General features: G+C 63.0%; 92 protein-coding genes and 2 pseudogenes (2 of these 94 cut by a window edge). 50 read left to right on the forward strand and 44 right to left on the reverse strand.

Features of this window, described 5'->3' with window-relative positions:
* Together ACPVPU_RS01085 and ACPVPU_RS01090 are read left to right on the forward strand one after the other, a co-directional pair.
* A protein-coding gene (locus tag ACPVPU_RS01085) for an NAD(P)/FAD-dependent oxidoreductase (RefSeq protein ID WP_448659068.1) crosses the window boundary here: on the forward strand, positions 1 to 924 show its 3' portion. Its footprint begins 15 nt before the window's first position; the window shows 924 of its 939 coding nt (coding positions 16-939); its start codon lies off the left edge, out of view; it ends in the stop codon at positions 922 to 924.
* The gene (locus ACPVPU_RS01090; RefSeq protein ID WP_448659069.1) at positions 921 to 2,108 is read left to right on the forward strand and encodes an NAD(P)/FAD-dependent oxidoreductase; all 1,188 of its coding nucleotides are present in this window, start codon (positions 921 to 923) and stop codon (positions 2,106 to 2,108) included. The genes ACPVPU_RS01085 and ACPVPU_RS01090 overlap by 4 nt, the downstream gene beginning before the upstream one ends.
* 250 nt (positions 2,109 to 2,358) lie before the next feature.
* Here the strand turns inward: ACPVPU_RS01090 and ACPVPU_RS01095 are convergent, their stop codons facing one another.
* The 6 genes from ACPVPU_RS01095 to ubiG form a co-directional block, all read right to left on the reverse strand.
* Positions 2,359 to 2,766 (reverse strand): hypothetical protein, encoded by a 408-nt coding sequence (locus ACPVPU_RS01095; protein ID WP_448659071.1) that lies wholly within the window; start codon positions 2,764 to 2,766, stop codon positions 2,359 to 2,361.
* A gap of 512 nt (positions 2,767 to 3,278) precedes the next feature.
* Entirely contained in the window at positions 3,279 to 3,410 is a 132-nt protein-coding gene (locus ACPVPU_RS01100; protein WP_448659072.1) for a hypothetical protein, read from the reverse strand.
* Positions 3,407 to 4,096 carry a uracil-DNA glycosylase gene (gene ung / locus ACPVPU_RS01105; protein WP_448659073.1) on the reverse strand — a complete coding sequence of 230 codons (690 nt, stop codon included), beginning with the start codon at positions 4,094 to 4,096 and terminating at the stop codon, positions 3,407 to 3,409. Before ung ends, ACPVPU_RS01100 begins: the two co-directional genes overlap by 4 nt.
* 14 nt (positions 4,097 to 4,110) lie before the next feature.
* A complete protein-coding gene (locus ACPVPU_RS01110) occupies positions 4,111 to 4,392 on the reverse strand; it encodes a DUF427 domain-containing protein (RefSeq protein WP_448659074.1) in 282 nt (93 codons plus the stop codon).
* A complete protein-coding gene (locus ACPVPU_RS01115) occupies positions 4,392 to 5,855 on the reverse strand; it encodes a S41 family peptidase (protein ID WP_448659075.1) in 1,464 nt (487 codons plus the stop codon). The genes ACPVPU_RS01110 and ACPVPU_RS01115 overlap by 1 nt, the downstream gene beginning before the upstream one ends.
* 42 nt (positions 5,856 to 5,897) lie before the next feature.
* On the reverse strand, positions 5,898 to 6,668 hold the full coding sequence (gene ubiG / locus ACPVPU_RS01120) for a bifunctional 2-polyprenyl-6-hydroxyphenol methylase/3-demethylubiquinol 3-O-methyltransferase UbiG (RefSeq protein ID WP_448659076.1): 771 nt from the start codon (positions 6,666 to 6,668) through the stop codon (positions 5,898 to 5,900).
* Between the two features lie 55 nt (positions 6,669 to 6,723).
* Between ubiG and ACPVPU_RS01125 the strand changes: the two genes are divergently transcribed.
* From ACPVPU_RS01125 to ACPVPU_RS01135, 3 genes are all read left to right on the forward strand, one after another.
* On the forward strand, positions 6,724 to 7,980 hold the full coding sequence (locus ACPVPU_RS01125; RefSeq protein ID WP_448659078.1) for an aspartate kinase: 1,257 nt from the start codon (positions 6,724 to 6,726) through the stop codon (positions 7,978 to 7,980).
* Between the two features lie 20 nt (positions 7,981 to 8,000).
* Positions 8,001 to 8,483, forward strand: a complete 483-nt coding sequence (locus ACPVPU_RS01130) for a cupin domain-containing protein (protein WP_448659079.1) — start codon at positions 8,001 to 8,003, stop codon at positions 8,481 to 8,483.
* An 896-nt stretch (positions 8,484 to 9,379) separates the two neighbouring features.
* Positions 9,380 to 10,411, forward strand: a complete 1,032-nt coding sequence (locus tag ACPVPU_RS01135; protein ID WP_448659080.1) for an NAD(P)H-dependent flavin oxidoreductase — start codon at positions 9,380 to 9,382, stop codon at positions 10,409 to 10,411.
* Between the two features lie 154 nt (positions 10,412 to 10,565).
* On the opposite strand, the gene ubiA is transcribed toward ACPVPU_RS01135, so the two are convergent.
* The 4 genes from ubiA to ACPVPU_RS01155 form a co-directional block, all read right to left on the reverse strand.
* Positions 10,566 to 11,483, reverse strand: coding sequence for a 4-hydroxybenzoate octaprenyltransferase (gene ubiA, locus ACPVPU_RS01140; RefSeq protein WP_448659081.1), 918 nt, complete (start codon positions 11,481 to 11,483; stop codon positions 10,566 to 10,568).
* A gap of 308 nt (positions 11,484 to 11,791) precedes the next feature.
* A complete protein-coding gene (locus tag ACPVPU_RS01145) occupies positions 11,792 to 13,636 on the reverse strand; it encodes an amidohydrolase (RefSeq protein ID WP_448659082.1) in 1,845 nt (614 codons plus the stop codon).
* 77 nt (positions 13,637 to 13,713) lie between these two features.
* Positions 13,714 to 13,962, reverse strand: a complete 249-nt coding sequence (locus tag ACPVPU_RS01150; RefSeq protein ID WP_448659083.1) for a XapX domain-containing protein — start codon at positions 13,960 to 13,962, stop codon at positions 13,714 to 13,716.
* Between the two features lie 34 nt (positions 13,963 to 13,996).
* Positions 13,997 to 14,668, reverse strand: a complete 672-nt coding sequence (locus tag ACPVPU_RS01155; protein ID WP_448659084.1) for an isochorismatase family protein — start codon at positions 14,666 to 14,668, stop codon at positions 13,997 to 13,999.
* A 208-nt stretch (positions 14,669 to 14,876) separates the two neighbouring features.
* On the opposite strand from ACPVPU_RS01155, the gene ACPVPU_RS01160 reads away from it, so the two are divergent.
* Positions 14,877 to 17,453 (forward strand): ATP-binding protein, encoded by a 2,577-nt coding sequence (locus ACPVPU_RS01160; RefSeq protein WP_448659085.1) that lies wholly within the window; start codon positions 14,877 to 14,879, stop codon positions 17,451 to 17,453.
* Positions 17,454 to 17,457: 4 nt separating this feature from the next.
* On the opposite strand, the gene ACPVPU_RS01165 is transcribed toward ACPVPU_RS01160, so the two are convergent.
* From ACPVPU_RS01165 to ACPVPU_RS01175, 3 genes are all read right to left on the reverse strand, one after another.
* Positions 17,458 to 18,081, reverse strand: coding sequence for a response regulator transcription factor (locus ACPVPU_RS01165; RefSeq protein WP_448659086.1), 624 nt, complete (start codon positions 18,079 to 18,081; stop codon positions 17,458 to 17,460).
* Positions 18,082 to 18,153: 72 nt separating this feature from the next.
* Positions 18,154 to 18,507 (reverse strand): response regulator transcription factor, encoded by a 354-nt coding sequence (locus ACPVPU_RS01170; RefSeq protein ID WP_448659087.1) that lies wholly within the window; start codon positions 18,505 to 18,507, stop codon positions 18,154 to 18,156.
* Complete coding sequence (locus ACPVPU_RS01175) at positions 18,504 to 19,907, reverse strand: sensor histidine kinase (RefSeq protein WP_448659088.1); 1,404 nt, start codon at positions 19,905 to 19,907, stop codon at positions 18,504 to 18,506. Before ACPVPU_RS01175 ends, ACPVPU_RS01170 begins: the two co-directional genes overlap by 4 nt.
* A gap of 165 nt (positions 19,908 to 20,072) precedes the next feature.
* On the opposite strand from ACPVPU_RS01175, the gene ACPVPU_RS01180 reads away from it, so the two are divergent.
* The 11 genes from ACPVPU_RS01180 to ACPVPU_RS01230 all read left to right on the forward strand — a co-directional run bounded on the left by ACPVPU_RS01180 (position 20,073) and on the right by ACPVPU_RS01230 (position 30,251).
* The gene (locus ACPVPU_RS01180) at positions 20,073 to 21,575 is read left to right on the forward strand and encodes an ATP-binding protein (RefSeq protein WP_448659089.1); all 1,503 of its coding nucleotides are present in this window, start codon (positions 20,073 to 20,075) and stop codon (positions 21,573 to 21,575) included.
* A gap of 34 nt (positions 21,576 to 21,609) precedes the next feature.
* On the forward strand, positions 21,610 to 22,209 hold the full coding sequence (locus ACPVPU_RS01185) for a response regulator transcription factor (protein ID WP_448659090.1): 600 nt from the start codon (positions 21,610 to 21,612) through the stop codon (positions 22,207 to 22,209).
* A 191-nt stretch (positions 22,210 to 22,400) separates the two neighbouring features.
* A complete protein-coding gene (locus tag ACPVPU_RS01190) occupies positions 22,401 to 22,742 on the forward strand; it encodes a response regulator transcription factor (protein ID WP_448660571.1) in 342 nt (113 codons plus the stop codon).
* Positions 22,743 to 23,166: 424 nt separating this feature from the next.
* Positions 23,167 to 24,627: a catalase gene (locus tag ACPVPU_RS01195; RefSeq protein ID WP_448659091.1), complete on the forward strand. Its 1,461-nt coding sequence runs from the start codon at positions 23,167 to 23,169 to the stop codon at positions 24,625 to 24,627.
* Positions 24,628 to 24,667: 40 nt separating this feature from the next.
* Entirely contained in the window at positions 24,668 to 25,384 is a 717-nt protein-coding gene (locus tag ACPVPU_RS01200) for a hypothetical protein (protein ID WP_448659092.1), read from the forward strand.
* A 66-nt stretch (positions 25,385 to 25,450) separates the two neighbouring features.
* A complete protein-coding gene (locus ACPVPU_RS01205) occupies positions 25,451 to 26,146 on the forward strand; it encodes a dienelactone hydrolase family protein (protein WP_448659093.1) in 696 nt (231 codons plus the stop codon).
* The gene (locus ACPVPU_RS01210) at positions 26,143 to 26,490 is read left to right on the forward strand and encodes a hypothetical protein (RefSeq protein ID WP_448659094.1); all 348 of its coding nucleotides are present in this window, start codon (positions 26,143 to 26,145) and stop codon (positions 26,488 to 26,490) included. Before ACPVPU_RS01205 ends, ACPVPU_RS01210 begins: the two co-directional genes overlap by 4 nt.
* A 46-nt stretch (positions 26,491 to 26,536) precedes the next feature.
* On the forward strand, positions 26,537 to 27,367 hold the full coding sequence (locus tag ACPVPU_RS01215; protein WP_448659095.1) for an alpha/beta fold hydrolase: 831 nt from the start codon (positions 26,537 to 26,539) through the stop codon (positions 27,365 to 27,367).
* 184 nt (positions 27,368 to 27,551) lie between these two features.
* Entirely contained in the window at positions 27,552 to 28,364 is an 813-nt protein-coding gene (locus tag ACPVPU_RS01220) for an alpha/beta hydrolase (RefSeq protein WP_448659096.1), read from the forward strand.
* A 175-nt stretch (positions 28,365 to 28,539) separates the two neighbouring features.
* The gene (gene wrbA, locus ACPVPU_RS01225; protein WP_448659097.1) at positions 28,540 to 29,139 is read left to right on the forward strand and encodes an NAD(P)H:quinone oxidoreductase; all 600 of its coding nucleotides are present in this window, start codon (positions 28,540 to 28,542) and stop codon (positions 29,137 to 29,139) included.
* A 209-nt stretch (positions 29,140 to 29,348) separates the two neighbouring features.
* Positions 29,349 to 30,251: an alpha/beta fold hydrolase gene (locus ACPVPU_RS01230; RefSeq protein ID WP_448659098.1), complete on the forward strand. Its 903-nt coding sequence runs from the start codon at positions 29,349 to 29,351 to the stop codon at positions 30,249 to 30,251.
* Positions 30,252 to 31,281: 1,030 nt separating this feature from the next.
* On the opposite strand, the gene ACPVPU_RS01235 is transcribed toward ACPVPU_RS01230, so the two are convergent.
* Entirely contained in the window at positions 31,282 to 33,132 is a 1,851-nt protein-coding gene (locus ACPVPU_RS01235) for a hypothetical protein (RefSeq protein WP_448659099.1), read from the reverse strand.
* On the reverse strand, positions 33,129 to 34,865 hold the full coding sequence (locus ACPVPU_RS01240) for a hypothetical protein (RefSeq protein WP_448659100.1): 1,737 nt from the start codon (positions 34,863 to 34,865) through the stop codon (positions 33,129 to 33,131). Before ACPVPU_RS01240 ends, ACPVPU_RS01235 begins: the two co-directional genes overlap by 4 nt.
* A gap of 296 nt (positions 34,866 to 35,161) precedes the next feature.
* Between ACPVPU_RS01240 and ACPVPU_RS01245 the strand changes: the two genes are divergently transcribed.
* From ACPVPU_RS01245 to ACPVPU_RS01255, 3 genes are read left to right on the forward strand one after another with little or no spacing between them, the layout of a single operon-like run.
* Positions 35,162 to 35,968: a restriction endonuclease gene (locus tag ACPVPU_RS01245; protein WP_448659101.1), complete on the forward strand. Its 807-nt coding sequence runs from the start codon at positions 35,162 to 35,164 to the stop codon at positions 35,966 to 35,968.
* Positions 35,969 to 35,970: 2 nt separating this feature from the next.
* Positions 35,971 to 36,534, forward strand: coding sequence for a hypothetical protein (locus ACPVPU_RS01250; RefSeq protein ID WP_448659102.1), 564 nt, complete (start codon positions 35,971 to 35,973; stop codon positions 36,532 to 36,534).
* 27 nt (positions 36,535 to 36,561) lie between these two features.
* Positions 36,562 to 36,780, forward strand: coding sequence for a hypothetical protein (locus ACPVPU_RS01255; protein ID WP_448659103.1), 219 nt, complete (start codon positions 36,562 to 36,564; stop codon positions 36,778 to 36,780).
* An 89-nt stretch (positions 36,781 to 36,869) separates the two neighbouring features.
* Here the strand turns inward: ACPVPU_RS01255 and ACPVPU_RS01260 are convergent, their stop codons facing one another.
* Entirely contained in the window at positions 36,870 to 37,751 is an 882-nt protein-coding gene (locus ACPVPU_RS01260) for an HNH endonuclease (protein WP_448659104.1), read from the reverse strand.
* On the reverse strand, positions 37,748 to 38,011 hold the full coding sequence (locus ACPVPU_RS01265; protein ID WP_448659105.1) for a hypothetical protein: 264 nt from the start codon (positions 38,009 to 38,011) through the stop codon (positions 37,748 to 37,750). Before ACPVPU_RS01265 ends, ACPVPU_RS01260 begins: the two co-directional genes overlap by 4 nt.
* A 501-nt stretch (positions 38,012 to 38,512) precedes the next feature.
* Between ACPVPU_RS01265 and ACPVPU_RS01270 the strand changes: the two genes are divergently transcribed.
* Positions 38,513 to 40,060, forward strand: a complete 1,548-nt coding sequence (locus ACPVPU_RS01270) for a hypothetical protein (RefSeq protein WP_448659106.1) — start codon at positions 38,513 to 38,515, stop codon at positions 40,058 to 40,060.
* A gap of 28 nt (positions 40,061 to 40,088) precedes the next feature.
* Here the strand turns inward: ACPVPU_RS01270 and ACPVPU_RS01275 are convergent, their stop codons facing one another.
* The 6 genes from ACPVPU_RS01275 to ACPVPU_RS01300 all read right to left on the reverse strand — a co-directional run bounded on the left by ACPVPU_RS01275 (position 40,089) and on the right by ACPVPU_RS01300 (position 51,920).
* Complete coding sequence (locus ACPVPU_RS01275) at positions 40,089 to 43,106, reverse strand: hypothetical protein (protein ID WP_448659107.1); 3,018 nt, start codon at positions 43,104 to 43,106, stop codon at positions 40,089 to 40,091.
* A 511-nt stretch (positions 43,107 to 43,617) separates the two neighbouring features.
* Entirely contained in the window at positions 43,618 to 44,916 is a 1,299-nt protein-coding gene (locus tag ACPVPU_RS01280; protein ID WP_448659108.1) for a hypothetical protein, read from the reverse strand.
* Between the two features lie 78 nt (positions 44,917 to 44,994).
* Positions 44,995 to 47,049, reverse strand: a complete 2,055-nt coding sequence (locus tag ACPVPU_RS01285) for an alpha-galactosidase (protein WP_448659109.1) — start codon at positions 47,047 to 47,049, stop codon at positions 44,995 to 44,997.
* A complete protein-coding gene (locus ACPVPU_RS01290; RefSeq protein ID WP_448659110.1) occupies positions 47,021 to 47,248 on the reverse strand; it encodes a hypothetical protein in 228 nt (75 codons plus the stop codon). Before ACPVPU_RS01290 ends, ACPVPU_RS01285 begins: the two co-directional genes overlap by 29 nt.
* Before the next feature lie 308 nt (positions 47,249 to 47,556).
* On the reverse strand, positions 47,557 to 49,173 hold the full coding sequence (locus ACPVPU_RS01295; protein ID WP_448659111.1) for a hypothetical protein: 1,617 nt from the start codon (positions 49,171 to 49,173) through the stop codon (positions 47,557 to 47,559).
* Between the two features lie 95 nt (positions 49,174 to 49,268).
* Positions 49,269 to 51,920, reverse strand: coding sequence for a TonB-dependent receptor (locus tag ACPVPU_RS01300; RefSeq protein ID WP_448659112.1), 2,652 nt, complete (start codon positions 51,918 to 51,920; stop codon positions 49,269 to 49,271).
* Positions 51,921 to 52,049: 129 nt separating this feature from the next.
* On the opposite strand from ACPVPU_RS01300, the gene ACPVPU_RS01305 reads away from it, so the two are divergent.
* Positions 52,050 to 52,775, forward strand: coding sequence for a FadR/GntR family transcriptional regulator (locus ACPVPU_RS01305; RefSeq protein ID WP_448659113.1), 726 nt, complete (start codon positions 52,050 to 52,052; stop codon positions 52,773 to 52,775).
* A gap of 85 nt (positions 52,776 to 52,860) precedes the next feature.
* Here ACPVPU_RS01305 and ACPVPU_RS01310 read toward each other — a convergent pair whose 3' ends face one another.
* From ACPVPU_RS01310 to ACPVPU_RS01340, 7 genes are all read right to left on the reverse strand, one after another.
* A complete protein-coding gene (locus ACPVPU_RS01310; RefSeq protein ID WP_448659114.1) occupies positions 52,861 to 53,256 on the reverse strand; it encodes a hypothetical protein in 396 nt (131 codons plus the stop codon).
* A gap of 114 nt (positions 53,257 to 53,370) precedes the next feature.
* Positions 53,371 to 54,111, reverse strand: coding sequence for an RraA family protein (locus tag ACPVPU_RS01315; RefSeq protein WP_448659115.1), 741 nt, complete (start codon positions 54,109 to 54,111; stop codon positions 53,371 to 53,373).
* Between the two features lie 72 nt (positions 54,112 to 54,183).
* Positions 54,184 to 55,272, reverse strand: a complete 1,089-nt coding sequence (locus ACPVPU_RS01320; RefSeq protein ID WP_448659116.1) for a glycoside hydrolase family 113 — start codon at positions 55,270 to 55,272, stop codon at positions 54,184 to 54,186.
* A 19-nt stretch (positions 55,273 to 55,291) separates the two neighbouring features.
* A complete protein-coding gene (locus ACPVPU_RS01325) occupies positions 55,292 to 57,106 on the reverse strand; it encodes a hypothetical protein (protein ID WP_448659117.1) in 1,815 nt (604 codons plus the stop codon).
* An 89-nt stretch (positions 57,107 to 57,195) separates the two neighbouring features.
* Positions 57,196 to 59,001, reverse strand: coding sequence for a hypothetical protein (locus tag ACPVPU_RS01330; protein ID WP_448659118.1), 1,806 nt, complete (start codon positions 58,999 to 59,001; stop codon positions 57,196 to 57,198).
* A gap of 54 nt (positions 59,002 to 59,055) precedes the next feature.
* Positions 59,056 to 61,761: a TonB-dependent receptor gene (locus tag ACPVPU_RS01335; protein ID WP_448659119.1), complete on the reverse strand. Its 2,706-nt coding sequence runs from the start codon at positions 61,759 to 61,761 to the stop codon at positions 59,056 to 59,058.
* Between the two features lie 135 nt (positions 61,762 to 61,896).
* Complete coding sequence (locus tag ACPVPU_RS01340) at positions 61,897 to 62,712, reverse strand: IclR family transcriptional regulator (RefSeq protein WP_448659121.1); 816 nt, start codon at positions 62,710 to 62,712, stop codon at positions 61,897 to 61,899.
* 151 nt (positions 62,713 to 62,863) lie between these two features.
* Here ACPVPU_RS01340 and ACPVPU_RS01345 point away from each other — a divergent pair, with 151 nt between their 5' ends.
* Together ACPVPU_RS01345 and dld are read left to right on the forward strand one after the other, a co-directional pair.
* Positions 62,864 to 63,604, forward strand: coding sequence for an RraA family protein (locus ACPVPU_RS01345; RefSeq protein ID WP_448659122.1), 741 nt, complete (start codon positions 62,864 to 62,866; stop codon positions 63,602 to 63,604).
* Positions 63,558 to 65,249, forward strand: a complete 1,692-nt coding sequence (gene dld, locus ACPVPU_RS01350; protein ID WP_448659123.1) for a D-lactate dehydrogenase — start codon at positions 63,558 to 63,560, stop codon at positions 65,247 to 65,249. Before ACPVPU_RS01345 ends, dld begins: the two co-directional genes overlap by 47 nt.
* 3 nt (positions 65,250 to 65,252) lie before the next feature.
* On the opposite strand, the gene ACPVPU_RS01355 is transcribed toward dld, so the two are convergent.
* Complete coding sequence (locus ACPVPU_RS01355) at positions 65,253 to 66,416, reverse strand: endo-1,4-beta-xylanase (protein ID WP_448659124.1); 1,164 nt, start codon at positions 66,414 to 66,416, stop codon at positions 65,253 to 65,255.
* A 390-nt stretch (positions 66,417 to 66,806) separates the two neighbouring features.
* Here ACPVPU_RS01355 and ACPVPU_RS01360 point away from each other — a divergent pair, with 390 nt between their 5' ends.
* The 10 genes from ACPVPU_RS01360 (at position 66,807) to ACPVPU_RS01405 (ending at position 79,212) form a co-directional block, all read left to right on the forward strand.
* The gene (locus ACPVPU_RS01360) at positions 66,807 to 67,550 is read left to right on the forward strand and encodes an SDR family NAD(P)-dependent oxidoreductase (RefSeq protein WP_448659125.1); all 744 of its coding nucleotides are present in this window, start codon (positions 66,807 to 66,809) and stop codon (positions 67,548 to 67,550) included.
* Between the two features lie 17 nt (positions 67,551 to 67,567).
* On the forward strand, positions 67,568 to 68,758 hold the full coding sequence (locus ACPVPU_RS01365) for an enolase C-terminal domain-like protein (RefSeq protein WP_448659127.1): 1,191 nt from the start codon (positions 67,568 to 67,570) through the stop codon (positions 68,756 to 68,758).
* A gap of 2 nt (positions 68,759 to 68,760) precedes the next feature.
* Entirely contained in the window at positions 68,761 to 69,996 is a 1,236-nt protein-coding gene (locus ACPVPU_RS01370; RefSeq protein ID WP_448659128.1) for an MFS transporter, read from the forward strand.
* Positions 69,993 to 70,850: an SMP-30/gluconolactonase/LRE family protein gene (locus ACPVPU_RS01375; protein ID WP_448659129.1), complete on the forward strand. Its 858-nt coding sequence runs from the start codon at positions 69,993 to 69,995 to the stop codon at positions 70,848 to 70,850. The genes ACPVPU_RS01370 and ACPVPU_RS01375 overlap by 4 nt, the downstream gene beginning before the upstream one ends.
* 45 nt (positions 70,851 to 70,895) lie before the next feature.
* On the forward strand, positions 70,896 to 74,342 hold the full coding sequence (locus ACPVPU_RS01380) for a glycosyl hydrolase 2 galactose-binding domain-containing protein (RefSeq protein ID WP_448659130.1): 3,447 nt from the start codon (positions 70,896 to 70,898) through the stop codon (positions 74,340 to 74,342).
* Positions 74,339 to 75,403, forward strand: coding sequence for a GDSL-type esterase/lipase family protein (locus ACPVPU_RS01385; protein ID WP_448659131.1), 1,065 nt, complete (start codon positions 74,339 to 74,341; stop codon positions 75,401 to 75,403). Before ACPVPU_RS01380 ends, ACPVPU_RS01385 begins: the two co-directional genes overlap by 4 nt.
* Complete coding sequence (locus ACPVPU_RS01390) at positions 75,400 to 76,734, forward strand: sugar porter family MFS transporter (RefSeq protein ID WP_448659132.1); 1,335 nt, start codon at positions 75,400 to 75,402, stop codon at positions 76,732 to 76,734. The genes ACPVPU_RS01385 and ACPVPU_RS01390 overlap by 4 nt, the downstream gene beginning before the upstream one ends.
* Positions 76,735 to 76,736: 2 nt before the next feature.
* A complete protein-coding gene (locus ACPVPU_RS01395) occupies positions 76,737 to 77,645 on the forward strand; it encodes an ROK family protein (protein ID WP_448659133.1) in 909 nt (302 codons plus the stop codon).
* Complete coding sequence (gene lldD / locus ACPVPU_RS01400; protein WP_448659134.1) at positions 77,642 to 78,775, forward strand: FMN-dependent L-lactate dehydrogenase LldD; 1,134 nt, start codon at positions 77,642 to 77,644, stop codon at positions 78,773 to 78,775. Before ACPVPU_RS01395 ends, lldD begins: the two co-directional genes overlap by 4 nt.
* Before the next feature lie 104 nt (positions 78,776 to 78,879).
* The gene (locus ACPVPU_RS01405) at positions 78,880 to 79,212 is read left to right on the forward strand and encodes a hypothetical protein (RefSeq protein ID WP_448659135.1); all 333 of its coding nucleotides are present in this window, start codon (positions 78,880 to 78,882) and stop codon (positions 79,210 to 79,212) included.
* Here the strand turns inward: ACPVPU_RS01405 and ACPVPU_RS01410 are convergent.
* From ACPVPU_RS01410 to ACPVPU_RS01435, 6 genes are all read right to left on the reverse strand, one after another.
* Complete coding sequence (locus tag ACPVPU_RS01410; RefSeq protein WP_448659137.1) at positions 79,209 to 81,644, reverse strand: trypsin-like serine peptidase; 2,436 nt, start codon at positions 81,642 to 81,644, stop codon at positions 79,209 to 79,211. The genes ACPVPU_RS01405 and ACPVPU_RS01410 overlap by 4 nt on opposite strands.
* Positions 81,645 to 81,732: 88 nt before the next feature.
* On the reverse strand, positions 81,733 to 83,181 hold the full coding sequence (locus ACPVPU_RS01415; RefSeq protein WP_448659138.1) for a hypothetical protein: 1,449 nt from the start codon (positions 83,179 to 83,181) through the stop codon (positions 81,733 to 81,735).
* Positions 83,182 to 83,837: 656 nt separating this feature from the next.
* Positions 83,838 to 85,085: an SIR2 family protein gene (locus ACPVPU_RS01420; protein ID WP_448659140.1), complete on the reverse strand. Its 1,248-nt coding sequence runs from the start codon at positions 85,083 to 85,085 to the stop codon at positions 83,838 to 83,840.
* A 13-nt stretch (positions 85,086 to 85,098) separates the two neighbouring features.
* Entirely contained in the window at positions 85,099 to 85,536 is a 438-nt protein-coding gene (locus tag ACPVPU_RS01425) for a hypothetical protein (RefSeq protein ID WP_448659141.1), read from the reverse strand.
* A 106-nt stretch (positions 85,537 to 85,642) separates the two neighbouring features.
* Complete coding sequence (locus tag ACPVPU_RS01430) at positions 85,643 to 86,482, reverse strand: hypothetical protein (protein ID WP_448659142.1); 840 nt, start codon at positions 86,480 to 86,482, stop codon at positions 85,643 to 85,645.
* Between the two features lie 28 nt (positions 86,483 to 86,510).
* A complete protein-coding gene (locus ACPVPU_RS01435) occupies positions 86,511 to 88,292 on the reverse strand; it encodes an ATP-binding protein (protein WP_448659143.1) in 1,782 nt (593 codons plus the stop codon).
* 420 nt (positions 88,293 to 88,712) lie between these two features.
* On the opposite strand from ACPVPU_RS01435, the pseudogene ACPVPU_RS01440 reads away from it, so the two are divergent.
* From ACPVPU_RS01440 to ACPVPU_RS01485, 10 genes and pseudogenes are all read left to right on the forward strand, one after another.
* Positions 88,713 to 89,851 (forward strand): annotated as a pseudogene (locus tag ACPVPU_RS01440) (IS3 family transposase).
* 244 nt (positions 89,852 to 90,095) lie between these two features.
* Complete coding sequence (locus tag ACPVPU_RS01445; protein WP_448659144.1) at positions 90,096 to 90,401, forward strand: TrbC/VirB2 family protein; 306 nt, start codon at positions 90,096 to 90,098, stop codon at positions 90,399 to 90,401.
* A 4-nt stretch (positions 90,402 to 90,405) separates the two neighbouring features.
* Positions 90,406 to 90,690: a type IV secretion system protein VirB3 gene (locus ACPVPU_RS01450; protein ID WP_448659145.1), complete on the forward strand. Its 285-nt coding sequence runs from the start codon at positions 90,406 to 90,408 to the stop codon at positions 90,688 to 90,690.
* A complete protein-coding gene (locus ACPVPU_RS01455; protein ID WP_448660573.1) occupies positions 90,669 to 93,041 on the forward strand; it encodes a VirB4 family type IV secretion/conjugal transfer ATPase in 2,373 nt (790 codons plus the stop codon). The genes ACPVPU_RS01450 and ACPVPU_RS01455 overlap by 22 nt, the downstream gene beginning before the upstream one ends.
* 14 nt (positions 93,042 to 93,055) lie before the next feature.
* Entirely contained in the window at positions 93,056 to 94,231 is a 1,176-nt protein-coding gene (locus ACPVPU_RS01460) for a type IV secretion system protein (protein ID WP_448659146.1), read from the forward strand.
* Complete coding sequence (locus ACPVPU_RS01465; RefSeq protein ID WP_448659147.1) at positions 94,228 to 94,992, forward strand: virB8 family protein; 765 nt, start codon at positions 94,228 to 94,230, stop codon at positions 94,990 to 94,992. Before ACPVPU_RS01460 ends, ACPVPU_RS01465 begins: the two co-directional genes overlap by 4 nt.
* Positions 94,989 to 95,684 (forward strand): TrbG/VirB9 family P-type conjugative transfer protein, encoded by a 696-nt coding sequence (locus ACPVPU_RS01470; RefSeq protein WP_448659148.1) that lies wholly within the window; start codon positions 94,989 to 94,991, stop codon positions 95,682 to 95,684. Before ACPVPU_RS01465 ends, ACPVPU_RS01470 begins: the two co-directional genes overlap by 4 nt.
* 83 nt (positions 95,685 to 95,767) lie before the next feature.
* Positions 95,768 to 96,781 (forward strand): TrbI/VirB10 family protein, encoded by a 1,014-nt coding sequence (locus ACPVPU_RS01475; RefSeq protein WP_448659150.1) that lies wholly within the window; start codon positions 95,768 to 95,770, stop codon positions 96,779 to 96,781.
* The gene (gene virB11, locus ACPVPU_RS01480) at positions 96,778 to 97,761 is read left to right on the forward strand and encodes a P-type DNA transfer ATPase VirB11 (RefSeq protein WP_448659151.1); all 984 of its coding nucleotides are present in this window, start codon (positions 96,778 to 96,780) and stop codon (positions 97,759 to 97,761) included. Before ACPVPU_RS01475 ends, virB11 begins: the two co-directional genes overlap by 4 nt.
* A gap of 46 nt (positions 97,762 to 97,807) precedes the next feature.
* The gene (locus tag ACPVPU_RS01485; protein ID WP_448659152.1) at positions 97,808 to 98,173 is read left to right on the forward strand and encodes a TrbC/VirB2 family protein; all 366 of its coding nucleotides are present in this window, start codon (positions 97,808 to 97,810) and stop codon (positions 98,171 to 98,173) included.
* 17 nt (positions 98,174 to 98,190) lie between these two features.
* On the opposite strand, the gene ACPVPU_RS01490 is transcribed toward ACPVPU_RS01485, so the two are convergent.
* Both ACPVPU_RS01490 and ACPVPU_RS01495 read right to left on the reverse strand, forming a co-directional pair.
* Entirely contained in the window at positions 98,191 to 98,679 is a 489-nt protein-coding gene (locus tag ACPVPU_RS01490; protein ID WP_448659153.1) for a hypothetical protein, read from the reverse strand.
* Positions 98,676 to 103,400 carry a polymorphic toxin-type HINT domain-containing protein gene (locus tag ACPVPU_RS01495; protein WP_448659154.1) on the reverse strand — a complete coding sequence of 1,575 codons (4,725 nt, stop codon included), beginning with the start codon at positions 103,398 to 103,400 and terminating at the stop codon, positions 98,676 to 98,678. Before ACPVPU_RS01495 ends, ACPVPU_RS01490 begins: the two co-directional genes overlap by 4 nt.
* Positions 103,401 to 104,661: 1,261 nt before the next feature.
* On the opposite strand from ACPVPU_RS01495, the pseudogene ACPVPU_RS01500 reads away from it, so the two are divergent.
* The 3 genes and pseudogenes from ACPVPU_RS01500 to ACPVPU_RS01510 form a co-directional block, all read left to right on the forward strand.
* Positions 104,662 to 105,036: pseudogene (locus ACPVPU_RS01500) on the forward strand (TrbG/VirB9 family P-type conjugative transfer protein); the annotation flags it as partial.
* Complete coding sequence (locus tag ACPVPU_RS01505) at positions 105,033 to 105,869, forward strand: TrbI/VirB10 family protein (RefSeq protein WP_448659155.1); 837 nt, start codon at positions 105,033 to 105,035, stop codon at positions 105,867 to 105,869. The pseudogene ACPVPU_RS01500 and the gene ACPVPU_RS01505, both read left to right, overlap by 4 nt.
* Positions 105,823 to 105,966: a helix-turn-helix transcriptional regulator gene (locus ACPVPU_RS01510; protein ID WP_448659156.1), complete on the forward strand. Its 144-nt coding sequence runs from the start codon at positions 105,823 to 105,825 to the stop codon at positions 105,964 to 105,966. The genes ACPVPU_RS01505 and ACPVPU_RS01510 overlap by 47 nt, the downstream gene beginning before the upstream one ends.
* A gap of 25 nt (positions 105,967 to 105,991) precedes the next feature.
* Here ACPVPU_RS01510 and ACPVPU_RS01515 read toward each other — a convergent pair whose 3' ends face one another.
* The 5 genes from ACPVPU_RS01515 to ACPVPU_RS01535 all read right to left on the reverse strand — a co-directional run bounded on the left by ACPVPU_RS01515 (position 105,992) and on the right by ACPVPU_RS01535 (position 108,964).
* Positions 105,992 to 106,465, reverse strand: a complete 474-nt coding sequence (locus tag ACPVPU_RS01515; protein WP_448659157.1) for a MucR family transcriptional regulator — start codon at positions 106,463 to 106,465, stop codon at positions 105,992 to 105,994.
* 361 nt (positions 106,466 to 106,826) lie between these two features.
* Entirely contained in the window at positions 106,827 to 107,156 is a 330-nt protein-coding gene (locus ACPVPU_RS01520; RefSeq protein WP_448659158.1) for a helix-turn-helix domain-containing transcriptional regulator, read from the reverse strand.
* Between the two features lie 4 nt (positions 107,157 to 107,160).
* Positions 107,161 to 107,448 (reverse strand): type II toxin-antitoxin system RelE/ParE family toxin, encoded by a 288-nt coding sequence (locus tag ACPVPU_RS01525; protein WP_448659159.1) that lies wholly within the window; start codon positions 107,446 to 107,448, stop codon positions 107,161 to 107,163.
* A 101-nt stretch (positions 107,449 to 107,549) separates the two neighbouring features.
* Positions 107,550 to 107,843 carry a hypothetical protein gene (locus ACPVPU_RS01530; protein ID WP_448659160.1) on the reverse strand — a complete coding sequence of 98 codons (294 nt, stop codon included), beginning with the start codon at positions 107,841 to 107,843 and terminating at the stop codon, positions 107,550 to 107,552.
* Between the two features lie 62 nt (positions 107,844 to 107,905).
* On the reverse strand, positions 107,906 to 108,964 hold the full coding sequence (locus tag ACPVPU_RS01535; RefSeq protein ID WP_448659161.1) for a hypothetical protein: 1,059 nt from the start codon (positions 108,962 to 108,964) through the stop codon (positions 107,906 to 107,908).
* A gap of 254 nt (positions 108,965 to 109,218) precedes the next feature.
* Here ACPVPU_RS01535 and ACPVPU_RS01540 point away from each other — a divergent pair, with 254 nt between their 5' ends.
* The 3 genes in view from ACPVPU_RS01540 to drmB are tightly spaced (each overlapping or abutting the next) and all read left to right on the forward strand, a layout consistent with a single transcriptional unit that may run on beyond the window.
* Positions 109,219 to 111,465, forward strand: coding sequence for a UvrD-helicase domain-containing protein (locus ACPVPU_RS01540; RefSeq protein ID WP_448659162.1), 2,247 nt, complete (start codon positions 109,219 to 109,221; stop codon positions 111,463 to 111,465).
* Positions 111,459 to 114,626, forward strand: coding sequence for a helicase-related protein (locus ACPVPU_RS01545; protein WP_448659163.1), 3,168 nt, complete (start codon positions 111,459 to 111,461; stop codon positions 114,624 to 114,626). The genes ACPVPU_RS01540 and ACPVPU_RS01545 overlap by 7 nt, the downstream gene beginning before the upstream one ends.
* Positions 114,623 to 115,343 carry the start of a DrmB family protein gene (gene drmB, locus ACPVPU_RS01550; protein WP_448659164.1) on the forward strand. Its footprint extends 1,148 nt past the window's final position, so the window shows 721 of its 1,869 coding nt (coding positions 1-721); it begins with the start codon at positions 114,623 to 114,625; its stop codon lies beyond the right edge, outside the window. Before ACPVPU_RS01545 ends, drmB begins: the two co-directional genes overlap by 4 nt.

Genomic DNA, 115,343 nt, shown 5'->3' on the forward strand with positions numbered 1-115,343 from the left:
ATCGGGGCTGGCATGGCGGGCCTGTCGGCGGCGGACGCGCTGGCGGCGGCAGGGCACGGCGTCACCCTGTTCGACAAGGGGCGCGGGCCGGGCGGGCGGATGAGCACCCGGCGCATGGCGCTGCCCGAAGGAACCGAAGTCCAGTTCGACCATGGCGCGCAATATTTCACCGCACGCGATACCGAATTTGCCGCGACAGTCGAGGGATGGGCAGACGCTGGCGTGGTTGCGCGCTGGCCGGTCGCGGGCGACGATGCCTGGGTCGGCACGCCGGGCATGAATGCCGTGATCCGGGCAATGGCGGCGGCGCATGACGTGCATTGGGGCGCGCGCATCGACGCCCTGGTCGCCGACGGGGCCGGATGGCGGCTGACCGGGGCAAGCGAGGCACGGGCGTTCGACACGGTGGTCATCGCGGTCCCAGCGGAGCAGGTGGCGGCGCTGGCCAGCCCGCATCTGCCCGAACTGGCGGCGGCAGCCGAGGCGACCCGGTCGGACCCGTGCTGGACGATGATGGCGGCGTTTCCCGAACGGGTCGCCATCGAAGCCGACACCATCCGCAATGCGGGCGCGATCGGGTGGGCAGCGCGCAACAGCGCCAAGCCGGGCCGGACCGGGCCGGAGACATGGGTGGTGCAGGGCTCGCCCACCTGGTCGACCGAGCATCTGGAGGCCGACGCCCCTGCCATTGCCGACGCGCTGCTGGCCGAGCTGGCGGCCCATGCCGCATCCCCCCTGCCCCAGCTCAAGCTGCTGACCGCCCATCGCTGGCGCTACGCCCGGTCGGGCGGGCATGGTGCGACCGCGATCTGGGACGCGGAGGCGCGGATCGGCGCATGCGGCGACTGGCTGATCGGGCCGCGGGTCGAGGCGGCGTGGCGGTCCGGCCGTGCGCTCGCCAGCCGGATCATCGACGCGGGATGAGCGACGCCTATGACGCCATCGTGCTGGGCGCGGGCGCGGCGGGCATGTTCTGTGCCGCCGAGGCGGGCAAGCGGGGCGTGCGCGTCCTGCTGGTCGATCACAATGCCGATCCGGGGCGCAAGATCCTGATTTCCGGCGGCGGGCGGTGCAATTTCACCAACATCCATACCGCACCCGACCGCTACCTGTCGTCCAATCCGCATTTCGCCAAATCGGCACTGGCGCGGTACACGCCCGCCGATTTCGTCGAACTCGTCGACCGGCATGGCATCGCCTGGCATGAAAAGACGCTGGGGCAATTGTTCTGCGACGGCTCGGCGAAACAGATCGTGGCGATGCTGCGCGCCGAATGCGATGCGGGCGGCGTCGACTGGGCGCTGGGTCAAGCGGTGGGCGAGGTGGGGCACAGCGATGGCCGCTTCACCCTGTCGCTGGCCGGTCGCCGGGTCAGCGCACCGCAACTGGTGATCGCCACTGGCGGCCCGGCCATCCCGAAACTGGGTGCCACCGGCTATGCCTATGACCTTGCCCGGCGCTTCGGGATGAAGGTGGTCGAGCCGCGCCCGGCGCTTGTCCCCCTGACTTTGGGCGGCGACGATGTGCTGTTCCGCGAGCTGTCCGGCGTGGCCGCGCCAGTGGAGGCGCGCGCGGGTAAGGCCCGGTTCCGTGAGGCGGCTTTGTTCACCCATCGCGGCCTGTCCGGTCCCGCGATCCTGCAGGCGTCCAGCTATTGGCGGCATGGCGAGGCGGTGGGCATCGATTTCCTGCCCGATCGGGCTGCCGACTGGCTGGTCGCGGCCAAGCGGGCGAAACCCCGGCAGACAGTGGCTAAGGCATTGGCCGAGGCGCTGCCCGAACGACTGGCGACCGTGCTGGCCGAGCGGCTGGCGCTGGCCGGGGAACTCGCCGCGCAGACCGATGCCAAGCTGGCGGCGGCGGGGGAGCGGCTGGGCGCCTGGCTGTTCCGGCCGAACGGGACGGAGGGCTTTGCCAAGGCGGAGGTGACGGCGGGCGGCATCGCCACCGCCGGGCTGTCGTCGCGGACCATGGAGGCACGCGGCGTGCCCGGCCTTTATGCCATCGGCGAGGCGGTGGACGTGACCGGATGGCTGGGCGGATATAATTTCCAATGGGCCTGGGCCAGCGGCCATGCGGCGGCAGAGGGGCTGGCCGAGCGGCGGTGATCGGTTGACAGTTTTGACGAAATGAACGGGTTTTAGGCGTGAAGCGTCAACGACGCGACAGATACGCAACAGGTGGGTTGCCGGGACGGAAAGCGCGCTCTGCATCGACCAGGGTGAAGCACGCGAAATCCAACATTGCCATTATTTTCGCGTGGCCCATGCTGGACCCCGGCTCGAGGCCGGGGTGACGGGTGGGGGCGAGAAACACTGCTTTCAGGCTACAGAAGCCACGACAGGATTTGGGTGGAATTCAGACCGTCTGCTTTCCATAGATGAACTCCAGCCAATAGTCGTTCATCCAGTCCGCGTAACCAAGGAGCTCGCCTTGCCGACGCTCTGACGCGGGCGACCACGGATCGTCACCCGTCATGAGATCAATCATTGCCTGCATTCGCCATTCCTCTCCCGGTAACGCGAACAATATCCGGTGAGCAACGTAGGCGCGCCTCCCTATAGCTTCAGAAAAATGGTCCATGCGCACAAGCCGACCCTCTGCGACATGGCGATCGAAAAGTCTTAGGTATCGTTCAACGACTTCCGGAAAGCAGCCCCGGCCATCGACGAAAGAGGCCATCGGCTTCTTACCCGCAAGCATCAAACCAAGCTCTCTGTTTGTGTGCACCAAATACGGCAGAGAACGCAGCAGCCTGGACAGCATGGCCTAGCTTACCTTCGCTTCGCGATGACTGCAAAGGGGTCGATAGCTGAACGTCAGCTTTTAGAAGCGGAGCCGGTGCGTTCGTCCAGCGATACCCGTTTGTCGCATCCGCGCACCGACACCCGTAGTGCAACGCTGGTAGGCGAACCGTTCGGGCGGGTGGCGCGCTGCAAGCTGGACCCCGGCACAGGGCCGGGGTGACGTTTGGGGCTGGGGTAAAGGGTGGCGCTATTCCCGTCATGCCGGACTTGTTCCGGCGTCCAGGGTGCGGCTGGGCCGATCCCTCGATTGAGAGGGCGCGCTGGACCCCGGCCTTCTCGCCGGGGTGACGGGTGGGGCGTAGCTGGTGGCTGAGAGGAAGGCCCTCACCCTTCCGCACCTTCGGTGCTCCCTCCCTCTCCCGCTTGCGGGAGAGGGAAATAAGGGGGGCTGGCTTCTTCATTCCCTCTCCCGCAGGCGGGAGAGGGAAGGGGCCCGCCGCGAAGCGGTGGGAAGGGTGAGGGTATTGCCCTCTACCGCCCCTCGTCCGGCTTTTCCGGCTCGCCCTGCCCGGCCATCGCTCGGGCCTGCGCCTTGCGGCGTTTCAGGTTGTCGCGCAGCGCCTGGGCGAGGCGGGCCTGGCGGTCGGTGTCCTTCTGACTCATGCCGCTGCCTCTGACGCCTCCGGCAGCCGCCAGTCAATCGTGCCCCGCCCGTGCGCGGCCAGAAAGGCGTTGGCCCGGCTGAAGTGGCGACAGCCGAGAAAGCCGGTATGCGCCGACAGCGGCGAGGGGTGCGGCGCGGTAAGCACCAGATGGCGGCTGCGGTCGACGGCGGCGGCCTTTTTCTGGGCATGGCTGCCCCAGAGCAGGAACACGACCGGTTGGGGCAGCGCGTTGACCGCAGCGATCACGGCGTCGGTGAAGGATTCCCAGCCGCGCCCCTTGTGCGAGGCAGCCAGCCCCATTTCCACCGTCAGGACATTGTTGAGCAACAGCACCCCCTGCCGCGCCCAGGCCTCCAGATGGCCATGCCGCGCGGGTGGGATGCCGAGATCGCTGGCCAGTTCCTTGTAGATGTTTGCGAGGCTGGGCGGCACGCGGACGCCGGGGCGGACCGAAAAGCACAGGCCATGCGCCTGACCCGGCCCGTGATAGGGATCCTGCCCCAGGATGACGACGCGCACAGCTGTTGGCGGGGTCAGGTCGAGCGCGCGCAGCCAGTCCGGCTCGGGGGGAAAGATGCGGTTGCCCGCCGCCTGCTCCGCCAGCAGGAACGCACGCAGATCGGCCATATAAGGCTGGTCGAGCTCGCCCCCGACCAGTGCCCGCCATTCGGGGCTGAGCCGCATCCCCGCGATGCTAGTCAGCGGACCTCGACCCCGCGCCAGAAGGCGATCCGGTCCTTGATCTCGGCAGCGGCGGGCTTGGGATCGGCATAATACCATGCGGCGTCCGCATTCACCGCCCCGTCGACGGACAGGCTGTAATAGTTCGCCGTCCCCTTCCACCCGCACACGCTGGTGCGGGTGCTGGGCACCAGCACGGCGGGGTCGACGGCGTCGGCGGGGAAATAATGGTTCCCCTCCACCACCACGGTATCGTCGCTTTCGGCGATGACGCGGCCGTTCCAGCGGGCGGTGACCATCAGAACAGCCCCGGGACTTCGCGCTGGGCGACGCTGGGCCGGTCGGGCATCAGCGGTTCATATTGCTGGTCGCGCAGCCGCTTGGCGGTGGCGGAGGCAGCACCGGTGCCGATCGGCGTGCAGCTGCGCCCGGCAAGGAAGTCGAGCGCGCCGCGCACCGACGCCTCGCTGGCATCGCCCAGCGGCCGGGCGAACTGATCCTCCGCCTGGCAGGTGCGCGGCATCACGGCGGCGAGGCCGCGGAAATATTCGCCCTGCCGGTCGCGGTTCTGGGTGGCGAAGGCGACGACGCGCAGCCGGTCGTCGCATTCGGCGCGGTCGAGCGCGATCTGGCCCACCGGCTTGCCGAAGGTGTTGCTGCCGATCAGCGCGGTGTTGGGGCCGAGATAGGGGATCATCGAATTGGCGACGAGCTCACTGGCCGAAGCGGTGCCGCCGGTACCGATGAACGCGATCCTGGTCGGAGCGATGGATTCGGGCTGGGCGGCGAAGTTCCTGACGCTGTTGAAGTTCGATTTGCTGTCGCGGAAGGTGGTCAGGCTGAACACATCGCTTGCCGAGCGGTTGGCGCCGAGCAGGTCGCCGAACAGTTCGGCGATCCGCACCAGCCCGCCGCCATTGTAGCGGACATCGACGATCACCTCCGTCACCCCTTCGGCCCGGAACTGGGCAAAGGCCGAGCGAAGCTGGGCATCGGCGGTGGAGATGAAGGTGCGCAGATTGACATAGCCGACCTTTTTCCCGCCATCGTTCAGGATGCGGGCGCCGTAGCGGCTGGATACCGGTGCGACGTCGTAATTGCGCTTGGTCAGCGTGACGACGCGGGTCGTGCCCGCTTCGGAAATGCGGAAGGACCGGGTGGTGCCGACCGTGTCCGGCCCAAGCGATGGGCCGAGCGAACCATTATCCTCTCGCGCGATCTGATCGATGGTGCGCAATGTTTCGGGCGTGTTTCCGATGGCGAGGATTTCGGCGCCGCGTTCCACCCGGTTGTCGGTCGACGGCGTGTTTTCGAAGCTTTCGGCGACGAACAGGCGGGTACGGCTGGGGTCCGTCAGCAACCGGAAGCCGAAGCCGGCGGTTTCGCCGGAGGAGAAGAAGGCGTTTTCCTCCTGGATCGAGGTCACATAGGTGAAGAACCGGTCACGCCCCTGGGCACGGGCCGGGGCGACCAGCGCGTCGACATAGTCATCGACCGTCGAATAGGATGAGGGGTTCAGCCCGGTGGCCAGCAGGTCGGGATAGAGATGCCATTCGTTGATCTGGGCCGCGACCCAATCCCTGCGGGCAGCCACCGAACAGGCGGACGAAACCGGCGTTGGCGTAGGCGACGGAGACGGGGTGGGCGATGGCGGCACGCCACCGATCGGACCGCCGACCGGGGTCGAGGAACCGCCCCCGCCGCATGCGGACAACAGCGAGACAAGGGCCAGGGCGGCGATCGTTCGGTTACGCTTGATCATGACGGGCACATTCCGACGTGAGGGGACATGGCCCCTATACGGTCACAAGCCCGGCGCGGTTGCAACCTGTCCCTGCGGCCAGTGCGCCACGAGCAGATAATTCAGCGCCAGATCGTCGCTGAGATGCAGGCCCCGCCCGGGGGACCAGGCGATGCCGCGCGGCTCCGACACGATCAGGCCCGTGGCGGCGAGCAGGTCGGTCAGCTCCGCGGGCGTCAGGAACTTCGCCCAGTCATGCGTGCCGCGCGGGATCATGCCCAGCGCCTCCGCCACGCCCACCATGCCGATCCGCGATTGCGGCGTGCGGTTGGGGGTGGAGACAATCAGCAGCCCGCCGGGCGCCAGCACCCGGGCAAGCGCCGACGCAAAGGCAGCGGGATCGGTGACGTGCTCGATCACCTCCATCGCGGTGACCAGGTCGAATTGCTCGTCGTCGAGCGTTTCGACGCCGACGGCGCGGTAGTCGATGGACAGGCCCATGGCGGCGGCATGGGCCTGTGCCGCGCCGATGTTTTCCGGGGCGGCATCCAGCCCGGTAACGGCAGCCCCCATGCGCGCCAGCGGTTCGGCCAGCAGGCCCGCGCCGCAGCCGACATCAAGCGCCCGCATGCCCGCCAGCGGCGTATAGCCCCCGGCGGCGCCTGGCCAATGGGCATCGATCGATTCCCGCACATAGGCGAGGCGGACGGGGTTGAGCCGATGCAGCATCGCGCTTTCCCCGCGCGGGTTCCACCAATCGGCGGCCAGGCGGCCGAAATGGGAAGCCTCTTTCGGATCGATGCTGCTGGGTTGCACGGTGCTTGCCTTTGCCATGGCACCCTCCTATCAGCCGCCCCCATTGCTCCCAAGAGGCATTCGGCGAAAGAATATGGCGCGGATCGTGATGAAATTCGGTGGCACGTCGATGGCGGGCATCGAGCGGATCCGAATCGTCGCCGCCCGCGTCAAGCGCGAATGGGATGCGGGCAACCAGGTCGCCGTCGTCGTTTCCGCCATGGCGGGCGAGACGGACCGGCTGGTCAATTTCTGCCGCGAGGCCTCGCCCCTTTACGACCGCGCCGAATATGACGCGGTGGTGGCCAGCGGCGAACAGGTGACCAGCGGCCTGCTCGCCATCGCGCTGCAGGCGATCGGCGTGCCCGCGCGCAGCTGGCTCGGCTGGCAATTGCCGCTGCGCACCGACGACGCCCATGCCAATGCCAGGATCGGCAGCATCGACACCGAAGCGCTGGACGCATCGCTGGCGGCTGGCAATGTGGCGGTGATCCCCGGTTTCCAGGGGGTGACCGAGGGTGGCCGGGTGACCACGCTGGGCCGGGGCGGATCGGATACCAGCGCAGTGGCCGTCGCGGCGGCGATGCAGGCCGACCGGTGCGACATCTATACCGATGTCGACGGCGTCTATACCACCGACCCGCGCATCGTGCCGCGTGCGCGCAAGCTGAAGCGCGTGACGTACGAGGAAATGCTGGAACTGGCGAGCGTGGGGGCCAAGGTGCTGCAGACCCGCTCCGTCGGGCTGGCGATGAAGGAAAATGTGCGCGTCCAGGTGCTGTCGAGCTTCGTGGACGCGACCGACGACCCGGAACCCGGCACGCTGATCGTCGGCGAAGAGGAGATAGACGACGTGGAACGCCAACTGATCACCGGCATCGCACATGACAAGAACGAGGCGAAGGTGACGCTGACCGCGGTGCCGGACCGGCCGGGCGCTGTGGCATCGATCTTCGATCCGCTGGCCGAGGCGAACATCAACGTCGACATGATCGTCCAGAACATCGCGCACGAGGCGGGATCGACGGACGTGACCTTTACGGTGCCCAATGCCGAACTGGCCCGCGCATTGGACGTGCTGGAAAGGGCGAAGGACGGCATCGGCTATGCGGCGCTGCGCCACGACACCCGCGTCGCCAAGGTGACGATCGTCGGCGTGGGCATGCGCAGCCATGCCGGCGTCGCGGCCACCATGTTCAAGACGCTGGGCGAGCGCGGCATCAACATCCAGGCGATCACGACCAGCGAGATCAAGGTCAGCGTGCTGATCGAGGAAGATTATACCGAGCTTGCGGTGCGCGTGCTGCACACGGCATATGGTCTGGACGCGCCGGAAGAAATCACCGCCTGAACGGGCAAAGGGGAGAGGGAATGATGCGGCTCCGAATGATCATCGTCGGGGCCGCCGCCCTGACCCTGGCCCCGCCCGCGCTGGCGCAGAATGACCCCACCGCCTTTGCCAGCCGCGCCGAGACGACGGCGACCATCCGCGCGATGGAGACTGAGATGAAGCCCGATCAGGGCTTTGCGTGGAAGCCGCTCCTGAAGGACGGCGAGCAGGTCGCCGCCATCGAAATCTGGCGCAAGCCCGGCAATCCCGCCGTCCACCCGACCGAGGCGGAATATGGCATCGTGCTGGAGGGCGAGGGCGAACTCCTGTCCGGCGGCACCATGGCCGATGCAGCCGTGACCAACCCGACATTGGTGGAGGGCAGCCGCATCGACGGCGGCACCCGCCGCGACCTGAAACCCGGCGACGTATTCCTGATCCCTGCCACCGTGCCCCACTGGTTCGGGGTGAAGGGGCGGCAACTGGTTATTCTGGGGATGAAACTGCCGCGGGTGGCGGACTAGGGCACGACTACATCTACAACCGCTTGTGATACGGTAGGCGCCAATTGTAGGTAGAGCGTGAGCATAGGTTGGCTCATCTATCCGTGGCGATTACACCATCTCATGTTTACATCGAACCTCGACATATCCGTAGGGCGCGATCGAATAAGCATCCTGAATCGCGATACCGGGATCAGCGTTAGTCGTGTATCTCCAATGCCATTTTCTGCAGAACACAGGCTGATCGATAATCGGGATGAGGCCTTTCGGTTCTTTGTGGCCGTGCTCCGCGAAGCGGATCAACGACCATGGTTCGCAAGGTTATGGGGCAGAGTGACCCTTAGGCTCGATGACGCATTGAATACACAGGCTGATCGGGATGACGTGCGCAGACTGTTTGTTGATTTGGGTGCAACGATTGTGAGTATCGACTAATTTCTTTTTGCAGGTCGTCAGCAGATCGGACCCTTAAATTTACGCCAGCCTCAAACTCCTTCCCTGCGAAGGGGGGCGCGGAGCGCCGGAAGGGTGACGCGCTATCGTGGGGGGAGACACCCCTCCGTCAGGCCTTTGGCCTGCCACCTCCCCTTGCAGGGGATGATTTCGGTGTGGGCCAACCCGTTCCACAAACCCCGTTCGTGCTGAGGAGGGGCGCAGCCCCGTCTCGAAGCACAGCCCAGGCACTTCGAGACGCCGCTGACGCGGCTCCTCAGTGCGAACGGATGGGATGCGGCATTCCCCCACCCCGTTCGTGCTGAGCTTGTCGAAGCACTGCCTTTTCCTGCGGCGGCAAGTCTAGCGGCTTGAAGAAGGGCAGCCCTTCGACACGCTCAGGGCGAGCGGGCTGGGTTTAGCGATGCGCCCTTCGGCCCGCCCCCGACTTGCCCCCGCCCCCCGCCTGCGGCTAGGGCGCGGCGATGAGCGAGATGAACCAAGCGGGCGCGGCGCGCCTGAAGGCGCTGATGGCGCGCGGGGCGGCATTTCTGGGCACGGAAACCGCCATCCTGTGCGGGGCGATGTCGTGGGTGTCCGAGCGGAACCTGGTGTCGGCCATTTCCAATGCGGGCGGGTTTGGCGTGATCGCGTGCGGCGCGATGACTCCGGAGCTGCTCGACCGGGAGATCGCGGCGACGAAGGCGCTGACCGACAAGCCGTTCGGCGTGAACCTGATCACCATGCACCCGCAGCTTGTCGATCTGATCGCGGTTTGCGGCCGCCACGGCGTCGGGCATATCGTGCTGGCGGGCGGCCTGCCCCCGGCAGGGTCGCTGGAGGCGATCAAGGCGACGGGGGCGAAGGTAATCTGCTTCGCGCCCGCCCTGGTCCTCGCCAAGCGGCTGATCCGCAGCGGCGTCGATGCGCTGGTGATCGAGGGGATGGAGGCCGGCGGCCATATCGGCCCGGTGTCGACCAGCGTGCTGGCGCAGGAAATCCTGCCCGAAGTCGCCGAGCAACTGCCGGTGTTCGTCGCGGGCGGAATCGGGCGCGGCGGGGCGATCGCCAGCTATCTGGAGATGGGCGCGGCGGGGGTGCAGCTGGGCACCCGCTTTGCCTGCGCGACCGAAAGCATTGCGCATCCGAACTTCAAAAAGGCGTTCTTCCGCGCAAGCGCCCGCGATGCGGTGGCCAGCGTTCAGGTCGATCCGCGCCTGCCCGTCATCCCCGTCCGCGCGCTGAAGAACAAGGGCACGGAGCTGTTCACCGCCAAGCAGCGCGAGGTGGCGGCAACGCTGGACGCGGGCGCGGTCGAGATGGCCGAGGCGCAGTTGCAGATCGAACATTACTGGGCGGGCGCGCTGCGCCGCGCGGTGGTGGACGGCGATGTCGAAAACGGTAGCCTGATGGCCGGGCAGTCGGTCGGCATGGTGACCAAGGAAGAGCCGGTGGCAGAGATTATCGCGTCGCTGATGGCCGAGGCGGCAGACGCGCTGGGTCGGCGCGCGGGCTGACCGCCTCCCCGCCCAGCCCAGCCACCCCAACCCCGTTCATGCTGAGCTTGTCGAAGCATTGTCCTTCCAAGGCGCGGGGATTGGTCAAAGAAGGCAGTGCTTCGACAAGCTCAGCACGAGCGGGTTGGGGTTGGAAGGGTGAGGGTTTTCTGCCCTAAACCCCGCTCGCCTCGCCCACGACGAGCATCGCCAGGAATACCAGTGCGCCCAGATTGCGGTTCGACCGGAAGCGGGTGAGCGCGCTCATCGGATCGGCGCGGTCGAACGTCGCCACCTGCCAGGCCAGGTGCAGGGCGGCGGGGGCCAGCGCCACCAGCGCCAGCGGGGCGGCGAACACCTGCCAGATCGCGCCCGCCCAGCCTGCCAGCGCCAGCGCGTAGCAGACCGCAACGCCCGCCCGCACCCGCGGCCCCAGCGCGCGGGCGGACGAGCGGATACCGACGATCGCGTCATCCTCCACATCCTGCACTGCATAGAGCGTGTCGTACCCGACCACCCAGGCGATGCTGCCGAGATAGAGCAGGATGCCCGCCGCGCTGACCTCCTCCGCCGCCTCGATCCACGCAACCGGTGCCGCCCAGGCGAACACCATGCCCAGCCATGCCTGTGGCCACCAGGTGATGCGTTTCATGAACGGATAGGCGGCGACCAGCGCCAGGCTGGCCAAGGCAACGATCCGCGCGGGCCAGCCGAGTTGAAACCAGACGACCAGCCCGGTCAGCGCGAGGACGACGAGCCAGACCCAGGCGGCGCGCACGCTCACCTGTCCGCTGGGGAGCGGTCGGCTGCGCGTCCGTTCCACCCGCGCATCCAGATCGCGGTCGACAATGTCGTTATAGACGCAGCCCGCCCCGCGCATCGCGATGCTGCCGAGGAGCAGCCATAGGATCAGGTCCCAACGCGCCACCCCCTGCCCCGCCAGCGCGACACCCCACGCGCCCGGCCAGAACAGCAGCCACCACCCGATCGGCCGGTCGAGCCGGGCGAGCAGCGCATAGGGCCGGGCAGCGGCAGGCAACAGCGCGATCATGCCGCGATGTTCGCTGTCGGGGGTGATCGGCGTCACGCTCATCCCCGCGCCTGTGCCACAGCAGGGCATGGCGGGCCAGTGGCGGAGCGGGAGGGATCATGCACTCGCACTAAGGCACTGATATAAAAAGCAAAATAATTCGACCTTCCTCCAGTCCCACATTCAGTCCCACAAACGGGCCGTGAGCCGTGCGCGTTGTCGGACGCCGGAGCCGTTGAAGCGCGATCGGCCCGCGCTGCAATGTTCCCGAATCCTTTAAGAACAGCGAAGCTGCAGGGGAGTGCCGACCCGTTGGAACCAAGCCGATCGGACATGTTACAAGTCATGGCGACGGATGCGCGTGGTAACTCTCAAACGGCCCAACAGCCGCATCCAAATACGCCCCAGAAGCTGGCGGCGTCTGCGACAGGCAAGCGGGTGCCAAGTGCTGCGGCATGATCATGCCCGTGAACAGTACAAGCCGCTGAACAGGCACACGCCGCAGCAAGCGATGTACGTGCTTCAGGTGTTTGCGAATAGCCGCCAAATGTCGCGATCGGTGACCAGTCCGGCATCGGGCGCGGCAGCTCTGGAGCATGGGCTGCGTAGTCACCCTCGCCGTGCACCACTTTGCCGCCGAGCAACGTTAGCACCGATCGTATACGGCTGATGCCGCTTTCTGGCACGTCGAAATAGTCGTCAGAGAGAAGCGCCGCATCTGCCAGCTGACCGGCCTTGATCTGCCCTTTTTTTCCCGTTTCATTCGAAAACCACGTATTAGCCTGGGTCCACAGTCGCAGTGCAATTTCCCTGTCGAGACGATTGGTGGGAGGATAGAGTGCCATGCCGCCTGCCGTGCGTCCCGTGACCAGCCAGGCAAGTGAGACCCAAGGATTGTAGCTGGCGACACGCGTCGCGTCGGTGCCCGCCCCGACCGGCGCGCCGCTGCGCAGCATCGCCGCGATCGGGGGCGTCCGCTCTGCTGCCCTTGCGCCATAGCGGTGGACGAAATCCTCACCCTGATATGCCATGCGGTGTTGAATGGCGATGCCACCGCCAAGTGCCGCTATGCGGTCGATGTTTCGCTGGCTGATTGTCTCGCAATGATCGAAGAACCAGTTCAGGCCCTCCAGCGGGATATCGCGGTTTACCTTCTCGAACACATCGAGCGCGCGGCTGATCGTCTCATCGTACGTCGCGTGCAGCCGCCACGGCCAGCGACGCTCCGCGAGCAGGCGGACGACAGGCTCTAGATCGCTTTCCATACCTGGCGGCATTTCGGGGCGCGCAACCTGGAAATCTTCGAAATCGGCAGCTGAATAGACCAGCATCTCGCCCGCACCATTGTGGCGATAGGTGTCGTCACCATCCCCAGGCTTTAGCTGCGTCGACCAGGTCGCAAAGTCCCGCAGTTCCTCCCTGGGCCTCTGCGTGAACAGATTATAGGCAATGCGGAGGGTGAGCAGCCCATCGCGGTGCAGGTCCTCGATAATGGCGTAATCATCGGGATAGTTCTGGAAGCCGCCGCCGGCATCGATCACGCTGGTAACGCCCAGCGCATTCAGTTCCCGCATGAAGTGGCGGGTTGAATTCTTTTGATAGTCGGGCGGCAGCTTCGGGCCCTTGGCCAGAGTCGCGTAGAGAATCGCGGCATTGGGGTTGGCAAGCAGTAGTCCAGTCGGGTTGCCGGCGGCATCCCGGGCAATGACCCCGCCGGGCGGATCGGGCGTGTCCCGGCCATAACCGACTGCTCTTAGTGCCGCAGCATTGAGCAGTGCACGGTCGTAAAGGTGTAGGATGAACACAGGCGTATCGGGCGCGGCTGCGTTGATTTCCTTCAGCGACGGCAGTCGCTTCTCCGCGAACTGGTGCCGAGTGAAGCCGCCAACGACACGGACCCATTGCGGGCTGGGTGTACGCTCAACCTGCCGCCTGAGCATCGTCATCGCATCCGCCAAGCTGGGCACACCATCCCAGCGAAGCTCCATATTGTAATTGAGCCCACCCCGGATGACGTGGATGTGGCTGTCGATCAGACCGGGGATCAGCCGTCTGCCGTCACAATCGATGATCGTTGCGTTCGGCGCTATCGTCCGAACGTCGGCCTCCCCTCCGACGGCAAGAAACCTGCCGTTTCGAATGGCGACCGCCTGTGCTTGAGGGGTGGCGGGGTCCAAGGTTGTCACCTTGGCATTGATAAGGATCAGATCGGACATCCCGGGCTCTCTGCGTAAGGGCGTTGGTAGAAAGGCGGTCACCCCAGCAGCGAGCGCTGTGCGGCGCGTCAGAGCGCTCATGCGCTTCGCTCGGGCGTCACCGCCTGCGGACCCAGGACATCGCGCGCGCACTCGGTGCGGACATAGGCCATGACCGGCTGGCCGAGCATAATTCGTTTTGCGACTGGGACGATCTGTTCGCCGACCAGCATCCCGAGCAGTCCGATCAGCGCGATGGTCGGTGGCGCGGGGCTCTTTACCCCCAGCAGCGAATAGATAACGCCGACCAACATTCCAGCGCCCAGCGAAAGCAGATAGACCTTCATCCTCGGTCTCCGGCAGGAGCGAACGCGCGAGGGATCACGCCGCTTCGGCGTGCCCGCCTTCCTGTGCACCAAACATCGCCTTGGCATAGACGATGCCGATGCCGTAGCCGCCGGCGAACTTGCGGGCGATCCCGGTGGTCAGGCCATAGGTGTCACCACGTGCCCAGTCGCGCTGCAGTTCGAGCAGATACTGCAGCGCGGTTAGCGGCCGTGCGCCCTGCTGGATCATGCGATTGATCGCGCGTTCATGCGCCTCGCCCGACACGTCGCCGCAGATGTCGGTGATGACATAGACTTCGGCACCCTGCTCGATCGCCGACAGGACCGGACCGACGATGCACACCGACGTCCACAGCCCGCCGATCACGATCCGGTTACGCCCGAGTAGGTTAACCCGGGCGAGCACGGCAGGATCTTCCCAGGCATTCATGGTCGTCCGGTCGATGATCTCGGCAGACGGAAAGGCTTCAAGCACCTCGTCGAAAAACGGGCCGGAAAAGCCCTTGGCCGCGACAGAGGTCAATATGGTCGGCACCGCGAAACCGGCCGCAGCCTCTGCCACCAAACCGGTGTTGAGCCGGAGGTTGGACACATCCTGCGACCGGACTGGAAACGCCATTTGCGACTGATGGTCAATCAGCAAAAGGAGGTGATCGGCGGGTGTCAGTAGCTCGCGGGCAGCTGCGGGAAAGAAGCTGGTCGGCATGGACGCTCTCCTCTGAAAGTTGGCCCATCGTGCCGACTTGCCCGGTCAGTCTCGATCCATCCCTGCGAATGATCGCCCCATACTTTGGTAGGATCAACACGGCCACAGGTGGCATGCGATCCGGCCTGCAAGCGATACCTTGGTATGGTGGATCGCTTTTTCGGCTGTTTGCAGCCAGCCCAGGCTTGCGTACCGGGCGGGCATCGACATGATCGCACCGATGACATCGCTTTCAACCAAGATGTTGCCGTTGAGCGCGCTTGGCATGCCTGCCGCTGAGGCCGCGCTAGGCGAACTGGTGCCTGACAGTATCATCGTGGCAGATCGACAGGGACGTGTCCGATATTGGAGTCCGGGTGCCACCGCGTTGTACGGATGGACGGCAGAGGAGCTGGCTACGACGCTGGTCGATACGCTCCTCCAGACGCGCCACCCCTTCGGACTGCCGCTGATTGAAGCGGAACTGCTGCGGGACGGACGGTGGGAGGGGGAGGTCTTTCGCCGTACACGGGGTGGTGACGAGCTGCGCGTCCGTATTCGCCGGATCGTCCGCCAAAGCGCCGATGGCGGCTCCGAGCTGCTTGAATGGGGACGCGATGCCGAGACGGTGAGTGCGGGCGAAATCGCCGCCCACCGCTACACCAACCTGTTCCACGCCATGGCGGCATCCTTCTGGGAGCTTGATTTCTCAGCGGTCCGCAAGGCGATCGGCGCGCTTGTCGCCGATGGCGAAACGGACATTGTGGGGCGCTTGCGGTCCGACACTGCGTTTATCGCGCGGGCAATCGAGCAGGTGCGGGTCGTTGATGCCAACGACAAGACTGTCGAGATTTTTCGCGCGCCCTCGCGGGAGTCACTGCTCGCAGGCCCGATGGCTTGGGCGTGGCCGCCCCAGAGCTGCGCGGTGTTTGCCGAGGCCTTGGTGGCTGCGCTTGAGCGACGCGATAGCTTCAGCATCGAGACGGTGCTCCGCCGTATGGACGGCACGGACATGGACGCGCTGTTCACGGTTTGCTGGCCAAATGATCACAAGGCACAGGGCACGGTGCTGGTCGGGGTGATCGATATCACCGATCGTAAGCGCGCCTTTGCCGAACTCGAAGCGAGCGAGCATCGCTATCGCGATCTTTTCCGCCATGTTCCCGTTGCGCTGGTCCAGCTTGACACCCGGCCAATGTTCGACCGCTTGGAGGAACTGAGCGCCGCCGGTATCACAGACCTGGCTCGCCATATTGAGGAGTCTCCAGGCTTTCTTGATGAACTGATCGGCCTTCCGCATATCGGTGAGGCCAATCTGGAGGCGCAACGCTTGTTTGGTGCGCCGGATGTCGACGCACTGAGAGGGTCAATATCCTGGGCCTGGCGCGCCCGACCTGAGACGATTCGTCGCTCTTTGCTGGCACGGCTGCGCGGCGAACCGCGATATTCCGAGGAGACCCAGGTCAACCGGCTGGACGGCAGCATCATCGACGTCCTCTACACGATCACTTTTTCGGGACAGTTGACCGACCGCGGGATCAACGTCGTCGGTTTTGTGGACCTGAGCGAGCAGAAGAGATCTGACGGCGAACTGCGCAAGAGTGAGCGGAGATATCGCGACCTGTTTCATCACGTTCCGATGGCGCTGTGGCAGGTTGACACGTCCCGCCTCGTCAAGCTCCTGACAGAACTGCGCTGCAACGGCGTGGTCGATCTCGGCCACCATCTCGACCAGCATCCCGGTTTTCTGCGCACATGTATGGACGCGGTGGTCGTGCAGGAGGTGAATGCGGCCACGGTCGAGCTGTTGGGGGGTGACTCAGCCGAGGCGTTCGTCGGGCGCACGGTCGGCGAATTCTGGGCGTTCAGCCCCGATACGTTCCGTCGATCAATCACCGCTCGTTATGCCGGTGCACCCGATTATTCCGAGGAAACCGTCCTGTGCGATGTGCGTGGTAACCGGGTGGAGGTCATCTATTCCATCTCCTTCCTGCCCGCGCTGCAGGAACTCGGATTCACCCTGATCGGCACGGTGGACGTGCGCGACCGCAAGCGCGCAGAGGCACGTCTTCGAGAAGTACAGGCGGAATTTTCGCATGCCGCCCGGGTCTCGACCCTCGGAGAGCTGACCGCATCGATCGCGCACGAGGTCAACCAGCCGCTGGCCGCCATCACCGCCTTTGGCGAAGCCAGTCTCAGATGGTTGAGGCGTCCTGACCCCGATCTCGAAGAAATCGGGCTGCTGGCCGGCGACATGGTGGCAGAGGCGCGGCGGGCCAGCGACATTATCGCGCGCATCCGGGGCATGGCGCTGAAGCGTGATCCCGATCCGCAGCCGCTGTCGATCAACCGGGCGATCGAGGATTCGCTGCTCATCGTCCGCCATGAAGCGCTGGACAAGGGGGTCGACATCAGGCCGTCCCTGGCCGCCGACCTGCCGCAGGTGCTGGGCGACCGGGTCCAGGTGCAGCAGGTGCTGGTCAACCTGCTGATGAACGCCGTCCAGTCGCTGGCCGAGGGCGTCGGCGCGGATCGGCGGGTGGCGATCACGACGCAGCGCGCGGACGTGGGCGTCATGATCATGATCGAGGACAATGGCCCGGGCATAGCGCCGGAACATCTCGACCATCTCTTCTCCGGCTTCTTCACCACCAAGGAAAGCGGGATGGGCATGGGCCTGCCGATCTGCCGCTCGATCGTTCAGGCGCATGGCGGACGCATTTACGCCGAAAACGGCGCGTCCGGCGCCCGGTTCACGGTCGTGCTGCCCCTGTCCGAAGTCCTGCAGGGCGCACCGGCCGGTTGACGGATCAGGCGGCGCGGACTCCCAGTTTCAGCTTCTCCGCCATCTTGACCAGGTCAGCAAGCGTCCGCGCATCCATCTTCTTCATGGCTGAGGCGCGGTATAGTTTGATGGTGATCTCACTGAGCCCAAGGTCGAAGGCCGCCTGCTTGTTCAGCCGCCCTGCTGTCACCAGCGCCATGACTTGCTTTTCCCGAGCAGACAGGCTGTCGTAGCGGGCCATTAATTCGGCTCGCCTCGCCTCCGTTTCCCGGGCCTCGACATTTCGAGTTATCGCCGAAGAGACAGCATCGAGCAGGTCTTGATCACGGAACGGCTTGGTCAGGAAGTCGACGGCGCCTGCCTTCATCGCTTGCACCGACATCGGAATGTCGCCGTGCCCCGTGACCATGATGACCGGCAGGTCGATGCCATGCGTTGCCATCTGACCCTGGAAATCCAGGCCGCTCGTCCCCGGCAGGCGGACGTCGAGCAACAGGCATGCGGGCGTTTCTGGCAGCTCGGCGCGCAGGAACGCGCTGCAGGAATCATAGGTTCGCGAGTCGATCCCCACCGATCGCAACAGCGCCGAGACGGCCCGGCGAATTGACTCGTCGTCGTCAACGATATGGACGATGGCGCGGCTTTCCATGGCGCCCGTTATGCGCCATTCCGGCGGCGCACAAAGGGATACCTTGGTATGCCGAAGCCGTAACGTGGGCTGTCAGGCAAGGAGCCGCAGCAGTTCGTCGGCATCGAACGGCTTTGACAGGAAGCAGGCAGCGCCGCCGGCAAGCGCCTGATCGCGCAACGCAGGCTCCGGAAAAGCGGTCATGATCAGAACAGGCAGCGCCGGCCGCGTCTTCCTGAGTACCGACTGCAATTCGATGCCGCTCATCCCCGGCATCTGGATGTCAGTGACGACGCGCTCGACTGTGCGGGCGGCTGGTGAAGCTAGAAATGCCTCCGCACTGTCGAACAGTACGACGTCATAGCCTGCAGACCGTAACAGGCTGGAGAGGCCAGTGCGGATCGCATGGTCGTCATCGATGACGGCGATCAGGGACCCCGCCGTCATACGCTTTCTCCGGGGAGGCTGACCCGAAACCTGGCGCCTTGGCGGCGATCGGCTGTCAACGTCAGTGTCCCGCCATGCGCTTCGATGATGGTGCGGCAGATGGAAAGGCCCATGCCCATCCCACCCTCTTTGGTCGAATAAAAGGGCTCGAAGATGCGACGCGCATCCTCGGCCAAGATTCCAGGTCCGGTGTCCTCGATCGCGACCCACCGACAGCCGCCGGCAGTTCCCGCGCGTACCGTCAGCTGGCGCTGCTCGGCATCTCGCATCGCATGAATGGCGTTGACCATCAGGTTAACGAAGGCCTGCTGCAGCTGGACTGGTTCACAAGCAATGCTGTCCAGATCATCGGCAAGGTCTTGGCTAATGCTGATCCGGTGAATTTGCGCTTCCTGCTCCACGATCTGCAGGGCGCTGCGAATCAGCACGCGCAGGTCACGCCGTTCGGTGACCCGGGCGGTACGTTGCAAGTAGGTGCGGGTCCGGTCGATAATCGCCCGGGCGCGCTCCGTTTCGCGCAGGACCGCGTCGGCTGCGTCCAGCGCTTCCCCGATATCCGGCGCGTCCCGTTCGAGCCAGCGTCTGCACGCCGATGCATTGGACGCGATGGCGGCCAGCGGCGAATTGACCTCATGCGCGATTGACGCGGTGAGCGCGCCGACCGTCGCGATGCGCTGGGCACGTGCGATCTCGTCTCGAGCCTGGCTCAGCTGTGCCTGGGCACGCTTATAGCTAGTGATCTCGACAATACTCACCACCACTTCGGTCAGCGGCTTGCCCGGCGACAGTGCAGCGGTAACGAGGCAGTCAAACGGCTCGCCGTCACAACGGGCGATCGTGCTCTCCCCGACATAGGTAGCGTCGCCACGATCGATCGCAGCCAGCCAGCGTCCGAAAGAATGGATACTGCCAGGAAGCACGTCGCAAAGGCGTCCGGTCAGCTCCGCCTCCGATCCGGCTCGCATCAGTTCCACCGAGCGTGGATTGACGTGTGTGATGAGGACCGTTGCGTGCAGCGCTCTGGCATTGTCCGGCCGCGCTGCGTACCAAGCGGCAATGTCCAACACGCCTGCCTCCCGCAACCGCGCCATTGCCGCACCGACTTCCGACCAGTCCTCTCGCCAGATGGAAACGCCAGCACGGTCATAGACATCCGCGTAACGCTGCTGCGTCTCCAGAAAATCCTTGCGAAATCGCAGGTCCGCACGCCATGACTGATAGAAGAATAGGCCAGCGATCACGGTCGCAAAGCCAATGACGGTGCTGGCAATGAGGTGATGGCCGCCTGCATCGAGGAGCAGTGCGGCGCTGCTGGCCGCGGCGGCGAGGATCAGGACACCGCCCAGTCCCCATAGCTGATGCGCCGACCAGATCGGTGGTATGCGGCGACTAGTCGACAATTCGGTCTCCCGTCACCCTGAGACCCCGCATGGCCATCCTTATCGCTTGCCCGCCCTTAGCAACCCTGTTTTCGTCTGGAGAGCGGCGCGCAACAACTATACGATGGTACAACAGCGGACCAATGGCCGCAAAGGCTAGGTTGGGCCAGGTCCTGGGGGACAGCGATGCGGCAGGTATTCACCTTATGGCCGACCGATGTGGATGCTTCGGGCCAGGGACTGGATAAGGACGGCATACCGCTTTGGGCGCATCGCATCGGCGCGACGCCGCCACCGGTGCGCTGGACGAGTGGCGACTGGGCCCTTACCGCGATTGTGATCATCCTCGTGCTTGCGCTTGCCCTGATCGTACCCGTCGATCTGGTAAGCGCCCTGGCTGCGGTCGTTCTTGTCTTCCTGTCCATCGGCCTTGCCATTTCTGGACTGGTCTATCATCGGCGCAAGGTCACAGCGCTGACCCGGCAGCTCGACGAGGTTCGTCGCTGGAATGACACCCTCTTCAACCGCACGGGAATTGCACTCTGGCGAGAGGACTGGTCCGCGGCGCGCGACGAGGTGCTGCGGCTGCTGAGATCCGGCGTCAGAGACATGCAAGCTCATTACGCGGCGCACCCCGAGCAGCTTCGGGCACTGCGAGCCAAGGTCATCATCAAGGATGTGAATGAATTCGCGGTCATGCGATCTGGCGCGCGCAACAAGGATGATCTGATTGGCTCGCTTGATCGGATCCTGCCCGATACGGACCAGACTTTTGTGCAATGGCTCATCGCTTTTGCACGCGGTGACAGTTTCTACCGTTCCGAAACGCATCTCACCAACAGCAATGGCGAGTCTGTGAACACCCTGTTCACCGCCGGACTTCCGGTGGATTTGAAAGGCTTCGAGGATATCCTGGTCAGTGACCTTGACATCACGGAGTACAAGGCGACCCAGGCACGGCTTGCTCAGGCCGAGATTGACCTCGCGCGGGCCGCGCGTGCAGCAACAATGGGCGCGTTGTCGGCGTCAATTGCCCATGAAGTGAATTCGCCGCTGGCTGCGATCATCGCCAATGCCGAGGGCTGCCTGCGCTGGCTGGACCGCGAGCAGCCCAATCTGACCGAAGCGGTGACAGGGCTCCGCAACGTCGTCGAGTCCGCCACCCGCGCCAAGGCGGTGGTCGAGCGAACGCGAGCCTATCTCAGCAACTCGCCCGCGGCATTGACGCCCTGCACGATCGTCGATTTGATCCAGGAGGCGATCCTTCTGGCAGAACGAGAGCTGCGGGTGCTTGGAGCATCGGTCCATATCGACGCTCGGGACGGCTTACCGCAGGTGTTGGCCGATCCGGTCAACATCCAGCAAGTGCTGGTCAACCTGATCCTCAACGCGGCGCAGGCGATGAAGGACAAGCGCGGTCCTCGCGACGTCACGATCGCCGCATGGGTGGATCGCGATCGCATACGGGTTGATGTTGCGGACAAGGGACCGGGCATCGATCCCGAGGCGATGAAATTGATCTTTGATCCGTTCTTCTCGACGCGGGAAGGCGGCATGGGCATGGGCCTGTCGATCTGCCGCACCTGTATCGGTGCCCATGGCGGCCGATTATGGGCCAGCAGCAGCGTAGGCGAGGGAACGACCTTTCACTTCGATCTAGCCGTCGCCGGGCAGAGGGATCATGGCTGACACTAGCAATACTGCCCCCAAACCCACATCCGTTGTGCACATCATTGACGACGATGCCGGGCTCTGCGAGGCGCTTGTCCGCCTGGTGCGCTCCGTCGGTCATCACGGCCGGGCGCACCTTTCAGTCGCCGAATTCCTCTCAGCCGCGCGTCCGGCGGGGCCTAGTTGCATCCTGCTCGACGTCCGCCTGCCGGACATGAGCGGGCTTGATTTCCAGACAGGGCTAGATGCCCACGGCATCGCCAGCCCGGTTATCATGATGACCGGTTATGGCGATATTCCGATGTCTGTCCGGGCTATGAAGGCTGGAGCGGTCGATTTTCTGACCAAGCCATTCCGAGATCAGGACCTTCTGGATGCGATCGCCCGTGCGCTTGCGCGGGATTGCGCCCGCCTCGGCGCGTTGTCGCAGCATGCGCTGCTCCAGGCTCGGTTCGACCTGCTGACCGAACGGGAGCGCGAGGTCTTCCGGGGCATCGTCGATGGGCTGATGAACCGCGAGATCGCAGAGCGCCTCCACCTCAGCATCGTTACGGTAAAGGCGCATCGCGGCTCGCTTACCCGCAAGCTGAACGTGCCCAGCGCCGCCGAGCTGGTCCGCGTCGGACATGCCCTGGGTCTGGGCGATGCATGACTATACAAAGGTATGCCAGGGTTGAGGCAGTGCGGCGTGCACCCTAGCTTTGAGGTCGAACCCTTGTCGATCGGAGCCGATGTTTGGCCCATTTCTCATCCAGGCGTACCGGTGAAGGCCAAGCGGTCCATGGCCGGTCAACCGGCGAGACACCGGGATCGCCACCACGATGCGATCGGCTGATCTCGGTTATCGACGATGATGACTCGCTGCGAAGAGCCATCATGTCCCTCCTGCGCTCGGCAGGCTACCGGGCGAGCGGACATGGCTCTGCCGAGGCGTTCCTGGCGTCTGCGGAGCCGGGCCTTAGCGCTTGCATTATCACTGATATCCAGATGCCGGGGATGAGCGGCATCGAGCTGAAGGCCGAGCTTGACGGACGGATTGTCGCAACCCCCGTCATCATGATCACCGCAAGGACCGAGCCGTCTTTGCTCGACGAGGCGCGCGAAAGCGGTGCCACCTGCCTTTTGCGCAAACCGTTCGAGGCCGAAACCCTGATGGCGTGCCTTCACCACGCCCTTGCCGCCTGACGCCACCCCAACACCATGGTTTAGTGCCATGCATCTGTCGTCTGATGGCGTTTGCGATCATTTGCATAGAAAAGGGCGCTGTACCCCGGCCAGCGACCCCCGGGGTGCCGATGCGCCGGACCGATCCTTCCGGTGCAGACCCCCGAGCGGGCCGGCACGCCCCCATGCCGGCCCGCTCCCACCAAATAGCTCCGCCACCTCAACAACCGCCCACGTGTCGTCACTCGCCTGATCGACACCTGCCGGCAATATCTGTCCGGGCTGACACGGATGACCTGATTTCCTGGCCACCAGCCCTGCCTATACTTTGATCTATTCCGCTCGACCCCAGGTACAATCGATCCGCAGCAGCGCATCCGGCATCCACAGCGCGGAACCGATCCATCGATGGCGACGACCATGCCCGAGGATCCCCGAGCGGAGAATGGAAATGCGCGACGACTGTCTGCATCATGCCAACGGCGCGCCCGTGGTAGACAATGTCAACATCCTGACCGCAGGCCCGCGAGGCCCTGCGCTGCTGGAGGACATCTGGCTGATCGAGAAACTTGCGCATTTCGATCGTGAGGTCATTCCCGAGCGGCGCATGCACGCCAAGGGTTCGGGCGCATATGGCACGTTCACCGTCACCCACGACATTTCACCTTTCACCAAGGCGAAGCTGTTCTCCGAAATCGGCAAGACCACACCGATTTTCGTTCGCTTCTCGACGGTTGCCGGAGAGCGCGGAGCGGCCGACGCCGAGCGGGACATTCGGGGCTTTGCTGTGAAGTTCTACACCGAACAGGGCAATTGGGACCTTGTCGGAAACAACACACCGGTCTTCTTCTTCCGCGATCCGCTGCGCTTTCCCGATCTCAATCACGCGGTAAAGCGTGATCCGCGCACCGGCCTGCGCAGTGCCCAGAACAACTGGGATTTCTGGACACTGTTGCCGGAAGCACTTCACCAGGTGACCATCGTGATGTCCGATCGCGGCATCCCGCGCAGCTACAGGCATATGCACGGGTTCGGCAGCCATACCTACAGCATGGTAAACGCGTCGGGCGAACGCGTCTGGGTCAAGTTCCACTTCCGTTGCCAGCAGGGTATCGAGACCCTGACCGATGCAGAGGCTGCCGCCCTGATCGGCCAGGATCGCGAGAGCCATGGCCGCGACTTGCTTGCCGCCATTGACGCCGGCGATTTCCCGAGATGGACGCTTTGCATCCAGGTGATGACCGAAGCGCAGGCGCGGGAACATCACCACAATCCTTTCGACTTGACCAAGGTTTGGTCGAAGGCCGCGTTCCCGTTGATCCGCGTCGGCGAATTCGAGCTCAACCGCAATCCCGACAATTACTTTGCCGAGGTCGAGCAGGCGGCTTTCACGCCCGCCAATATCGTGCCGGGGATCGGATTCTCGCCGGACCGGATGCTTCAGGCCCGGCTGTTTTCCTATGGTGATGCGCAGCGCTACCGGCTTGGGGTCAATCACGCCCATATTCCAGTCAACGCGCCGAGATGCCCGTTTCACAGTTATCACCGGGACGGCGCCATGCGCACCGACGGCAATCTGGGCGGCACACTGAGCTTCTTCCCCAACAGCCAGGGCGTCTGGCAGGAAAGCCCAGACCAGGCGGAGCCCGCGCTCGCGCTGGATGGTCCCGCTACCCATTGGGACCACCGCGTCGACGACGATCATTGGGAGCAGCCCGGCGATCTCTTCCGGCTCATGACACCGGTCGAACAGCAGCGCCTGTTCGACAATACGGCACGCCAGGTCGGCGGCGCTTCCATCGAGGTGCAACAGCGCCACATCGACAACTGTGCGCGGGCGGACACCGCCTATGGCGCCGGCGTCGCCCGCGCGCTCGGGTTGGATTTGGCCACGGCAGCGGAATGACAGCCTTGACGGCGCCACTTGCCACATTGGGAGAGACCTAATGAACCAGTTCATCAACGCGATGCTCGCCGTCGGCGCCGTGTTCGCCTGTGACACCGCCACGACACAGCATGCAGGGCACGTTCGATCGCCGACCGACGAGAAGATCGACGCCTCGTTCGACATCGTTCGTACCGACGTCACGAGTAAGGGCGAAGATATCGTGTTTCGAGTGCAGGTCCGTGGCAAGGCCGGGGCGATCCGTCCGAAGCCGATCGGACAGTTCGCAGGCAGTGCGGTCTATTCTTATGTTTGGCCGACGTCCCTGGACAGCGGCGCGGTCGGGTTCGAGACGCAGCAGGGCATTCTGGCCTTGGCTGTTACCTTTCATCCCGATTTCGACGATACCGCCGATGGCAGCGCCAATCGCCATGTCTGGCACCCACACTGGGTCGTCCTGGTGCCGGATGATGCCTGCGGCAAGGGATCGCTCAAGGTGAAGGATATTCCGGAAGGTACGACGCCCAAGGTGCCGGCAACCTGGCCCAAGGTTCCGCTGCTGATCGACAGCCCCACCTATCCGACGAGCCTCGAGACAGACATGGTCGAGGTGAAGGTGCCGGCAGCCGTTATCGGTGCGACTGCGGGAGTGCGCTTCGACGGCGTCACCTCAGCGCTCAAGGTCAATGCCAACCTGCATGCGCCCCTGCTCTGCATCTCGAACGTCTTCGACGTCGCATCGGGCGATCTCAGTCTGCCGGGCCGGTTGGCGCCCTGATCAGGCTTTGGCTGCGCATTGCCTCAAGGGCTGGTCCCTGAACCTTTCGAGAGAGGAGGAACAAGCATGGGAGCGTATCAGACAATCACTACCGAGGACGGCGCGTTCCAGGCTTATGTGGCACGTCCCGCCACCGAGCCTGCGCCCGCGGTTGTGGTCCTACACGAGGTATTCGGGATTAACGACGATATCCGCTCGACCTGCCACGAGCTTGCCGATCGAGGTTTCATTGCCGTCGCGCCTGACCTGTTCTGGCGTCAGGAGCAGGGGGTCGATCTCTCCCACTGGACCGAGGAGGAGTGGCAGAAAGGGCTTTCGCTCTACCTGGCCTATGACCGCGATCAGGGTGCGCGGGACATCGCCCGTGTCCTCTCTTTTGCAGGTCAGCTGCCGGGTGCCACCGGCAAGGTCGGCATTATGGGCTATTGTCTCGGCGGCCTGATGACCTTTCTGGTCACCGCGCGGACCGGAGCGGATGCCAGCGTTGCCTATTATCCCGGCGCGGCGGATCAGTATGTCGCCGAGGCGGCTTCGGTCCGAACCCCCATGATCGTCCACCTGGCCGAGGAGGATGAGTTCATCCCGCGGGAGGCGCAGGCGACGATCCGTGAAGGCTTCGTCGACAATGCGAGTGTCGAGCTCTTCACCTACCCGGGCTGCAGCCATGCTTTTGCGCGCCATAGCGGCGCGCATTTTGATGCCGCTGACGCCGCGCTGGCCAACGGCCGCACCTGGGCCTTTCTGAAGGACAGGCTGTCATGACCGCCCCCATGCTGTTCGATGCCCTCGAACTTCAGGTGATCGGCATCGCGTCGCAGGAGCCGGTGAGTTCGCTCGATGAAAGCGGGATGGGCAGGGCGACCCGCTGGATCTTTGGATGGAACAGGAGCACGGGATTGGCGAACGCCAGGCTCGAAATCCTGCGGCGGCTAGTCGTCCGCCTTCATCACGACAGCACCGAGCGGGCCGATGAGGCGATCCGTGCCGCTCAGGCTGCGGGATTCAGCGCGCCCCAGATCAGCGTGCTGACCCGGCAATTTGCCCGCCGACGCGCCCGCACCCGCACTGTCACCATCGCTTCACGCTTCGCACGCGCGACTGGATGACCTGCGTGCCATCTCCCAGCAAACCACCAATCAAGGAACAGAACCGATGACCTTCATCACGACCAGCGACGGTACCGCCATCTTCTACAAGGATTGGGGGCCGAAGGGCGCTACCCCAATTGTCTTCCATCACGGCTGGCCGCTCACCGCCGATGACTGGGACAATCAGATGATGTTCTTCCTGCTCAAGGGCTTCCGCGTCATCGCGCATGATCGCCGCGGGCATGGCCGGTCGACCCAGACCGACACCGGAAACGAGATGGACACCTATGCCGCGGACGTGGCGGCATTGACCGATGCGCTTGACCTCAAGGGCGCGGTCCATATCGGACATTCCACCGGCGGCGGCGAGGTCGCGCATTATGTCGCGCGCGCCAAACCGGGCCGGGTGGCGAAGGCCGTGCTGATCGGCGCGGTGCCGCCGATCATGGTCAAGTCGGACAAGAACCCCGGCGGGCTTCCGATCGAAGTGTTCGATGGTTTCCGAGCCGCCCTTGTCGCCAATCGCGCCCAGTTCTTCCTCGATGTGCCCTCAGGCCCATTCTACGGCTATAGTCGGCCGGGCGCGAAGGTGGATCAGGGTGTAATCCAGAACTGGTGGCGCCAGGGCATGATGGGCGGCGCCAAGGCGCATTACGACTGCATCAAGGCGTTCAGCGAGACCGATTTCAGCGAGGACTTGGAGCGGATCGAGGTGCCCACGCTCGTCATGCACGGCGATGACGACCAGATCGTGCCCTATGCGGACTCTGCGCCGCTTGCTGTCAAGCTGCTGCGGCGCGGGCAGCTCAAGACCTATGCCGGGTTGCCCCACGGCCTGTGCACGACCCACTCCGACATCGTGAACGCCGATCTGCTCGCCTTCATCCAGGCCTGACAGGTCCCGATGGTTCGGTCCGCGATCGCACCGCCGCCCAAAAAAAAGGCGGCGGCGCGCCATTCCCCACCAAACCTTCGTCTAGTCAGCTTACCCGCCCGCACGATTTCAAGAGCAGGGCTGGGAGCGCATTCTGGGCGCCGGAGCCGAGGCAATCGACCCGCCTCGGCATGGGAGAACGTCCATGTCGAAGACCATTGTCCTTATCCACGGCGCCTGGCTCAACTCGCACAGCTGGGAAGGGTTCAAGGCGCGCTATGAACAGGCGGGCTACACGGTCCTTGCCCCGGACTGGCCCTATGACGACCGGACACCGGCCGAACTTCGCGATGCGCCTCGACCGGAACTCGCCCGGCTCAGCCAGCGGCAGATTCTCGATCATTACGATCAGATTATTCGTGCTTTGCCCGAACAGCCGATCTTGATCGGCCACTCGCTGGGCGGCGTCCTCGTCCAGCACCTGCTGGACAGGGGCAGGGGCGTCGCTGGCGTCGCCATCGATCCGGCGCCGACGCCGGGCGTTCCACTTGGTCGTCATGCCATCTGGTCGGCACTCCCGGTGTTCGGCGACCCGTTTAGCTGGAGAAAGGCCAAAGTCATGTCGCGCCGCTTCTTTCGCACCCGGTTCGCACAGACCGCGCCCAAGGCGCAGGCCGATCTGCTGTATGACCGCTACATCGTGCCCACGCCGGGCCGTGTCTACTGGAACGGCGTCGTCAACCCGATCCGGATACGGTGGGACAATCCTGCACGGGCGCCGCTCCTGCTGATCGGCGGTGACCTCGATCTGATCGCTGACGCTGCCATGACGGCGGCAATCTATGCCAAGCAGCGGCAGGCGCCGTCGAAGACCGAGCTCAAGATCTTTCCCGGCCGGTCGCACTGGACCTGCATGGATCCGGGTTGGGAGATGGTGGCCGACACGGCCCTGCAATGGGCCGTAGCGCACGCCCGGCCCGGCAAGGCACGACCCGTCGCCGAAGCACTCGCTGCCTGAGCCGCTACCGACCCACTCGAGGGGCTCTTCCGATCTGGTCGGCAGGGCCCCTTTTGGTGTGTCTCGTCAGCGCCGGCATTCGCTGTCCAAACGTATAGCTCGCCACAACCACCGTCCAATAGCGCTGGCTGACGGGTTGCACGACGATGTCTTCGACAACGCAAGGAGACCCAAGGTGAGCAAGATCCTCGTCCTCTATTATTCAAGCTATGGGCATATCGAGACAATGGCCAACGCCATTGCGGAGGGCGCAAGGCAGGAAGGCGCCAGTGTCGACGTCAAGCGGGTGCCTGAAACCGTGCCGGCCGATGTGGCCCAGGCCGCCGGCTTCCTACTCAATCAGAAAGCGCCGGTAGCCACCGTCGCCGAGCTCGAACATTATGACGCCATCATCATCGGGACAGGCACCCGTTTCGGGCGCATGTCGTCGCAGATGGCTGCATTCCTCGATCAGGCAGGCGGGTTGTGGGCAAGGGGCGCACTGAACGGCAAGGTGGGCGCAGCCTTTGCATCGAGCGCGACCCAGCACGGTGGGCAGGAAACGACCCTGTTCTCGCTCATCACCAACCTGCTGCACTTCGGCATGACGATCGTCGGTCTTCCCTATAGTCACCAGGGACAGATGAGCATCGATGAAATCGTCGGCGGTGCGCCCTATGGTGCCACCACGGTTGCTGGCGGCGATGGGTCGCGGCAACCGAGCGCCATCGACCTGGCTGGCGCCCGTCATCAGGGAAGCATTGTCGCGCAAGTGGCGGGTAAGCTTTTCGGTTGATGACGTGTCGGCGGAATGTCTCTGACGCTTCTCGAACGTTTAGAACACGACAGCTCAGCACCCTCTCCCCGAGGCTCGAGCGACTGACGCCTGGAATGATAGGCCGGTCGCTAAACCAATGAATGATTGAGCCACTCGTTGAGATGACGCTCGTTTAGGCACGTCACCCGCTGGCCTTGTTATCGACCCAAGCTTGAAGGAGAAAACCCATGCGGCTGACCCTATTCGCTATTCTGGCGCTGCTCATCGCATCGCCTGGCGCCCGCGCGCAAAGCGCAGTGACCGTTCCCACTCAGTATCTGGAGGCAGAGGGTCGCCGGATCGCCTATCGTTCCGTCGGCTCGGGAACGCCGCTGATCCTCGCCCTTCGCTTTCGAGGCAATCTGGATTCATGGGATCCGGCCTTCATCGATGCGTTGGCGAAAGACTTTCGGGTTATCATGTTCGACTATAGCGGCCTCGGGCTGTCGAGCGGCATCGCACCGACAACGATGGCCCAGATGGTCGACGATGTTCGGGATCTTGCTGACGGTCTGAAACTGGACCGGTTCGTGCTTGGCGGTTGGTCCTTAGGCGGCGCGGTCGTTCAGGAAGCGGCGGTGGCAATGCCCGGACGCATTTCGCATTTGCTGATAATCGGTTCCGCGCCACCCGGGCATGCGTTTGGCGCCCCGCAAAAGGCGTTTCTCGATGCAGCTTTCAAGCCAGTGAACGATCTCGCCGACGAAGAGGTGCTGTTCTTCCTGCCGACGAATGCTACGAGTCGGGCAGCCGCAAAGGCATCGCATGACCGGATCGCTGCCCGACAAGCAGATCGCTCCACCCCTGTGCCACCTTCGGCCTTCGCCGGTCTGTTTCAGGCCGCAGCAGACTTCCGCAATGATGACAGCGGCGTGACCAAGTTTCTCCTGGATACTCGGATTCCAATCCTCATCATCGCTGGCGACCACGATGTCTCCTGCCGAGTGGAGGATTGGTATGCCCTAAGTGGAAGGCTGGCCTCGGCGCGCCTGATGGTCATGCCGCAAACCGGGCACGCGCCGCAGCACCAGTTTCCCGAGGAAGTTGCTGCCCAGATCGCTACATTCGTGGCGACAAATGGGGGTCGATGACCCTAATAAATGGAGCACACGGTCATGGCCCCGGGACAGGCCGGAACCAGTTCCGGCATCTTCGGACAGAACGGCGCTAAAGGGACAGGATTCCGAGGCTTTAGACGATGTATCGGAATGTCTTGAGACGAAAAAATGGTGCCAGAAGAGCTTGACTTGTGTTCAGTCAAGCAACTGATCTGACAAGCAGAATCATCGATCTTTTTGACCGCCGAAGCCTCCTATAGCACATTCTTTATTCGTGGAAAAGGCTGGATGTACTTGGACGTTAGGTTCGAGTCCCGATCGTGTTACTGCGATGTGAAGGCGATGCCCTTCTGCCAGAATAGTGGCGGCGTAAGATGGGTCGGCTGGGGACAGGCAGCGTAACGGACTGACGCCAGTATGAGGTCGCGAACTATAACGGGAAATTGCTCGCGTGAACCGATACGGTCCGCCCAGTTCTGAAGCTTGGCCTGGTTAGTCCATTGAATAAGGTTCCTCTCGACCGGTCTAAGCGCTCTCCGCCGCCTTCTCCACGTTAAGCCAAGCTGCGCCTAGTTCAACCGCGGTTATGCCAAAGGCTTTCAGAGCGCCCCCGCGCCAGCTTCAGTCGTAACCCGGCGTAGCGCGGACAAGTTCTGAACGTCATTTCCTGAAGGGAGTAGACGTTCAATTCGTGGCACGGGAACGACAGGAATGTCCCAAGAACCGACTACGATTGGGGGTCCGGTTTCGCACGGGGTAATCTCGTTCGAATGGTGATAAGGTGCGCGCCCAGCCGCCTGAGGCAGGCGGTGGAGGGGAGAAGCCGGAATCCACTTGGATGGTAAGTTCGAGTCCCGACCTCGCTACGGTGGCATGAAGCGGATCATCTTCTGCTGGAATACCCCACACCGCAAAAGATAGTCCGTTGCGGATAGGCGGCTTTGGGGCAACCGACCAAGGAAAGCTGCCGTCGCCGGTTGGTTGCCGAGCACGGCAGCTGCCGACCAAAATGCGTCGTTCGCCGATCGGGCTTTGACCGGCAGCTTCCGCCAGAACTGGCCATTCACTCAGCGCGAAGCCGCCTGCCAGCAGTGCGCCTCAATGCCGGTCGTTCGCCAGATCCGTCACAGATCTCTCCGTCGTCTGGCGGTGGGACCGGCCCCCTAGCTGGCCGGCTGACATGGGGAAGCAGGTCGCGCCAGACTTGCGGCGGCACCGGCAGGCGATGTGCGCGGCAAGCGGTCAGCACGATCGGCCAATGGCCGAGCTTCACCGCCGTGAGCTGGTCATAATGCTTGTTAGTCTTCGCCTCGGCGAGGATGAAATCGAGCGCGTCGCGCGTGCCCTCGGTCACTGGAATGCCGGCTAGCGCCGCCCCGTGGCTGTCGCGGTTGAGATAAAGATTGTCCTCGCTGTCTTCGTCGGGAAACCAGGTCTGGAACGTGCAATGTGTAAGGGCGTCCTTTCTGAACCTTGCGATCTCGTCGAACAGCGTCTGCTGGCCTCTGGCCGCCGACCAGGTCGCCAGTAGCGGATAGAGGATGCTGCCCTCGGTCGATTGGGTGCGATACTCGTCGTTGTGCTCGGACGGATGATCGACCAGATCCCAATAGGAGCGGCTGGTGATCGGGTAGCGGCCATGCGCTTTGAACGCGAACATCGAGTGCTTGGCGAGTTCCTCGGCCCATTGATCGATCGCGCCATGCGCGCCGGGACGGCAGGCGAGCAGGGTGAAGGCGAGACCGATGTCGATCGCCTGCCAGTCCCCGATCGGCGAGAGCAGCGCGCGATTGTTGCTGATGATCGCCATCATCGCCTCGATCAGCCGGTCGATCTGGTTGACGGTCGCTCGGGTGGTGTCGCTGATGAGGGCCGGGAGCGTATTGAGATAGTTGTTGGTGAGGACGACGGGGCCGGTCGCCGGCGCCAATTGCCAGACCCGCCACAACCCGCGCAGAGCTAGCCGGCCGATCAGTTCGAACAGCTTGAGGTTGATATCGAGCGCGGCGTGACTTTCGACCGCGGTCGAGATCGCATGACGGGTCCCGGCGGCCGGCAGGATTTTGTTCTCGAACAGCGCGTCCCAGATCGTGAAATGTAGTTCGGCCAGTTCGTTGATGACGAGGCTGCCGGCTTCGCCGGATTTCGAGGTCCTGGCGATGTCGGCCTTGAGCAGCTGCCAAACTTCGAGGAGCGCCAGCTCGCTCGCCCGGTACGGCGCCTCGACATTCTCGGCCTCGCGCGCCCAGACGAACATGATCCACAGGCAGATGTTGATCAACCGCGCCTGGCTGAGCCTTGCCGTCGGCGTCGTGCCGGGCTGGTCGGCGAGCGCGCGCAGCAGTTTCTGGAAATGGTCGAACGCGATGTCGGGCTCCTCGACCATCGCTACAGCCTTGCGCAAATGACTGCGTTGCGGTGCTGGCAGCAGCTCCTCGCGAAATATGCCGTCGAGTATGACCTGTGCCAGCCGGTCGCCGTTCCATTCCTCGAACGAGATCTTGGGCGTGGTATTGCGCGTCATATAGCCGGTGACTTCGGCGCGGACCTGCTCGTCGATCGCCCCGCCAAAGGTCAAGCAGATCGCGATCGGGAGCCTCGCATATTCGGGCGGAATGCGGCTGGTGATGTAATGATCGAGAATTTCGTCGAGCGACGGGCGAAGGCTCTGTGGACTTGCCGTGTTCCACTCATTGCGGTCGAGGTCTCCCGACTTGACCGAGAACAGGTGGACCCGTCTGATGCCGTCCTGGCCGGGACCGACCGCCGCAACATCGACGCCATATTGACGCGTGCCGCGCGCCGGCCGCGAATAAACCGTGAACCCAAGTTCCGTCAGCAGGTCCGGCAGCACCGCGTCGAGTTCGTCGCGTTCCTTCAGCGATGCCAGATATTCGCGGATGACCAGTTTCATGGTGCGGTCTTCATCGCGCGGAATACCCGCAACATATAGTCGAGGTCGAAGGGCTCGAGGATGTCGAGGCGTGGCGATTCGATGCTGTGGCTGAAGCTGTGTATCTTCATCTCACTGCGCTGCTGCTTGCCGCCCATCCCCTTCAAATAGCTGATCGAGCGGGTGCCGTAGAGCAGCACCTGACGTGTCGCGAGCGAGGCGAGGATCGACTTCTTCTCGGCCTGTTTGTGGGCCTGGCGCATCGATTCATGCTGGCGGTGATTCTCGATCAGCCGTTCGCGCTCCGACGGTCGCAGCTCCTTGATCCGACCGGGCGAACGCAGCCCGTCAATATAGGCCTCGACCCGGGCGGTGAGATCGGCGAGGATGGGCTGCGATGGATGACTGGGGTTCTTGGCCTGGTCCGCGATCCAGTCGCCGACCGACCCTGAAAAGTTGATCAGCAGCGGATCGAACAGCAGCTCGGTGATGGTCTGCCGTTCGGCATCGCCGGCGCCGTCGAGCAGGCCGACCAAGAGCGACGCGGCGGTGACCGGGTGGATGAACAGCCAGCCGATCGCGCGATGCGCGAGCAGCACCCGGTCGGGGTTGCTTAGATGTGAGACTGCGACTGCGGGCTGGAGGATGAGCGGACTGTCGCCATGATACTCGCCGACCAGGGCCATGGTCGCACGGCCGAGATTATAGTCGCACGCGAGCAGCCAGGTGATTATCGTCTTGGCGAGCTGGTCGGGCGGCAATTGCAGCAGGTGATAGTTGAGGCTGCCGAGCGGCTCAAGCGAGGTCAATTCCTCATGTTGTGAGAGCAGCGGCGTGACCAGTGCCAGCGCTTCGTCGAGGCGGTTCTTGTCGGCGAGCTTGGCCGCCGCCGCGCCGATGTCGCGGATCGTGCCGCGATTGCCGATCGGGACACGGTGCATGATTTTAGTCAGGCCGGAGATGATCTCGGGCGGCAGTTTGTCAGCGTGGAACATCAGCTCGAGTGACAGCTGATGGATCGCATGATCCTCGGTGCGCTCGACATTGGCTTCGATCAGCTCGGCGACAGCGGCATTGGTGTCGGGATGCGCGCGGGCGATCTCGCAGATCGCGCTCAGGATATGACCAAGGCTGTTGTCGTCGGCGCTGGCGGCATTGACGCTGAGCGCCTCCACAGCGCGGGCACGGCGGCCGGGCTCGCCGACATCGAAGGTGCCGATCGCCTTTGCCGACGCCGAGCGTGCCGGCCCGGCGTTGCCGCCGAGATAGAGGATCGCGCGGTCGAGCGCCGCATCGGGTTCGGCTTTGGCGAGCGCCTGGAGCGCGAGGAAGATATAGACGCTGTCGTCGCCGTCCTCCGGGTTGATCGCCTCAAGTGTATCGCGTGCGCGGCTGCCCTGTTCGGCCCAGGTCCGATAAGCGCCATTGGCCATGCCCGACGCCAGATCCTCACCGGCGCGGGTGGACAGCGCCTTCACCGCGGCAAGCGTATCCGGGACACTGGCATCGACCGACGGGATCAGTTCGGTATAGACGTGCATTACCGCGAAGAAGTCGTGCTGATTGATGGGTGACGATGCGATCTGGCGCGCCGGTTCGAGCACGTCGATGGTGCCCTCGTTGTGGAGCCTGATCAGCACAGCGCGAAACGTCTTGCCGAAGTCGTCGGTGCGATGCCGGCGCAACTTTTCGACGAACAGCTCAGGCAGCGTGCCTGCTGCCGCATGCGCAATGATGTCGTCCCGGTCGCTCAATCGTCCCCCATGGTGCAGCCAATCGTTGGGCCGCTGCCACTATATAGGAGAGGCAGCACCGGAGATCATCCGTCAAGCTGACTCAATTCACCCGCATCCAATCGGTCGGGAGAGAGGCGCCTCATCTAAAATTCTTGTTCCGCGCATCTATATGTGTGCCGCCGCCATCGACGGGATGGCGGCTCAGCTAGAAAGCCTCTGCCTTGGCCCGTTCGCGCTATGATGAACTTCACGACCGCTTCGACCCGATCAAGACCGGCAAGGCGGGGACGCGTTACGAACGCCTGGCGGCGATGGTGCTGAAGGCGCTGAACGATCGCGATGTCGTCGTCCACGACATGAAGCTTGTCGGCGATTCGACCGTACCACATCAGATCGATGTCTCGATCCAGCGCGACGGCGTCGAGCACCGCATTCTCGTCGAGTGCAAGGATTTCGACCGGCGCGAAGCGAAGGTCGATCTCGATATCGTGCGCTCCTTCCGTTCGGTGATCGAGGACACCGGTGCCGACGAAGCGATCATCGTCACCTGCATCGGCTTCACCGAGCCCGCCGAAACCTATGCTAGGGCCAAGGGCATCAAGCTCGCGATCCTGCGCACCTTCGAGGATGCCGATCGCGAAGGACGGCTGCAAAAGATCGTGTTGCGCATGCATATTCGCGGCATAGTCCGGCTCGAGGTCCAACAGCTCGGCTTCGACGCGGTCAATCATGCGCGGTTCAACGCCGAGCTCGCCGCCGCAGGGCTGTCCGATGCCTGCGGACCGGATACGCCGCTTCACTTCGTCAAGGATGGGGAGGCGGTGCAATTCCTCGACTATGTCCGCCGGCTTGCGGCGGCCGATGCCGGTGACAGCTTCGAGGGCGAGCGCGTTCTGCGCGCCGGTCCCGATGGCTGGGCGCTCTCGGTCGCTGGCGGCGCGCCAATCCCGTTCGAAGTTCTCGAAATCGCCTATGTCATGGCCGACGAAACCGAGATCAGCGAGATCACGTCGGACCGAATTGCCGAGCTGATCCTGTCCGATCTGAGCGGTCGGGACACGATCATCTATGCCGACCAGCTAGCGCGCCACCAGGTCGGTTCGGATGGGACCGTGCGCTGACGATGGCCGCCACGCCGCTCGATCTTTCCGATGACATGAGCTGGCCCGGGTTTGTGCATGCGGCGCTGGCGGATGCCCGCGAGATGCTGGCTGCGTTCGAAGCAGAGCGGCAGGCGATTGACCGCCGCGCGCGGGACGACATCCTCGTCCGCATCAATCCCCCCGACAATCCGCATGCGGCCGCGCGCGCTACGCTGATCGGATCGATCGACGCGACGGTCGGGCAAGGAACGATCCTCGCCTGGCATTGCACGCGGTTACTGCCGCACGAGCGCGACTGGATCGAACAAGGGGGACTTGGCCGTCACACCCGCGATTTGTTCGTCCGCCGCCTCGATGCGGCGGTCGCGGCCGGTGCGCTTTGCCAGGCCCACGCCGACCGGCGGCTGCGTCACAGCCAAATCGGCGAACGGGACCGCGATGGCCTCCTGCACCTCATCCTCAACCGGGCGATCCTGCGTGACGAACCCGATGTCGCTGACCTTTTGCGCAACTGGGGTGGTGAGGCGATCTACAACAATCTTGGCCGTGGCGACGACAATCCGGTGTCGCCGATTGCCGTGTAATCCAGAGCATCGATCATCGAGGTAGAAGTGCCGGTCGGCGACCTTACCCGCCTGCCGCTCTCGATCGGCGAGCAGATCGTCAATCGCTACGCCGACAGGCAGGACATCCAGACCGAACATGGCTGGGGCACCAATGCGAAACTTGTCACGGACCTGCCGGCCAGCAATGTGCGCGCAATAGTTCAGGTGGGCGATGAACGCTTCGGGTGGTTGACCAACTGCGCCGCATGGGACGATCCGGTCTAGGCACTACCAGGTTCTGCGGTGATATTCGATTTTGTGACAATTTTCGCGCGTCACGCGGCAACTTCAAATGTTCTATGCCTTGTGCGTCGCTAGACGATGCCGTCGATCAGCGGGCCATCGGATTGATAGTTCGGCTGCTGGAAGGCGGCGATGAGCCAGTCGAGTATCGCGTTGTCGAGCAGCCCGCCGATGAAAACCGAGCGCCAGTTGTTCCTGCTGCCATGCGTGTCATCCTGCCGGTCGAGCTCGAGCGTGAGGATGTCTTCGAGATCGTGGCGGGTAGCGGGGGCATTGCGCAACTCGGCGGCCGCCAGGCTCGGGCGGCGCAGCATGCCCATCCAGCTGGTTTTGAGATAGCGCATGATCGAGGTGCGTTCAACGATGTTGGCCATGTGGAACCGCACTGCCGTGAAATTCGGGTCCTGCGGGTCGAGCAGTGGTCGCAGCGTGATGCGCGGGACTTTGCCGGGCTCCTCGAACCGCGCGACGAACAGTCTTTGGCCGAGAATATCGTCATAATAGGGGTGAAGAATGCGCTCGCCCGGATTGGGGCCGGTGAGCAGCGTGCTGCGCTTGCTGTTGCATTTGCAGGCCGGCACGAGATTGCGGCCGAAGATCGCGAAAGCCGGAAAATCGGTCTTAGGCAGCAAATGGTCGAGCGTGCCGCTGTGGAACGATCCGCACATCGGGCAGCAGTTGGCGTCGCTCTCGGCGCGCATGCGGTTGATGTGCGGCAGCTCGTTGGACGGGCTGGCGTAAAGCGACTTAAGTTGTGCTTTGATGGGGTCGGGCAGGGCCACGTTGAGGATGGTGTGGGCGTTGCCGCTGGCAGCGACATACTGGAGATAGCCGGCCTTGAGCGCAGGGATTTCGGCCGCGAAATCTGGATAGGATTTGAGGCGCGTGTTGAGGCCGAGCGCATCGAGCGCACCGGCATCGTCGAAATCCTCGGACGGATCGAGCCGATTCATTGTCCGTCGGCCTCGCGATCGGTGCCTTCGACGCGCGCGCGGATCTCGCCGAGCAGGTCGAGCGACACCCGGTTCTTATAGGTCTCGAACACCGTCTCCCACGATGCTGTCTGCGCCATGATCTTGTTCTCGACTTCGAGCGCCAGCCGCGAGGGCTGATCCTCGCCGAATACGAAATAGGAGATCGCGCCGACATCGGCGCCGAAGGTCTTGAGCGTCGGCGTCTCCGCCGTGATCGCACGGTCTTCATCCGACCGCACCTAGCACCGCAGCCAGCACTTCGGTCTTGCCGACAAGAGGCTGGCGCAGCTCGCCGCGGTTTTGCCCAACGGATCAATGGATTCCAAAATCGCATCAAGGCGGGCGGCTGCCAACGCGGGCCGCGTAGCAATGCCAGCTTGTCAGACCATTGCACCCATGGGCGGCAGATCTGGCGATCCAGTCGAAGCCAGAAAAGTTCACCTGAACAAGCGTCCGTTATGACCAAAATTCGCCATTCCGATCCAGCGCTCCGCATGGCGGCCCACGCCGAAAGCTGCTGATAAGGCTCTGCGAAGCGGCGGGTCATCATTTCGGGCCTCGCCGCAGACGCTGAGCAAGGTCCCTCATTGAGGCCTGTCACATGGAAGACTGACCGATGCTGGAGGCAGCCGGCAGCCCCGCCCCCGGCACAATGATGCCCATAGGGCGGCGCAACCGATTGCCTGCCCGTCGGCCGCTGCCTACCTTTGTTCTGCCCATCTCCGAGGAAGATTCACGACGTGCCGGCATTTGCGCAAAACTTCTCGAGCTATGCCCAGTCGTCGTTCGAGGTGCTCTGCGACATCGCCAATGTCACCAAGAACCCCTCGATCCAAGATCGCGAGGGTTGGGACTATATGGTCGAGTTTGCTCGCAAAAAGGTTCCTGGCCTCCCGCACGATCGGCAACCGGGGAACGCCACAGTGCGGGTTCAGGTAAAGTCCAAGACCGAGGGAAAGCCGACCACGAGCGTCAAATTGAGCAATGCGCTCCGGTTCGCCAATGAGCCCGATCCGTGCTTCATCGCGCTTTGGTGGCGCACCAGCGACCATAGCGAGGAGCGGATCTACGCCCGTCACTTTGACAAGCCGCTGATCGAGGCCGCCCTGCGCCGCGCCCGGGAAGCGCAGCGCGACGGTAAGACGGATCTCCATCGTCTCCGCTTGTCGATCGCCTTCGACGAAGCCGACGATCACACCGATGATCTTCTGCCGTGGATACGCTCGATCGGCGACACCGACCAGCACGACTATGCCAACGAGAAGCGCCAGTTGACCCGCGAGTTGGGCTTCGACGAAGGCCATTTCGGCGGCACGGTGACGCTCCCCTTCAACGACGTCCAAAAGCTGATCGATGCCGCCGTCGGACTGCCGACAAGCCCGGCCGACGTCGAAATCACCTTTGGCGACAAGCGGTTCGACATCGTTTCTCCGCTTTTCGCCGGCAAGCCCACCATCTTCAACCTCAACGCCATTCCGCAACCCGGGCAGCTCACCTTTCAGAACTCGGCCGGCCAGGCCGCCACCTTCACCGGCGAGGTCCGCAAGTTCGCCGTGGACAGTCTCCCGTTGGAGACGGTCCGCGCGACCTTCACCTCACCGACCATGAGCGCTGTCCTGCGCGGCCCCGAGCTCAACATCAGCTACCAGTTCAGCGGCACCGATGTTCACCCGTTCGATCGCCTCCAGAATCTTGTGCGGTTCATGGTGATCTCGAACGAGCGCTGCACGGTTTCGCTTATGCTCGACGACCAGGACGAGCCGCTCGAGACGACCTGCCCTCCTGTCGCAATCGAGGACCGTGCGATCTTCGTCTGGTTGGACGACGCCCTGGGATATCTCCGAAGCTGCTGCAGCCCCGACGACAATCCGCCAATGCGCGCTGCCGACGTGTTTGCGGCGCATGACGAGGTCGTCAATTTCGCGATCGCCGGCGCCCCCGGCACGCCCACGTTCGATTTCGAAACCGACCGCGACATCAGCCTCCCGCTCGTGAGCAGCATGGTGGCCTATCGTCTCGTCCAGTTCGGAGACGTGAGCTTCTACTCGATCTTCCGCCGCGCCTGCCTCGAACAGTCGGCCGAGACCCGGAAAATCCATCTCCGTTTCAACGATCCCGTCGAGCTTGAGGCCGGCATGTTGGCGACCGACAGTGCCTCCGCGCGCGCCACCGTCGCGCAACGCTTCGGCGCGCTCGCCACGCGTATCGGCAAGGGTGCGCTCATTCTCAATGGCGGTGATTACCTATCGCTGATGCGCAAGGAAGGCCCCCTTATCGAGGTGCTGTGAGCGCCTCGCCAGAAGACGCCCTTATTCTTCATTCCTCATTCCAGTCACGACGCCGCTGCGCGACATCACGGGCTGCCCTGCGCTGCTCCCACGCCATATGCTGGGCGAGATCGCGCGCCCGATCCCGCGCATAGGCCTGAACGCGGGGCCTTGGATCGTCGCGGAAGCGCTCGATCAGTTCCTTGCGACGCGCATGGGCTTCGACGAAGCCGAACTCGCCCGAAACCACCCCGGATTGGCCGAGCACATCCGACACCCGATTGAGCAGTTTGTCGCCGGGCTCCAGCCGATCGACCACCTCCATCAGGACCGGATAGAGCTGCTCCGTCCCCTCATAGGCAGACAACGTCTTCAAGATGAACTTGAAGTCCTGCTCGTCCCCCTGGCGGGCGACCGCGATCAGCTGGGCCGCGACCGCATCCGTCAGCTCGGGGAAGGCATGCTTGAGCAAACGGCCGCCGCGATATTCATGGAAGCGCGATTCCTCATTATACCATTCGCGCACGGCCGGCAGCAGCAGATTGGCGTGCGGCGACAGCACCTGCGCCAGATCATGCCCGTGGAATGGAATGGGCTCGAAGCGATCATCGCGCGCGCCTCGCTCGCGCCGAAGCCGGGCGCCGAAGAAATCGATCACCAATCGTGGGTGCCGCCGCGCCACCGCAGCCATCAACCGCACCGCCCGGAAATCTACCTCGGGGATATCGACGAAGGATCGCATCAAAGCAGCCGCGTGAGGCTCATCCATGTCCTGAACCATCTGCGCATGACTGGGAGCAAAAAAATACCCGATCCAATGCGGCAGGCGCTGTTCGGTGACGAACCCTATCACCGGCAGCAACACCTCATCGATCAGCACCGGATCGGGAGCACGCTGATACCAGTTGGCCGCGATCGTGGCCGCATTGATGACCGACACCTGCTCTCCCCGCTCGATCGCCTTGGCGATATAGGCGCGCAGCCGATCGACATCGGTCGCCGGCTTGTGGTGCAGATAATCACCGATCGCCGACAGATGCTGCCCGGCCGCCAGCCACTGGTCGACCAACGGAAGCACCTCAGCCAGCCTCCCCGCTCGCTCCAGCCCTGCCAACATCGCCGCGAGGAAGGCCGCCCCTTGCGCGCTCACCTCCTCCATCATCATCAGCGCGACGTCCGGCTTCTGCTCGGCGAGAAGGCCCAGGAAGGCGCGCATTGACATGAAATGCCCACCGTCAAAGCCGACCGCATCGACATAGGCGTCTATCCTGCCGCGCCATTCGGCCACCGTGTCGGCCGTCACCTCGGCGATGATCGCCGGATAGCTTTCCTGCCGCCACGCATCGGTCGCCTCGAAATCGAAGTGATCGCCGTCCCAAGCCCCGGGGTGGACGCTGTCATGCCCGATCAGGGTCTTGTAGCGCACGAAATCCGCATCCGCCGCTAGAAGGTCGCGCAGGTCCAGCAATGCGCCGATCAGCGCTGTCTGCGCCGCGACCAGCTCCGGTTTCTCCGCAAGGTCCGGCCTGAGGACGTGGAAACGGTAATGCGTGTGGAGGGCATCGACCTCGCGGCTGCGCCGCAGTTCGAGGCCCCACTGTGGTGCCCTTTCGAGGATGAGTTGGGCGACGCGGGCGCCGTCTTCCAGCAGCATCTGGAACAGGCCGCCCTCGCCGCCTCCCTGGATCGGCATAGCATCGACATTACCAAGGGCCTGCAAGAGCGCGAGGCGCTCGGCGTCGCTCCCGGCAGTATCAAGCCAGCCCTCAAGCCATCCGATCGCTGCCCCGCGCAACCGCCGAAGCTCGTCCGAAGCGCGGACCGCGCCCTGGTGAATCATGACACCGTCGGACCGCCACGTCGTCCCGCCAATCTCGGCCGACAACACCTGTGCAAGCATCCCGATCATGAGCGGCCGCGCACCGTCGATGTCGGCGCCGTCCATCTTTCCCAGCTCTTCGAGAATGACGTGCTGGGCAGCTGGCCCATACTGCTTCCAGACCTCCAGATTATGTTCAGCCAGCTTCTCGCCGGCCTCGATCCAGAGGCGGCGCTCCTCATCATCGCGCGCGCCGAGATACAGCCGGACGAGGGCACGGACGGTCCGGTCGGGCTCGAAATAGCGGTACGACCGGATCAGCTGCGCGACCCGGCGCGCGACATCGATGCTCGCCTTGCCCGGATAGTCCCCATAGTCCGTGACGCCCGGGATGGTTGGATAGTCCCGCGAACGCTCCACGGCATCGACAAGCGCATCGAACCGGCTGGAAAATTCCTCCGCCGGCTTGTCGAAATGGGGCAGCACCAGGTCCGTGTAGGTTTCGAGAGCATCTTCGAGCACATTGTTATCGCCCGCATGCTCGATCGCTTCGAGGGTCGCCGCCGTCGCCCCATCGGCCTCCAAGAGCCTACGAAAGTCGCGCGCTATCTTGTCGAAGTCGTGCCCGGCGGGGATCAGATGATCCTGCATCACCTTGTTCATGCGCTCGCCGATCGTCGTCATCCGGCCCGCACCCAGATGGGTCAGCTTAGGCTCCTTGTAGATCGTGTCGTGACCCATCTCCGCCCAGGCATGGTTGAGCAGTGTCTGGATCTGGATCTCGGCGCGCAGCCCGTCGAACGCGCGATATTCCGTCAGCGCCAGGCGGTCAGGTTTCAGGCGGATGAGATAGTTGGTGCTGTCGAACAACTTCGTCTCGGTGTCGGTGCCGGGCACGGGATGATGGACATTGACGCTCAGCACCTCGAAATTTTCGTGCAGCGCCCCGGTGCTGTTGAATCGTTCGACCTGGGAATTGGTCAGGAACACGATCCGGCAGCCGGCGAGATCCTTGATCTCGTCCATCTCCCGATCGAGCAGGATCCCTCGATCGGTCAGCTTTTTGCGCAGCGAGGCGGGTTCCTTTGCTCGCCCCGTGATCGCATGCGCCGCAAGCTCATGCTGCTCCAATGCCCGCTTCAGGATGGTCTGAATGACCTCAACGAACGCGAGATAGCGCGATCGCCCCGCCTGCTGATATTCCTCGAATGTCATCGGCACCCCATCTTGGTTTTGGTCGGACAGCATTGGCGGCTTATCGAGGCCGGTCAGGTTGCGGCCCCCGGCCGGCGAAGCATACCGCCGCTCCCGCCCATAGGGTCTCACAAAGGCTCTCTAACGTCAGCCGGTAGGATGATCGTTGAACGCCGGGTTTTGTTAACAACTGCCATTCGACATTTCGCAGTCGAACGTCAGGAAAGTCCCAGTTGCAGTTGCTCAATGCCACTCAGCTACGAGGAATGGATGGCAGGTCTTAGGTCTGCCAGTTGCGGGCTCGAATGACGGCAATGTCGGCGAGGCCGCTCCTGACAAGAGCCGGTCGTTCAGATCAGCCGCCGTCGCCGTACGCTCCTGAAAGAACCTGCCGATGAGACACCTTGAAGTAACCGTCTGTGAGGCGTCGTGTCTCCGCCATTCGCTTTGCCGACGAGATAAGATAAGCGACTGTTTAGGTATGATGCCGAACCCGCAGCTAAGCACCCCTTGTTCGATCACTACGGGTAAAGGCCCTTGGCCCTAAAAAGCGGCCAATCTCGCCTTAGATATCCACCTCCACGCGGTGAAGGTCAAACAGGCTTAGGCCGTCCGGCGCGGCGATTCCCCTTCCAGAGATCCACGTGGTGCGGGTGACTTGGTCTGCACGAAGTGAGTCGACTGACAGCCCGAACAGCATTGCGGGTTCTCCTGTCTTGCGCGCCGATTTCAGCGCCGCGACGTCCTCCGAGGTGACAATCGGCCGAATGCCAAACGCAGTGATCATCGCGGCAGCATAGATGCCCTCGTGTGGCTCGTCCGCAGGTCGCTCGACCGGCCGCAGCAATTGATCCTCATTGGCCTTGCTTAGCTTGGTGGGCATGCCATCGCGGTCGGGCTTCGCGGTGACCCGAAGCAGTGCACCGCCCGTCCGTCGGGCCGAGCCCAGCAGACTGGGCCGACCGAGCCTTAGGGCGATGTTGGCGATGCGCCGACGCCTCATGCCGTCTGCGTGCAGGTTGCGGTCGTCTTCCGATATGACGGTTCCATCGGCAGGCGGATCCCAAAGAAGGGATACAGATTCCCGGGGTCGGCCGTCGGTCGACCAGAGGTTAGCCGCGACCCAGTTGCGGGTTGCCAGTGCCCGTCCGCTGCGGTCGCACACCCGAACCCTTCCGAACTGCCGCTTTCCGTCGCGGATGCAAGCGGGCTGCCTCGTCATGAAGTCGGCCTGACGGCCAGTCAGGCTGCCCTTCGCCTCGCACAGGCTGTAGGTACCGGCTGCTGGGTCCCACGCAATCCAGTCGGGAATGTCGCCTTTGGACGTCCTTTCGATCGTGACGCCGTTGGGTAGCCGGGTCTTGTTCGTTCGTAACGACACGAAGTCCGTTAGGCCAAGCCTGCTCGCCAGCAATGCCCGCGAGAAGTACCGGCCATAAAGTGCGGAGTAGGCACGCCTGAGCTCGGCACTCTCCGCAAGGTCCCCACCCCAGCGGAGGCGGATCCGATCGTCAGCGCTCAGGTGCGCTGAGAAAAGGCGCAGCCAAGTCGGGACTAGGGGCCCGCCCTGCATCGTCTCGTCTGACGCCGCCAGTGCGGCCCACCACAGGCTGAAGGGCTGATGCACGGTGTTGTCGTGAGGGACGGACGGCTCGACGGTCCGGATGTTGGTCCAGCGGTATGGCATCGTGGGAGTGTAGAGATTCGAAAGAGTTGGTACCAGTTCGACAGTGCGGCGCAGTTGCGCTCGCTGTGCAGGGCCAGTCAGGCGGGCGTTGGGTATCGGGCAATAGCGATGGTCCTGCCATTCCACCGATCGCGAAGGAGCGACCGGAAAGTGCCCGCCCTCGATCGACGACATCATGAACTGGGCCCCCGAATGTAGGTCCGCCTTCAGTGACATCACTTTCGGGATCGCATGGCCGCTCTGTCGGCGAACACCTCAATGTTTGAAACAATGCTGGCGGTGCCACTGAACGAAGTTCGGATGCGGTCGATCAGCTTCTCGCTTTGGCACTAATACTCTGCCACTGGCATTAATGACCGATCGGATGCTGTCGGGATCATTGGCCTGCCGCGAAACGATGATCCGCATATCGTCATCCAGCCCGATCAAACCGCGATCGAACATCCAATGCGCCGTCCCGGAAAGCGCCAAACCATTGCTCACGATGTCGGGGCCCTTCGCCTCGACAGGACGGATGTGAGCGGCTTGGGTAAATCCATCCTGGATGAACAATCGGTCGAATGGATCGGTATTGTCGGATGGCCAAACGCCTTCCGCAAAGCGGAGGATGCCTAGGTCCACACGTCCGCCACCGCCTGCACAGCTTTCGATCTCAAGATGCGGATGACGACGCCTGAGTTCGGCCAAGATCCAGTAAAGCCCATGGACGTAATCGACATAGAGCCGTTGCTGATCCTCGGGCGCCGCACCCAGCCAGCCGGGTTCGGACCAGTGCCTGTTATGATCCCATTTCAGGAACGCGATGTCATGCTGGCTGACCAACGCGTCAAGAACCGTCAGCAGATGCTGCCGTACGTCCTCCCGAGCGAGGTTGAGGACAAGCTGATTGCGCGACTCGGTTCGCGGTCGCCCGGGCATTGCAATCACCCAGTCGGGATGGGCGCGGTAAAGATCGCTGTCGGGGTTGACCATCTCTGGCTCGACCCACAAACCGAAATCCATACCCAACGCCTTTACCTTCGTGATGAGTGGCGTGAGTCCTTTCGGAAATTTGGCCGGGTTGGCTGTCCAATCACCGAGCCCAGCCTTGTCGCTGTCGCGTGCGCCGAACCATCCGTCGTCCATCACGAACCGTTCGACACCGATCCGCGCGGCTCGCTCGGCGATGGCCATCTGCTGATCGACGGAAACGGCAAACTGGGTCGCCTCCCAGCTATTGTATAACACGGGGCGAGGCTTCGCCCCGGTGCCATCGGCCAGGACGTGGCGGCGCTGGAAACGGTGCAACAGGCGGGAAGCCTCACCCATCCCCTTGTCCGTATAGCCGGCGTGAAAGGCGGGCGATGCCAATACCTCCCCAGGCTGGAGCCTGTAGCCGAAATCAAACGGGTTAAAGCCGCCTACTATTCGGACGTCGCCCATCGGATTGCGATCGACATGAATGCGCCACGACCCACTCCAGGCGAGCGCTCCGAACCATACCGACCCACTTGTCTCGCTGCCCGATCCTGTGTGATCGACTGCAAACCAGGGGTTGGCCTGATTGCCGGTCACACCTCGCCGGCTTTCCAGAACCGTGGCGCCGGTGGTCAGAGGCCTTTCCTGCCGCTGCCATTCCGCACCCCAACGACCGGTGAGGTAATGCAGTCGATAGTCGTCGCCCTGCGGTAGCGACCACGCGGCGGCAGCGAGATGGTCGATCCTGAATGGCACCTGCCCCGAATTTCGGATGCGCGCTGAACGGGTGACGATGCCCGTTTCCTCGTCGATGCGGTAGAACAGGCTGACGGTGACCGGCCGCTCGATATCGGCCAGTTCGATAACCATCTCCTGCCCTTCGATCCGGTGGGAACGGAACCGCAATACCAGATCGCGTACGCCATCCGGCCACGCGATCTTGACTGCCGGTTCGGTATAGATGCGGCTGCCCCATGCGGGAAATTCAAGGGGTGAAATGGACGTCGTCGGATCAAGCCCCGACAGATTGGGAAACGGGCGTACGTACAGGCTGTCATCCGTGCGCAGGGCTGGACCCCAGTATATGTGCTGGACCGCGCCGTCGCCCGTGACACCCAGGGCATAGGTGATACCGCCTCCGTCGAGGCGAAAGCTGCGCCCGTCATCGGCAACGCTGACCCGAGCCAGCCCCGGAGTCTGCCAGCCCAGCGCCACCATGATGAGCAGAAAGGCGCGCAGGGCATATGATCGGGACAAGTCATCAATAATGGCAAGCAGGGCTTTCCAAGTTTGCCGCGCGACAGGCAAGCAAGTTGCGCCCAGTTCAGAAAACCGCCGCGGCATCCGGTGCATTGTCCTCCTGTATCCACGTTGGCATGGGCAAGCGCACGTCATACGCCGTGTTGCCGTCGCTGATGGTCACGGCCGTGTCAGCGAAGGAAAGCAAGACGAACCCGCCGGCGATGGTGTCGCCCGGTACGGCATGCCGTTCCGGACCCCCATCCAGACGATATCGGACGACGACAGGCTTGGCACGACTGTCGATGGCCACCAGCTCGAACCGATGCCCATTGCGACCGGGCAAGGTGACCCGCGAATCCACGCTGAGCGGCGGTTCGGCAAGCGGCAGCGATGCGCCGTCGACCCTTGGTGCGGTGGGCGAAGGGAGTGCCTCCGGCGCGATGGACCGCTGCGGCGGAGACGGCGCTGTGACCTTCCCGTTTGGGGGTCCGCTCCAGTCGTTCGTGGGCCAGAGCAGCACTCCTGCGACGCAAACAGGCAGGACGGCGATGACTGGTAGCCATCGCCATCGCCCGATTCCGGCATCCGCCCGGCCCGCCATAAGAGCGGCCAGTTCGCTTACGGCGTCTGCGGCCGGTCAGCGGCGGGCAGCGTATTGCTCCGCCCCCAATCCGCGACGCCCGGCCCGAAGAGCGGCCAGGGCTTGCTGCCCAAATAGGCCGGTTTGGTCGTGGTATAGAGCGATTTGGGAAAGCTGCCGTTGGGATCGATCTCGACGTCCGGGGTCACCACCGTTTCGCCCAGCCGGTTGGCGCCGACCTTCTTGACCATATTGGCGCCATTATAGGGTCCTTGCGATCCGGTCGAAGTATAGTCGATCTTGGTGTCGATCTGATCATTGCCGATGATCGTGATGCCGTAATGGGTGAAATTGCCGGAAGAGGCCGGTCCCTGCAGAGCGATCCCGTTCGTGCCGTTCAAACTCGGCCGACGCAACTGGTTGCGGAACATGGTGTTATACAGGCCCTGCGTCTCCAGCATGCCGGTATCGGATCGCCCGTCGAAGATCAGGACGGCACCCTGATTGCCTTCGTACAGATTGTTGTGGGCCGTATAGCCGTGCATGTCCAAGTCGCCTGGAACACCGAAATAGCCGGCCTCCGCGCTGTTATGGGCGACGACGCAGAAATTGGTGCCAATGTGCAGGATGATGTGATGGCGCAGGTTCCATAGCTTGTTGTTAGACACCTCGCAGATCGATACCGCGCCGACGTTGATGCCATAGGCCTTGCCGCCGTCGCCATAACCCGCAACCGGATCGACCGAATTGTGGACGTCGTTATCGGTGACGAGCGCGTTGTACACGGCACCGAGCGAAATCCCGCCGGACACCAGGTTCTTGACCTCGGTCCCGCGGACATGCGCGTTCCAGGCATAGCGGATGAACAGATTATGGGTGCCGGCCGCGGCGTTGCGCGTCCTCGTGATCGTGAAATTCTCAAACCCCACATTCTGGATCATGTTCACTTTGACGAAGCGGGGCTGGCCGGGAACGGTCGCGGTGCCGTTGTAATCCAGCCCGAACCGGCTGGCGAAGGTGATCCGGCGCGTTACGGGGTCGATTGCGGTTACCCGCAGAAACTGCTGCCAATTGTGGCCCCCGAACCCGTTTGAACGCGAATTGTCGTACACGCGCAGGATGTCGTTGACGGCAATGCCCGCAACATCGCTGACGATCATGTAATCGTCGCCGCGCGCCGGGACATTGGTGACGACGCCGATGTCGGTCGCGAAGCCGCCGCCGAGCAGGGTGAATTGGGCGTTCGCGCTGCTGGGCGCGGAGATCACGAACGTCGTCAGACCCTTGCCCGCACCGCGGATGACGATGTTCGAGCGGCTGATCGTCACCGACTTTTTCAGCTCGTACTGCCCGGCGGGGAAATAGATCACCAGGGGGTTCGGGCTGGAGGCGGCAATCGCCATGATCCGGTCGGCGACGTCGCTGCCGTCATTGGGGACGATGACATTTGCCGCACCGACCAGCGATGCGTTGGTGACATCCCGTACGGTCCAATAGGTGGAGCTGAACGTGGACCGTGGCCCCCAGCCGCCGAATGTGGGCAGATAGTCGGTCGGCACCTCGCCATAGCTGATCTGAGCATTGGCGGGGCGCGGCAGGCCGAGCGCCAGGGCAACCCCAAACGACAGCAGCATTGCGATAAGTGGCCTCATCATTCCCTCCTGCAACCGGCGGCATGGCGCCATTCTCTGAACCAAGCTTCAGATAGTTCATATTTGGAGTCAAGAACGATTGTTCGCATCGAAAGATGTCACAGCGTCGCTGCAAGCCCGAGGAAATAGCGGCGGTCATCAAGGATCGTGGTGACCCGACGCTCCTCAATCCCGTCATAGCGGATTTCCGGGCGTTTCAGCAGGTTCTGCGCGTCGAACGTCAGCCTCAGCCCCCGGCCAATGTCAAATTGGAACGACCCATCCAGCTGGTTCTGGTCATCGACATATCGACTGCCGCCGGCGCCGACCGACTGGACATTCAGCAGATAGCCGCTGCGCTGGGTATAGGCGAGGCGAGCGGTGACCGGCCCTTTTTCATAATAGCCGATCAGGCTGAAGCTGTGCCGGGACAGCAGCGGCAGCGGTAGCGTGTCCCGCGTCAGCGGGTCGATGATCGGCGTGTCGCTGTCGGCATAGGTGTAGTTGGCCTGGACCCCCAGCCCGTCGAACGGCGCGGGGAGGAAGGTGAGCTGGTGCTGATAGTTCAGCTCGACGCCGCGCACGCTGCCGTCCTCGCCATTTTGCGGGCGGGTGATGAGGAAGGTGTTGCCGGTGCCGTTAGGGTTGATGAAGCCGGTGATCGCCTCCTCGCTGGATACCAGCGAGGTGAAGGATTTGACGCTCTTGGTGAAGGCGGTGACCGCCAGCAGGTTCGCGCGACCGAAATACCATTCCAGCGACACATCGGCCTGATCCGCCTGATATGGGTTGAGCAGCGGGTTGCCGCCCGTGCCGGTCAGGTTGACGATATTGACATTGACGCCGGGCGCCAGGTCGCTGAGCGGCGGCGTGGCCAGCACCCGCGCGCCCGCAATGCGCAGCAGCAGATCCTCGCGCAACGACAGGATCAGTGTCGCGCTGGGCAGAAACTCGTCATAGCTGCGCTCATAGCGGATCGGCAGAAAGCCGCCCGCCGGGTTGGCGGTGAAGCCGAGCGCCTCGCGCTGGGTGCTGATCCATCGGACGCCGGCATTGCCGCGAATGCCGATCCCGGCGAGTTGCCCGTCCAGGTCGACTCGGCCGTAGACGGCGTGGGTGCGCTGGTCGACGGAGTTGCTTTGGCCCACCGATCGCTGCGGCTGATATCGGAAACCGCGCCGCATCGCCTCCAGATCGATGCGGCCGCCCAGGAAATTGTTCGGGAACAGGCCGCTCAGCCCTTCGAGCAGGTTCGTCTTGCCAAGGCCGGTATAGGTCAGGCCAGGAATTTCGTTGGCCGTCACCAGCCCGTCGCCATTGGCGTCCGCTGCCGCCACGGCGGCGGGCAAGGTCAGCGGAGCGTCATAGCGTTCCGTGTTGAAGCCGCGATCCTCGTAACGATAGCCGACAGCGATGCCCTTGATCAGGCCGCCCAAGTCGCGATTAAGATCGATCCGTGCCGACTTCGCGTCATTGTCGATCGTGTTGTAGCCATCGACCACGCCGGACAGCTGATAATTCGCCGGATCATTGACGTCGAAATTGCCGGTCAGGGTGTAGGACGGCACGTCATTGTTCGACAACAGGTCATAGGTCACATCGACCGTGCGGCCGGCCCGGGGCACGACGATCGGCGTGGCACTGTTGCCGGTGACGGGCGAGGTGCCCGAGCTGATCGATCCATCGGCCGACAATCGCCAGCCATCGGCCTGCCACACCACATTGCCGCCGATCACATAGAGTTCCGAGCGGTCCTGCTCATAATAGACGAGCGGCCGCTGGGTGATGCCCGTGAACCGGCCAGAAGTGATCGTATTCCCGGTACCGCTGCGCGCGCCGACGTCGTTGTCGTTCAGCAGGGTCTGGAACCGCTGGGCATCGGCATAGGCATCGAACTGGTTATAGGTCGCCTCGACATTCACCTCGATCGTGTCGGTCGGACGGTATTGAACCGCGCCGTTGACGGTGAGTCGGTCGGCCCGACGCGGCAGCCGGATCATTGCAAAGCGCGCCGGTCGATACAGGCCGGGATCATTTGCTCCATCGCCATTGCCGTCGACACCATTGGTCAGCACGTAATTGGAGAGTTCCTGCGTCTGCTGTTCGTTGAAGATGCGCTGGAACGCCGCGTTGAGCAGCACGCCGACCCGGTCGTCGAACAGGCGCGTGGAAAAAAGCGCCGATCCCCGATAGCCGTAATTGTCAGCAATATCGGCATATTGTCCCTGTGCGCGGATCGCGATCGTGCCGGAAGGCAGGTCGAGCGGCCGCTTGGTGCGCAAATTGACCGTGCCGCCCAGCCCGCCCTCGATCTGGTCGGCGGTCGGCGACTTGAACACGTCGATGGCGGCGATGATGTCCGGGCTCAGCACGTCGAGCGCGGCGGAACTATCTGGCGTCGGCCCGACATAGGGGCGATCGTTGACCAGCACCGTGTTCAGCGAAATCCCCCGGATGGTGAAATTCTGCCCATCGCCGTTGCGCCGGGTGATCTGGACGCCGGGTACGCGGCTCAGCGTCTCGACGACATTCTGGTCGGGCAGCTTGCCGATATCCTGGGCGGAGATCGAATCGACGATCGCCACTGCGTTGCGCTTGGTCTCGATCGCCTCGGCGATCGACCGGCGAAGGCCGACAATGACGATATCGCCTTCCTCTGCCGGTTGCGCCGCCGGCTCGCCCTGCGGCGCCTCCTGCGCGGCCACGGGCACCTGCCACAGCGCCGAACCCGCCAGGAGGCCGATGAAAAACCGAATGGACCCTTTCGACATCAATCCTCTCCCCGTCATTCTTACTTATAACCTATCTGATATGTTAAGGCTGGCGGGAGGTCAATGCTTGCCACGCATCATTCTTATCTCATATGTGCAGGGGGTGGATGGAAGGCGGGCCGGATGACGATGCTGGAGATGGAACGGATCAATCCGGACAAGGCGCTGCTGTCGGACATCGTCGCCCAGCGCCTGACCCAGCAGATCATCGCGGGCTCGATGATGCCGGGAGATGCGCTGCCTTCCGAAGGCGAAATCTGCCGCGCGATGGGCGTCAGCAAGCCGGTGGTCCGCGAAGCGGTACGCAAACTGGCGGCGCTTGGCATTGTCGAGATTCGTCAGGGCAAGGCCAGCACGATAGGGGAACTGGCACCGGAGCCGGTGCGGCAGATGCTGCGCTTTGCGATGCACATCAATCCCGATGGGCTGAATGAAGCGGTGGACCTGCGACGCGCGATTGAAACGCATGCGGCCGTGCGCGCGGCGGAACGGATCACGGATGAGGAGATCGATCGGCTGAAACAGGTGCTCGCGCAGATGGAGCAGGCCCAGGCCGATCACGACCGCTGGGTCGCGCTCGACCTTGAATTCCATCAATTGATCGCGCGCGCATCGCACAATTCGCTGATCGCCTTCATGATCAACGCGCTCTCGGACTCCATGCGCGAGGTCATCTCGACTCTGCACGCGCAAACCCGGGTGCGCGACAACCGGACGATCGAGCGCCACCGCGCCGTCGTCGCGGCGATCGCCGCGCGCGACCCGGCTGCTGCGGAGACGGCGATGCGCGATCACTTCGCCGCAACGCGCCCGGTGATCGAGGCGATCATGGCGGGACGCTCGGCAGGCGAATGACCTGACAGCCGCGCAGCACTATGGGCTTGCGTCCTGACTTCGCGGCCTTGCTGGCACGATGCGGCACGGCGGCGAAGCGCCACGATCAGCCGGATGCACGGATGCGCAACTGCCGTTCGCCGACGATCCGCCCGAGCTCAGCCAGGGCCATACCGTCGACCGGCACGGGGCGGTGCTGCTGCCGGATCGCCATGAACCTGCGCTCGACATCCCGGTATCCGGCTGGCGTGAAATACCCGACCTCGACCATGACGTCCGCATCCGATGCCGCAGTCGCGTCTTGCGGCGCGACCTCATAGAGCGTTGCGTGCGAAAAGATGCCGTCCTCGATGCCGAGGCGGTCCATGGCCAGCCAGTTCAGCTCAAGAAATCGGACGAGTTGCTCGTGGCGGCCGGGCAGCGCCTTCAGCCAGGTCTGCGTCACCAGAACAGGCTTTCTGGCGGGCGACAAGGGCAGGACCGGCAGGCTGATCAACCCCATCGCCGCCATCTTTCCTGCGTTTCGCCGCGTCACCATCATCGACCCCCTGTTCGCCTCGGGGCCTGCGGCAACGGTGCTGCAAGCGCCGGCACCATCATGGCAGAAGGGCAGCGATCATAGGCGCCCATATTTCCGATAGACGGCTTCGGTGTCGGGATTTTCCGTGAATTCGCTCCGCGCCGAATTCTCGACCCGCGCCAATCGCTCCGCCGCCTCCAGCACCTGAACCGTCAGCGCCCTGGGGATCACGAGCACGCCGTCCTGATCGGCGAACATGAAATCGCCCGGATGCACCGTCACCGTCGCGCTCATCGCGCCGCGCAGGGTGATCGGAACCTGCCAGCGATAATAGGACCAGCGCTTCTTGGCTTCCACCGGCGATCGATACCGCGCGTACACCGGAAATCCCATCTCGCGGATCAAGCGGACATCGCGGACCCCGCCATCGACAATGGCGCCCACCGCCCCGTGCTTGACGCCCAACGTCGCGTTCATTTCGCCGTAATGCGCGACCCGCACGTCAAAGCCGCAGTCGCGCACATCGACGCAGGGATACCGCATCTCGCTGAACAACCGGATTCGTCGCTGGCTCAACTCCTCGTCACCAAGCGGATCCGAAACGCCCTGGATCGTAAAGGCAGGGCCGATGACCACCGATCCGGGTTCGATCGGCGCCAGATCCGTTGCCAGCACCTGGTTGGGATAGCCCAGTTCATCCAGCACATCATAGATCGCACCCCCATAGAGGCGGGCATAGCGCGAGCGCAGATCCTCCACTGCGCGCATGTCTGCCAACTCGCCCGACGTCTCGACAACGCTCATCACCTGCTCCACATAATTGATCGCCAATAACATATCGGATATGTTATTGGCGATCAAGCAGGGATGCTGGAGTTGATATCGCAGGGGCATTGCAAGCAAAGGCGTTCAGCCGCGCGCAACCGTCGACCAGCGCCGGATCACCGCCTCGGCCGGCTTGCCCTGTACCGTAAAGCCCGTGTCGCCGCCCGGCTGGGCATAATGGGGCCGCTGCTGCTGCTCGTCCCATTTCCACAGCTGGCATCCCGCCCACCAGGGCTCGTTCCAGAAGGTGCGGAACATCCCCTCCAGATAATTGGCCTGGACCGTGCCGTCATAGGGTCCGCTGTTGCGATACTGGCCGGTGGACTTCATGCCGCCCTGGACGGAGCGGATGCCTGCCTCCGACCAGAAGAGCGGCTTGCCGATCGACGTGGCGATCGCGCGATACTGCTCGCGCAGCGGCGACAGCACGCGCACGACATCGTCGGGCGTCGGCGATTCAGGCTCGGGCAGGTCGGGATAGAAGCTGAGGCCGACATAATCGACCTCGCGCATCCATGCCTGAACGGCGGGGTCCTTCATCGAATCCTGGTGCGCGGCCACGACCAGCGGACCGTCATAGACCTGACGGACCTTCGCCACCGACTGCCGCCACAAATCGGTCTGCGGATAGGTGCCGACCAGCTCGGCCCCGACGGCAAAGGCTTCCACATCCAGCATCTTGGCCATGCGCGCATAATAGAGCATCGCCTCGTTCATGCTGGCGAACCAGGTCGGCCAGTAATTGTTGGTCCGGCCCAGGATCTGCTGGTCGTCGAGCGGGGGGAAGTTGATGCGTCCGCGCCAGCTGCTGTCCTGAATGTCGAGCAGCGGCTTCAGCAGCACCTTGATGCCGCGCTTGTGGAACCGGTCGATCACCGCCGCCAGTTCCATGTCGTCCGCCGTATAGGTGAAGTCGCGGTACATGCGCAGGCTGCCGATCGTGTCCTGCATCAACATGACGATCAGCGATACCCATTTGACGCCCATCGCCGCCATGGCGTCGACATCGGCCGCGCCCTTGGCCCGGAAATAGCCCTGCTTGGCGAGATAGCCGTAGTTCATGCCGTGGAAGAACAGGCCTCCATCAGCGGCCGCCGCCGACGCGATTCCGCCAGCAATTCCGGTGGCCAGCGGCAGGGCCAAGCCTGCCTGCATCACGCTACGCCTATTCATCGATCGATCCTCTCTCGTTTTAGTAGTTGGGGTTGGCATCGCGCCGCGCTTTCTGGTCGAGGTACAAGGATGCGGGCTCGAGCGTCGCGCCCTGGTTGACCAGTTCGGCAAAGTCGGATGGCGCAAGAAAGGATGCCCCGTTTAGGTTGAGGCTGGCGGCATTTCCACGAGTACCGATGATGTAGCCGAACCCGAACTGGTGCGAACGGATGAAGACGTTCGTTCCCACGTCGTCCTTGATCAGGTTCCAGAACACGTTCTGGGTTCCCGTGACGCCCGCCCCGTTGCTTGTCGTTCCCCGGTTCTGGCTTTCCCAGCCCGGACCGACGATCCGCATGCCGTCGACCAGATTGGCGTGGGCAAGCCCCCCATGATAATCGGACACGCTTGTCGGATTGACCGAAGCACCGCCAAGGAAAACATTGCCGGATGCCGTGAGGTCGGCCATCTGGAAATTGTGCCGACCGCCTTCTGCATAAGCATTGCGGATCAGATTTTCCTGAGCAGAAACGAAGAAAAGGTAGCCATTGCCGCCCCCTAGGCGGTTCTGCGGCATCGATACCGAACAGTCGAGCACGGATATTCCGCGCGCCGAACGCGTAATGGCGATGCCGAGCGACTGGATATGATAGGTTGCGTTCGCCTGTGGCTTGAACGTGCGGACGTTGCGGATCCAGCCATCCACCACCCCGGTCACGCGGATCATGACCGCATTGCTGGTTTGATAGGCGGCGGTGCCCTGGGTGTTGATGTCGGAATCGGTCAAACCGGGCTGGGTATTTTCGCGCATGGCGAGGAACAGGTTCTCGATGCCAACATTGGTCGAGATTGTGTTTGTCCGGTAGATGCGCGGATTGTTTCCGTTGGTCGCGTTTGGATTGAGAATGTAACGGACCGGGATGTCCAGGCGCAGCTGGTTGCCGGGCAGGATCGCCTGGATGCGGCGCATCGCAACCTGCCCCTGTGCCCAATTGGCCGGCCCCCAGCACCCGTTCACGTTGCAGGCATTCTGGCTCGGCCCCATTCCATGAAAATCGCGGAATGCCGGGGTCAGATCCGTTCGCACGACGATCAGCTGTCCCACGGCAAGCCCGGAAGTGGATGCGACCGTGATGGTGCGTGTCGGGTCGCTGTTCGCACTCGTGATCGCGACCGGGGCTGTAGCCTGGTCGGTGAACCAGACATCGCGATTGTCGGTCGGCCCCATGTCGATCATGCGTTTTGCCCGCATGACCGGATCGTCGTTGAAGACATAGGCCTGCGGCGTGCCCGAGGCATTGACCTGACCACGCAGGATGACGTTGCTGCACGGCAGGCGCAGGGCATAAGGCGTGTTGGCCGGGGGACGGATACGATAGCCCCCGCTCGGCAGGAAGACCACGCCGCCCCCGGCGTTGCAGACGGCGTTGATCGCATTCTGGATCGGGCCGGTGGCGTCGGCCGCATTGGGGTTGCCGGTCGCGCTATAGCTGTTGTCGGCGCCGAACTGAGTGACGGCGTTCACCTGATAGCCGTTGTTGAAGCTCACCGGGATCGGCGCGTCGCCCATCGCATAGCCGGCATAGGAGAAATCCTGCAGGAACCGGCCCGACGCGTCCTTGGTGCCGCCTTCGTACAGGGGCAGCCAGTTCGCCGGGTAGAGTGCGCTGCGCACGCTGGAGGCAGACTGCGCGGCCATCATCGGCTGGCCGATGACGGCGGGCACGGCGCTGGACGTGCTGACGGTGCCCGAGGCGGATGGCGAGGACGGCGACCATGTTACGCCGCCGGCCACCGCGAGGCAGGTCAACCCAAGGCCGATCGACAGACATAGCAATACATGCTGCTTGTTCATGGCACCTCTCCCACATGGTCGGATGCGCTGTGATCGCGCATCATCGCCCATTGCATATCGGATATGTGGTGAGTTGCCAAATCGATCCTTCAGTAATTGGGATTGGCGTCGCGGCGGGCCTTCTGGTCGAGATAGAGCGAGACCGGCGACAGGTTGGCACCGTTGTTGGGCGCCTCCACCCAGTCGTTCGGCGCCGACACGGAGGGCCCGGCGATATCGACCGCTGCGGTGTTGCCGCGGGTGCCGATGATATAGCCCCAGCCGAACTGCTCGGACTGGATGAAGACGCCGCTGGCGGAATCATTCTTGACGAGGTTCCAGAACACGTTCTGCGTGCCCGTGATGCCTGCCCCGTTGCTGGTCGCGCCGCGCCCGATCGTCTGCCAGAAATTGCCGATCGTGACGACGCCGTCGACCAGATTGGCGTGCGACAGGGCGACGTGGAAGTCGTTGGTGCTCTCCGAATTGATCGTCATGCCGCCCAGGATGACGTTGCCGGATGCGCTCATGTCCGTGATCTGGAAATTGTGGCGCCCGCCTTCGGTCCGGCAATCGCGCAGCAGGTGATCCTGCCCCGCGACGACCATCAGATAGCCATTGCCCCCGCCGAGCCGGTTCTGGGGGAAGGACATGGAACTGTTCAGCACCGAGATGCCGCGCGTCGAGGCCGAAAGCGCGATCCCGATCGAGCTCAAGTGGAAATTCTGGGTGTTCACCGCCGGGCGAAAGCTGTGGACGTTGCGCACCCAGCTGTCCTTGGCTCCGGCGAAGCGGATCGCCTGCGCGCCGCTGGTTTCATAGGCGGCGGTGCCGGGGGTGCCGATGGTGGAATCGCTCAGGCCCGGATTGGGGTTTTCCCGCATCCCGATCGAGATATTCTCGATGCCGACATTGTAGGTCGCGGGCGTCGTGCGATAGGCCCGTGGATTGTTGCCCGTCGTCGGGTCCGGATTGAGGAAGTATCGGATCGGCGCATCCAGCCGGATGCGATTGCCCGAAAGGATCGCCTGCACCGTCCGGTAATAAAGCTGGCCCTGGCCCGAACCATCCCACCAGCAGCCATTGGCGGTGCAGCCGTTGATCCCGGCGGTCATGCCGTGGAACGCCTTGAACGCCTCGGTCGTGCTGGTGCGGATCACGATCGGCGCGCCGACCTGAAAGGCGCTGGTATCGCCCACGGTGATGATCCGCGTCGGATCGGTCACCGGCTGGGTTACCGGCGTCGGCGTCGACACCTGCGAATTATACCAGACGAAGCGGTCATCGACGGTGCCGACGAAAATGACCCGCCTGCCGCGCATATTGGCCAGATCGTTGAACAGGAAGGTGGCCGGCATCCCCTGTGCATCGACCGCGCCGCGCAGGATCAGGTTGTTGCAGTTGAGCGAGAGCGCGGCCGGATTGGTGCCCTGGGGCCGGATGCGGTAGGTGCCTGCGGGCAGGAACACCGTGCCGCCGCCCGCCGTGCAGATCGCGTTGATCGCGGTCTGGATCGCGTTGCTGGCATCGGCCGAATTGGGGTTGGTCGCGGCGTTATAGGTGTTGTCGGCACCATATTGCGTGACCGCGTTATAGGTGCGGTTGTTGCCGAACCCGGTCGGGATGGTCTTGTCGCCATTGGCATAGCCGGCATAGGAAAAGTCCTGAAGGAACCGGCCCGACGCATCCTTGGTGCCGCCCTCGCTGATCGGCAGCCAGGTTTCGGGATAGAGTGCGGAGCGAACCGGCGCGCTGGACTGGGCCTGCACACTGGCCGGACCAAGCGGCGCTGCCTGGAGGGCAGACGGTAGGGCCGTGATCCTGCCGGTCGAGGTGTCGCTGGTCAGGGCAAAGGCACCCGCCGCCGCAACCAGGCCGCCGCCGATGACCAGGGCATTGACGTGCCGGTGCTGCATAATGAAATCCTCCGAAGAAAAGGCCCGGCGAACCGGGCCTAGAGGTGGGAGAGTTCAGAAGGTGAAGGACGCGCCGAAATAGACCCTGCGGTCATCGCGCCACGAGGTCGTCAGCCGGTTTTCGGTTCCGGTGAACAGCGTGCGGTTGGCGCGCGTCAGGTTGATGCCGTCCAGCGTCAGCGTGATGTTCTTGCCGATTCGATAGGAGGCCGACGCATCGAGCTGGCCGAAATCATTCTGGTAGATGCTGCCGCCCAACGCCGCCGTCTGCTGGGCCACCAGGAACGCGCTGCGATAATTGTAGGCAACGCGAAGGTTCAGCCCGTCCTTTTCGTAATAGCCGACCAGATTGTAGCTGTGCTTGGACAAGTTGGGCAGCGACAAGGTTTCCCCGGTCAGCTCATCGACGTTCGGGGTGGTTCCCTTCGAGTAGGTGTAGCTGACGTTCACGCCCAGCCCGTCGAACGGCGCGGGCAGGAAGGTGAAGGCGTGGAAATAGTTCGCCTCGAAGCCGTCGATCCGGCCATCGGTGCCGTTGACCGGACGGCTGATGACATAGAGCGTGTTGGTCAGGCCCGGCGCCACCACTTCGGGCCGGTTCTCGATCTGCTGGATCGTCCGGGTGAAGGCTGAGATATCCTTTCGGAACAGCGCCAGCGAAAACAGGCTGGCCCTGGCGAAATACCATTCCGCAGACAGGTCGTACTGCGTCGCCTCGAACGGCCGGAGCAGCGGATTGCCTGCACTCCCAGTGCCTGCGGTGGGGTTGAACTGGATGCCGACGCCGGTCAGGGCAAGCGGCGGCCGGGCGACGATCTTGGATGCCGCAGCACGCAGCGTCACGTTCGACGCGGGCAGGACCGACAGGTTGAAGCTGGGCAGCGTGTTCTTGAAATTCACTTCCTCGGCCACGGGCAGGGCGGTGGTCGGCCCGGTCAGGCTGAACCCTTCGGACCGGCGACGACTATCGACATAGCGCACGCCGACATTGCCCGAAAACTCGACGCCGCCAAGGTCGCCGCCGAAATTGGCCATGGCAAAGACGGCACGGTTATCCTGGCTGACGTCGAACACGGTGCCCAGTTCGCGGGCAAAATCCGCATTCGTCCGGTTGGCGCCGAACCGGTCCCGAAAGGCGATCGGATCGAAACTGCCGACCAGGATCGTCCGGCCGAAAGCGCCGCGCTCGCCGCTGAAATAATCGTTTGACTGGCCGGCATAGGTCAGTCCGGCGATTTCCGTCGCACGCAGGCTGTTGGCAGGCGTCGGATCCCCTCGAGTCAAGTCGTGGGTGATACCGACGACGCGCTGGGTCAAGGACTGCTCGTCGATCCGGCCCCCGACCTTCACCGATTTCAGCCAGCCCCAGTCAAGCGTATAGGTGGCATCGAAATCGGCATCGCGGCCGAAATTGCGGGTCGGATATTGCTGATCGACTGTCGTGAAGCCTTCATACTGGTTGGGGCTGGTCACATCGTAATTCGCGCTGATGTTGTAATCCGGCACGGGGTTGTCCGCCGTGGTCCAGTCATAGGTGACCGCAGCTGTGTTTCCCGCCAGCTGACGGGTCACCACGACATAGTCGTTGCCGGCATAATAGGATGCGCTGTTCGACGATCCGTCATTGGCGCCGTCGCCGTCGCCACTCGACCGCGAGGCGTTCAGGTTGATGTCCCACCGCCCCTTGTTCCAGTTGAGGCTGAGCGCATAGGCACTGGTTTCGTTGACATTGGGCCCGTCGAAGATGATCGGGCGGATCGTGACACCGCCGACCGTCGCCCGGTCGATAGTGCCGTCGGCCAGCGCAACGACATTGGTCAGGGTGTTAGTGAACAGGATCTGGTTCACGTTGCGCGTGCGGGCCGTATCTGCACGCGAATGCAGCGCGTCGAACGTGATCGTCAGTTCATCCACCGGCCGCGCCTGGATTGTGCCGTTCAGGCCATAGCGCTCCGTTTCGTAGCGCAGATCGTAGGATTCGATCCGGTTGGGGCGGAACAGGCGCGGGGCGTTGGCGCCTGGACCGGTCGCCGTCAGCCCAGTCACTTGGGTGAAGCCGCGGGTGAAAAGGCCGAATGTGCGGCCATTGAACACCGATCCCGTGCCGGACAGCATGATCCCCACCCGGTCGTCGAACAGCTTGGTGCCGAAGGTGGCCGAGATCTTGCCGCCCAACTGTTCCGCCTGATCGCCATAGGAACCCTGGATGCGCCCCGCAATCAGCGGCTCGCGCAGATCAAGCGGACGCCGGGTCTTGAGGTTGATCAGCGCGCCCAGCCATCCTTCGATCAGGTCGGCGGAGGGCGACTTGATGACATCCACCGATGCCAGGATTTCCGACGGGAAGTCGTTCAGATTGGGGTCGCCGTTGGTCGCGGCACCGATGAAGTTCTTGCCGTTGAGCAAGGTGCGGTTGAGGTCGATACCGCGAACGTTGATCTTCGACCCTTCGCCCTCGACGCGCGTGATCTGAACGCCGGGAATGCGGCTCAGCGTTTCGGACACATTCTGGTCGGGCAGCTTGCCGATGTCCTGGGCGGAAATGCTGTCGAGGATGTTGGATGCATTGCGCTTGGTATTCAGCGCCTCCGCGATGCTTGCCCGGATGCCGGTGACCACGATCTCGTCATCGGCGGCCGCTTCCGTCGGATCGGCGGCCTGTTCCTGCGCCGATGCGGGCATCGCCCAGACCAGGCTGGCTCCCGAAGCCATCAGCAGCGCTGACGCAATCCGGCAGCGGTTCATGCTCGAACGTTGCATTCTATCCTCCCCTGTTCGGGCGGCCCGGATCGCACCGAGTCTCACCCTTCTTTCCAATATGGGAAGAAGTGATATGCCGTTCTGTTTTGGACTGCAAGCCCTAATCCATTCCTATTTGAACAATGCTGCGCCTGTTCAAAACGCTCCAAGGGCTTTCGAAAGATTTTGAGCCGCGCTCAACAGGATGGGGAGGATGCGCCGCTCCTGCGCGGCACCGTCCGGCTGCGCGAAATAAGTGACGCTGAGCGCGGCGATGGCGGTCCCGTCGAATCCGAACACCGGCGCGGCCAGCGCGTGCACCGCCGCATTCCATTCGCCCCGATCCCGGCTGACGCCTTCTGCCCGGATGTCGATCAACGCCGCGCGCACCGCCTGCGCATCGGTCATCGTCTCGTCGGTAAAGCGCTCCAGTTCCCCCGACAGTACGCGATCGGCAACCGCGGGCGCCGAATAGGCCAGCAACAGCTTGGACGCAGCGCCGGCATGCATGGCAAACGTGCTGCCGACACGCGACGTCGGGGCCATGTCGCGCGTGCTCTGGACCACATCGATCACCTCGGCCCGGTCCCCCGTGACGACGCTCAGCTTGCAGGTTTCCCCCGTCTGCGCCGCCAGTTCGGCGAGCACCGGCTGGGCCGCCTTGATCAGGTCTGCGCGGCTCAATTCATGTCGAACCCCTTGGGCAAGGGTGATCAGCCGGAACCCCAGGCGAAAGCGGCCATCGGCGAGCTTGCTGACAATGCCCCGAGCGGCGAGCGTATTCAGGATCCGATACACCGTGGACCGTGGAACGCCGGTCGCATCGCAGATCGCCCCGATGCTCTCGCCCTCCCCGGATCCGTGCAGCAGATCGAGGATGTCGAGCATCTTGTCGATGACCGGGATGCGGTGAACGGATTTTCCGCGTTCCTGTTCGCCGCCATCGTCCAACTGCATGGTTTCGTCCAACATATCAGGCCCCTTCGCTCAATCCGGCATATTCAGCATCACGCCGATCAGCGCAAGCGGCGGCCTTGTCAGCATCATAACTCCATTGACAGAAGTTCATTATTGGAACATCTGCTTGAAAACTTCATTGGTGAACATTTCGTCCGGAGGGGATATGAGTGAGGAACTGCGCCGGGAAGCGGCGATGATGGATATCGACGCGCTGATCGAACAGCGCGAGGGCGTATCGAGCGATCCCCTGCCGATCGCCCAGCTCGAACTGCTGGAGCGCTATGAACGGCTCTATACCGGGCTGGTCAGCGACGTCCTTCGTGAAATGCTGATGCTGGATCAGGCGCTGCCGGGCTCGCTCATCCCGCTCCGCCCGGAAAAGACCGTCGCCGGAATCGCGTTCACCGTCAAAAGCGCGCCCAATGTGAAAATCACCGGCGAGATGGAAACCCGGACCGAGATGCTGTCCGCGCTGACCCCGGATGCCTTCATTCTCTGGGATTCCTCGGGCGACGAGCGTGCGACCCTGTGGGGCGGGGTGATGACCGCGACGGCCAGCGGCCTCGGCGTCCGCGCCGCCTGTGTCGATGGCGGCATCCGGGATACGCATCAGGTGATGCAGAAACAGTTTCCGGTTTTCTATCGCTATCGCAGCCCCAACGGATCGCTCGGCCGCTGCCAGATCACGCATTACCAGATCCCGATCAAGATCGGTGACGTGCTGATCAAGCCCGGCGACATCGTGCTGGGCGACATTGACGGCATCGTCGTCGTGCCGCGTGGAAAAGCGGTCGCGGTACTTGAGCGCGCGGAAGCGCTTCGCCGAGCCGAGGAGCAGATTTTCGACTGGGTCGAGAATGGCGACACCGTCCAGCAGATCACGGCGAGAGGCGGCTATTTCTGATCCCGATGCGCTGATCCGCCAGCTTCGACGAATCGTCGGTCGCCGCCATGTCCTGACCGGCACTGCCGGCCGCCGCTTCACCCGGGGGTGGCGCAGCCCCGGCGGACCGGCGCTCGCCGTGGTCCGTCCGGGCACGCTGGTCGAGATGTGGCGGGCGTTGCAGGCCATTCTGGATCACGGCGCCGATGTCATTGCGCAGGCCGGCAATACCGGCCTGACCGGGGGTTCGACGCCGGGACCCGATCACGACCGGCCGGTGGTGGTGATCAACACGCTGCGCATCGACGCCGTGCATCTGCTGGACGGGCATGGTCAGGCGCTGTGCCTGGCGGGCGCGACGCTGCACAGGCTGGAGGCGCGGCTGCGCTTGATCGGTCGGGAGCCGCATTCCGTGATCGGATCCTCCTGTCTGGGCGCATCGGTTATCGGCGGCATCTGCAACAATTCCGGCGGCGCGCTGGTCCGCCGCGGCCCGGCCTATACCGAAATGGCGCTCTATGCCCGGCTGGACGATCAAGGCCGACTGGCCTTGGTCAACGACCTCGGCATCGCGCTCGACGGCACGCCGGAGGCGATGCTGCGCCAACTCGACCAGGCCAATGCAGCATGGCTTGCCGATCGCACCCGATCCGTCGCCGCCGCCGGATCAATGCGCGGCTACGAGACCAAGGTGCGTGACGTATCGGCACCCGGTCCGGCCAGGCACAATGCCGATCCCGCCGGGCTGTTCGGCGCGTCGGGATGCGGCGGCAAGCTGGCGGTCTTTGCCGTGCGAACTGATCATTTCCCCGCTGACCGGGAACAGAAAAGCTTTCTGGTCGGCGCGCGCGATGCCGATGCCCTGGCCCGGTTGCGCGTCGCGATCCTGACCGAAGTCAACGTGCTGCCGGTCTCGGCCGAATATGTCCATGCCGACACGCTTGCCCTGGCGGACAGTCATGGGCGCGACACGGTCGCGCTGATCGAGCGCATCGGCACGCAGCGCCTGCCCCGTGCCTTCGCCATCCGGTCCTGGCTGGAACAGCGATTGGGGTCGGCGCGGGTCGAGCATCTGCTGCAATGGGTTGGCGATCACCTTCCGACCATGATCCCGCGCCGCGCCGCCGATCTTGCCGAACGCTGCCCGCATCTGCTGCTGCTGAAGGCGGCGGACGATGGGATCGGCCAGATCGAGGCGTTGCTTGCGCGCCAGACGGATCGACTTGACTGGTTCGCCTGCTCCCCTGCCGAAGCGGGTCGCCTTGCCACGCTGCGCTATGCGGCAGCCGGCGCCGCCGCTCGTCCCGCCGCGACGGACCCGGCGGTCGGCGGGCTGGTGGCGCTCGACATCGCCCTGCCTCGCAACATGGCCGACTGGTTCGAGCAACTGCCCGACACCCTGGCCCGGCGGCTCGTCGCCAGCCACTATTACGGCCATTTCCTCTGCCACGTCCTGCACCAGGATTATCTGGTGCGCGCGGGCGAGGATGTGGCCGAGGTCGAACAGGCGCTGGTCGCGTTCCAGCGCGCACGCGGGGCGACCTATCCGGCGGAACATAATGTCGGCCGCAAATATCGGGCGGCGCCCGAACTCGCCGCTCATTACGCCCGGCTGGACCCGCTCGACCACATGAACCCCGGCATCGGCAAGGGCCGGCTGATCTAGCGCTCAGGGAAGCTGGATTAGCCAGTTCCCGTCATCGCCCGGCACAAGCGACCGGGCATCGGTCCAGCGCCCGGCACTGCTTTCAACCTCGATGCGATAATCGCCGTGGAACAGCCGGGCCTGTGCCTGGCCATTGTCGTCGGTCGCCATGCGGATATCGCTTCGCCACTCGCCGTTGATCAGGCCGTCGAGCGCCAGATAAGCGGGCTTTGGCCGCAGGCTGTCCTTCTCCAACAGGCCGCCATTCCAGCGATCCTCACCTGCAAAGGCAGTGCCGTCGGCCAGGTTCCACCAGGTGATCGCCTCGACCTTGGGATGCGAGAACCATAGCCGATAGAGGTTGCGCGTCATCGCCGCCTGCACCTCCGCCCCGCCGAATTCCGGCAGCGTCGGAACCGTGATCTCGGTCACGTGCAGCGGCCGCTCAAGCCGGGCATAAAGGTCAAGCGCGGCGAACAGCTGTTCCGGGGTCCGCAGCTTGCCCGCCAGGCTGTCGGCCAGTTCCTGTTCCGCGAAATAATGCATCTGAAGACCGATGGCGTCGACCCGCTTGCCGCGCGCGATCAGGCTGCGCAGCAACAGATAATAGGGCGTGCCCTCCCCGCCGATCTCGTCCCAGGCTTCCGGAGTCGCTTCGTTGACCAGCAGGGTGGCGGTGTCGGGAAAGGCGTCGTCGGCCGCATCCAGGGCGATTGCCGGATAATCGGGCGGCATGGCGCTTGCCGGGAAGCGGCTGCTGCTGTGCATCACCTCGTTGACGATATCCCAGGTGCCGATCCGGCTGCCGAACCGGCTGGCAAGCTGCTGCGCCCGCCCGGCGATCAACGCGATGCGCGCATCATTGTCCTGCGGCCAATAGGCCGGGGTCGACAGGTCTGGCTGGTTCCAGAGCAGGACATGGCCCTTGGCATCCAGGCCCCAGCGGGCGGCGAAGGCCAGCACGCGCTCAGCAGGGGGGCGCCGGTAAAGCGGCGGGCTTGTGTCGTCGATGCGGTATGCGCCTGGTGTCGGTTCATAGTCGCGCCAGTAAAAGGGCACGGTCACAACGTTGAACAGCCGGGCAAAGGCCGCTTCCCAGGCGGCGTTCCGTGCGGCATCGGCGAAGCCGCCGACCATGAAGCCGTTGGCACCGAAGCTGAACGCGTGCCGCGTCTGTGTGATCCGCACCCGGCCCTTTATCGGCTTCCCTTGTGCGCTGCGCAGCTGCAATCTGATTGCGCCCATCCGATGGGCGGCGATACCGTCCGAAATGCGCCGCTCGACGGCTGGATCTGTCCACAGAGCCGACCATGCGTTGGGGATTGCGCCGCCCGAACGCAGGCTCCGCGCTGCCACCGATACCGGCATCGTACAGCCCAACAGTCCCCCGCCCAAAAGGCCGAGTAGGGCGCGTCGCTCAAGCGCTGTCACCTTCATGCTCCTCCTGCTCCACCATCGATATTGCACCCAGCCATCCTATCGGATATGTTATAGCTAATGCAATTCTTTCTTATATGAACAGTTGACGGATAAATTCTCTTTTGACAAGAGATGAGCATAATTCAGAGGGAGAGGGTGTTGAGCGAAGGGCAACAACGCCGGGTTGCGCTGGTGACCGGGGGAACCCAGGGCATTGGTCTGGCAATTGCCGCGGCGCTTGTCGATGCCGGCTGGACAGTCGCGGTTCAGGGTCTGGATGACCCGGCAGCCCTCCGGCACGTTCATGCTACCCTGCCCGATGCAAGCATTTTTGCCGCTGATCTGGCTGCTCCCGGCGCAGCAGCCGCCCTGCTTGCGCAGGCAAAGGCTTCGTGCGGCGATCCCGACCTGGTTGTGCACTGCGCCTCGGCCGAGATGCGACGCCCGCTGCTCGATTTCGACCGTGCCGAGGCCGAGCGTCAGATGGCCGTCAATCTGTGGGCCGGGATCGAACTGATCACGGGCGCCCTTCCCGCCATGATGGCACGGGGATGGGGCCGGATCATCGCGATCGGCAGCGTGCAGCAGGCAAAGCCGCATCCCGACATGCTCGCTTATGCCGCCAGCAAGGCCGCACTTGCCAATGCCGTTCGCAACGTCGCCCGTCAGGTCGCGGGTCACGGCATCACAGCCAATATCCTTGCCCCGGGCGCCACGCTGACCCCGCGCACCGCAGGCGTGCTTTCCGACCCCGATTATGCCGCCCGCGTCCTCGCCAACATTCCGGCCGGCCGGTTCGGCACGCCGGAGGACATGGTAGGTGCCGCGCTGATGCTCGTCGGCGATGCGGGTGCCTATATCAATGGCCAGACGATCTTCGTCGACGGCCTGATGAGCTTTTGACCGACAGGAACCGACCCATGAAGATCACCGACATCCGCGTGCGCTGTGTCGCCATCCCGATGAACTGCATGCTGCGCCACAATACCGGCGTCCATCCCGGCTATCTGATGCGGACCATCCTCGAAATCTTCACTGATGAGGGCGTGGTCGGCCTGGGTGAAGTCGGCGGCGGCGACCAGCGCGGCGCGCTGACGAAGCTCGCCCCGCGCATCATCGGCATGGACCCGTTCCAGCTGGAGACGATCAAGCTCAAGGTGCTGCGCAACATCTATTACATGTCGAACGCGCGGCTTTACGCGGCGATCGAGATGGCGTGCCTCGACATTCAGGGCAAGGTGCTGGGCCGTCCGCTGTCGGACCTGCTGGGCGGATCGGTGCGCGATGCGGTGCCGTTCATCGCCTATCTGTTCTGGCGCTATGATCGCCCGGGCGGCGGCGACGATGCCCATGCCGAGGACTTGGCCGACCATTGCCAGGAACTGGCCGAAACGCTCGGCGTGCGCGCCATGAAGCTGAAGGCCGGGGTGATGGACCCGAGCGAGGAAGCGCGGGTGCTGGAGCTGTGCCGCGACCGGCTCGGCCCCGATTTCGGGCTGCGCATCGATCCGAACGGCGTCTGGTCGGTGGCGACGGCGACCCGCATCGGCCAGCGGCTGGAGCCGCTCGGCATCGAATATTTCGAGGATCCCGCCTGGGGGCTGGAGGGCAATGCCGCCGTGCGCCGCGCGGTGCGGATGCCGATCGCAACCAACATGTATCCGGCCAAGTTCGACGATCTCGGCCCCGCGATCCGGCTGGGCGCGGTCGATATCGTGCTCACCGACATCCATTATTGGGAAGGGCCGCGCGGCGTGAAGGACCTCGCCGCTGTGTGCCGCACCTTCAACCTCGGCGTCGCGATGCATTCGGGGGCCGAGTTCGGCATCGAACTGGCGGCGATGATCCACACCGCCTCTACCATTCCCGAGATGCGCTTCGCGGGTGACGCCCATTATCATTACCTGACCGACGACATCATCGAGGGCGGGCCGATGCGCTATCAGGACGGGGCGATCCGCGTGCCGACCGGACCGGGGCTTGGCGTCACGCTCGATGAGGACAAGATGGCGCATTACGAGCGCCACTATGAAAAGGTGGGCGACTATTACGCCCGCTTTCATGTCGACCCCAAACGGCCGGACTGGATGCCGATGGTCGGCGCGCTCTGATCATGGCCGATCGGCAGCAAGGCAGTGTCGCCCTGGCCTTCGCGCTGGTGGCGACGCTGTTCTTCACCTGGGGCTTTGCCACCTCGACGGTCGATACGCTGATCCCGGCGGTCCGTTCGATCTTCGCGCTTAGCTACCTGGAGGCGGTCACGACGCAGTTCGCCTTCTTCATCGCCTATGCGGTCATCTCCCTGCCCGCCGCCGCATTGCTTGCGCGGATCGGCTATGCCGCGTCCATCGCCGCGGCGCTGTCGGCCATGCTGGCCGGATGCATCGGGATGACGCTGGCCGGCCGGGGGGACAGCTATCCCGCCGTCCTCGCCGCGCTGTTCGTCATCGCCAGCGGCGTGACCCTGCTCCAGGTGGCGGCCAACCCGCTGGTCGCCGGGCTCGGCGCGCCGGAGCGATCGCATTTCCGCCTGACATTGGTCCAGGCCTTCAATTCGATGGGATCGATTGCCGGCCCCTATATCGGCGCGCTGATCCTGCTGGAGGGCGGCCTGTTCGCGGTCGGCGGCACGGGCGGCGGCAGGGCGGCGTCGCTGGCCAAAATCGAGACCTTGTTCGGTGCGCTCGGCATCGTCGTCATCGGCCTGATCCTGGGCGCATGGCTTTCCCGCCGGATCATCGACGGGGCCGCCGCCTCGCCCAGGGGCGCCGCGCCGCCCACCGCCGCCATCGGCGATCGCTGGTCGCTGGCCGGTTCCGGGGCCATCTTCCTGTATGTCGGCTCGGAAATCTCGATCCTCAGCCTGCTGATCAATTTCCTGTCCGATCCCGCAATCCTTGGGGTCAGCCATGAAGCGGCGGGCAAGCTGCTCGCGCTCTATGGCATCGGGCGAATGTCCGGTCGGTTCATCGGCAGCGCGGCAATGACCCGCCTGCCGGTCGGCGCGCTGCTGACCGCGACGTCGGGCAGTGCCGCCGCGCTGTGCGTCATTCCCCTGACGCTGGAAGGTGCCTGGGTCGGCTATCTGACGCTGTGCATCGGGCTGTTCACCTCGATCACCTTTCCGGCGGTGTTCACCCTGTCGCTGGAACGGGCCAGCGCGCCGCGCGCCGCCGTCTCCGGCCTGCTGGTCATGGGCATTACCGGCGGGGCGTTCCTGCCGCTGATCGCCGGATTGCTGGCCGATCGGGGCGGCATTGCGGCCGCGTTTCTGGTCCCCGTCCTCGGCTTCGCCGGCGTGGCGCTGTTCGCTTGGCGCGCCCATCGCTGGCAGGCGGTGCCAGCATGATCGAGGTCATCTCCGGCGATGTCCGCAGCCTGCTGGGGGAGGGTGCGTGGTGGTCCGCGTGCGACAATGGCTTTTACTGGGTCGATCTTCCCGGGCGGCGGCTGAACCGGTGGCGCGACGGCGCGACGCCGCAGATCGACCATTGGGACTTGCCGGAAATGATCGGCTGGGTGATCGAACGGGCGCAGCAGCCAGGGTTCGTCGCGGGGCTGCAATCAGGCGTCTTTGCCCTGACGCTCGACCCGTTCGCGATTGCGCCACTGACAGCCTTCGGGCTCGACCGTCCGGACATGCGCCTGAACGATGCCTGCGCCGATGCGCTCGGCAACCTGTGGGCCGGCACCATGCGGATCGCCGCAGACCAGCCCGTCGGCGCGCTCTACCGGGTCGATCCGTCCGGAAATGCTGTGGCGGTGGACACGGACTACACGGTGCCGAACGGCCCGGCGTTCAGCCTCGACGGAAGCACCCTCTATCATGCGGATTCGCCGCGCGGCGTCGTCTATCGGTTGTCGCTGGATGGAGAGCAGCGGGTGCTGTCCCGCACCGTCCACATCGCGTTCGATCCCGGCTGGGGCAAGCCCGATGGCATGACCGTGGATGCCGAGGATTGCCTGTGGGTCTGTCACTGGGACGGGGGCCGGGTCAGCCGCTTCGATCCGGCGGGCAAGCGGATGCGGTCCATCGGCCTGCCCGTGTCGCGCGTGACCAACTGCGTCTTTGGCGGCCGTGACCTGGACGAACTCTATATCACCAGCGCAGCCAAGGACCGGCCCGAAGAGCCTCTGGCCGGGGCGGTCTTCAGGATCAAGTCCGGCGTGCGCGGCGTGCCGGCCAATCCCTATGGCGGATGACATGACCCGCGTTTCATTCGACCGGCGGACTTATGGAGGGACGCAATGCTGAACCGGTCATGGCAGGCGACGCTGGCGATCGCGCTCAGCATCGCCGCATTGACGATGCCGACCATCGGCCTGTCGCGTCAGGCCGGTGATGGCGCAGTGGCGGGACCGTTCAATCTTTCCTTTCCGCCGGCAGCGGAGCGGATCGAGAAGAAACCGGTCGCCGGGGTCGAGCGCCTGGCCCGATGGACGCTGGCAATACGCGTCCGGATGGATGCCGCCGCGCCGATGGATGCCGTGATCGTGCGCCTGCCGGGGGCAGGCGGGCCGGACGCGACCGTCCGTCTTGTCGGCGGGCGGCTGGCGCTGGGTATTGGCGGAGCGGTTCACGCGTCCGATGCCCGCCTGCCGGCTGGCCAATGGCAGTCCGTGATCCTTAGCGCTGACGGGCAGACGATCCGGCTCATGGTGGCGGGCACCGAAGCGCTTGCCCGCCCCGCCCAAGTGGCGATCAGCGGCGGTATCGAAGCGGCCCCGCGCAATGCCGATGGCTCGGGCTTTGCAGGGTTGATCGCGGGACTGACCCTCCACGATGGCTCGCGCGAAGCTGCGACCCTTGCCGATGCGGGAACGCCGCCGGAAGAGACCTGGCAGTATGAGTCAGGCAGCCCGCGCTGGCCACTGCAGACCCGGCAGCAGATGGGGCAGGTTGTGCCGCAGGAACCGGCGACCCGTCCGGTCGGGGCGTCGACACCGGCGGTCCGGATGGCGTCCACTGCCGCCACCCCCTCGGCATCGCCAGCGCTCCGCCCGCTTGGCGACGATCGCTGGGAACTGGGCGGCTGGCGGCTTTCGCCCGCACCCGACATCACCGCCGATGGCGCGGCAATTGCCACCCCGGGGTTCGATGCGTCGCGCTGGATCGCCGCCCGTGTGCCCGGCACCGTGCTCACCTCGATGGTCGAGGCCGGGATCTATCCCGATCCGACGATCGGCCTCAACAATCTCGCCATCCCCGAAAGCCTGGCCCGCCAGGATTACTGGTATCGCACCGAATTCGACGGGGCGGCCCTGGGCGAGGCACCGTTCCGGACCATCACCTTCAACGGGATCAACTATGCCGCCGAGGTCTGGCTGAACGGCAGCCGGATCGGCACGATGAACGGGGCTTTCAAGCGCGGCAGCTTCGACGTGTCACAGGTGCTTCGGCCTGGCCGGAATGCGCTTGCCGTCCGCATCTCGCCGCCGCCGCACCCCGGCCTGCCGCACGAGGAATCGGTCAAAGCCGGTCCGGGCGAGAATGGCGGGGAGATGACGATCGACGGCCCGACCTTCGTCGCCAGCGAGGGATGGGACTGGATTCCCACCATCCGCGACCGCAACAGTGGCATCTGGCAAAACGTGGTCCTTGCAAGCGAAGGTCCAGTATCCATCGGCGACTTGAACGTGGTCACCCTGCTCCCCCGAGCGGACAATAAAGTGGCGGAATTGACCGTCGAAGTGCCGCTGGAAAACCGGACGGCAGCACCCGTTGCGGTCAAGCTGCGCGCAACGGTCGGCGATGCGGTGATCGAGGACGACCTGACCGTCGCCCCCGGCGCGCAGACCGTCACCCTGACCCCGGCCGCCTATCCGGCGCTGCGCGTCCGCAACCCGGCGTTGTGGTGGCCCAACGGATTTGGGGCGCCGACCCTCCATGACCTCAAGGTCGAGGTGACGCCCGCCGGGTCCGCGCGAACGGATCGCAAGGCCATCCGCTTCGGCATCCGCGAAGTAAGCTATGAGCTTTCCCTCGTTGCCCAGGACGGCAGGCTGCGGCGCGTGCTGTTCCGCCCGACCCGCGCCGACCATAAGCCGGTTGTCGATGTCAGCCATGACGGCATCCGCAAGGTAGGGGGCGGCTGGGCGGCTTCCCTGCTCCCGGCGGGCGATACCTCAGACGCCGTGAAGGCGCTGACTAGCGACGGCATGGACCCGCATCTCGTGCTGCGCGTCAACGGCGTGCGCATCCCGGTGCGCGGCGGCAACTGGGGCATGGACGACCTGATGAAGCGCGTCGATGCGGCACGGCTGGAGCCCTATGTCCGGCTTCACCGCGACGCGAACCTCAACACCATCCGCAACTGGGTGGGCCAGAATACCGAGGAAGCGCTGTTCGCGCTTGCCGACCGCTATGGCCTGATGGTGGTCAATGATTTCTGGATGTCGACCCAGGACTATAATGGCGAGCCGGGCGATGCCGCACTGTTCCTGGCCAATGCCGAGGATACGATCCGGCGCTTTCGCCATCACCCCTCCATCGTGCTGTGGCTCGGCCGAAACGAGGGCGTGCCGCCGCCGGTGCTCAACGAAGGGCTGGAGGCGCTGGTCCGCACGCTCGACGGCACCCGCTATTACACCGGCAATTCGCGGTCCGTGAACATGGCGGACAGCGGCCCGTGGGATTATCAGCGCCCGGAACGCTATTTCACCGACCTGGCCCAGGGCTTTTCGACCGAAGTCGGCACGCCGTCCTTCCCGACGCTCGAGGCATTCAGGGCGATGATGCCGACCGCCGACCAATGGCCGCCGAACGACAGCTGGGCCTATCATGACTGGCACAGCGCGCGGGGCGGCAATGTCGCGGGCTTCATGGCAGCGATGACCGAGCGGCTGGGCGCGCCGACTGACCTTGAGGATTTCGAGCGCAAGGCGCAGCTGCTGAACTATGAATCGCACCGCGCGATCTTCGAGGGGATGAACGCAAAGCTGTTCAGGCCCAATTCCGGGCGGCTGCTGTGGATGACCCAGCCCGCCTGGCCCAGCACCGAATGGCAGATGCTGAGCCAGGATTACGACACCCATGCCAGCTTTTACGGCATCAAGGCGGCGGCGGAGCCGGTGCATGTCCAGCTCAACCAGCCCGAGGATGCGGTCGCTATCGTCAACAGCCTGCCGACCCCGCTCAAGGGGGCGCGGGTGACCGTGCGGCGGCTGGGCCTGGACGGACGGGTGAAGTCCGAGCGCAGCCATGCGGCGGACGTGGCCGCTTCCAGCAGCATGGCGCTGGCCGACAGCGCGCTGCCGAAACTGGCGGCGGGCGAGGTGGAGCTGGTGCGGCTGGAATTGCGCAAGGGCGTCAACCAGCAGCTCATCTCACGCAACGACTATTGGCGGACGGGATCGGATCCAGCGCTTCGTGCACTCGTCGACATGCCGCGCGCCAGCTTGTCGCTGAAGGCGGCACCCGGTGACCCCGGATCGCGACGGATCAGCATCATGGTCACCAATGCCGCTGACGTCCCGGCCATCCAGGTCAAGCTGACCTTGCTGGATGCCGGTGGCCAGCGGGTGCTGCCGACCTATTATGACGACAATTATGTCACGCTGCTGCCCGGCGAGACCCGCGCCATCGGCATCGGCTGGCAGGCCGGTGGCGAGCCTGCCCGGGTGAGCGTCCGGGGCTGGAATGTGGCGACGGGGACGCTGGACCTGGATCAACCGGCGGCCGCGAACCGGCCATGAGGGTGACAGTCGACAGGGGCGCGTGCGGCAAGCGCATCATGGCAGCGATGCTCGCCGCGCTGCTGCTCGGCGGCGCGGGTCCGTCCGCCCGCCCCGTCCCCGTCCTGTCCGTCGGCGAACCGGGGGTGCCCGGCCGCTGGCAGGGCTTTGGCTGGCCAGGCAGCTGGTTCGAGGGGCGGTTCCGCGGCACCGCCGTCGATATCCGGGTCGACGCCCCGGTGCAGTGGCTCCGCATCCGGCTGGACGGCGCAGAGGTCCGCCTGCTCAAGGCGCCGGGCCTGCATGTCGAGCGCCTGCGCGGACTGGCACCGGGCGATCACGTCATCCGGATCGAACAGGTGACCGAGGCGCGAACCGGCGGCTCCCGGTTCGGCGGCTTTTTCGCGCCCGGCCGCGCCCTGCCGATCGCCCGGCGCGCGCCCCGCCCGATCATCGAATTCATCGGCGATTCCTTCACGGTCGGCTATGGCAACCGGCTGGAACAGGCCCGATGCAGCGATGCGGAGGTGTTCGCATCGACCGACACCGGCATTGCCTTCGGTCCGCTCGCCGCCGCCCGGCTGGGCATGGACTACCGGATCGCGGCCATCTCCGGCCGGGGCATGGTGCGCAATTATGCGGGCCGAAATCCGTTTCAGGCCATGCCCGACCTTTATGGCCGGTCCGTCCCGGCGCTGGCGGGCGACCGGCGGGCTGGACAGCCGTCCCCGGCAGTCATCGTCGTCAATCTGGGCACCAATGATTTTTCGACGCCGCTGAATGCGGGCGAACCCTGGGCGAGCGAGGCGGCGCTGCGCCAGGCCTATCGGCGGCGCTATGCGGCGTTCGTCGGACGGCTGCATGCCGCCAATCCGTCCGCCCGCTTCATCCTCATGGCCGGCCCCGCCTTTTCAGAGGACGTCAATCGCGTTGCGCAGGATTTGGCACCGCTGAAGCCGCTCGTCCTCCACTTCCCGCCGCTCGCCTTGACCGGCTGCAACAATCACCCCTCGGCAGCTGATCATCGGGCCTTGGCCGATCGGCTGGTTGCCGCAATGCTCGCATCGAAAGGTGACCAATGAGTTCCATCCCCCTGGATTCACCTCACGCGACCGACGCGCGAGGTGACGGACGTCTTTCCGCCCGCGTGGCGATCGGCGTCATCGCAGCGGCATTGTCGGGCCTGCTGTTCGGCTTCGACACCGCGGTCATTGCCGGTGTTACGGGCGAACTTGTCCGGGTATTTCAGCTGACCCCCTCCGGGCTCGGCTTTGCCGTGTCGATCGCGCTGTGGGGCACACTGATCGGCGCGTTCGTAGCCGGGCCGCTGGGCGACCGGTTCGGCAGCCGGTCGATGCTCGCGGTCACCGCGCTGCTCTATCTGGGGTCGGCGCTCGCCTCGGCCCTGGCGGGATCGGAAGCGACCTTTGCCGTCGCCCGGTTCGTCGGCGGCCTTGCCATCGGGGCCTCGTCGGTGCTGGCACCCGTCTATATCAGCGAGCTTGCTCCGGCCCGGCTGCGCGGGCGGCTGGTCGGCACCTTCCAGCTGTGCATCGTGCTCGGCATCCTGGCCGCCTATGCGTCCAATGCCATGCTCGCCCAGAGCGGCGGCGATGTCGCGTGGCGATGGAAGCTGGGGGTCGCCGTCGCGCCCGCAGCCCTGCTGCTGGCGATGACGCTGGTGATGCCGACCAGTCCGCGCTGGCTGATCGGGCGCGGGCGCGATGGCGAGGGCCGCGCGCTGGCGCACCGGCTGGGCGTCGAACTCGGCACGCCGGGGGCTGCCGCTGTGCCGCAGGCCCGCGAACGCCTGAGCTTCGCCCGCCATCGCCGCCCCATCCTCCTCGCAGTCGCGCTGGCGGGGTTCAACCAGCTGTCCGGTATCAATGCCATCCTCTATTATCTGAACGACGTCTTCGCCGCCGCCGGGTTCAGCAGCCTGTCGGCGGATCGTCAGGCTGTGGCCATCGGCCTGTGCAATCTCGTCGCCACCGTGCTCGGCATGGCGCTGATCGACCGGGCCGGGCGAAAGGCGCTGCTGGTGGCTGGCGGGATTGGCTGCGCCGTCGCCTTGCTGCTTACCGGGATGGTCCAGGCAGGGCTGCTCCCGCCATCGCTGCTCCTCCCTGGCCTTGTCCTGTTCATCCTGTCCTTCGGGCTCAGCCAGGGCGCGGTGATCTGGGTCTATCTGTCGGAGATTTTCCCGCAGTCGGTTCGCGCACAGGGCGCGGCGCTGGGTGCCGGCACGCACTGGCTGCTCAATGCGTTGATCGCCTGGGCCTATCCGCCGGTTGCGGCTTACTCCGCCGCCATTCCCTTCTTTGCCTTTGCGGCGTTCATGCTGCTTCAGTCATTGCTCGTCGCGCGCCTGTTTCCCGAAACCAACGGCCGAACGATCGACGCGGGAGCATGAGCATGGCCATCGGAAGCGACCCCATATTCGCAGCGATCGAGGCTGGCGGCACGAAATTCGTCTGCGCCGCCGGCACGGCGGAGCAAGTGGACGCCATCGTCACGATCGAGACCACCGATCCGGAGCGGACCCTGGAGCAGGCCAGCCGGTTCATCGAACGGGAAGCGCAGCGAGCCGGGCGGATCGACGCGATCGGCATCGGCAGCTTCGGCCCGATCGATCTCATCGGCGGTTCGCCTACCTTCGGCCGCATCGGCAATACGCCCAAGCCCGGATGGCAGGGCGTCGACATCCGCGGCTGGTTCGCATCGCGCCACGGATGCGCGGTCGCCATCGACACAGATGTCAATGCGGCGGCCATGGCCGAGGCTCGCGCGATCGGCTCGAACCATCTTGCCTATGTCACAATCGGCACGGGGATCGGTGCGGGGATCGTCCGGGACGGCCGCACGATCCTCGGGTTCGGGCATCTTGAACTCGGTCATCTGCCGGCCCGCCGGCACGCGCGTCATGCGACGTTTCGCGGCATCTGCCCCTATCACGGCGATTGCTTCGAGGGGCTGGCATCCGGCCCGGCGATCCGCCAGGCCTGGGGACACGGACTGGACGCCCTGCCCGACGACCATCCCGCCTGGGCGGTCGAGGCCTTTTATATCGGCCAGCTCTGCGCCGCGATCGCCCTTGCCCATGCGCCCGATCATATCGTGCTGGGCGGCGGGGTGATGAACCAGGCGCAGCTTCTGCCCTTGATCCACCGGGCCATGGCGTACGCATTGGGATCGTATCTTGTGCAGTGGACCGATGAGGAGATTGCCCGGCGCGTCACGCTTCCGGCGGTCACCGATGCCCCGCCGGGCCTGGTCGGGGCCATGCACCTTGCGCGGGCGATCGCGTCGGAAAGCGTCCCTTGAGCGGTGCGGGCCTGGTGGGCTGGTATCGCGACCGGGCGCGCAAGCGTCTGCCGCGCTTCCTGTTCGACTATCTCGACGGCGGCGCTGGATCGGAGGCCACGCTGGCGGCGAATGTTCGGGACTTGCAAGCGATTGCGCTCAATCAGCGCGTCCTGCGCGATGTCTCCGATATCAGCACCGCGACGACCCTGCTTGGCCAGGCGGCTGCGATGCCGCTCGCCCTGGCGCCGGTCGGGCTGACCGGCATGTATGCGCGGCGCGGCGAGGTGCAGGCAGCCCGGGCGGCGCGGGCCGCGGACATTCCCATCACCCTGTCCACCGTCTCGGTCTGCAGCCTGTCGGAAGTCGCACCCGCAGCGGGGGATCGCCTCTGGTTTCAGCTCTATATGATCCGCGACCGGGGGTTCATGCGCGATCTGCTTGCCGAGGCACGGGCGCAAGGCGTGACGACGCTGATGTTCACGGTCGACATGCCCGTGCCCGGCATCCGCCACCGCGACCGCTGGTCGGGCATGTCCGGCCGTCATGCGGCCTTGCGGCGCTATCTGCAGGCGGTTGCCCATCCACGCTGGGCGCTGGACGTCGGGCTGCTGGGGCGACCTCATCTGCTCGGCAATATCGTGCCGGTGCTCGAACGGGCCACCGGGCTGGAAGATTTCATGGGTTGGCTGGCCGCAAACTTCGATCCCTCGATCACCTGGTCCGATCTCGAATGGTTGCGGGCAAGCTGGACCGGTTCGCTGGTCATCAAGGGCATCCTCACCGCCGAGGACGCTCGCGAGGCCGCTCGCCTGGGGGCGGACGGCATCGTTGTTTCAAATCATGGCGGGCGGCAACTGGATGGTGCCACCTCCACGGCGCGCGCGCTGTCCGAAATCGCCGATGCCGTGCGGGGGCGGCTGACCGTGCTGGCCGATTCCGGCATCCGCAGCGGCGCCGATATCCTCCGGATGCTGGCGCTCGGTGCGGATGGGGTGTTGATCGGGCGGGCGTTCGTTTACGCGCTTGCCGCGGGCGGCCAAGCTGGCATCGCTGATCTGCTTGACAGTCTTAAGCGGGAACTGGCGGTTTCGATGGCACTGTGCGGGGTTCGGCGTGTTGAAGCGATCAATGCATCGTGTCTCAAATAGGACGGCCAATAAGTTGACCGCTGCAGGATTAGTAGACACCGGGATGAGGTGTTTTCGCTGAACAGAGGTAGAAGGCCGGTGGCATGTTGACACCGACGGGTTGAATGGAGCTGGCACGGCAACGCAAGATTGAGCGCCGCCTGCGCGAACGCGCCCTTCACAGAGACGATATCGACGAGCGTCGCGGCACGGCACCGGACGAAGTGCCTAAAGGACTGGCCGCGCTCGATCGGCGGCGGTTGGTGGCGAATTTTCGCGCCGAGAAAGTGTCGGCGAGCACCGGCCGCGCCGCCGAACTGCTCGCCCTGGCCGAGCGCCGGCTGGCCTCACGCGAAGCGGCGCATTCGGCTGACGGTTTTGAGCGGCGCTTCGAGAAGGACAAGCTGTTTGGCGACGATGACAATCATGCCTTCCGCCCGCCTTATGGCTATTATTAAGTCGCTGTCAGCCCAGACAAATATGCCCGGTCCAGGCACGTCCACCCTTTTCCGGACGATGTGTTGGTGCTATTGATGGTGCCGGTGATTTTCCGCTGCTGAATTGCGCGGAACATCAGCTGCTTGTGTGCCCGATCACAGTCCTCTTTGAGCAGCAACGTTCGATTGTCGACCGGATTGCCGTGCAGGAAGTCGTTCCGGACCTGATAGAGTTGTGCGTATAGTTTGCCGGCCAGACCGGTCCGTCGCGTTATCCCGTGATGGCGGACCGTGTAGCGCCGGGCGCGGAGCTTACGAGTCCAGTGCGGTTTTTTCTCCAGTAGGTCGAGCACCGCCAATAGGTCGGCCCGGTTGCGGCCCGAATGATGGTGCGCGAGAATCTCGAAGGCGCTGATCCACAAGGCGCAATGCCGACCATAGTCGAAGATGGTCGCCCCGCGCACCGCTGGCATCGCGAGCGCTGCATTGGCCATATTGAGCGAGCGGAACAGTACTCGATCGAAGGCTGGTATCCGGCGGCGGCCGAAACCCTCATCCCAATGAGCGGCGAGCTGCTCGAAAAGCGGACGGTCCACATCAGCCGCCTGCAATTGCTGCACCGGCGCCCCCGCCAGCGGCTGGCCGATGAAAGTATCGACCTCATGGATCGCCCAGATCGCAGGCGTGATGCTTACCATGAGCGCAGCGACCGCCTTGGATGTCCCGCGTTGCTGCGTCACCATCTTGAGCGACTTGGCGTTGCCGTCGAGCGCGGCCGCCAGTGCGTCGCTGATGTGATTTGGCGCCCATTCGTAGATCGTTGCGGTCAGCTTCGTCCTCACCCGGCCGAGAAAGGCCTTGAGATTGGGAAAGCCTGAGTCCGGACTGACGTGGAAGACGGCCTGCATCGGCGCCTGGATGCGTTCGAGCGCAAGGTTGGGCGGCTCGCGATACTGGCCGGGCCGCGCCCGGACCTCGGTAAAGGGGTCGTGGATTCCCAGAGCCGCGAGTTGATCGGTCAAGGCCGCAGTGCGGACATCGACGCCAATGCCGAGATACGCACTCGGCACCGCTCGTTTGCCGCTCGAAGCGAGTGCAGCTGGAGCTTGCTTCTCCCGCAGCTCGACGACGACCACTTGCTCGTCGGTGATCCAACCGCTCCTGAACCTGTAGCCCGCGCGTACATCGAGAACGTCCGGATCATCGGCGAGTTCGCTTGTGGCGAGCGCCACGGCGGCGTCGATGGTGGCCGCCGGCGCAGTCGCCGGAGCGGCGCCGGAAGCGACCGCTCCGGGGCTCCCGTCGCCCGCGATCCGCACCGATATCTCTATGGGCATGCTGACGGTCAGGCGCATCGTCGATCCTCCGCCACTGCTCACGACCACCGGCGCGCCGGATCTGGCAGCAGCCTCGATCGGGCCCGTCTCGATCCGCGCTGGAGTGTCGAGGAGGCCGCGCTTGGCATCGGCGAGCAGCGCCTTCAGCCGCGGCGCCGGCACAGCATAATTGGCTTCCTTGAACAGGCCAGCAAAGTGCAGCGCGATCGCTTCGCCTGTCCTTAAGCTCAGGATGACCGATCCTGAATTGCCGCCTAGCGTCGAACAATCATGCTCCAGCTCGTTCGTGCCGGTAGCGAGGATCGTGCCCGGCGCAAGCCGCTTCTTGTCATAGACGTCGCCGAACAGCTTCTTAACGAGCGCTTGGTCGGGCACGCGCGAATCCCGGGCAGGGTATCCGATTGTTGCGACGAAATCATTGCCGTCGATCGCATTCGCGAGCGGCACCGGCTGGGCGAGCGGTGGCTGACCAGCCTGCCGCACCACGCGAAGAAAGGCGACGTCGGGTCCGTCGGTCGGCGCGATCCACAGTATTTCGGCGACCGCGAACTCGGCCGCGGCAGAGCGCTGATATTCCTCGAGAAAGTCGATTCGCGACACCATCGGGGCATTGTTGAGTCCGGTGCGATATACGAAGCGCGCATTGTCGCGGCGGCCGAATTCAACCGCGACATGGCGATTGGTGACGATGATGTCGCTGTCGACGAGCCAGCCCGTACCGACCCAAGTGAAATCGGGATGGTTGTTGACTTCTATGCGGCCGACGGCCGGGATGACGCGGTCGATGCGCTCACGCGCGCCGACGATCCGTTCCTTCCAGATCTCGCTCGATGGCCCCGAGAAATCCTCGGTGACCTTGTTGTCGGCGATGATAAACACGGGTCGGCCGACTGCCTTGACGATCGATTCCGCGGCGGCCGCCGCTTCCAACGCGACATTGTCATCCTCGTCGACCAGCGGGATTGAGGGGTCGGTCACGATCGACAGCATCCGATCGCGAAAGTCGGGGAGGTTGGCGCCGCCGAGCTTCTCCATCAGCTCGTTGGACAGGTCCTGATCGCCCTTGCTCACGGCGGCGATGATCGACTTGAGATGCTTTTCTTCCAGCTCGGCCATCGAACATCCCCCTTCAGCTGCTCGTGTCAACTACACCTGTTGTGCAATCCTCTCGATGACAGCCGCAGCCCATATGCGCGTTGCGGGCTCAGCTTGCCTCTTCGTCAAGTTCGTCAAGCAAGTCCTGTAGATCGCGCGCATTCTTCAGCTCATCGAGCTTGCGTTTGGTTGCTGCGCCCTCCGCATCGCGGACCGTCTGTGCGCCGCTTACCCCTGCGTCGATCACGCTCGCCACGTCCTTGCCGCCGCTACCGATATTATACTGGAGCATCGTCACTTCGCCCGATGCGCCGAACTCGGCGGCTACCGTGCGTCCGCCAAAGATGCTGCCGCCGGTCCGCATCGTGAAGAGACGCGACAACTGGGGAAGCTTGACGCTCCCGCTGCCCGACGCATCAGCGGCGGCGATCCAAGTCTCGTCGGGCTCGCACACGGTTGCAGCAGCGCACGGTGCTGGATTGGGCCACAGCTTCACACTGGCCGGGATCGGACGCACGAACACGAGATCTCGGGTGGGTAGCGGATCGGCCCGGACCACCTCGGCAGCGCAGGCCTGCGCCGCGGACGCCTTGGGATCACAGCCGAACCAGGCGGCGAGCTTCGCGTCCGGCGCGATTCGCACCTGATAGCCATATAGCCCCGGAATGCGCGGATCCTGTTTCTGGAGCAGCGCGGCGATGCTCGGCTCGCGCTCTGTGATCTCGTAGCGCGCCTCGCGAACCTCCTTGCGGACCTCCGTCACGCGGAACCAGCGGCTGATGTCGGGGGCCGGGATCTGGCCGGTCAGTTTGGCGACACTCGCATCAGCGGCAAGCGCTGGCACTAGCCCGCCCTTCAAGGTGGCGTTGATCGTCAGCGCCGCTTCGAGCGTGCCGACCTCGTTTCGCCGCGCTGTGAGCAGATCTTGGGTTGTGGGTGAGGCATCGCCGCCAATGACCCGGGCCTCAAGCGCCGCTACATCCTCGCGGCGCTCCTCCAGCTTCTTGAGCTGATCGGCCACTATCGGCTGGCACTCGAGATACCAGCGCGTCGCGAAATAGCGCGGCCGAGCGACCGGCCGGTCGAGGCCTTCCGCTACGGCCGGCCGAACGGCTCCCGCGGCAGCGCCGACGCCAAGGATCGGATTGGCGGACATCGCCATAACCGAAGCACCTGCCTTGACCAGCGAGACGAGAAGCGGGCCACCTTGGCCGGTGGTCTTGCCGTTAAAGGTCTTGAGGTACCAGTCTTCATTGAACTGAACCTTGGTCTCGCGATCGACAAGGAACCCCGTCTCCGCGTTCAATCGGATGAGCCGCCGCGGCGCTTGCTTGCCCGCGATCGCGACTTTGTAGGCAAACTCGACGCGCAACCCCTCGGACCCGGTGGCAAGGCCGGCCTGAGTGTCGGCGCTCGCCGGGCATTTGGTGATGCGCTGCGCGACCCCCGCCGTTACGGTCACCCCCGGCACGACATAGTCAATCGTTACCGGGTCGCGCGCGTGCGCTGGAAATCCTATAAGAAGTAGGCTCAGCGCCGCCGAGAAGCTCCGCATCATTCCCCCGTTCCCCAGCTCGCCGTCCCCAGCTAGCGCGTTCAATCTGGCACGTGAAAGCCGCCGTCCCCCGCGTACGTCTCGCGAATCAAAGAAGATGGCAAATTACGACCTGAAATAGTCTGTCACACTGGCTCATGGCTGCAAGCGATACCTAGGAAAACCAGGTCCGTTCTGGAGAAACTATCAAAACCTACCGCATCACCGGCTCTGACGAACGCAGCCGGGCTTGAACATAGATGCAGGTAACTCGGCTAACTCTTTGAAGCAAAATGCCTGTCAGTGCTCAGGGACGTGGAATTCGTGCTTACCGACCCACAGCATCCCCCTTCAGGCGCGCTGATGAAGGCATCGAGGTATCATCCGAGGCATGCTTACGGCACGTTCGGAAAATGTCTTCCTTGATCGGATGCTTATACTCGGAAAGCGACGGAGGGCATGGCAACCGAATTGGCAGGCAATGCAAGCGTCGAATAATGAGCCTAGGACGGCTGGTATTGGCACGATTGTGTTTAAAAACGCTTCGTTGAGGCAGCCAAGAAGTCGTTTACTGAGCGCGGTAATTGTCTGGGAAGCTAGGATTTGGAGGGGGCGATTGGTCCTCCGTCAAGCTCGCGCGCAGGGCCGGTCTTTCTCAAAGGCAATTTAGTTGCGTTGGATCAACTGGCTGTTTTGGCAAGTTGCCGACTGACCTCATCCGGCACAGCATAAACGACCCGACCAGGCGTCTCTTCGATCTCGTCCACCAAGCCAATCTGATGCAGAAACATAACACGATACACGAATTCTTCGGCGTTTAGCTCAAGCAGACTATCCTCAAAAAGTGTTTCCGATGCGACGAGCAATTGCACCACCGTAGATTGCTCGATCTTTCTCCCGGGTCTTGATGCGATGAACGTCAAGATGGCGCGATTACGTGTACCAATCGACAACATGCGCTCGGGAATTGCCTCGCCGAGATAGCCACGGACAGAGCGCGTGATCGCTCTCCCGTTTCGGATCTGAGCGCGATTGCTCGCGGCTTCGGATAAATCCTCAAGTATTTTGTCGAGTTCTTGATGAGCCCCTTTCTTGTTGTCGTAGAGGATCACGTTGATCTGCGCATAGTTCTCCAGCCACTCGGAACGAGCTTCATTCTCAGGGCTAAGCGGCAATATCGCATAAGCTGGTGGGATGATGCCTTTGAAATCAAGCAGCAATTGCCGACGCAACGCCACGATCTGGTCCTCCAGCGAACACCCGATGAACAGAAGGGCATAACGCAGCATCGTTGCGGACAGGAAATTGCGGATGACCGGATCAGCGAGGTAAATACGGTCATAACTTTCCGTCGACAGGACGACCGGCCCCGTCTCGAGCGTACCATGCATTTTAAAGAAAAATGGTTCGCGCTCAGACGCCTTGAACAAGACCGTGCCAAGGCTAGCATCCAGCCCCACCACCCGTGTAAAGCGGCGAGGAGATAAGGGCACCATCAACTCCTCGACAACCTGATCATAGTTCGTCGTTATGATGCCCACGAACGGCGTGCGGAAAAGGCTGAGGGCACGCCGCTTCATCCTTATCCGATCCGGTTCCGCGCATTCGTGATACTGCTGGAGGCCGAACGTCTGATTCAGCACTTCTCGGATGGTTGCCTCTTGGAGCGTGCTTTGCACCAGTGAAGCGCAATAAGAGAACTGCTTCGCGTCGAGCGCCTTCTGTGCAGCAAGCTTGAGCGTCGCCCCACGCGCTTTGCTGTTTGCACCCTTGAAGCTGGTCGCTCGATCAATATCGCTGATGAGGCGCTCGAGTAACCTGCCCCAACCTGGAAGCCCGCATACTGCCGTGAAACCCGCTCCCAAATATGCCACCACACGACCTGCCGCGAGGTCGGTAAGCAGGTTGTCGGGGAGCGAGGTGCTCACGGGTCAGATCCGATCAAGCATCGAGAAGCGTCGTTTTGGCATCGATCAGCGCAATGATCGCGGCCCTGGCCTTTTTTCGTACGCGTTCTGGCTCAACACGGTTGGCTGCCTGCCGCTCCGCAAGAATCGCGACCAAACGTTTGATCATCGCTACTTCCTGGGAACGCAGCTTCTTTGAGCGACAGTCGGCGCGAACCGCAGCGATATACCCTGGAGTTCCGTCGCAAAATGCGGCCAACAGATCCTCATAGACGACCGGGTCCTTCGTGCAGCCGTCGACCAACCGGATCAGCGCGGTGGCAAGAAGCGACATATAGAGTACCATGTCGGAATAGTTGCAGGCAATCGCGTCTACGAGCTCGCTCGAGCTCACTCCAAAGGTATGCTCGATTTGCTTCAAAATATGGTTTGCGACGTCGCCGCGACCATGCTGAAGATGAAACGGGAGCATGATCGGAAGCGATCGACTGAGCTTTCGCGGGAGCGCATATTTAGAATGGCTCCCTTCGGTCCTGGTAAAGTTCATCTTCCCCGACAGGAACTGATGCACCTCCCGACTAGTCGGCATCGGGGCTGAATTCGATGTGATGCCGCAAATGGGATTTGAGTGCGGCAGCATAGCCGGTGAACTCGCCATCGCCGAGCAGTTCCGTCGCGTGAGCAGCGATGACCGCCCGGAGCTGCTCCACTGCCTCGCTCGCCAGATCCCCATAGCCGTCGACGAGGAGACCTAGATGAGGCGCGGAAGCGCACACGGTGCCATCGCTCGTCAAGGTGCAGATCACCTCGATCGGAACCTTCGCGACGAGCGGGGCTGGTAGGGTTTCGATATAGGTCACGATCGGCGGGCTGACGTTCGCCAGGACCCGTCCGAGCAAAGAGGACGCCTCTGGACCGGTCCCGAAATGAGCATCGAGTTCGGCGATCAGGTTTGGATCTCGCGCTAGGCGACGCTTGTAGACGTCCAGCCTCACGACATTCCATGGCTCGTCGACCGCTGCCTCGCTGCCGTCTCCCGCGATGGCGAAATCGCGCTTATCGAACAGATGTTTAACAGGGATTTTGCGCTCAATGACCTTCCGCTTGAAATTGTAGGAGTCTGCGTGGGCAGAAACCGCGTAGACATCCATCTCTGGTCGGGTCGCGACCGAAAATTCAATCAGATCGAGACCATCGTAAAGGTCGCGGCTCGGGTCATCGCCCTTCTCGAAGTATAAATCGGCTAGCAGAGCGTCAAAGTGAAATGAGGAGTTCAACAGGTAACCGGCGGCGTCCGCCATATTATTAACAACGACGGAGCCGATCCTGCCCCGATCAAGCAAGGCACGCTTAAACCCAACGCCGAACCTATCTTCGTCATCAACGACGAGAACGGTTGGAGAAACCATCCTTCCCATCAACGCTCCCCCCCGCGCAGACCTGAACTCACCGTAACGGCAATTCTATGGTAAACAAGGCGGGCTGTCTGGTCTCGATCCCTAACCCGCCGCCGAAATGGCTTCCGATGAGCTGGCGGGCAATCGGTAGCCCCGTCCCTGTGCCGTCATTCTTGCTGGTCTTTCCAATCTGAAAAATGTCTTTGAAATTCGGAAAAGTGATCGGGTCGATCCCTGGACCATCGTCGCTGTAGCGGATCACAAGGCGCGTTCCCTGCACGTGCCAAGTGATGTCGATCTTCATGGGACGGGTCTTAGATCTTCCACGCGCCGCATCGATAGAGTTAATGAAGAGGTTGAAGATGACCTGCTCGAAGATCAACTTGGGGCCCTGAATCGTTCGACCCGTCGGCCCCCGAGACGTAACCGTGATCTTGTTCCTCGACAGCGCCGGTCGCAAGGTTTCCTCAACGGTGCTCAGCGCCTCCTCCACGAAGAAACGATCGATCTTGTAGAGATCTCCACCGCCGGGACTGGCTAGCGCGCGCAGATTGCTGGCCGTACGGAAAAGCGTCGCGGCGGTGCCTTGCGTTGCTGACGCTGACTTCTTGATCGCTTCGATCGACGCCTCGGGGCCCCTTAGGCGGTCCGTCTTGAGCGCGTTGAGGAGGGCATTGTTGTGCTCATCCGCGTCGAACTGGGTGGCATAGGCCTTGTGCCAGAGGTCATGGGCGAGGAGGTGCGCGATTTCCACATAGGTCATGCGCCGGGCCTGAACCTCAAGGATCGATGCTCTTTCCGCTGCTTCGCTTAGTGCGTTGATTGTCTGGAGCGAGTCGGATAGGCGCGCGCAATAGGAGATGAAGAGGTTGATGTCGCGACGTGAAAAGATGTGGGGCCGATTGAAAAGATATGTGACGGTTCCGAACCCATCTACCTGCGCAGGATCTGCGAAAATCTTGCAGGACATCGCTGCCACGATCCCCGCGTCTATCAGTTCCTGCCGCTCCGTATCGGTAAGCTTGATCGATCCCGCGTCGAACTCGGGGGTCTGCATGTGCAGCGCGGCCCAAGCAGGACCCTGCACCTGAAAGATTTTTCCGCTTACCCCTTCGCCGACGAGTCGGGGTTCCAAGAGCATGGCATTGATCGCACCGCTTTGTGATCTTAGGTGCAGCATGCCGTCTTCAGAGGCTCGCAGTGTGGCTGCGTCCGCTCCAAAGCCTCTCGCGGTCTGCGAGGCGATCTGTTCAATGAACGCGTCGATGCCGATATCCAGATCCTTCGCCTGGGGAATCGCTTCGATCAGGAATTTCAAGCGAAATGAGAAGTTTTCGTCGGCGAGCAGCGTCCCAATCATTGGCAGATTCGCTCGCAGGAACGCAACGTCGCGCTGCGGGATCAAATCGTCGGAGGTCAGCTCTATGAAGCCGTAATATTCGCCTTTGCTGAACAGCCAGTAGATGATCCGATTGTTCGCAAGGTCTTGATCAAACAGGGTATTGGCCGCCGCCGGCGGGCTGAAGTCAGCCCTGCATTTGCGGAGCCGCTGTATCCATTCGTTCGAAAGGTCATCCGTGGCGATCGTATCGGTTACGTCGCCGTAAAGATTGTCTCGCCCAACTTTCGCGTCAACGACCGCGGTGAACTTGCCTGGGGCGAAACCGGTACAATAGATGCGAACCCTTTGAACCGCGGTATTTTGGATCAGGAGCGCCGCTATAAGCTCGAGCGTCTCCCGAAAGGCTTCCTCTGCGCCTCCGCCAGTCGAAGCGGGACCGCGCGGCGCCAGAAGCAGAGATGAGAGCTGGTCTGTAAGCGTAGCGTCCACCAAGCCCCCTCCCCGGCGATGAGCCAAGCACTGAGGGTGGACGGAACTGGTAAAGTCGTCAATGAATTACGTTGCCAAAATGGACTGGCGATTTACCGAAGTTGAAGCTTCTAACCAAATTGCCGTAAGCCGCTAAAAACGGACCATCCGTACTTGGTCAGCGAGGATCGATCGCTGATAGCCGACAATGACTCGGAAGCGGCGATGATTGTCTTGAGAACGGCAGGGTATGCGGCGACAGGCGAGGTACGAACCGATTGGAATTCCATACATTTACTATTGGCGTTCGAATGTGGGCCACTCCTTCGAACTCAGCGGTCAGACCTTCCGCGTGTTTCCCTCAAAGCCATCCCTCACATCTGGGTAGCTTCTAGATTTCTGGACGCCTTCGATCCTAATTTTTGAGGACAGGAGGCGACGATGGGGAAGCCCAATTTCAGTGATGCGTTCAAGCGTGATGCGGTGGCCCAGGTCATCGAACGCGGATATCCTGTGGCCGAGGTCTCGCAGCGGCTCGGCGTCGGCCAGCATTCGCTGTAGGCCTAAAAGCGGCAGTTGGCGTGACAGGTGTCCGGCGATGCCGGCAAGGATGCCGAGATCCGTCAGCTGACGCGCGAGCTGGCCCGGGTGAACGAGGAGCGTGACATCCCAAAAAAAGCCATCGCGTATCGCTCGAGATGCAAAGTGAGATACGCGTTCATTGCTGAGCATTGCGATCGTTTTGGCGGGCGGGCACTGTGCCGCTGCCTCGCCGTGCAGCCCAGTGGTTTCTATGCCTGGCAGAAGAGCCCGCTGAGCCGCAGGCTCGGGAAGATGCTCGGCAGACCGATCTTATCCGCAAAGCCTGGAACGACAGCGGCCAGGTCTATGGCTACCGCAAGCTGCCTGATGATCTGCTAGATCATGGCGAGACCTGCTGCCCGAACCGCGTTGCGCGGTTGACCAGACTTGCAGGTATCAAGGCGCAGATCGGGTACAAGCGCCGGCCTGGCAGCTGCGGTGGCAAGCCGTCCCTCGCGATCAACAACACGCTGGATCGCCAGTTCGACGTGGCTACGCCAGACCGAGCCTGGGTGACAGACATTACCTACGTCCGCACCCTGGAGGGCTTTGCCTATCTGGCTGTCGTGATCGACCTCTATTCCCGCCGGGTGGTGGGTTGGTCGATGCAAAGCCGGCAGACTACCGATATGGTGCTGCAGGCGCTGCACATGGCGGTATGGCGGCGCAAGCCGAAGCAGCGAGTGCTGATCCATTCGGATCAGGGCTCGCAGTTCACCAGCATGGACTGGGCTGCCTTCATCCGGGCTCACAATCTTGAGCACTCGATGAGCCGACGCGGCAACTGCCATGACAATGCCGACGCCGAGAGCTTCTTCTTGCAGCTCAAGCGCGAACGCATCCGGCGCCGGACCTACACAACACGCGAGAAAGCCCGGCAGGACGTGTTCGATTACGTCGAGATGCTCTACAACCCCGTGCGCAAACAGGTCAGGAACGGGATGCTGTCGCCCGCCGAGTTCGAACGGCAGCAGATTTTGAAGGCGGAAGGCGTCTAGAAAACTACGGGCTACCCACATCGATACGGCGGCCATTGAGTCAAATCAGCCCCTCAAATGCGAGGGTTTCTCGAAGCGTCCACATGGCTCAACGACCACATCATTGCACACCTATGCTGGTGCAGGGGTCGTCCACCCCATCACGTCAAGACCAATGCCTGTTTTTTTCACAAAACCATTGCTCTAACTGCATTTGCCCATCAGTATAACAACGAAGTCATTGGGTGGGGGATGAATAGTGCGCTTGCGTTTTTGGGTTGTCGCGTATCTGGCTTGTACGGCACTCTCCGACATCGCGGTTGCGCAGGACCTTACCGATCCCGCTGGATCAGGCGTTTTAGTATCTGCCGTTCAATGGCTTCGAGGCACGCTGCTTGGGACAGTGGCAACAGTGGCTGCCGTGATCGCTATAGCGGTCGTCGGCTTCATGATGCTGACCGGCCGGATCAACTGGCGTTATGGGCTCACCGTGATCCTGGGCTGCTTCATTCTTTTTGGCGCAGCGAGCATTGTCGCGGGCATCCAGTCTACCGCTGCGGTTGGCGGCTGAGGCAGTGCCCTCGCTCGATCGCGATATTGTGTTCGTGGCTTTGACGCGCCCGCAAATGTTCGCTGGCGTCACATACAGCTATTTCGTGGCCAACTCGATCGTTGCGGCGGAGCTGTTCCTGATCTTCCGCTCTTTCTCGGTGATTGCGCTAGCGCTGATCATCCATGCGGTCGGTGTGCTGCTGTGCTTGCGCGAACCGCGCTTTTTTGACCTTTGGCTGACCCGTACCGCGCGTTGTCCGCGCGTTGCCAATCACGCGCTGTGGCGATGCAACTCCTACCGGCCCTGAACCGCGATCCGAAGGTGATCGCGAAAGAAAAGCCGGTGGGCCACCATCTGCCTTATGCGCGGCACATCGACGATCATACGATCGAAACACGCGACGGGCTGATCATGCAGTTTCTGCATTTGCGTGGCCTACATTTCGAAACGGCAGATACGGAAGATCTCAACTACCGCAAGCAACTGCGCAACGGGATGCTGCAGTCGATCGGCTCCTCCAACTTCGCGGTTTATCATCACGTGGTTCGGCGCCGGATCGAGCCGGTTGTCGTAGGCAGTTTTCCAGATAGTTTCTCTGCTGAGCTGAATGATCGCTGGCATCAGCGCCTTGCCGGGCGCCAGCTCTATGTAAATGACCTCTATCTTACGCTGGTGCGGCGCCCGCTCCAAGGAAGATTAGGTGTGCTTGACCGGGTCCGAGGCTGGCTCGGCTCGCCCGCTGGCAAAACAGCGGTTGCGGAAGCCTATGAGCTTCGCCAACTGGCCAATGCCCGGGAAGCCTTGATGGCCGCACTCGGTAGTTATGATCCGCGTCTGCTTAGTGTTTATGAGACACCTAGCGGCTTCTGCTCAGAGCCGCTCGAGTTCCTCTCTAATCTCCTCAATGGCGAGATGCGCCCGATAGCGCTCCCGCTCGAGGACCTTGGCCATTATCTGCCCATGCGACGCGTGAGCTTCGGGCAGGATCTGGTCGAGCTGGGACCGATGGGTGGCGTACCCCCGGCGTTTGTCGGCATCGTCTCAATCAAGGATTATCCCGCCCAGACAGCGGCAGGCATGTTTGACGAGCTGATGCGGCTGCCCTTCGAGATTACCATTAGCCAGAGCTTTGCCTTTGTCGAGCGACAGGCGTCTCTGTCGCGCATAAACCTAGCATTGCGGCGAATGAAGTCGGCCGAGGACGAGGCGGTCAGCCTGCGCGGCGAACTCGCGCGAGCGAAGGATGATGTGGCCGCCGGCCGGGCTGCCTTTGGCGAACATCATCTGACGGTCGCAATTCGAGGGGAAAGCCCTGCACTTGTCGACGACGGCGTCGCCGAGGTGCTGGCGTCGCTTGCCGATCTCGGCATTATTGGCGTCCGGGAGGAGATTGCCCTCGAGCCTGCCTATTGGGCCCAGTTTCCAGGCAATTTTCGTTACATCGCCCGTAAAGGGCTGGTGTCTACCGGCAATTTTTCTGGGCTTGCCAGCGGCCATAATTTCCCGCTCGGCTCGGCTGATGGCAACCATTGGGGCCAGGCGGTGACGCTGCTCGAGACGACCGCAGCGGGCCCCTACTTCTTCAATTTCCATCAGGGCGATCTCGGCAACTTCACAGTGATCGGCCCTTCGGGTTCGGGCAAGACGGTCGTGCTCAACTTCCTGCTCGCCCAAGCGCGGAAATTTGGCCCGCGCATCATCTTCTTCGACAAGGATCGCGGCGCTGAGCTGTTCATCCGGGCGATCGGTGGCCGCTATGATGTCCTTCGCCCGGGTGAGCCTTCCGGTCTCAATCCACTCCAGTTCGAGGATACACCAGCCAATCGTGAATTCCTGATCGAATGGCTCGCGCTGCTTGCCGGCGGCGCTGATGTGGCAGAGCTGGCCCAGATCAAGGATGCGGTGGACGCCAATTTCGAGCAGCCGCTGGCGCATCGACGGCTTCGCCATCTCGCAGCCTTGTTCCGAGGGGGGCATCGCCCGCATGCCGCCGATCTGTGGTCTCGCCTCAGGCCATGGTGGGGAGAAGGCGAACGCGCTTGGCTGTTCGACAATGAGCGCGACCTTACTGACCTTTCGGCAGATACGGTCGGGTTCGACATGACCCAGATCCTCGACAATCCTTTGCTTAGAAGTCCGGCAATGATGGTGCTGTTCCACCGCGTGGAGGAGCGGCTGGACGGCAGTCCGGCGATCATTGTGGTAGATGAAGGCTGGAAGGCGCTGGACGATGACATCTTTGTCCGCCGGATTAAGGATTGGGAAAAAACGATCCGTAAGCGCAATGGCATTGTCGGTTTTGCCACACAGAGCGCTCAGGATGCACTGGAGAGCCGGATCGCAAGTGCGATCATCGAACAGGCAGCGACGCAGATCTTCATGGCCAATCCCAAGGCTCGAGCAGAGGATTATATGGGCGGGTTCGGCCTCTCGGCGCATGAGTTCGATCTCGTCCGAACCTTGCCCGACAGCGCGCACTGTTTCCTCATCAAGCATGGTTCGCACAGCGTGGTGGCGCGCCTCAACCTTTCCGGAGAAAAAGATCTGCTGACCATTTTGTCGGGGCGCGAGCGCACGGTTCGCATTCTGGACGAGCTTCGCTCAAGCGTCGGCGACGACCCTTCGGCCTGGATGCCTCAATTGCTGGAGCGCGCATAATGGCTTGCCCGACCTTGACTGCGCGCAACGACTTTCTGGAAACCATGCTTCGCTTTGTCGATTGCGAAGCGCGGAGCATCGGTGCCGAGGGCTATGCGGCCCTCGCTGCGCCGGGTTCTCCTGTCGCATCGCTATTGTCGATCGCACTGACACTGGTGATCGCGGTCATTGGCTACCAGATGCTGCTTGGCTTTGTGCCAACCATCCGCGACGCGGTGCTGGCGGTGGTGAAGGTGGGTATCGTGCTGGTGCTTGCGACCAGCTGGCCTGCCTATCAGGTGCTGGTCTATGACACCGCAGTGCTCGGACCGGCCGAGCTGTTTCAAAGCATTGGCGGTGCGGCTGGCTTACCTGGCGCTGGCGGCGGCATGACCGCCCGGCTCGTGGCAGTCGATGATGCGCTTGGCGCCATGACGCTATTCGGTGCAGGCGCGCCGCCGATCGGCGAGCCCCCCCAGGCACTTGGCCCCTTTGGTGGCTTTGATGCTTTTGCGCTGGGAAGTGCGCGTATCCTGTTCCTGCTGGGCGTGATCGGTGCATTCGCCGCTGTTCGCCTGATCACCGGTCTGGCCCTGGCGCTGGCTCCGCTATTTGCGCTGTTCCTGTTGTTCGAGACGACGCGCGGCCTGTTCGAAGGTTGGGTTCGCGTTCTCCTAGGCGCGGTGCTGGGCACATTTGGCGTCACGCTGATGCTCGGCATCGAACTGGCCTTGCTCGAACCCTGGCTAATCGATCTACTGGCCGCGCGTTCGTCGCGGATTGCGCTGCCCAATGCACCGGCCGAGCTGTTTTCGGTGACGTTCATATTCTGTTTGGCGCTAATCGCGGTGATTGGGGCGGCAATCCGCCTCGCCATGAACTTCACGCTGCCTCGAATTTGGCCTCGGCGCATATCCCAAGGTCCCGGCGCCGAGCTGAGTATAGGTACCGAGCGCCCATTGGGCTCAGCTCAGCATTCTGACAACGAAGAGCGATCTCGCGCACTCATCCTTGCCGATGCCATCGCCAGCAGCCAGCGCCGCGAAGGTGCGAGCGCGTCAGTCGGAGCACTGGTCGGTGGCCGTATGGAGGCAGGGCCACCCGACCGGCCGGCCATTGATCCGATAGCGCAACCGCTTGGCCAAACGTTTCGGCGCCGCACGATGACCCGCGTCTCTGCAGGCGCGCTCAAGCGGGAGCAGCGTGGATGACCGAGCCGTCTTCCGACCGCACCGCCTATTACCGCGAAGCCGCAAGCTGGTCACAGGATCGCCAAGCGGCGCTTCGTCGATCGCGGCGGGTCGCATGGATCGTCGCTGCAATCTTCGCCGTGATCGCCTTGTTCGAAGCGCTGGCAATCATGCTGATGATGCCGCTCAAGACCGTTGAGCCTTACACATTAATGGTCGACCGCCAGACCGGCTATGTGCAGGCGGTCAACCCACTCGATCCTGCACGGATTGATGGTGACACAGCGCTCACCCAATCGTTTCTGGTACAATATGTCGTCGCTCGCGAGAGCTTTGACATTAACGAGCTGCAGCCAACCTTCCGGAAAGTGGCCTTGTGGTCAGCCGATACGGCGCGCTCGCGGTACATCGCTGGCATGCAGGCTTCCAATCCGGACAGTCCGCTTCAGCTGTTTCCCCGATCAACAATCGTCGAGACCATCGTCAAAAGCGTAACGCCGATGGGTCCCGAAACAGCGATGGTCCGCTTTGATCGGCGGAGGATCGATGTCGGCGGTGCTCCAATTTCGCTTGGCAGCTATGTCGCGGTGATGCGCTACCGATTCTCGGGCGAGCCGATGCGTGCCGAGGATCGCTTTCTCAATCCGCTCGGCTTCCAGGTTACCCAGTATCAGCGCAGTCCAGAGGTTCTGCCCCCACCACAAGGCCCTGTGGAAAGCGGCAGCACGGTACCCCCGGCATCATCTACACCGGCAACTCCTAATCGGGCCCCGGCACAGTGAAAGTTGCCCTTCTCCAAGCCCTGGCTGCCAGCTGCCTGCTGGCAAGCACTGCGACCGCTCAGCAATATGGCGGCAATGCGCGGTTCCAGACCGTCGTATACCGGCCGCAACAGATCGTGCAGCTGGATGCAGCCGTCGGCTATCAGCTCGGCATTGAGTTTGCGCCGGACGAGAAGATCGAGAGCGTAGCACTTGGCGATAGCTCTGCCTGGCAGGTCGTGACCAGCGAGCGCGGCAATCACCTGTTCCTGAAGCCCAGCCAGTCAGGCGTGGTCACCAATATGACCGTGATTACCGATACCCGAAGCTACTACTTCGATCTGGTATCGTATCCAGGGCTGCTGCCGACCACCGCCTACACGGTGCGGTTTACTTATCCAAAGCCTGTGGCCGGCCCGGGCACGGCGGACGCTGCCTCAGCCAGCAATGCCGAGCGCCGCTATCATCTTCGCGGAGACAAGGCGCTCTGGCCCCAAGGAATCAGCGATGACGGGGTCAAAACCTTTATCGAATGGCCAGCCGATGCGTCGCTCCCGGCGGTCTATGCGGTCGAGGGCAATCGCGAACGCCTGGTCAATGGCATGATGCGCGACGGTGTGTTCGTGATCGATGCCGTTGCCACCAGGCTCGTGTTCAGGATCGACCGTCGCAAGGCACGCGCTGACCGGCTTCCCGAGGGCAAAAAGCCGTGAGTGACGACCTGCCCCCTGAGCTACGTGACGTGCGGCCAAGCGTTGGCCGTGATCGTCAGCCTGTCCCTCTATGGGTTGGGCTGGTGGGCATTAGCCTCGGCGGGCTTGCGCTGTTCGCCGTGCTGGAAAGCCAGCGCCGTTCGCCCGAAGCGCCTGCCGTCCGGGCAGCATCAGCGGCAACGTTCGAGCCGCCGCCCACCCTTTATGTGCCACCCGCGCCGGTCGTCGAGCTTCCAGCGCCGAAGGTGGCGCCTGTTCGGCCGGCCATGCCGACGCCTTCGCCAGCGTCCGCTCAGCCTTCTCCAGTAATCCAGCCAGCACAGCCCTATCAGCCCTACCCTCAGCCTGTATTGCCAGAGCCCGTTGCCGCTCAACCTCAGCCTCAGCGCAATTCAGGCTCGCCGATCCTCGTGATCGACCAAGGCGGCCGCCGCGCAAACCAACCCTCTGCCAACAATGGTGGAGAGGCTGAGGGTGGGGCAGCAGCAGGCGTATCCCCAGCATCGCAGCGCCCGGATACCAGCCGGGCAAGAGCTGGCGCGTTCGCCAATCGCGCGACAACCATTGTCCAGGGCAGCCTGATCCCAGCTGTGCTTGAATCAGCGCTCGACTCAACCCGGCCCGGGTTCGCGCGCGCCATTGTCTCGCGCGATGTCTATAGCTTTGATGGATCCCGCGTGCTGGTGCCCAAGGGAAGCCGGCTGATCGGCGAATATGAAACCACCACTGCGCCTGGCCAAAATCGTGCATTGGTGATCTGGTCCCGCCTGATCCGGCCCGACGGGGCAACGATCGCGATTGCCTCTCCGGTTGCCGATACGCTCGGGCGTACCGGCGTGCGCGCACGCGTCGACACGCATTTCTTAGAGCGGTTCGGGGGCGCGATCCTGCAGTCCATGCTCAACATCGGGTCGAACCTTGCCGCGCGGGCCGTGGACTCGCCCACCGTTATCGCGCTGCCGGGATCATTCAGCGGTGCAGTGCAGACCGTTCAGCCCTCCCAAGTCACGCCAACCCTCACGGTGCGACCCGGCACCAGCATCAGCGTGTTCGTCGTTCGTGACCTTGATTTTACTGGCGTGGAGCAGGACCGGTGAGCACGGCGCATGCGCTCGATCCGGTATATCTCAACGCTAGTCTCGCGCCTCTCCTCCCGATCCTTGACCGGGACGATGTCACCGACATCTACATCAACCGACCGGGCGAACTCTGGGCTGAAAGCCTGGGGGGCACGATTGAGCAGCATCAAGCGCCCGGGTTGAGCGCGACTGTTCTGCAGCGACTGGCCCGGCAGGTGGCCGCGCTGTCGCATCAGGGGATCAGCCGCGAACATCCGCTCCTGTCCGCGATCCTGCCGGGCGGCGAGCGCGTGCAGATCGCAGTGCCTCCGGCCACCCGGGGCGACATCGCCATCGCCATTCGCAAGCATGTGGTGCAGGAGCTCTCGCTTGACGACTATAGCGCCAACGGCGCTTTTGCCGGTCTAGTCGGTGGCGCGAGGCAGAACGCGGCCAACGCCAAGCTCCATGAATTGCTTCGCGAGGGTGACATTGGGGGCTTGCTGAAAGCCGCCGTGCTGGAGCGTAAAAATGTCCTCATTTCAGGTGGCACTTCGACCGGCAAAACTACCTTTCTGAACGCGCTGCTCCGCGAGGTGCCGCAGCATGAGCGGGTATTGTTCATTGAGGACACGCCCGAGCTCCAGATCCGCCACGCCAATGCGGTCGGGCTGCTGGCAGCCCGCAGCGACCTCGGCGAGGCGAAGGTTACCGCCAATGACCTGGTGGCGGCAAGCCTCAGGATGCGCCCCGACAGGATCATTCTTGGCGAGCTGCGAGGCGACGAGGCATTCGCGTTTCTGCGCGCGGTCAACACTGGTCATCCGGGATCAATGACCACGGTCCATGCCGATAGCAGCGAACGAGCGATCGAGCAGATCGCGCTGCTGGTGCTGCAGGCGGGTACGCGACTCAGCCGCGACGACATTGTCCATTATGTGCGGTCGACCATCGACGTGTTTGTGCAGCTGGGGCGGCACGAAGGCGCGAGGCGGGTTGAAGAAGTGCGGGTCAGATGATGGCACACTTACGTTTTACGGCCGAGAGGGCGAGCGGCGGCACAGCATGAGCTTCGGTGATCCCATGACACCGTCGGGAGGCACGCAATCAATCCTGGCTGCGGCCCAATGGGTTGAAGTCGCGATGTTGGGCTCCGTTGCAACGGTTGTCGCGATCATTGCGGTCGCCGCTTTGGGGTTGGCGCTGCTCAGCGGGCGCATCGATTTGCGCCGCGCAGGGTGGACGTTGCTGGGATGCTTTATCGTGTTCGGCGCCTCGACGATCGCCGGTGCCCTGCTGGGTGGTTCCAATCGTCCCTCCCTATCAGCAGCAAAACCTTCTCAGTATATCGAGCCTCATGTCATGATTATTCAAAAGCAACGACCAACCTATGATCCGCATGCTGGTGCCTCCATGCCTTTGCAAAATTGATAACAATAAAGCCTGTTTTATAAATGCGAAAATTTATCATGTAATAGTTGTCGGTTTGATACCAAAAATCTAGCCTCTTCTAAAATAGCCTGATTGAAAAAGACTTCATCATCGGGTCGATCTTGCATCTCACTAGATGCATATCGAAACACATCCAATTCGTGAAAATCCATTACTTCAGCACGCCCAGTTGCGCTGGCTATCATATCAGCTCCTAGCCTAGGGCTAATTTCTAGACTAATAATTTTACTTGCAATATAGGATGCAAAGATACTTAATATATCTTCGCTCCTTAATCTATTTAAACCTTTTTTTTCGAATAGATTAATGACTGCTTTTTCCAAGCAGTCATCGTCACCCTCTTTACAGATCGCAACTTGTAGTAAATTATCATCTATTGGTTCACATAATGCGGACAATGCAAACTTTCTCACATCCTGAATCGACGCAAAACACAATCGAAACATTGCGTAAATATCTAATATATTATCTGGAACATTAGTCATTTTGTTTTGAATCCAAATTCTGCACCAGTCTTGAGATTACGCCAAAAATGTACTTCAATAGCCGTGCCATCGCGACCCACGTGCCTGTAAGCAAACTTGCCAAAAAGATGCTCTGGGTATCTTGGGTCATTTATTCTACCCTGCATAATACGTATAGCATTTGGATTGCCGCGAGCCTCTTGAATAGCCAATTGTCGAAGAAGCTTTAAGCATTCATTATGAACCCATACTTTATCATTGCCAACGAAATATGTATGCCAATCAGCCACCTCAAGATTGTAGGTTCGTTCCACGCGATCCGTGGCCGATACCATCTTCAGAACCACATCATGTCCATCAGCTGTGTCAATCCGATCGCCTGTGTGCAGGTCACGGGTCTCGATCCAGCCACGGCCTTCGACCTTCCACGGATGGTCATCCGTTGCGTGAAACACGACCGGCGCACCATCCGGATTTACCATCGAAACTGCATAAAGCGGTTTCGGGTCCGGGCGTATCAGTGCAGTCACTGCCTTCCATCCCATTTCGCCGGTATGCTCATTTTTCGACAAAACAAGATCGCCAACTTTGATGCTCTCGATTGCCACTAGCCCACCCGGTGTTGAGACCATCGTACCGGCCTCAAAGCATTTGCAGCCCTTACCAGCAAGCCGAAGAAGTTTGGCAACTTTGAAGCCGCTTGTAATCGCCTTTCCGGCAGGAAATAGGCTTACTCCAGCTACAATTGCTTCACCGGGACTGCATCCATATCTAACGCAGGAATATACCTCATATCCTGGAAGAAAGGTTACACCGGTCCTTACAATGCTCTGAACAGTATCGTTCTGGAAAACTCCTTTCCATCGCTGCACCATCTCCTCCGTCATTCGTCGCCCGGTGACAACTATGTCATCAGGACATGGGCCGCTTGGCGTTGGTGCTAACCTTCCGTTGGCATCGCGCCTTTCCCTTTCTCCACATAGACCCGTGGGATCGACCAGATTCATGGGATCGTTGCCCACATAAGCGTAGGCGTTCAGCCCATCGCCATAGCCGATTGGATCGGCCTGCATGAACCGACCCAGCATTGGCGAGTACATGCGCGCCTTGTAGTAATAGAGGCCCGCCTCGGGCAGCCACACTTGACCGGTGTATTGAAATCGGCCGCCATTGTTCGTCCCGGGCGTTCCGAATTCGTCATAGCTGTTTGTCAAGATCCGATTACCGTCCGCGTCGGCGACGGCAATGATCGAGCCCCGCTCGTCCACGACATAGCCGCGCAATGCCGAAGGCCACGCAGTGCCAATAGGATACCAGGCGATAGGCTCGTCAACGGAAGCGCCATGGACATAGCGCGCCAGATGCGCGCCGCCGGTGTTGTATTCACCGATCAGGTCGCCGCCGTCGTAAAGAAAACGCGTCGTTCCCGTGTTTGCGGCCACTTCATAGAGGCGGCCCAGCACGTCGTAACGAAGCGTCGTATTGCGACCGCCGCCGGTCACGCTGATCAATCGGTTCTCGACGTCATACCCATAGCTGGTCACACCGTCCGAGGTGAGGTTGCCGTTTAGGTCATGGCTGTAAGGATTGCCGTTGACGGCGGTATACTGGTTCAGTCCATTGCGGGCATAGTTGAGCGTGCCGCTCGCCGCTGACCATGCATAGCTCGCATTGTTCCGCGAACGGCTGACCATCTCGTCCGCCGCGTTATAGCCGAAGCTGGCGATAACATCGCCTGCGCTGCCAGCCATGTCATGGCCCAGGGACTGCAATCGACCGGACGCATCATAGCCTGCGGAAGTGCTGACCGCGCCCCAGTTACCCAAGGCGACGTCGCCGGACCAGCGTCCAACCGCATTGTAGCTATAGGCTTTAAGCGGAGGGCCGCCATTCTCGCGGATCAGGCCGATCCTCCCGAGCACATCATACTCATAGGTAAAATATGTGCCATCCGGATAGTCGATGCGCGTGCGAGTGCCGGCCAGGTCATAGTGATAACCGAGATTGCGGGTAACGCCGTCCATCACCTGCGACTCAGAGATCAGGCGGCCTAGTGCATCGTAGCCATTGATTATGCCTTCACCATTGTGCGAGTCGAAACGGACATGGGTCTGGCGATTGAGAAGATCATACCCGAAGAACTTGTCACGCGTAGCCGTTGCCGGAAGCGCTGAATCATCCGGTATAGTCAACTGCACAAGGCGTCCAAGGTCGTCATATGTGTAGCCTAGGCTACGCCCGTCGCGCTTGCGGAAGCTCGTGAGGTCACCGTTTGCGAGATAGATATTCTCTTCATAGTCGGTCGTGGAGCTTAAGTTGGCACCCAACGTAGCCACCGGGTAATAAGTACCCTTCAGGCGACCTTGGCCATCATAGGTGTAGCTCGTACGATTATTGTTGCCGTCGCGCACATGTTCGACCTCACCGAACATGGTATACGCTGTGTGCTCAGTGATCGACGACGAAGTCCCAAATCCCGAAGTTTTCGTCAGCACGGCATCGATCGCGTTGTAGGTCAGCTTGGTGATGCGATCGGGTCCATTTGAACCTTGGGTGCCTAGATCACAGGCCGATGCCGGCAATGAGGAGAATGCGGCCGGATTCATTCGCACGGCCATGCATTCCGGCAGACCGCTGTTGGTGTAGCTCAGTTGCATCAACGAAATCGTACCAGCACCAGCTGCCGCGCGCACGCGGGCGGGGCGGCCCTGGGCATCATAGTCGGTATAGCTCTGCTCAACAGAGACAAAGCCGTTCATTGCCGCGTCGTCCTGAGCCGTCGCGGATCCCGTCTCGCTCGATACCACGCGTCCATCACTGTCATAGGCGATACGCGTCGCTAAGCGTGGCAAAGCTCCTGCGCCGTCCGGGTCCGGCCCGATTTCACCGGTTGGTCGACGGTTCGCATCATAGTAGCGCCGCGTCGTGTCCGCCGTGCCGGGCAAGGGGCCGTCGATGGTCTTGACGTCACCAGTCGGATAATAGCTAAATGCGGTGGTTGCCAGCAGCGTGTTGTCGCCCGATCCGGTGGTGATTGTAACAGGCAAAAGACCATCGTCCGGCCCGTAAGCCGTCATCGTCTTTACCTGTGACGCTTGTCCTTCACAGGCTGCCGTCATCGTGCAGCTACTGGACACAGTTTGGCGCCATACGGGCGAACCCGAGACGATCGCACCGCTGCCGTTGCGATAGTTCGCCGCGATGGATTGGTACGAGAAACGAGTGGTCGGCCGTGGACTACCGGCTTGCAGCGCCGGCGCCGCGATCGTCAACAACCCACCATGAGTTGGGTCGTAGCTGTAATCGGTTTGTTTGCCACGAGCATCGATGGTCGCTGAAGGCTTGTTGCATGTCCTGAGATTTATGCACGTCGCCGGAAATACCGCGCTGGTTCCGATTGCAGGTGTGGTCGTACCGGACGAACTCCGCGTTTCAGAGGTACGGTTGCCACGTCCATCATAGGTGTAATCGACGCGCCGCGAATCGGAGCTGCCGTGCCGACCATACACAGCATAGGTCAGTCGCTTAAAGCTGTCGTAATAATAATGAATCGTATTGTCGAGTTCATCACGATAATAGAATGGCTCGCCCCAAGTTCCACCCCCCGAGAAATTGTAAACACGTTGCACGGATGACCCAGGTCGCGTGACCAGGGTAACCGGAACACCATATTGGCCCGCAGGATATTGATAGGTCCAAGTGCCTTTGCCATCATTGACTGCGGAAACGGCAATCTGGCCAGGCGCCGATACGTTGTACGCGGAGAAGTTAAAGGTTTTTTGCACTCCGGACGGCATCACGATCTTCGTCGGGTGCATTTCGGTGCCCTGAAAAGCAACCGATTTTCCGGCAGAGTCGATAAGCGTTTTCGTGCTGCGGTTATAGGTAAGCGATGGCCATGTGCCGGGCATCGAACAACTCGCCGCAGCAGGATCGCAGGTCACGTTCGCCATATCGAACAGAGTTACGTTCGCCCTGTAGTATTTCGTTGCGTCCTCTGGCGTCGGCTGCCAGTCGATTCTCATCTGATAGCCGAGATTCGTAGCCACGGATCGTAGCAGATAGGTATGAGTAGTGACCGACCCTGTTGTGGTCGGAGCATAGCGATAATGATAGGTAACCACTTCTCCTGCGGGATAGGTGATCGAAAGCAGCTGCGCAGTTGTTGAATTCGGATTGCCTCCGGGCAGCAGCTTAGAGAAGGTAGCGATCGTACCGTCCGACCCTGTGTGAGTGAAGATTTGTGCGCCGGCGTTGTAGGCCAGCGTCGAGCCATTGCCCTGATCGGACGTGAAGGTTCCCGATCCCAGCGAGCCGCTCAGCGAAAAGGCGTGCGAAACACCCTTCACTACGACCATGTAGCGATTGGGCTGCTGGGTGGTCGGCTCCTCGATGAAGCCGCTGGCATTGTCCCGCGTGATCCCGCCGATTTGCCAAACATAGTCCAGTCCACCCGGCCCGGCAGGACCGATGGAAATCCTCCCGAGTTCCAGGGTCAGCGAGCCGGTGCGCAAATCCACGCCATGCTCGTCGACCGTCTGGAAGATGGGAGGCGCCGTTTGCGTTTGAGCGATCACCGCCGTCGGCAACATGACGACGCCCGAACCGATTGCATAGGCAGCGGCTCGCAACACCGTCGGCCTCAAAGGGTTAGATGACCGATCCTGCTTGGGACAGTTTGACGCCAGTGCGCGCAGGACATGGTGTGAGGCGCTGAGGCGCAGCAATGCACGTGAAACCATGGTTCATCCCTCTCCAACCTTAGCCCTGCGGCCCGGTGATCGTTCCATTGTTGATTACAGTGACCGTCTGGCCGTTCTTTCGCACTGCATAGCCCGCGGCTCCGCCCGCAGCGCCGTTCTGGCCTCCAAGGCCGGGGGCTCCATAATTGCCGCCATTGCCCCCGGTGGGACCAGTATTGGTTCCACCAGTGCCACCACCTGATACGGCCCCCGGATTGCCCGGCGAGCCATTTGATCCGCCATTTGTTCCAGATGCTGGAACCCCGCCTGCACCGTTGGGGGCGCCGCCCCCGCCTCCGCATCCGCCGACCATTCCCCCACCATAAGGTGTATAAAATTGGTGGTTTTTGGCCCCTCCGCCTCCACCTCCTCCCCCCAGAAGCGAGGCGCCTGATTGGACCTCTATGGACATGGGAGCCTGAGCACTTAACGCAGCGCCGCCGGCCCCTCCCGCTGATGGCGTTAGGCCCCCGCTTCCGCCTCCGCCACCGCCACCGCGAACGATTGAGCCTGTTAGCAAGACCACGACAAGCGTTACGCCCGCAGGCCAAGAACCGGTGTCGATCGCGGCTCCGCCCGGTCCTGCCGCGCCGCCGGCGGCCCCTTGGATTACCGTCCCTGAGGGAACCTCAAACCGGTAGCTGGCGCTCGCAGTGCCGGTATAGCCGGCAGCGTTCGCGATCGACCGCAAGTTCTTGGGCGCAGAGCCGGTCAGCTGAATGGTCGTTGCGCCGGGGGTTGGCGTCGGAGTGCCGCCATTTGCCGTTACTTGCGCGCGATTGCCGGCCCCATCGAAAGTCGTACTAACGCTCGAACCGTCGACGCGATTGACGGAGACCAGCCTACCATGCACATCATATTGATACTGGTCCTGCGCGGCAGCGCGTTTGATACCGGCAAGCGCGACCAACGCTGAGCCAGTCATAAACAGCCGACGATTTGGCATGCCCCCTCCCCATCTTTTCTTCCATTAGGCCGATATTGGAAAATTTGCCCTCATAGGAAGTAAGGGAGAGATCATCATACCTTCTAGTTTTTGTCCAGTCGCCGAGCGGGAATTTTTAAAAGTCCCGTTAGTTTATTTTACGCATACATGCGAACCTTTCACCGAAATTCCATTCAGCTCTGACCAGAACCTTGGCGATTGTGGCTATGGCTTTCAGTGCATAATTTCCAATGGGTCGGGCGTGCCTGACCCATTGGAAATGTCGTTTGCGGGCAGCAGGCCGGGGCTTGATATCCAATCAAGGAGTGAAAGCAGTATCCCCAGGATGCGCTTCTCGCCATTCGCCGGGCCGAGGAAGCGGCGGCGACTGCCGCGCCCGTTGCCACTGGCCTTGAGGTCGAACGGCTCGACTTTACCTATCAGATCTCGGGCGACCGCCCGCCCTGGCGGCCGCTTCGCGCCTTTGATGACGGGCGGCAGACCTTTATCGAGTTTCCGCCCTCGCTCGGGCAGGGCGAGGCGCCGCCGCTGTTTCTTGTCGATCCGAACGGCGAGGCACAGCTGGTCAACTACCGGCTAAGCGGCCGCTTCTATGTCGTCGACCGGTTGTTCGACAGGGCTGAGCTCCGCCTCGGTACCAAGCGCCAGCAGGTCGTTCGGATCAGCAGAGCCGGGCGGAGGGCGTCATGAGCGATACCATCCAATCCGGCGACACAGCACCGCCAGCAAAGGTCGACCCCGAAACCCTCGTTCTTCGTGCCCAGCCAGCCCCAACCATCCGCTTCAAGCGCGGACTTGTGATCGGTCTTGCCGGTTTCGCCATCTTGGCAATCGTCTTGACGGCATGGCTTGCGCTTTCGCCGCCGAACTTCAAGCTGGCCGGCGCGCCAGATGAATTTGCCGAGCCTGCCAAGGCCACAGGTGATGCGCTGGACAATCTGCCGCTGAGCTATGCCGACGCGCCCAAACTGGGACCACCGCTCCCCGGCGATCTTGGGCGGCCGATCCTGAAGCACCAGCAATCAATAGCGGCTGACATGGCGACACAACCCGATGCAAGGGAACAGTCGGCGCGTTCGGCGTTGGAACAGGCGGCTGCCGAGCGCAAGGCGGCCCGCGAATCCGCTTTGCTCGTTCAGACGGGCACCCTGGCTGTAGCAGACGAGGCTCTACCGCCAATGGCTGTGCCCGCGCCGGTCATGACCGATACGCCGAAGTCGGCGTTGGACCTGGAGCGCGATCCGAACGCGCAGCAGCGCAAGATGGACTTCATGCAGGCTTCGGACAGTGGTGGGGGCGTCAGTCCGCACAGGATCCGTCCTGCGGCATCGCCTTATCTGCTGTCCGCTGGTAGCGTCATTGCTGCGAGCCTCATCACCGGGCTGCGATCGGACCTGCCCGGTCTCGTCACCGCACAGGTCACCGAGCCGGTATTCGATAGTGCGACGGGGCGAATCCCGCTGATCCCCCAAGTCGATGATCTACGATCTGGTGAAACGAGGCCAATTCCCACCGCCCTATAAGCTGTCGTCCTGTGCGTCGCGCTGGAGCGAACGCGAAGTGGTCGCCTGGATTGACGACGTAAAGGATGGCTTTGAGGGGAAGCGTCGCAAGCTATAGGTAGTGATTGCGACGCTCGACAGGTCTAGGCCGTTTGTCCTTTGCGCGCCTTGGTCGCTGGGGCAGGCTTTTCGCCCTGCCTGCGGCCAAGCCCGATCTGCTTGGCGAGTGCCCGGCGAGTTTCAGCATAGGCGGGTGCGACGATTGGATAATCCGCCTTGAGGCCGTAACGCTCGCGGTATTCGGCAGGTGTAAGCCCGTTGTTGGCAAGGTGGCGCTTCAGCGTCTTATAAGGTTTGCCATCGATCATGCTGATGATGAAGTTTGGGTCAGCCAGGCTTTTGCGAACCGTCACTGCGCCTTCAAACTTCGCAGGCACTGCCTCCTGTCCCTGATCGGCCGTGCTCGACCCGCGAAGCTCCTGAATGGTTGTATGCATGGCTCGCATGAACGCCGGTACATCCTCGGCGGCGGTGCGTGTATTGGCGTTGGAGAGCCAAGCGGCTGTCAGTTCTGCGGCAAGCTCGACCGCATCCGCCAGAGTGTTATCGTCTGCCATGATTGGACCCCATTATGTGTTGTATTGATGGGCTAACGGATGTTCGTGTCAGGCGCAACCAGACCCTGTTTATTCCGGTCACGCAAAGACAAAACCTGACGATGGGCCGGCAGTTCTGACGGAACGAACTACAATCCTTCGGCTTTGATCTCTTCGCCAACGCTGAGTGACGGACGCCCTTAGCCTTCGTCGGCTTGAGATAAGCGGGCCGCTTTCTGTCCGCGATGTGGAATGTCGCTCGGTAGGCAACATAGAGCTTTGCGATCGAACCGGAAACACGGATGTCGCCTGCCGACCCCCACCTCATTGCCAGCTGTAAAGCAGCGCCAGGTCCGCTCGAGATCGGTGCACGAATTCGGCTTCAGCCTTGGGCGGCCTGAACCGCGCGAGCCTCCATAACTACGCCGAGACGCGCTCGCACAGCGCCAAAGATCGCGGCGAGATTGTTCATGCTCGGATTACCCGTTTCCGACAGCATCCGATGCAAGCTCTTGCTCGGCCGCTTCGTCTCGTTCGCCAGTTCCTCAAAACCAAGCGAGGCGTTGACGAGATCGCGCAGGATCAACCGTGACAAATGCGCTTCCCCGTTCAGAAACGCGGTCGCAGCCTCATCAAGCATTGCCTTGGCAAAGACGGGATCGCGCGCGACGCGCTCCTTCACCGTTTCCTTGAAATCACGCGTCAGCGCCATGTCATCACCTCCTGTCCTTCTTCACGGCCGCCTGACGGGCCCGGTACTCCTTGAGCAGCACGCCAGCCCGGTCGATATCGGCCTGCTGCCGGCGCTTTGAGCCGCCAACGAACAGGATGACGAGGTCATCGCCATCCTGCGTCAGATAGAGCCGATAGCCCGGCCCCCAGTCGATCCGATATTCGCCAAGCCCTCCGCCGATCCATTTGACGTTCGACAGATTGCCCAGCTCCATTCGAATGACCGCCGTCGCAACCTTGGCCGATGCTTGGGGATCAAGGCCATCGAACAAGTATCGAAACGGGCTTGAGCCGTCTTCGCGAATACATATTCCCGAACGATCACATCACAGCCCTTCAGGTAACATATAAGTTACCACCTGACCAGCAAAATTCATCCGGAGCGGCGATGCACGGTGGGAAATCGAAAGCCAGGCTCGACCAGAAAGGGCCGTTTTCGGCGCGACCAGGACCCGATATCTTTAACCGGCCGAACAACGAGTGCGACAGGATCAGGCAGGCCGTCGCTCAACATTTCGGCCCAGATTGCCGCCAGTTCGCGGCGGCGTGGCATATAGGCAGCACGGTTATAGGCGCCCTCGACCCTGTCTTTTGGGGTGTGCGCAAGCATCAGGTCGATCACCTTGCGGTCATGGGGATCGCCATTGCGCTCCGCCCATTCGTTCATGATCGTCGAAAAGGCCGCCCGAAATCCGTGCGGCACATGATGTCCGTGATAGCCCGCGCGGTTCAATAGATACCCGTCAGGATGTCGAACAAGGCGCCGCCCAGTGCCTCAGGCGCCAGTGGCGGCTCCGACTGCAGGAGTGCCGCAACCTTGCGGCGCAGCTCTGGGTCGTGGTTGCGCAGCGGCTTGCCGGTCTGCTTGTCGGATGTCTTTCTTCGCGTTGCGGCATGGCGGTCGAAGCCGCGAATGTATTCCCAGACGCGCTGATTGACCTCTGGGTGCCCGAACCAGGTTGGCTTTTGTCCAAATCCCGCGCCGGGCGCGGTGCGGCTGCTCTCAACCCGAAACTCCCGCGCCACGACAGGCAGCAGCCGACAATCCTCGGCGCGCGCCTCAGCCGAAAAAGATTCAAGTTCGCCGTTCAAACGATGAGTGCCGGGCCGAGCTTCACGGAACACGCGCGCATTATTGTACCAGCCGACCACCAGTGTTTCGCGCGTGCCGGGTTCGCGGGCGAGCCAGACCACTGTGACGCCGTCAAGCCACTCATCGGACGCTTTGGCGCCGAGGCGGGTAATGTTGGTGCGTTCGGCGCTTCCCGGCGGACGATGGCCGCGCATGAAGCCGTCGACGTTCGGCGCAAAGTTGAAGGCTTCGGCGCCGTGGCGGTTAGAGCCGAGGTAGCCGTGACCGCCGATCGTCGGATCGTCGTCGGCGGTGCCGCCATATTGTTTCATCCAACCGATGTTGAAGTAAATCATTAGCGGCGGCGTGCGGCCTGCCCGGCGGACTGAATGACGAACATCGGCGCCGCCCTTGGGTCCGCCGCGGCGCTTCGTCTCAGCTTCAATCAGTGCCCAAATGCGCGCGGACACCGCGGCCCCGACATTCCCCGCGGCAAGATAGCCGCTCAAGATCGGGCGACCGTGCTCGGCAAGAACTGCGCTGATGTTGCGCATACGGTATTCGATGCCGGGATGGGTTCGGGCCTTAAGCGGTCCTGCCAGCAGGGAGCGACGCTCTTCAGTCTTGGAATAGGGCTCGCCGCGCTGCTCGCGCTGCGCCATCGACAGATAACTGCGCACCGCCGCACGCAGTTCGTCATCAGTCCAATCGGCCAATTCGCTCTCCCCTCAGCTTCCCGTCGCCGTGAAACGGTGGATCCACGCCGAACCTGCGCAACCCATCGGAAAAGCGCTGGCTGCCCGCGGAAATACATCCGAAATGACTATTTCTCGCCTCCGCGACTTGTCGATTCAAATAGCGCACAAGACCGCAAGAACCAAACACCTGTTCGTAACTTTCTGGGGTCGACAAGTTCCTGTTGCAATTTGCGCCGACGTCAGCAGCTTAACACCTGCTGGAGGGGGGTCGGATGAGTAATGGATTCGGTGAGGCCGCACCGGGATCGGATAGTTCGCCGTTGGCGCACAGCGGCGCCGAGTCAGTCGCGTCTCCGGCGTCGGCGGACGGTATCGCCATGCTGCTCGCTGCGCTCGTGATCGCCGACGGCGGCGTCGACGAAGCCGAAGTCCTGCTGGCGCACAAAGCCTGCGCTGAACTCGGGGTGCCGCTAGAGCTGTTTGACGCGGCGCTCGGCACAGCGTCGACCGACCCGTCAGCGGGTTTTATGCAGGCTCTGCTGAAGGTCGAACACCCAAGCGAGCGCGAGCGGCTCGCCTCGATCCTGTTCGAAATCGCCTCGGTCGATGAGACGCTCGACAGCCGGGAAACGAAGCTCCTCGAGACGATGCGCCAGGCTTGGGGCGTGTCTGTCGCGTTTCTCAATAAGCCGATCGTTTGGGACGACAATCAAAAGGCGGTGATCGAAGCCCGGCGTTCGGCACGGCTGCTGGTTTCGGCCGGGCCGGGCATGGGCAAGACCGCGGTCGCGTGCTCGCGCGTCGCGCATCTCGTCGAACGAGAGGATGTCGCCGACACCAATATCTGGCTGGTCAGCTTCACCCGGTCGGCGATCGCCGAACTCAAAGGCCGGATCGGCGATTTCGCCGAAGATTCGAGCAATGTCTTCGCGGTCAAGATTTCGACGATCGACTCGCAGGCGTGGAAGATCCGCTACGGCTTTTCCGCCGAACAGGCCGAAAAGCTCTTCGGCGGGTTCGAGACCGGGATCACTGCCGCGCTCTCCTTGATGAACGAGCGCGCGGAGGATTTTCGCGAAGCCTTTGCCGATCTCGAACATCTGATCATCGACGAGGCGCAGGACATCACAGGCGGGCGGGCGATGTTCCTGCTCAAGCTGATTTCAATGCTTCCCAAGAGCTGCGGCGTGACGGTGTTCCACGACCCAGCGCAAGCGATCTATGATTATGCCGCCGACGGCGGAGCGCCGTTCCGCTTCACCGACGGCCTGCAGGCAGCGCTCGGCGAGAACCTTGAGGCGCATGGACTGCAGCGCATCTACCGCACCGAAGAGCCGGGTTTGCTCAAGCTCTATGAAGATCTGCGGCTCGATATCCTCGGCAACGCCGATCAGGGCCCGGACGAGTTCAGAGCCAAGGCCGACTTGGTAAAGAAGGCGGCGATATCGGTGCGCGACAAGGGCTTCGATCAGGCCGAGCTGTCGGGGTATGACGATGCGCTGGTGCTGTTTCGCAAGCGCATCGAAGTCGCGCAGGCGTCGGCGTTCATGGCGAGCGGGCAGATCGCGCATCGACTGCGCATGTCCGGACTGCCGCGCATGCCGATGCCGTGGCTGGCATCGGTGCTCGGGCAGACCGAAGGCCGCACTCTGTCGAAAGAGGCGTTCATCGACTGCTGCCATAAAGCCCGCGAGAGTATCCCCGCCGCGCTTTACGGCGAGGACATCGAAAGCAATCTGCCGGAGGCGCGTTGGGAACGGCTAGGCCGCTACGCGCGGGCGGGACGCAGCGAGATCGACCTCTACAAGCTCCGCGCGCGGCTGGTGTCGGCACCGCCCGACGAATTTATCATGTCTGAGTTCGGGCATCGCGGGCCGATCCTGGGCACGATCCATGCCTCAAAGGGCCGTGAGGCTGACCATGTGTTCCTGCAGATCAACGACACTTGGGGTTCGGCGGAGCGCAGCGCAGGCGACCTGGCGGAAGAGGCGCGCGTCCTATTCGTCGGCGCGACGCGGGCGAAGCGCAGCCTTGCGGTGCAGGGCGGGTTCGCCATGCCGTTCGCGACCGAGACGCAAAGCGGTCGCGGCTATCGCCGCATCCCCAAATACAAGACCGGCATGCAGTTCCAAATGGGTCTGGCAGGTGATTACGACCTCTATTCCGCCGCCGCGCTCTCCAGTTCGATCGCGACCGCGACAGCCGCGACGCTGCCGTTCCGATGCTCGGCCCATCTCGACGGCGCCTATATATATCGTCTGCGTACCGCCGACGGGGTCGAGCTCGGCGCGCTCGGCAAGAAGGTCAACTACGACATGATGGAGATCGGCAAACTCAATCCCAAGCGGGGCGCGAAGCCGCCTGCAAAGGTCGACAATATCTTCGTGATGGGGTTCGGGACGATGGTCGCGGCGCCGGGGGACGAACGGTTGAACGGGATCAAGGGGCCGGGCTCGGCGAGCGGCTTTTGGCTGGTGCCGCAAATCGTCGGTCTGCCGATGGTGTTCCTGGGATGGTGACGAGTGCTCAGGACGCGCGCGCCCGCGTGCTCGATCGCCTCGAAGGCGATCTGATCGGACCCAAAGGCGGCGCCGACGAAGTAATCGATGAGCGGCCGTCGGCGCGCTATTTGACCGGTATCCTGTTTCCGCAGCAGTCGACCTTCAGCGAGGATGAAGACGAGCAGATTTCGGAGGAACAGGGCGCGGGTGACAGCGAAGAGGAAAGCGCCGAAGCAACCTCGTTGCTGCGTACGTTCAAGCCCGCAACCTGCGGCTTCTCCTTCTCGGTCGTACTCGATAATCCGGACGCTACTGTCGAGCTGACGGTCGCATTTGCCCGCTACCGCTCGAGCGAGCACAAGGGCGGTCACGGTCGGCGGCTCGATTGGCAGCGTATCCCTTATGACCTGCCGACCGTGACAATCGACCTTGCCGCGAGCGCAGACGAGCAGGTGCTTGCGGACGGGCTGGTGATGCACCGCAGGGTGCGCCGCGACGGCGCGCGCGCGACGATCACGCTGCAGTTCGTTAACATGTACCGCGAGTTATCGCGCGATGCGACTCCTGCGGCCGAGCCTGACCCGTTGGCGGTAACCGGAATGATCGAAAGCGAAGAGGCATCGTTCTTCCAGTTCACGGCAGATGTGCGCTGCGGCGACGGTTGCCGTTTTGTGCCCAGGCGGCGCGGCTTTCGTGGCAATGATGAAGATGAGCGGATCTCCGATCTCATCTACCGCGACTGCGCCGAATATGCCGTCGGCCATACCGCCTCGGCCGCCTGGACGCCGAGCGACGAGCCCGAGCGGATCGCGCTTGCCTGGTTCCCGCGTGCGGTCGTGCGGTCGATGGACGCCGACGGCGATGAACTCCTGCGCGGCGCAATCGCTGCGACGACGCTCGGTCGTCTCCACGGACTGGAGCTGGCGCAGGCACCCGACGACGCCTTGTTCGAAGCGCTGGCCTCGGTCGCGACCGGCTATGAAGACTGGATCGCGCAGCAGGATGCCGCCGTGCAGGCGGATCAGACTCTGTCCGACACGCTCAGGGGACAGGCAGACGCCAATCTCCAGCGCTGCCGCCGCGCCGCCGAGCGCATCCGTGACGGCCTCGCGTTTCTGCGGGGCGATGGGCGCGCGATCGAAGCCTTCCGCCTCGCCAACCGGGGGATGTATATCCAAGCCGCTTGGGGTGCCGGGCGCAAGAACGCGCACGAAGACCTCGATCCCGACGCATATCGGTTCCACTGGCGACCGTTTCAGCTCGCTTTTACGCTGATGTGCCTGCCCTCGACTGCCGAGCGAGGCCATGCCGAGCGCGGGATCTTCGACCTGATCTGGTTCCCGACCGGCGGCGGCAAGACCGAGGCCTACCTGCTGCTCTCGGCCTTCACCTTATTCTACCGCAGACTGCGCTATGGACTGCGCGGCGTCGGCGCAGCCGTGATGATGCGCTACACGCTGCGCACGCTCACCGTGCAGCAGTTCCAGCGCGCGGCGGCACTCGTGACGGCGTGCGAACAGCTCCGGCTCGACCGTGCCGCGACGCTCGGCGCGCAGCGGTTCTCGATCGGCCTGTGGGTCGGCGGCGACAGCACGCCCAACCGCTACAGCGATGCGGTCGACGCGCTCGGCGATTTCGATGCCAAATCGACGCCCCGCCAGCTGACGCGATGCCCGATCTGCCGGACGACATTGGAGTGGGAGAATGACCGCAGTCGGCGCCGCATCGCCTGCCGCTGTCCCGACGCGGCCTGCCGCGCGATGCGACCGGGCGGCGCCGTCCCGGTGATCACGGTAGACGACGATCTTTATGCCGAACCGCCTTCGATCCTAATCGGCACGGTCGACAAGTTCGCGCAGATCGTGGGCAAGAGCGAGAGCGGTGTGCTGTTCGGAGTCGGCGGAAACGTCGAGCCGCCCGACCTCATCATTCAGGACGAGCTACATCTGATCGGCGGACCGCTAGGATCGCTGACCGGCCTATACGAGACCGCCGTCGATCGGCTGTGCAGCACGCCCGCCGGCGGTCCCAAGATCATCGGTTCGACCGCGACCATCCGCCGCGCCGAGGATCAAGTCCGCAATGTCTTCAACCGTACGGCATTCCAGTTCCCGCCGCCCGCGGTCGATTGGTCGAACTCCTGCTTCGCCAAGGTCAAAGCGGACGATCCCGGACGACTCTATGTCGGGCTGACCACGGCGGGCCGATCGGAAAAGTTCGCGCTGCAGGCGGCGTCGGCTTCGCTGCTCCAGTCGGGCGCCGATGCCGATCTCGCCGGGAACGTGCATTTCGACGGCTATGCGACGCTGGTTGCCTATTTCAACTCGCTCAAGGTCTTGGGCGGCGCGCTGGTTCTGATGGAGGACGACGTCCGCATCACGATCGCGGCGCTGGCCCAGCAGCGCGGCGAGAACGAACGCGCGCTGGGCAACCCTGAGGAGCTGACGAGCCGCAAGCCTTCGTCAGAAATCCCGGTGATCCTCGAACAGCTTAATCTGCCGCACGGCAGTCCGGAATCGGTCGATGTGCTGCTGGCGAGCAACATGCTGAGCGTCGGCGTCGATATCCCGCGTCTGGGTCTGATGCTGGTGAACGGCCAACCCAAATATATGGCCGAATATATCCAGGCGACCAGCCGTGTCGGTCGCCGCGAACCCGGTCTCGTGGTCACGCTCTACAACAACAACAAGATCCGCGACCGCGCGCATTTCGAGGCGTTCGCCTCATGGCACGGCGCGCTGTATCGCTCAGTCGAGCCGTCGAGCGTGACGCCGTTCGCACCGCGCGCGCGCGACAAGGCGCTGCACGCGCCGCTGGTGGCTTTGGCGCGGCATTTGATCAGCCCGGGAAGTCCGCGTCTGCCCGCCGCCGAGCGTCCGCGGCTGCTGCAGATCGTCGACGACATCGTCGAACGCGTGCGCGACGTCGATCCCGGCGAAGCGAAGGACGCGCACACCGAACTCACTGAATTTGTCGATGCCTGGCTCGACGGGGTGCGCGACGGACGTATCCGCACCTATTGGAACGACCGCCAAATCCAATCGAGCCTGCTGATGTCGGCGGAAGAAGCCGCGGCGAGGCGCGCGACCGGACGCGCGGACGCGCCCGCGGTGCCCACCCCCAACAGCGTCCGCAACGTCGAGCCAAGCGTCGATTTTGTCCTCAAGGAACGAGCATGAGCCGCAACAATCATTTGGGGAAAGTGCGGCGCGGCCAAGTGCTCGGCTACGGCCCGGGGGCGGTGATCGACTTTCGCTCGGGCGCGAAGGGCGGCGGCCCGGTTTCGGTGATCGCGGGATCGCTCGATCATTGGGAGCGCAGCGCGCGCCTGACCGGAGGGATGAACGATCCTCATGTGCTGCGCGAAGCACGGCTCGAGAAAGTGCTCGGCAAAGCCCATTTTCGCCTGCCGCCGGTCGACGACGCCGATCGCGACGCCGCCTTTCCCAACCGCTGGCTCAACGGCTTTCGCTTTCCCGCCTGGCTGCAGTGTCCGAGCTGCAAGACGCTAAAGCTGGCGGGGCGCTGGGCGAAAGAATTGGGCGATCCCTCGCGTTGGTGCGCGCGCTGTTCTACTGAGGATCGGCGGGTGTTCGTGGTGCCGTCGCGTTTCGTGACCGCCTGCGAAAACGGGCATATCGACGAATTTCCCTGGGTCAGGTGGCTGGCGGCGAGAAGCGGCGCGCCCCTTCCTTGTCTCAACCGAAGCGACGACGGCGACGAGGACGAAGGTTTCGACCGCTGCAGGCTAAGACTGGAAAGCACCGGCGGCTCGGGCATCGAGGGTCTGCATGTGACCTGCTCGGCTGAAGGCTGCGGCGCGTCGGCCTCCATGGCGGGAGCCTTTTCGTCGCAGGGTTTGGACGGCCATCGCTGCAGCGGACGCCGGCCGTGGC

The sequence above is a fragment of the Sphingomonas paludis genome (genome assembly GCF_053502515.1).

Excerpts from the sequence above, each read along its gene's own strand:
- ACPVPU_RS01090 (WP_448659069.1), top strand. The coding sequence starts at position 921 with ATGAGCGACGCCTATGACGCCATCGTGCTGGGCGCGGGCGCGGCGGGC.
- ACPVPU_RS01095 (WP_448659071.1), bottom strand. The coding sequence starts at position 2,766 with ATGCTGTCCAGGCTGCTGCGTTCTCTGCCGTATTTGGTGCACACAAAC.
- ACPVPU_RS01100 (WP_448659072.1), bottom strand. The coding sequence starts at position 3,410 with ATGAGTCAGAAGGACACCGACCGCCAGGCCCGCCTCGCCCAGGCGCTG.
- ung (WP_448659073.1), bottom strand. The coding sequence starts at position 4,096 with ATGCGGCTCAGCCCCGAATGGCGGGCACTGGTCGGGGGCGAGCTCGAC.
- ACPVPU_RS01110 (WP_448659074.1), bottom strand. The coding sequence starts at position 4,392 with ATGGTCACCGCCCGCTGGAACGGCCGCGTCATCGCCGAAAGCGACGAT.
- ACPVPU_RS01115 (WP_448659075.1), bottom strand. The coding sequence starts at position 5,855 with ATGATCAAGCGTAACCGAACGATCGCCGCCCTGGCCCTTGTCTCGCTG.
- ubiG (WP_448659076.1), bottom strand. The coding sequence starts at position 6,668 with ATGGCAAAGGCAAGCACCGTGCAACCCAGCAGCATCGATCCGAAAGAG.
- ACPVPU_RS01125 (WP_448659078.1), top strand. The coding sequence starts at position 6,724 with ATGGCGCGGATCGTGATGAAATTCGGTGGCACGTCGATGGCGGGCATC.
- ACPVPU_RS01130 (WP_448659079.1), top strand. The coding sequence starts at position 8,001 with ATGATGCGGCTCCGAATGATCATCGTCGGGGCCGCCGCCCTGACCCTG.
- ACPVPU_RS01135 (WP_448659080.1), top strand. The coding sequence starts at position 9,380 with ATGAGCGAGATGAACCAAGCGGGCGCGGCGCGCCTGAAGGCGCTGATG.
- ubiA (WP_448659081.1), bottom strand. The coding sequence starts at position 11,483 with ATGAGCGTGACGCCGATCACCCCCGACAGCGAACATCGCGGCATGATC.
- ACPVPU_RS01145 (WP_448659082.1), bottom strand. The coding sequence starts at position 13,636 with ATGTCCGATCTGATCCTTATCAATGCCAAGGTGACAACCTTGGACCCC.
- ACPVPU_RS01150 (WP_448659083.1), bottom strand. The coding sequence starts at position 13,962 with ATGAAGGTCTATCTGCTTTCGCTGGGCGCTGGAATGTTGGTCGGCGTT.
- ACPVPU_RS01155 (WP_448659084.1), bottom strand. The coding sequence starts at position 14,668 with ATGCCGACCAGCTTCTTTCCCGCAGCTGCCCGCGAGCTACTGACACCC.
- ACPVPU_RS01160 (WP_448659085.1), top strand. The coding sequence starts at position 14,877 with ATGATCGCACCGATGACATCGCTTTCAACCAAGATGTTGCCGTTGAGC.
- ACPVPU_RS01165 (WP_448659086.1), bottom strand. The coding sequence starts at position 18,081 with ATGGAAAGCCGCGCCATCGTCCATATCGTTGACGACGACGAGTCAATT.
- ACPVPU_RS01170 (WP_448659087.1), bottom strand. The coding sequence starts at position 18,507 with ATGACGGCGGGGTCCCTGATCGCCGTCATCGATGACGACCATGCGATC.
- ACPVPU_RS01180 (WP_448659089.1), top strand. The coding sequence starts at position 20,073 with ATGCGGCAGGTATTCACCTTATGGCCGACCGATGTGGATGCTTCGGGC.
- ACPVPU_RS01195 (WP_448659091.1), top strand. The coding sequence starts at position 23,167 with ATGGAAATGCGCGACGACTGTCTGCATCATGCCAACGGCGCGCCCGTG.
- ACPVPU_RS01200 (WP_448659092.1), top strand. The coding sequence starts at position 24,668 with ATGAACCAGTTCATCAACGCGATGCTCGCCGTCGGCGCCGTGTTCGCC.
- ACPVPU_RS01205 (WP_448659093.1), top strand. The coding sequence starts at position 25,451 with ATGGGAGCGTATCAGACAATCACTACCGAGGACGGCGCGTTCCAGGCT.
- ACPVPU_RS01210 (WP_448659094.1), top strand. The coding sequence starts at position 26,143 with ATGACCGCCCCCATGCTGTTCGATGCCCTCGAACTTCAGGTGATCGGC.
- ACPVPU_RS01215 (WP_448659095.1), top strand. The coding sequence starts at position 26,537 with ATGACCTTCATCACGACCAGCGACGGTACCGCCATCTTCTACAAGGAT.
- ACPVPU_RS01220 (WP_448659096.1), top strand. The coding sequence starts at position 27,552 with ATGTCGAAGACCATTGTCCTTATCCACGGCGCCTGGCTCAACTCGCAC.
- ACPVPU_RS01230 (WP_448659098.1), top strand. The coding sequence starts at position 29,349 with ATGCGGCTGACCCTATTCGCTATTCTGGCGCTGCTCATCGCATCGCCT.
- ACPVPU_RS01235 (WP_448659099.1), bottom strand. The coding sequence starts at position 33,132 with ATGAAACTGGTCATCCGCGAATATCTGGCATCGCTGAAGGAACGCGAC.
- ACPVPU_RS01250 (WP_448659102.1), top strand. The coding sequence starts at position 35,971 with ATGGCCGCCACGCCGCTCGATCTTTCCGATGACATGAGCTGGCCCGGG.
- ACPVPU_RS01260 (WP_448659104.1), bottom strand. The coding sequence starts at position 37,751 with ATGAATCGGCTCGATCCGTCCGAGGATTTCGACGATGCCGGTGCGCTC.
- ACPVPU_RS01275 (WP_448659107.1), bottom strand. The coding sequence starts at position 43,106 with ATGCTGTCCGACCAAAACCAAGATGGGGTGCCGATGACATTCGAGGAA.
- ACPVPU_RS01280 (WP_448659108.1), bottom strand. The coding sequence starts at position 44,916 with ATGATGTCGTCGATCGAGGGCGGGCACTTTCCGGTCGCTCCTTCGCGA.
- ACPVPU_RS01285 (WP_448659109.1), bottom strand. The coding sequence starts at position 47,049 with ATGCACCGGATGCCGCGGCGGTTTTCTGAACTGGGCGCAACTTGCTTG.
- ACPVPU_RS01295 (WP_448659111.1), bottom strand. The coding sequence starts at position 49,173 with ATGATGAGGCCACTTATCGCAATGCTGCTGTCGTTTGGGGTTGCCCTG.
- ACPVPU_RS01300 (WP_448659112.1), bottom strand. The coding sequence starts at position 51,920 with ATGTCGAAAGGGTCCATTCGGTTTTTCATCGGCCTCCTGGCGGGTTCG.
- ACPVPU_RS01305 (WP_448659113.1), top strand. The coding sequence starts at position 52,050 with ATGCTGGAGATGGAACGGATCAATCCGGACAAGGCGCTGCTGTCGGAC.
- ACPVPU_RS01310 (WP_448659114.1), bottom strand. The coding sequence starts at position 53,256 with ATGGGGTTGATCAGCCTGCCGGTCCTGCCCTTGTCGCCCGCCAGAAAG.
- ACPVPU_RS01315 (WP_448659115.1), bottom strand. The coding sequence starts at position 54,111 with ATGTTATTGGCGATCAATTATGTGGAGCAGGTGATGAGCGTTGTCGAG.
- ACPVPU_RS01320 (WP_448659116.1), bottom strand. The coding sequence starts at position 55,272 with ATGAATAGGCGTAGCGTGATGCAGGCAGGCTTGGCCCTGCCGCTGGCC.
- ACPVPU_RS01325 (WP_448659117.1), bottom strand. The coding sequence starts at position 57,106 with ATGAACAAGCAGCATGTATTGCTATGTCTGTCGATCGGCCTTGGGTTG.
- ACPVPU_RS01330 (WP_448659118.1), bottom strand. The coding sequence starts at position 59,001 with ATGCAGCACCGGCACGTCAATGCCCTGGTCATCGGCGGCGGCCTGGTT.
- ACPVPU_RS01335 (WP_448659119.1), bottom strand. The coding sequence starts at position 61,761 with ATGCAACGTTCGAGCATGAACCGCTGCCGGATTGCGTCAGCGCTGCTG.
- ACPVPU_RS01340 (WP_448659121.1), bottom strand. The coding sequence starts at position 62,712 with ATGTTGGACGAAACCATGCAGTTGGACGATGGCGGCGAACAGGAACGC.
- ACPVPU_RS01345 (WP_448659122.1), top strand. The coding sequence starts at position 62,864 with ATGAGTGAGGAACTGCGCCGGGAAGCGGCGATGATGGATATCGACGCG.
- dld (WP_448659123.1), top strand. The coding sequence starts at position 63,558 with ATGGCGACACCGTCCAGCAGATCACGGCGAGAGGCGGCTATTTCTGAT.
- ACPVPU_RS01365 (WP_448659127.1), top strand. The coding sequence starts at position 67,568 with ATGAAGATCACCGACATCCGCGTGCGCTGTGTCGCCATCCCGATGAAC.
- ACPVPU_RS01370 (WP_448659128.1), top strand. The coding sequence starts at position 68,761 with ATGGCCGATCGGCAGCAAGGCAGTGTCGCCCTGGCCTTCGCGCTGGTG.
- ACPVPU_RS01375 (WP_448659129.1), top strand. The coding sequence starts at position 69,993 with ATGATCGAGGTCATCTCCGGCGATGTCCGCAGCCTGCTGGGGGAGGGT.
- ACPVPU_RS01380 (WP_448659130.1), top strand. The coding sequence starts at position 70,896 with ATGCTGAACCGGTCATGGCAGGCGACGCTGGCGATCGCGCTCAGCATC.
- ACPVPU_RS01385 (WP_448659131.1), top strand. The coding sequence starts at position 74,339 with ATGAGGGTGACAGTCGACAGGGGCGCGTGCGGCAAGCGCATCATGGCA.
- ACPVPU_RS01390 (WP_448659132.1), top strand. The coding sequence starts at position 75,400 with ATGAGTTCCATCCCCCTGGATTCACCTCACGCGACCGACGCGCGAGGT.
- ACPVPU_RS01395 (WP_448659133.1), top strand. The coding sequence starts at position 76,737 with ATGGCCATCGGAAGCGACCCCATATTCGCAGCGATCGAGGCTGGCGGC.
- ACPVPU_RS01405 (WP_448659135.1), top strand. The coding sequence starts at position 78,880 with ATGGAGCTGGCACGGCAACGCAAGATTGAGCGCCGCCTGCGCGAACGC.
- ACPVPU_RS01410 (WP_448659137.1), bottom strand. The coding sequence starts at position 81,644 with ATGGCCGAGCTGGAAGAAAAGCATCTCAAGTCGATCATCGCCGCCGTG.
- ACPVPU_RS01415 (WP_448659138.1), bottom strand. The coding sequence starts at position 83,181 with ATGATGCGGAGCTTCTCGGCGGCGCTGAGCCTACTTCTTATAGGATTT.
- ACPVPU_RS01425 (WP_448659141.1), bottom strand. The coding sequence starts at position 85,536 with ATGCTCCCGTTTCATCTTCAGCATGGTCGCGGCGACGTCGCAAACCAT.
- ACPVPU_RS01430 (WP_448659142.1), bottom strand. The coding sequence starts at position 86,482 with ATGGGAAGGATGGTTTCTCCAACCGTTCTCGTCGTTGATGACGAAGAT.
- ACPVPU_RS01455 (WP_448660573.1), top strand. The coding sequence starts at position 90,669 with ATGCAACTCCTACCGGCCCTGAACCGCGATCCGAAGGTGATCGCGAAA.
- ACPVPU_RS01465 (WP_448659147.1), top strand. The coding sequence starts at position 94,228 with ATGACCGAGCCGTCTTCCGACCGCACCGCCTATTACCGCGAAGCCGCA.
- ACPVPU_RS01485 (WP_448659152.1), top strand. The coding sequence starts at position 97,808 with ATGAGCTTCGGTGATCCCATGACACCGTCGGGAGGCACGCAATCAATC.
- ACPVPU_RS01490 (WP_448659153.1), bottom strand. The coding sequence starts at position 98,679 with ATGACTAATGTTCCAGATAATATATTAGATATTTACGCAATGTTTCGA.
- ACPVPU_RS01495 (WP_448659154.1), bottom strand. The coding sequence starts at position 103,400 with ATGGTTTCACGTGCATTGCTGCGCCTCAGCGCCTCACACCATGTCCTG.
- ACPVPU_RS01505 (WP_448659155.1), top strand. The coding sequence starts at position 105,033 with ATGAGCGATACCATCCAATCCGGCGACACAGCACCGCCAGCAAAGGTC.
- ACPVPU_RS01510 (WP_448659156.1), top strand. The coding sequence starts at position 105,823 with ATGATCTACGATCTGGTGAAACGAGGCCAATTCCCACCGCCCTATAAG.
- ACPVPU_RS01515 (WP_448659157.1), bottom strand. The coding sequence starts at position 106,465 with ATGGCAGACGATAACACTCTGGCGGATGCGGTCGAGCTTGCCGCAGAA.
- ACPVPU_RS01520 (WP_448659158.1), bottom strand. The coding sequence starts at position 107,156 with ATGGCGCTGACGCGTGATTTCAAGGAAACGGTGAAGGAGCGCGTCGCG.
- ACPVPU_RS01530 (WP_448659160.1), bottom strand. The coding sequence starts at position 107,843 with ATGAACGAATGGGCGGAGCGCAATGGCGATCCCCATGACCGCAAGGTG.
- ACPVPU_RS01540 (WP_448659162.1), top strand. The coding sequence starts at position 109,219 with ATGAGTAATGGATTCGGTGAGGCCGCACCGGGATCGGATAGTTCGCCG.
- ACPVPU_RS01545 (WP_448659163.1), top strand. The coding sequence starts at position 111,459 with ATGGTGACGAGTGCTCAGGACGCGCGCGCCCGCGTGCTCGATCGCCTC.